Annotated in this window: 101 protein-coding genes, 2 pseudogenes and 1 riboswitch (1 of these 104 only partly in view); of the genes and pseudogenes, 54 read left to right on the top strand and 49 right to left on the bottom strand. The window is 70.6% G+C overall.

Annotated features, from left to right (window positions below; genetic code table 11):
• Positions 1 to 19: 19 nt before the first annotated feature.
• The 3 genes from mmsB to chvE all read right to left on the bottom strand — a co-directional run bounded on the left by mmsB (position 20) and on the right by chvE (position 3,933).
• Complete coding sequence (gene mmsB, locus ACTJI1_RS10415) at positions 20 to 1,195, bottom strand: multiple monosaccharide ABC transporter permease (protein ID WP_310134108.1); 1,176 nt, start codon at positions 1,193 to 1,195, stop codon at positions 20 to 22.
• Positions 1,192 to 2,736 carry a multiple monosaccharide ABC transporter ATP-binding protein gene (gene mmsA, locus ACTJI1_RS10420; RefSeq protein WP_310134106.1) on the bottom strand — a complete coding sequence of 515 codons (1,545 nt, stop codon included), beginning with the start codon at positions 2,734 to 2,736 and terminating at the stop codon, positions 1,192 to 1,194. The genes mmsB and mmsA overlap by 4 nt, the downstream gene beginning before the upstream one ends.
• A gap of 72 nt (positions 2,737 to 2,808) precedes the next feature.
• The gene (chvE, locus tag ACTJI1_RS10425) at positions 2,809 to 3,933 is read right to left on the bottom strand and encodes a multiple monosaccharide ABC transporter substrate-binding protein (protein WP_310134104.1); all 1,125 of its coding nucleotides are present in this window, start codon (positions 3,931 to 3,933) and stop codon (positions 2,809 to 2,811) included.
• A gap of 312 nt (positions 3,934 to 4,245) precedes the next feature.
• Here chvE and ACTJI1_RS10430 point away from each other — a divergent pair, with 312 nt between their 5' ends.
• Both ACTJI1_RS10430 and ACTJI1_RS10435 read left to right on the top strand, forming a co-directional pair.
• Positions 4,246 to 5,274, top strand: coding sequence for a LacI family DNA-binding transcriptional regulator (locus ACTJI1_RS10430; RefSeq protein WP_440742561.1), 1,029 nt, complete (start codon positions 4,246 to 4,248; stop codon positions 5,272 to 5,274).
• Positions 5,275 to 5,431: 157 nt separating this feature from the next.
• Positions 5,432 to 5,725, top strand: coding sequence for a hypothetical protein (locus tag ACTJI1_RS10435; protein ID WP_440742562.1), 294 nt, complete (start codon positions 5,432 to 5,434; stop codon positions 5,723 to 5,725).
• Here ACTJI1_RS10435 and ACTJI1_RS10440 read toward each other — a convergent pair.
• Together ACTJI1_RS10440 and ACTJI1_RS10445 are read right to left on the bottom strand one after the other, a co-directional pair.
• Positions 5,659 to 7,341 carry an amidohydrolase gene (locus ACTJI1_RS10440; RefSeq protein ID WP_440742563.1) on the bottom strand — a complete coding sequence of 561 codons (1,683 nt, stop codon included), beginning with the start codon at positions 7,339 to 7,341 and terminating at the stop codon, positions 5,659 to 5,661. The genes ACTJI1_RS10435 and ACTJI1_RS10440 overlap by 67 nt on opposite strands.
• Positions 7,338 to 8,804, bottom strand: coding sequence for a purine-cytosine permease family protein (locus ACTJI1_RS10445; RefSeq protein ID WP_440742564.1), 1,467 nt, complete (start codon positions 8,802 to 8,804; stop codon positions 7,338 to 7,340). The genes ACTJI1_RS10440 and ACTJI1_RS10445 overlap by 4 nt, the downstream gene beginning before the upstream one ends.
• 84 nt (positions 8,805 to 8,888) lie before the next feature.
• On the opposite strand from ACTJI1_RS10445, the gene ACTJI1_RS10450 reads away from it, so the two are divergent.
• The 3 genes from ACTJI1_RS10450 to ACTJI1_RS10460 all read left to right on the top strand — a co-directional run bounded on the left by ACTJI1_RS10450 (position 8,889) and on the right by ACTJI1_RS10460 (position 11,867).
• Positions 8,889 to 9,530, top strand: a complete 642-nt coding sequence (locus ACTJI1_RS10450; RefSeq protein WP_310134092.1) for a TetR/AcrR family transcriptional regulator — start codon at positions 8,889 to 8,891, stop codon at positions 9,528 to 9,530.
• Positions 9,531 to 9,632: 102 nt separating this feature from the next.
• On the top strand, positions 9,633 to 9,836 hold the full coding sequence (locus ACTJI1_RS10455) for a cold-shock protein (RefSeq protein ID WP_310134090.1): 204 nt from the start codon (positions 9,633 to 9,635) through the stop codon (positions 9,834 to 9,836).
• Between the two features lie 66 nt (positions 9,837 to 9,902).
• Positions 9,903 to 11,867: a potassium transporter Kup gene (locus ACTJI1_RS10460; protein WP_440742565.1), complete on the top strand. Its 1,965-nt coding sequence runs from the start codon at positions 9,903 to 9,905 to the stop codon at positions 11,865 to 11,867.
• A gap of 21 nt (positions 11,868 to 11,888) precedes the next feature.
• Here ACTJI1_RS10460 and ACTJI1_RS10465 read toward each other — a convergent pair whose 3' ends face one another.
• The 3 genes from ACTJI1_RS10465 to ACTJI1_RS10475 form a co-directional block, all read right to left on the bottom strand.
• Complete coding sequence (locus ACTJI1_RS10465) at positions 11,889 to 12,509, bottom strand: nucleotidyltransferase domain-containing protein (protein ID WP_440742566.1); 621 nt, start codon at positions 12,507 to 12,509, stop codon at positions 11,889 to 11,891.
• 80 nt (positions 12,510 to 12,589) lie between these two features.
• Positions 12,590 to 12,928: a hypothetical protein gene (locus tag ACTJI1_RS10470; protein WP_440742567.1), complete on the bottom strand. Its 339-nt coding sequence runs from the start codon at positions 12,926 to 12,928 to the stop codon at positions 12,590 to 12,592.
• Positions 12,929 to 12,948: 20 nt separating this feature from the next.
• A complete protein-coding gene (locus ACTJI1_RS10475; protein WP_396427124.1) occupies positions 12,949 to 14,316 on the bottom strand; it encodes a flavin monoamine oxidase family protein in 1,368 nt (455 codons plus the stop codon).
• Between the two features lie 183 nt (positions 14,317 to 14,499).
• Between ACTJI1_RS10475 and ACTJI1_RS10480 the strand changes: the two genes are divergently transcribed.
• Positions 14,500 to 15,915, top strand: coding sequence for an APC family permease (locus ACTJI1_RS10480; RefSeq protein WP_440742568.1), 1,416 nt, complete (start codon positions 14,500 to 14,502; stop codon positions 15,913 to 15,915).
• Here the strand turns inward: ACTJI1_RS10480 and ACTJI1_RS10485 are convergent.
• Positions 15,878 to 16,597 carry a YoaK family protein gene (locus ACTJI1_RS10485; RefSeq protein WP_310134076.1) on the bottom strand — a complete coding sequence of 240 codons (720 nt, stop codon included), beginning with the start codon at positions 16,595 to 16,597 and terminating at the stop codon, positions 15,878 to 15,880. The two genes, ACTJI1_RS10480 and ACTJI1_RS10485, sit on opposite strands and share 38 nt — an antisense overlap.
• Positions 16,598 to 16,736: 139 nt before the next feature.
• Here ACTJI1_RS10485 and ACTJI1_RS10490 point away from each other — a divergent pair, with 139 nt between their 5' ends.
• The 5 genes from ACTJI1_RS10490 (at position 16,737) to ACTJI1_RS10510 (ending at position 19,989) form a co-directional block, all read left to right on the top strand.
• Positions 16,737 to 17,120 carry a DUF7882 family protein gene (locus ACTJI1_RS10490; RefSeq protein WP_310134073.1) on the top strand — a complete coding sequence of 128 codons (384 nt, stop codon included), beginning with the start codon at positions 16,737 to 16,739 and terminating at the stop codon, positions 17,118 to 17,120.
• Positions 17,121 to 17,713: 593 nt separating this feature from the next.
• Positions 17,714 to 17,920 (top strand): cold-shock protein, encoded by a 207-nt coding sequence (locus tag ACTJI1_RS10495; protein ID WP_310134070.1) that lies wholly within the window; start codon positions 17,714 to 17,716, stop codon positions 17,918 to 17,920.
• Between the two features lie 134 nt (positions 17,921 to 18,054).
• Complete coding sequence (locus ACTJI1_RS10500) at positions 18,055 to 19,149, top strand: fatty acid desaturase family protein (protein ID WP_310134067.1); 1,095 nt, start codon at positions 18,055 to 18,057, stop codon at positions 19,147 to 19,149.
• A complete protein-coding gene (locus ACTJI1_RS10505; RefSeq protein WP_310134066.1) occupies positions 19,146 to 19,292 on the top strand; it encodes a hypothetical protein in 147 nt (48 codons plus the stop codon). Before ACTJI1_RS10500 ends, ACTJI1_RS10505 begins: the two co-directional genes overlap by 4 nt.
• Before the next feature lie 289 nt (positions 19,293 to 19,581).
• Complete coding sequence (locus ACTJI1_RS10510) at positions 19,582 to 19,989, top strand: hypothetical protein (RefSeq protein WP_440742569.1); 408 nt, start codon at positions 19,582 to 19,584, stop codon at positions 19,987 to 19,989.
• Positions 19,990 to 20,007: 18 nt separating this feature from the next.
• Here the strand turns inward: ACTJI1_RS10510 and ACTJI1_RS10515 are convergent, their stop codons facing one another.
• The 9 genes from ACTJI1_RS10515 to ACTJI1_RS10555 form a co-directional block, all read right to left on the bottom strand.
• Complete coding sequence (locus ACTJI1_RS10515; RefSeq protein WP_310134061.1) at positions 20,008 to 20,619, bottom strand: alkylhydroperoxidase domain protein; 612 nt, start codon at positions 20,617 to 20,619, stop codon at positions 20,008 to 20,010.
• The gene (locus tag ACTJI1_RS10520; protein WP_440742570.1) at positions 20,616 to 21,200 is read right to left on the bottom strand and encodes a CMD domain protein; all 585 of its coding nucleotides are present in this window, start codon (positions 21,198 to 21,200) and stop codon (positions 20,616 to 20,618) included. Before ACTJI1_RS10520 ends, ACTJI1_RS10515 begins: the two co-directional genes overlap by 4 nt.
• Before the next feature lie 29 nt (positions 21,201 to 21,229).
• Positions 21,230 to 22,255, bottom strand: coding sequence for a putative FMN-dependent luciferase-like monooxygenase (locus ACTJI1_RS10525; RefSeq protein ID WP_440742571.1), 1,026 nt, complete (start codon positions 22,253 to 22,255; stop codon positions 21,230 to 21,232).
• Positions 22,256 to 22,258: 3 nt separating this feature from the next.
• Positions 22,259 to 22,981 carry an ABC transporter ATP-binding protein gene (locus ACTJI1_RS10530; protein ID WP_310134053.1) on the bottom strand — a complete coding sequence of 241 codons (723 nt, stop codon included), beginning with the start codon at positions 22,979 to 22,981 and terminating at the stop codon, positions 22,259 to 22,261.
• A complete protein-coding gene (locus ACTJI1_RS10535; RefSeq protein WP_440742572.1) occupies positions 22,978 to 23,835 on the bottom strand; it encodes an ABC transporter ATP-binding protein in 858 nt (285 codons plus the stop codon). The genes ACTJI1_RS10530 and ACTJI1_RS10535 overlap by 4 nt, the downstream gene beginning before the upstream one ends.
• Positions 23,832 to 25,634 carry an ABC transporter permease gene (locus ACTJI1_RS10540; protein WP_440742573.1) on the bottom strand — a complete coding sequence of 601 codons (1,803 nt, stop codon included), beginning with the start codon at positions 25,632 to 25,634 and terminating at the stop codon, positions 23,832 to 23,834. Before ACTJI1_RS10540 ends, ACTJI1_RS10535 begins: the two co-directional genes overlap by 4 nt.
• A 21-nt stretch (positions 25,635 to 25,655) precedes the next feature.
• A complete protein-coding gene (locus ACTJI1_RS10545; RefSeq protein ID WP_440742574.1) occupies positions 25,656 to 26,813 on the bottom strand; it encodes an ABC transporter substrate-binding protein in 1,158 nt (385 codons plus the stop codon).
• Positions 26,814 to 26,978: 165 nt separating this feature from the next.
• Complete coding sequence (locus ACTJI1_RS10550) at positions 26,979 to 27,434, bottom strand: MSMEG_6728 family protein (RefSeq protein ID WP_440742575.1); 456 nt, start codon at positions 27,432 to 27,434, stop codon at positions 26,979 to 26,981.
• Positions 27,435 to 27,455: 21 nt separating this feature from the next.
• Positions 27,456 to 29,708 (bottom strand): alpha-galactosidase, encoded by a 2,253-nt coding sequence (locus tag ACTJI1_RS10555; RefSeq protein ID WP_440742576.1) that lies wholly within the window; start codon positions 29,706 to 29,708, stop codon positions 27,456 to 27,458.
• 97 nt (positions 29,709 to 29,805) lie between these two features.
• On the opposite strand from ACTJI1_RS10555, the gene ACTJI1_RS10560 reads away from it, so the two are divergent.
• The 4 genes from ACTJI1_RS10560 (at position 29,806) to ACTJI1_RS10575 (ending at position 32,787) form a co-directional block, all read left to right on the top strand.
• The gene (locus ACTJI1_RS10560; RefSeq protein WP_310134037.1) at positions 29,806 to 30,348 is read left to right on the top strand and encodes a sigma-70 family RNA polymerase sigma factor; all 543 of its coding nucleotides are present in this window, start codon (positions 29,806 to 29,808) and stop codon (positions 30,346 to 30,348) included.
• Positions 30,338 to 31,117, top strand: coding sequence for an anti-sigma factor (locus ACTJI1_RS10565; RefSeq protein ID WP_440742577.1), 780 nt, complete (start codon positions 30,338 to 30,340; stop codon positions 31,115 to 31,117). Before ACTJI1_RS10560 ends, ACTJI1_RS10565 begins: the two co-directional genes overlap by 11 nt.
• A gap of 141 nt (positions 31,118 to 31,258) precedes the next feature.
• Positions 31,259 to 32,113 carry a DUF4397 domain-containing protein gene (locus tag ACTJI1_RS10570; protein WP_440742578.1) on the top strand — a complete coding sequence of 285 codons (855 nt, stop codon included), beginning with the start codon at positions 31,259 to 31,261 and terminating at the stop codon, positions 32,111 to 32,113.
• Positions 32,110 to 32,787, top strand: coding sequence for a class F sortase (locus ACTJI1_RS10575; protein WP_440742579.1), 678 nt, complete (start codon positions 32,110 to 32,112; stop codon positions 32,785 to 32,787). The genes ACTJI1_RS10570 and ACTJI1_RS10575 overlap by 4 nt, the downstream gene beginning before the upstream one ends.
• Positions 32,788 to 32,904: 117 nt before the next feature.
• Here the strand turns inward: ACTJI1_RS10575 and ACTJI1_RS10580 are convergent, their stop codons facing one another.
• The 3 genes from ACTJI1_RS10580 to ACTJI1_RS10590 all read right to left on the bottom strand — a co-directional run bounded on the left by ACTJI1_RS10580 (position 32,905) and on the right by ACTJI1_RS10590 (position 34,338).
• A complete protein-coding gene (locus ACTJI1_RS10580; protein WP_310134030.1) occupies positions 32,905 to 33,093 on the bottom strand; it encodes a hypothetical protein in 189 nt (62 codons plus the stop codon).
• Positions 33,090 to 33,515 carry a hypothetical protein gene (locus ACTJI1_RS10585; RefSeq protein ID WP_440742580.1) on the bottom strand — a complete coding sequence of 142 codons (426 nt, stop codon included), beginning with the start codon at positions 33,513 to 33,515 and terminating at the stop codon, positions 33,090 to 33,092. The genes ACTJI1_RS10580 and ACTJI1_RS10585 overlap by 4 nt, the downstream gene beginning before the upstream one ends.
• 91 nt (positions 33,516 to 33,606) lie before the next feature.
• Positions 33,607 to 34,338, bottom strand: coding sequence for a DUF4397 domain-containing protein (locus tag ACTJI1_RS10590; protein WP_440742581.1), 732 nt, complete (start codon positions 34,336 to 34,338; stop codon positions 33,607 to 33,609).
• A gap of 124 nt (positions 34,339 to 34,462) precedes the next feature.
• On the opposite strand from ACTJI1_RS10590, the gene ACTJI1_RS10595 reads away from it, so the two are divergent.
• The 10 genes from ACTJI1_RS10595 to ACTJI1_RS10640 all read left to right on the top strand — a co-directional run bounded on the left by ACTJI1_RS10595 (position 34,463) and on the right by ACTJI1_RS10640 (position 45,843).
• Positions 34,463 to 34,792: a hypothetical protein gene (locus tag ACTJI1_RS10595; protein WP_310134023.1), complete on the top strand. Its 330-nt coding sequence runs from the start codon at positions 34,463 to 34,465 to the stop codon at positions 34,790 to 34,792.
• An 18-nt stretch (positions 34,793 to 34,810) separates the two neighbouring features.
• Positions 34,811 to 35,164, top strand: a complete 354-nt coding sequence (locus tag ACTJI1_RS10600) for a DUF7882 family protein (protein ID WP_310134022.1) — start codon at positions 34,811 to 34,813, stop codon at positions 35,162 to 35,164.
• A gap of 298 nt (positions 35,165 to 35,462) precedes the next feature.
• Positions 35,463 to 36,479 (top strand): LacI family DNA-binding transcriptional regulator, encoded by a 1,017-nt coding sequence (locus ACTJI1_RS10605; RefSeq protein ID WP_440742582.1) that lies wholly within the window; start codon positions 35,463 to 35,465, stop codon positions 36,477 to 36,479.
• 615 nt (positions 36,480 to 37,094) lie between these two features.
• The gene (locus tag ACTJI1_RS10610) at positions 37,095 to 38,102 is read left to right on the top strand and encodes a LacI family DNA-binding transcriptional regulator (protein WP_310134017.1); all 1,008 of its coding nucleotides are present in this window, start codon (positions 37,095 to 37,097) and stop codon (positions 38,100 to 38,102) included.
• A gap of 85 nt (positions 38,103 to 38,187) precedes the next feature.
• Positions 38,188 to 39,444: a sugar ABC transporter substrate-binding protein gene (locus ACTJI1_RS10615; RefSeq protein WP_310134015.1), complete on the top strand. Its 1,257-nt coding sequence runs from the start codon at positions 38,188 to 38,190 to the stop codon at positions 39,442 to 39,444.
• A 25-nt stretch (positions 39,445 to 39,469) separates the two neighbouring features.
• The gene (locus ACTJI1_RS10620) at positions 39,470 to 40,453 is read left to right on the top strand and encodes a carbohydrate ABC transporter permease (RefSeq protein ID WP_440742583.1); all 984 of its coding nucleotides are present in this window, start codon (positions 39,470 to 39,472) and stop codon (positions 40,451 to 40,453) included.
• The gene (locus ACTJI1_RS10625; protein WP_310134011.1) at positions 40,450 to 41,268 is read left to right on the top strand and encodes a carbohydrate ABC transporter permease; all 819 of its coding nucleotides are present in this window, start codon (positions 40,450 to 40,452) and stop codon (positions 41,266 to 41,268) included. Before ACTJI1_RS10620 ends, ACTJI1_RS10625 begins: the two co-directional genes overlap by 4 nt.
• 2 nt (positions 41,269 to 41,270) lie before the next feature.
• Positions 41,271 to 42,992: an amylo-alpha-1,6-glucosidase gene (locus ACTJI1_RS10630; protein ID WP_440742584.1), complete on the top strand. Its 1,722-nt coding sequence runs from the start codon at positions 41,271 to 41,273 to the stop codon at positions 42,990 to 42,992.
• On the top strand, positions 42,989 to 44,902 hold the full coding sequence (locus tag ACTJI1_RS10635) for a glycoside hydrolase family 127 protein (protein WP_440742585.1): 1,914 nt from the start codon (positions 42,989 to 42,991) through the stop codon (positions 44,900 to 44,902). The genes ACTJI1_RS10630 and ACTJI1_RS10635 overlap by 4 nt, the downstream gene beginning before the upstream one ends.
• A gap of 116 nt (positions 44,903 to 45,018) precedes the next feature.
• Positions 45,019 to 45,843: an alpha/beta fold hydrolase gene (locus ACTJI1_RS10640; RefSeq protein WP_440742586.1), complete on the top strand. Its 825-nt coding sequence runs from the start codon at positions 45,019 to 45,021 to the stop codon at positions 45,841 to 45,843.
• A 193-nt stretch (positions 45,844 to 46,036) separates the two neighbouring features.
• Here ACTJI1_RS10640 and ACTJI1_RS10645 read toward each other — a convergent pair whose 3' ends face one another.
• Entirely contained in the window at positions 46,037 to 46,606 is a 570-nt protein-coding gene (locus ACTJI1_RS10645) for a DUF4190 domain-containing protein (protein ID WP_440742587.1), read from the bottom strand.
• A gap of 177 nt (positions 46,607 to 46,783) precedes the next feature.
• Here ACTJI1_RS10645 and ACTJI1_RS10650 point away from each other — a divergent pair, with 177 nt between their 5' ends.
• A complete protein-coding gene (locus ACTJI1_RS10650) occupies positions 46,784 to 47,416 on the top strand; it encodes a GntR family transcriptional regulator (protein ID WP_440742588.1) in 633 nt (210 codons plus the stop codon).
• A 39-nt stretch (positions 47,417 to 47,455) separates the two neighbouring features.
• On the opposite strand, the gene ACTJI1_RS10655 is transcribed toward ACTJI1_RS10650, so the two are convergent.
• The 3 genes from ACTJI1_RS10655 to ACTJI1_RS10665 form a co-directional block, all read right to left on the bottom strand.
• A complete protein-coding gene (locus ACTJI1_RS10655) occupies positions 47,456 to 48,199 on the bottom strand; it encodes an alpha/beta hydrolase (RefSeq protein WP_440742589.1) in 744 nt (247 codons plus the stop codon).
• 230 nt (positions 48,200 to 48,429) lie between these two features.
• Complete coding sequence (locus tag ACTJI1_RS10660) at positions 48,430 to 48,942, bottom strand: hypothetical protein (protein ID WP_310133995.1); 513 nt, start codon at positions 48,940 to 48,942, stop codon at positions 48,430 to 48,432.
• Between the two features lie 87 nt (positions 48,943 to 49,029).
• Positions 49,030 to 50,949: an FAD/NAD(P)-binding protein gene (locus ACTJI1_RS10665; protein WP_440742590.1), complete on the bottom strand. Its 1,920-nt coding sequence runs from the start codon at positions 50,947 to 50,949 to the stop codon at positions 49,030 to 49,032.
• Between the two features lie 157 nt (positions 50,950 to 51,106).
• On the opposite strand from ACTJI1_RS10665, the gene ACTJI1_RS10670 reads away from it, so the two are divergent.
• Genes ACTJI1_RS10670 through ACTJI1_RS10685 form a run of 4 tightly spaced genes read left to right on the top strand, consistent with a single transcriptional unit; the run spans position 51,107 to position 54,425 of the window.
• Positions 51,107 to 51,616, top strand: a complete 510-nt coding sequence (locus ACTJI1_RS10670) for a GNAT family N-acetyltransferase (RefSeq protein ID WP_440742591.1) — start codon at positions 51,107 to 51,109, stop codon at positions 51,614 to 51,616.
• Entirely contained in the window at positions 51,613 to 52,596 is a 984-nt protein-coding gene (locus ACTJI1_RS10675) for an amino acid ABC transporter permease (RefSeq protein ID WP_440742592.1), read from the top strand. The genes ACTJI1_RS10670 and ACTJI1_RS10675 overlap by 4 nt, the downstream gene beginning before the upstream one ends.
• A complete protein-coding gene (locus tag ACTJI1_RS10680) occupies positions 52,593 to 53,351 on the top strand; it encodes an amino acid ABC transporter ATP-binding protein (protein ID WP_440742593.1) in 759 nt (252 codons plus the stop codon). Before ACTJI1_RS10675 ends, ACTJI1_RS10680 begins: the two co-directional genes overlap by 4 nt.
• A 57-nt stretch (positions 53,352 to 53,408) precedes the next feature.
• Complete coding sequence (locus ACTJI1_RS10685) at positions 53,409 to 54,425, top strand: transporter substrate-binding domain-containing protein (protein ID WP_440742594.1); 1,017 nt, start codon at positions 53,409 to 53,411, stop codon at positions 54,423 to 54,425.
• A 200-nt stretch (positions 54,426 to 54,625) separates the two neighbouring features.
• On the opposite strand, the gene ACTJI1_RS10690 is transcribed toward ACTJI1_RS10685, so the two are convergent.
• Positions 54,626 to 54,865 carry a DUF1653 domain-containing protein gene (locus ACTJI1_RS10690; protein ID WP_440742595.1) on the bottom strand — a complete coding sequence of 80 codons (240 nt, stop codon included), beginning with the start codon at positions 54,863 to 54,865 and terminating at the stop codon, positions 54,626 to 54,628.
• Positions 54,866 to 54,954: 89 nt separating this feature from the next.
• On the opposite strand from ACTJI1_RS10690, the gene ACTJI1_RS10695 reads away from it, so the two are divergent.
• The 4 genes from ACTJI1_RS10695 (at position 54,955) to ACTJI1_RS10710 (ending at position 57,661) form a co-directional block, all read left to right on the top strand.
• On the top strand, positions 54,955 to 55,821 hold the full coding sequence (locus tag ACTJI1_RS10695) for an NADP-dependent oxidoreductase (protein WP_440742841.1): 867 nt from the start codon (positions 54,955 to 54,957) through the stop codon (positions 55,819 to 55,821).
• A 61-nt stretch (positions 55,822 to 55,882) separates the two neighbouring features.
• Entirely contained in the window at positions 55,883 to 56,590 is a 708-nt protein-coding gene (locus ACTJI1_RS10700) for a helix-turn-helix transcriptional regulator (protein ID WP_310133978.1), read from the top strand.
• 75 nt (positions 56,591 to 56,665) lie between these two features.
• Entirely contained in the window at positions 56,666 to 57,040 is a 375-nt protein-coding gene (locus tag ACTJI1_RS10705; protein ID WP_440742596.1) for a VOC family protein, read from the top strand.
• Between the two features lie 33 nt (positions 57,041 to 57,073).
• Positions 57,074 to 57,661 (top strand): DUF1349 domain-containing protein, encoded by a 588-nt coding sequence (locus ACTJI1_RS10710; protein ID WP_440742597.1) that lies wholly within the window; start codon positions 57,074 to 57,076, stop codon positions 57,659 to 57,661.
• 113 nt (positions 57,662 to 57,774) lie between these two features.
• On the opposite strand, the gene ACTJI1_RS10715 is transcribed toward ACTJI1_RS10710, so the two are convergent.
• The 3 genes from ACTJI1_RS10715 to ACTJI1_RS10725 are packed head-to-tail and all read right to left on the bottom strand — an operon-like array spanning position 57,775 to position 59,699.
• Positions 57,775 to 58,248: a hypothetical protein gene (locus ACTJI1_RS10715; RefSeq protein ID WP_440742598.1), complete on the bottom strand. Its 474-nt coding sequence runs from the start codon at positions 58,246 to 58,248 to the stop codon at positions 57,775 to 57,777.
• A gap of 30 nt (positions 58,249 to 58,278) precedes the next feature.
• Complete coding sequence (locus tag ACTJI1_RS10720) at positions 58,279 to 59,262, bottom strand: NAD-dependent epimerase/dehydratase family protein (RefSeq protein WP_440742599.1); 984 nt, start codon at positions 59,260 to 59,262, stop codon at positions 58,279 to 58,281.
• Positions 59,259 to 59,699, bottom strand: coding sequence for a MerR family transcriptional regulator (locus ACTJI1_RS10725; RefSeq protein ID WP_440742600.1), 441 nt, complete (start codon positions 59,697 to 59,699; stop codon positions 59,259 to 59,261). Before ACTJI1_RS10725 ends, ACTJI1_RS10720 begins: the two co-directional genes overlap by 4 nt.
• Before the next feature lie 105 nt (positions 59,700 to 59,804).
• On the opposite strand from ACTJI1_RS10725, the gene ACTJI1_RS10730 reads away from it, so the two are divergent.
• The 3 genes from ACTJI1_RS10730 to ACTJI1_RS10740 are packed head-to-tail and all read left to right on the top strand — an operon-like array spanning position 59,805 to position 63,066.
• Positions 59,805 to 60,626, top strand: a complete 822-nt coding sequence (locus tag ACTJI1_RS10730; RefSeq protein ID WP_440742601.1) for a DUF1684 domain-containing protein — start codon at positions 59,805 to 59,807, stop codon at positions 60,624 to 60,626.
• Positions 60,623 to 61,708, top strand: coding sequence for an LLM class flavin-dependent oxidoreductase (locus ACTJI1_RS10735; protein WP_440742602.1), 1,086 nt, complete (start codon positions 60,623 to 60,625; stop codon positions 61,706 to 61,708). Before ACTJI1_RS10730 ends, ACTJI1_RS10735 begins: the two co-directional genes overlap by 4 nt.
• Positions 61,705 to 63,066: an NtaA/DmoA family FMN-dependent monooxygenase gene (locus ACTJI1_RS10740; protein ID WP_440742603.1), complete on the top strand. Its 1,362-nt coding sequence runs from the start codon at positions 61,705 to 61,707 to the stop codon at positions 63,064 to 63,066. Before ACTJI1_RS10735 ends, ACTJI1_RS10740 begins: the two co-directional genes overlap by 4 nt.
• A 15-nt stretch (positions 63,067 to 63,081) precedes the next feature.
• On the opposite strand, the gene ACTJI1_RS10745 is transcribed toward ACTJI1_RS10740, so the two are convergent.
• Entirely contained in the window at positions 63,082 to 64,854 is a 1,773-nt protein-coding gene (locus ACTJI1_RS10745) for a glycoside hydrolase family 3 protein (protein WP_440742604.1), read from the bottom strand.
• A complete protein-coding gene (locus ACTJI1_RS10750; RefSeq protein WP_440742605.1) occupies positions 64,851 to 66,155 on the bottom strand; it encodes an MFS transporter in 1,305 nt (434 codons plus the stop codon). Before ACTJI1_RS10750 ends, ACTJI1_RS10745 begins: the two co-directional genes overlap by 4 nt.
• Before the next feature lie 126 nt (positions 66,156 to 66,281).
• Here ACTJI1_RS10750 and ACTJI1_RS10755 point away from each other — a divergent pair, with 126 nt between their 5' ends.
• The 4 genes from ACTJI1_RS10755 (at position 66,282) to ACTJI1_RS10770 (ending at position 70,455) form a co-directional block, all read left to right on the top strand.
• Positions 66,282 to 67,550 carry a TetR family transcriptional regulator gene (locus ACTJI1_RS10755; RefSeq protein WP_440742606.1) on the top strand — a complete coding sequence of 423 codons (1,269 nt, stop codon included), beginning with the start codon at positions 66,282 to 66,284 and terminating at the stop codon, positions 67,548 to 67,550.
• A 46-nt stretch (positions 67,551 to 67,596) separates the two neighbouring features.
• Entirely contained in the window at positions 67,597 to 68,244 is a 648-nt protein-coding gene (locus ACTJI1_RS10760) for a dihydrofolate reductase family protein (protein WP_440742607.1), read from the top strand.
• Between the two features lie 141 nt (positions 68,245 to 68,385).
• Positions 68,386 to 69,822, top strand: coding sequence for an FAD-dependent monooxygenase (locus tag ACTJI1_RS10765; protein WP_440742608.1), 1,437 nt, complete (start codon positions 68,386 to 68,388; stop codon positions 69,820 to 69,822).
• Positions 69,823 to 69,885: 63 nt separating this feature from the next.
• Positions 69,886 to 70,455: a GNAT family N-acetyltransferase gene (locus ACTJI1_RS10770; RefSeq protein WP_440742609.1), complete on the top strand. Its 570-nt coding sequence runs from the start codon at positions 69,886 to 69,888 to the stop codon at positions 70,453 to 70,455.
• On the opposite strand, the gene ACTJI1_RS10775 is transcribed toward ACTJI1_RS10770, so the two are convergent.
• Positions 70,408 to 71,526: a fatty acid desaturase family protein gene (locus ACTJI1_RS10775; protein WP_310133751.1), complete on the bottom strand. Its 1,119-nt coding sequence runs from the start codon at positions 71,524 to 71,526 to the stop codon at positions 70,408 to 70,410. The genes ACTJI1_RS10770 and ACTJI1_RS10775 overlap by 48 nt on opposite strands.
• A 144-nt stretch (positions 71,527 to 71,670) precedes the next feature.
• Between ACTJI1_RS10775 and ACTJI1_RS10780 the strand changes: the two genes are divergently transcribed.
• Complete coding sequence (locus ACTJI1_RS10780; RefSeq protein ID WP_310133749.1) at positions 71,671 to 71,838, top strand: hypothetical protein; 168 nt, start codon at positions 71,671 to 71,673, stop codon at positions 71,836 to 71,838.
• Positions 71,839 to 71,864: 26 nt separating this feature from the next.
• On the opposite strand, the gene ACTJI1_RS10785 is transcribed toward ACTJI1_RS10780, so the two are convergent.
• On the bottom strand, positions 71,865 to 72,965 hold the full coding sequence (locus ACTJI1_RS10785) for an epoxide hydrolase family protein (protein WP_440742610.1): 1,101 nt from the start codon (positions 72,963 to 72,965) through the stop codon (positions 71,865 to 71,867).
• Between the two features lie 34 nt (positions 72,966 to 72,999).
• On the bottom strand, positions 73,000 to 73,296 hold the full coding sequence (locus ACTJI1_RS10790; RefSeq protein ID WP_310133745.1) for a DUF2277 domain-containing protein: 297 nt from the start codon (positions 73,294 to 73,296) through the stop codon (positions 73,000 to 73,002).
• A gap of 375 nt (positions 73,297 to 73,671) precedes the next feature.
• Between ACTJI1_RS10790 and ACTJI1_RS10795 the strand changes: the two genes are divergently transcribed.
• From ACTJI1_RS10795 to ACTJI1_RS10805, 3 genes are all read left to right on the top strand, one after another.
• The gene (locus ACTJI1_RS10795) at positions 73,672 to 74,652 is read left to right on the top strand and encodes a diacylglycerol/lipid kinase family protein (protein WP_440742611.1); all 981 of its coding nucleotides are present in this window, start codon (positions 73,672 to 73,674) and stop codon (positions 74,650 to 74,652) included.
• 67 nt (positions 74,653 to 74,719) lie between these two features.
• The gene (locus ACTJI1_RS10800; RefSeq protein WP_440742612.1) at positions 74,720 to 75,469 is read left to right on the top strand and encodes an SDR family NAD(P)-dependent oxidoreductase; all 750 of its coding nucleotides are present in this window, start codon (positions 74,720 to 74,722) and stop codon (positions 75,467 to 75,469) included.
• Between the two features lie 50 nt (positions 75,470 to 75,519).
• The gene (locus tag ACTJI1_RS10805; protein ID WP_440742613.1) at positions 75,520 to 76,113 is read left to right on the top strand and encodes a TetR/AcrR family transcriptional regulator; all 594 of its coding nucleotides are present in this window, start codon (positions 75,520 to 75,522) and stop codon (positions 76,111 to 76,113) included.
• 84 nt (positions 76,114 to 76,197) lie between these two features.
• On the opposite strand, the gene ACTJI1_RS10810 is transcribed toward ACTJI1_RS10805, so the two are convergent.
• Positions 76,198 to 77,646: an MFS transporter gene (locus tag ACTJI1_RS10810; protein ID WP_440742614.1), complete on the bottom strand. Its 1,449-nt coding sequence runs from the start codon at positions 77,644 to 77,646 to the stop codon at positions 76,198 to 76,200.
• A complete protein-coding gene (locus ACTJI1_RS10815) occupies positions 77,646 to 78,083 on the bottom strand; it encodes a MarR family winged helix-turn-helix transcriptional regulator (RefSeq protein ID WP_440742615.1) in 438 nt (145 codons plus the stop codon). Before ACTJI1_RS10815 ends, ACTJI1_RS10810 begins: the two co-directional genes overlap by 1 nt.
• A gap of 52 nt (positions 78,084 to 78,135) precedes the next feature.
• Here ACTJI1_RS10815 and ACTJI1_RS10820 point away from each other — a divergent pair, with 52 nt between their 5' ends.
• On the top strand, positions 78,136 to 78,687 hold the full coding sequence (locus tag ACTJI1_RS10820) for a cysteine hydrolase family protein (protein WP_440742616.1): 552 nt from the start codon (positions 78,136 to 78,138) through the stop codon (positions 78,685 to 78,687).
• 22 nt (positions 78,688 to 78,709) lie between these two features.
• Here ACTJI1_RS10820 and ACTJI1_RS10825 read toward each other — a convergent pair whose 3' ends face one another.
• Positions 78,710 to 79,735, bottom strand: a complete 1,026-nt coding sequence (locus ACTJI1_RS10825; RefSeq protein WP_310133732.1) for an aldo/keto reductase — start codon at positions 79,733 to 79,735, stop codon at positions 78,710 to 78,712.
• A 157-nt stretch (positions 79,736 to 79,892) separates the two neighbouring features.
• Here ACTJI1_RS10825 and ACTJI1_RS10830 point away from each other — a divergent pair, with 157 nt between their 5' ends.
• The 5 genes from ACTJI1_RS10830 (at position 79,893) to ACTJI1_RS10850 (ending at position 84,932) form a co-directional block, all read left to right on the top strand.
• Positions 79,893 to 80,510 (top strand): TetR/AcrR family transcriptional regulator, encoded by a 618-nt coding sequence (locus ACTJI1_RS10830; RefSeq protein WP_440742617.1) that lies wholly within the window; start codon positions 79,893 to 79,895, stop codon positions 80,508 to 80,510.
• 44 nt (positions 80,511 to 80,554) lie between these two features.
• Entirely contained in the window at positions 80,555 to 80,965 is a 411-nt protein-coding gene (gene panD / locus ACTJI1_RS10835) for an aspartate 1-decarboxylase (protein ID WP_440742618.1), read from the top strand.
• 4 nt (positions 80,966 to 80,969) lie between these two features.
• On the top strand, positions 80,970 to 82,373 hold the full coding sequence (locus ACTJI1_RS10840; RefSeq protein ID WP_440742619.1) for an MFS transporter: 1,404 nt from the start codon (positions 80,970 to 80,972) through the stop codon (positions 82,371 to 82,373).
• A 138-nt stretch (positions 82,374 to 82,511) separates the two neighbouring features.
• Positions 82,512 to 83,522: an aldo/keto reductase family protein gene (locus ACTJI1_RS10845; protein WP_310133721.1), complete on the top strand. Its 1,011-nt coding sequence runs from the start codon at positions 82,512 to 82,514 to the stop codon at positions 83,520 to 83,522.
• A 192-nt stretch (positions 83,523 to 83,714) separates the two neighbouring features.
• Positions 83,715 to 84,932 (top strand): MFS transporter, encoded by a 1,218-nt coding sequence (locus ACTJI1_RS10850; protein WP_440742620.1) that lies wholly within the window; start codon positions 83,715 to 83,717, stop codon positions 84,930 to 84,932.
• 6 nt (positions 84,933 to 84,938) lie between these two features.
• On the opposite strand, the gene ACTJI1_RS10855 is transcribed toward ACTJI1_RS10850, so the two are convergent.
• Positions 84,939 to 85,781, bottom strand: a complete 843-nt coding sequence (locus ACTJI1_RS10855) for a helix-turn-helix domain-containing protein (RefSeq protein ID WP_440742621.1) — start codon at positions 85,779 to 85,781, stop codon at positions 84,939 to 84,941.
• Between the two features lie 88 nt (positions 85,782 to 85,869).
• Here ACTJI1_RS10855 and ACTJI1_RS10860 point away from each other — a divergent pair, with 88 nt between their 5' ends.
• Entirely contained in the window at positions 85,870 to 86,838 is a 969-nt protein-coding gene (locus ACTJI1_RS10860) for an arginase family protein (protein ID WP_440742622.1), read from the top strand.
• On the opposite strand, the gene ACTJI1_RS10865 is transcribed toward ACTJI1_RS10860, so the two are convergent.
• The 6 genes and pseudogenes from ACTJI1_RS10865 to ACTJI1_RS10890 all read right to left on the bottom strand — a co-directional run bounded on the left by ACTJI1_RS10865 (position 86,795) and on the right by ACTJI1_RS10890 (position 91,411).
• Positions 86,795 to 87,049, bottom strand: a complete 255-nt coding sequence (locus ACTJI1_RS10865) for a CBU_0592 family membrane protein (RefSeq protein WP_440742623.1) — start codon at positions 87,047 to 87,049, stop codon at positions 86,795 to 86,797. The genes ACTJI1_RS10860 and ACTJI1_RS10865 overlap by 44 nt on opposite strands.
• 15 nt (positions 87,050 to 87,064) lie before the next feature.
• Positions 87,065 to 87,133: riboswitch (guanidine-III (ykkC-III) riboswitch) on the bottom strand.
• 48 nt (positions 87,134 to 87,181) lie between these two features.
• Positions 87,182 to 87,829 carry a DNA-3-methyladenine glycosylase family protein gene (locus ACTJI1_RS10870; protein ID WP_440742624.1) on the bottom strand — a complete coding sequence of 216 codons (648 nt, stop codon included), beginning with the start codon at positions 87,827 to 87,829 and terminating at the stop codon, positions 87,182 to 87,184.
• Positions 87,822 to 89,714: a Na+/H+ antiporter NhaA gene (locus tag ACTJI1_RS10875; protein WP_440742625.1), complete on the bottom strand. Its 1,893-nt coding sequence runs from the start codon at positions 89,712 to 89,714 to the stop codon at positions 87,822 to 87,824. Before ACTJI1_RS10875 ends, ACTJI1_RS10870 begins: the two co-directional genes overlap by 8 nt.
• Positions 89,715 to 89,733: 19 nt before the next feature.
• Positions 89,734 to 90,165 (bottom strand): VOC family protein, encoded by a 432-nt coding sequence (locus ACTJI1_RS10880; protein WP_310133711.1) that lies wholly within the window; start codon positions 90,163 to 90,165, stop codon positions 89,734 to 89,736.
• Between the two features lie 112 nt (positions 90,166 to 90,277).
• A pseudogene (locus tag ACTJI1_RS10885) lies at positions 90,278 to 90,976 on the bottom strand (SDR family NAD(P)-dependent oxidoreductase); the annotation flags it as partial.
• A 33-nt stretch (positions 90,977 to 91,009) separates the two neighbouring features.
• Positions 91,010 to 91,411, bottom strand: coding sequence for a winged helix-turn-helix transcriptional regulator (locus ACTJI1_RS10890; protein WP_440742626.1), 402 nt, complete (start codon positions 91,409 to 91,411; stop codon positions 91,010 to 91,012).
• A 93-nt stretch (positions 91,412 to 91,504) separates the two neighbouring features.
• Here ACTJI1_RS10890 and ACTJI1_RS10895 point away from each other — a divergent pair, with 93 nt between their 5' ends.
• Entirely contained in the window at positions 91,505 to 92,374 is an 870-nt protein-coding gene (locus tag ACTJI1_RS10895) for an SDR family oxidoreductase (RefSeq protein ID WP_440742627.1), read from the top strand.
• A 62-nt stretch (positions 92,375 to 92,436) separates the two neighbouring features.
• Here ACTJI1_RS10895 and ACTJI1_RS10900 read toward each other — a convergent pair whose 3' ends face one another.
• On the bottom strand, positions 92,437 to 93,015 hold the full coding sequence (locus ACTJI1_RS10900) for a TetR/AcrR family transcriptional regulator (protein WP_440742628.1): 579 nt from the start codon (positions 93,013 to 93,015) through the stop codon (positions 92,437 to 92,439).
• Positions 93,016 to 93,116: 101 nt separating this feature from the next.
• Between ACTJI1_RS10900 and ACTJI1_RS10905 the strand changes: the two genes are divergently transcribed.
• Complete coding sequence (locus ACTJI1_RS10905; RefSeq protein WP_440742629.1) at positions 93,117 to 93,944, top strand: alpha/beta fold hydrolase; 828 nt, start codon at positions 93,117 to 93,119, stop codon at positions 93,942 to 93,944.
• Here ACTJI1_RS10905 and ACTJI1_RS10910 read toward each other — a convergent pair.
• The 4 genes and pseudogenes from ACTJI1_RS10910 to ACTJI1_RS10925 all read right to left on the bottom strand — a co-directional run.
• A complete protein-coding gene (locus ACTJI1_RS10910; protein WP_440742630.1) occupies positions 93,934 to 94,911 on the bottom strand; it encodes an NAD-dependent epimerase/dehydratase family protein in 978 nt (325 codons plus the stop codon). The two genes, ACTJI1_RS10905 and ACTJI1_RS10910, sit on opposite strands and share 11 nt — an antisense overlap.
• An 84-nt stretch (positions 94,912 to 94,995) precedes the next feature.
• Positions 94,996 to 95,763: an MBL fold metallo-hydrolase gene (locus ACTJI1_RS10915; protein ID WP_440742631.1), complete on the bottom strand. Its 768-nt coding sequence runs from the start codon at positions 95,761 to 95,763 to the stop codon at positions 94,996 to 94,998.
• A gap of 57 nt (positions 95,764 to 95,820) precedes the next feature.
• Positions 95,821 to 96,972: a sensor histidine kinase gene (locus ACTJI1_RS10920; protein ID WP_440742632.1), complete on the bottom strand. Its 1,152-nt coding sequence runs from the start codon at positions 96,970 to 96,972 to the stop codon at positions 95,821 to 95,823.
• A 10-nt stretch (positions 96,973 to 96,982) separates the two neighbouring features.
• Positions 96,983 to 97,455 (bottom strand): annotated as a pseudogene (locus ACTJI1_RS10925) (response regulator transcription factor); it runs 245 nt beyond the window's last position.

Raw genomic sequence — 97,455 nt, forward strand, 5'->3', positions numbered from 1 at the left:
CCCCGGCCGGCGCCGACGGTCAGGCCCCGACCGAGCGGCGCTTGTTGTACACGTCGAACGCCACCGCGGCGAGCAGCACGAGTCCCTTGATCAGCAGCTGGTAGTCGCTGTCGATGCCGAGGATCGACATGCCGTTGTTCAGCACACCGATGATCAGACCACCGATGATCGCGCCGGTGACCGTGCCGATGCCGCCGGTCACGGCCGCGCCTCCGATGAAGACGGCCGAGATCGCATCCAGCTCGAAGCCGGTTCCGGCGCTCGGGCTCGCCAGGTTGAGGCCGGCGGTGAACACGAGGCCGGCGACCGCGGAGAGCACGCCCATGTTGACGAACAGCAGGAACGTGACGCGCTTGGTCTTCACACCCGAGAGCGCGGCCGCGGCGAGGTTGCCGCCGATCGCGTAGATGTGGCGGCCGAACACCGAGCGGTTCATGATCGCCGAGTAGCCGACCACCAGCACCGCCAGGATGATCAGCACGATCGGGGTGCCGTTGTAGCTGGCGAGCAGGACGGTCATCACGAGCACCAGTGCCACGAGGAAGACGAGCTTGACGACGAACCACCACAGCGGCTCGTCCTCGAGGTCGTACTTGCGGCGCACGGCCCGCTGCCGGATCGACGAGGCCAGGATGGCGATGCTCGCGAGCACGCCGAGGATCATCGTCAGCGGCTCGTACCCGGTCGTGCCGAACGCGGGCAGGAAGCCCGAGCCGATCGCCCGGAACTCCTTCGGGAAGAACGAGATCTGCTGGTTGCCGAGCGCGATCTGGGCGGCCCCGCGGAACGCGAGCATGCCGGCCAGCGTGACGATGAACGCGGGGATGCCGAAGTACGCGATCCAGAACCCCTGCCAGGCGCCGACGAGCGCGCCGAGCACGAGGCAGAACACGATGGCGAGCGGCCACGGCAGGTGCCAGTTCGAGATGAAGACGCCGGCCATGGCTCCGATGAACGCCACTACACTGCCGACGGAGAGGTCGATGTGGCCCGCGATGATCACCATCACCATGCCGATCGCCAGGATCAGGATGTAGCTGTTCTGCACGATCAGGTTCGAGACGTTGATCGGCGCCAGCGTGATCCCGCCCGTCGCGATCTGGAAGAACACGACGATGGCGATCAGGGTGATGAACAGACCGATCTGGCGCAGCTGCCCGGTCAGGTAGTTCAGGGCTTTGGTGAGCGGTTTCATGCGGTGTTCTTCTCGCGTTCCTGGGTCATGAATTGCATGAGGTATTCGGCGGTGGCCTTCTCGCGCGGGACGTCCGCGGTGATGCGGCCCTCGCTGAGGGTGTAGATGCGGTCGCAGATGCCGAGCAGCTCCGGCAGCTCCGAGGAGATGACGATGATGCCCTTCCCCTGGTCGGCGAGCCGGTCGATGATCGTGTAGATCTCGTACTTGGCGCCGACGTCGATGCCGCGCGTGGGCTCGTCGAGGATGAGCACCTCCGGGTCGGAGTACATCCACTTCGACAGCACGACCTTCTGCTGGTTGCCGCCGGAGAGCTTGCCGGTGACCGTCAGGACGTTCGGCGTCTTGATGTTCATCGACTTCCGGTACTCCTCGGCGACCAGCGACTCGCGCTGCTCGTTGACGAACTTGAACCAGTTCACGAGCTTGTCGAGGGCCGCGATGGAGATGTTGCGCTGGATGTTGTCGATCAGGTTCAGCCCGAAGTGCTTGCGGTCCTCGGTCGAGTACGCGATGCCGTTGGCGATGGCCTTGGACACCGTGCTCACCGAGATCGGCTTGCCGCGCTTGTAGACCTGGCCGCTGATCCCGACGCCGTAGCTGCGGCCGAAGATGCTCATGGCGAGCTCGGTGCGCCCGGCTCCCATCAGCCCTGCGATGCCGACGATCTCGCCGGCGCGGACGTGGAAGCTGACATCGTCGACGACCGTGCGGTTGCGGTCGAGCGGGTGGTGGACGGTCCAGTTCTCGACGCGGAGCAGCTCCTCGCCGATGTGGGGCACGTGGTCGGGGAAGCGGCTGGCCACGTCGCGACCGACCATCCCCTTGATGATGCGCTCCTCGCTGGTGCCCTCCTTGCCCATCTCCAGCGTCTCGATCGTTCGGCCGTCGCGGATGATGGTCACCCGGTCCGCGATGGCTTTGATCTCGTTGAGCTTGTGACTGATGATGATCGACGTGATGCCGTGCTGCTGCAGCTGACGGATCAGCTCGAGCAGGTGCGCGGAGTCGTCGTCGTTGAGGGCTGCGGTCGGCTCGTCGAGGATGAGGATCTTGACCTCTTTCGAGAGCGCCTTGGCGATCTCGACGAGCTGCTGCTTGCCGACCCCGATGTCCTTGATCTTGGTGATCGGGTTGTCGTGCAGCCCCACCCGGGCGAGCAGCTTCGCCGCCTCCAGGTTGGTCTCGTTCCAGTCGATGAACCCGTGCCGCTGCCGCTCGTTGCCGAGGTAGATGTTCTCGGCGATCGAGAGGTACGGCGACAGCGCCAGCTCCTGGTGGATGATGACGATCCCCGCCGCCTCCGAGTCGTTGATCGACCGGAACTCGACGGGCTCGCCGCGCATGACGATCTCGCCCTCGAACGTGCCGTGCGGGTACACGCCCGACAGCACTTTCATCAGCGTCGACTTGCCGGCGCCGTTCTCGCCGCAGATCGCGTGGACCGATCCCTCCTCGATGCTGATCGAGACGTCTTGCAGCGCCTTGACCCCCGGGAAGGACTTCGAGATGTTCCGCATCTCGAGAATCGTGTTGGCCATGGTCTCCCTTGCTCGCATGGAGGTCCGGGCGGGCCGCCTGAAGCGCGCGCCCGCCCGGACCGTCGGCCCGGCCTACTTGAGGTCGGATTCCTTGTAGTAGCCGCTGTCGACCAGGATCTTCTGGTAGTTGTCCTTGGTCACGACGACCGGCTGGAACAGGTAGCTCGGGACGACCTTGACCTTGTTGTCGTAGCTCTTGGTGTCGTTCACCTCGGGCTTCTTGCCGGAGAGCAGGTCGTTCGCCATCTTCGCGGCCTCGTTCGCCAGCTGGCGGGTGTCCTTGTAGATGGTCGAGTATTGGGTGCCCGCGATGATCTGCTTCACGCTGGCGACCTCGGCGTCCTGGCCGGTGATGATCGGGAGCTTCTTGCCGCCCGACCCGTAGCCCGCACCCTCGAGGGCGCTCAGGATGCCGTCGGAGAGACCGTCGTACGGCGAGAGGACGCCCTGCACCGCGGCGCCGGTCGAGTACGACTTGGCGACGAGGTCCTGCATGCGGGCCTTGGCGGTCGCCGGGTCCCAGCGCAGGATGGCGACCTGGTTGAAGTTGGTCTGGCCACTCTTGACGACCAGGGTGCCGTCCGAGATGTACGGCTTCAGCGTGTCCATCGCGCCGTTGTAGAAGAACGTCGCGTTGTTGTCGTCGGGGCTGCCCGCGAAGACCTCGATGTTGAACGGGCCCTTCTGGCCGGTCGGCTTGCCGTCGGCGTCGAGCACTCCGAGGCCGGTGAGCAGCGACTTCGCCTGGTAGACGCCGACCTTGTAGTTGTCGAAGGAGACGTAGTAGTCGACGTTCTTGTCACCGGTGAGGAGGCGGTCGTACGAGATCACCTTGATGCCGGCCTTCGCCGCGGCGTCCAGCTGGTCGGTGAGCGACCCTCCGTCGATGGAGGCGATGATCAGCACCTTCGCGCCCTTGGTGATCATCGTGTTGACCTGCTGCACCTGGGTCGGGATGTCGTTGTTGGCGTACTCGAGGTCGACCTTGTAGCCGTTCTTCTCGAGGTCCGACTTGACCGCGTTGCCGTCGGCGATCCAGCGCTCGGACACCTTGGTCGGCATGGCGACGCCCACGAGCGCGCCCTTGTTGTCCTCCGTGCCGGATCCGCTGCCGCCTCCGCGGCCTCCGGAGCAGGCGGCGAGTGCGACCGCGACGCCGAGTGCGGCGGCGGCGAGTGCGACTTTCCTGAACTTCACTGTGATTCCCTTCGAGCGGTGAGGCGACCGGCGCGCCCAGTGCGCCCCGGTTCGCCGGGCTCGGAACTGTCACGCCTCCGGCGATCAGCGTTCGACGGGGTCATGCAACGGCCGTCGCTCCTGTGCGATCCGGCTGCTGTCATTGCGACTCCCTCGTCGTATGCTGGTGCCCGAGCCGATATATGTGACCGGTCCCAGAACGGGTTAGACGCTATGACCGGAAGCCGTCGGCAGTCAAGTGCTTCGCGGAAAAATATGATGAGCACGTTCCCGGGTGGCAGTGCTGCCGCCCCCGACGACGAGACAGGATCCATGGACAGACGCGGACCCGACGAGCAGCGCGCCCTCTCCATCCGGGACATCGCCCGGCTGGCCGGTGTGTCGCGGCAGACGGTGTCGCGCGTCCTCAACGGCGAGCGCTACATCAAGCCGTCCACCGAGGCGCAGGTGCGCAAGGTGATCGAGGAGAACTCGTGGCGCCCGAACAGCGCCGCCCGGGCGCTCGCCACCTCCCGGTCCAAGACCATCGGCCTGCTCGTCTCCGCCCGGTCGCACTACGGCCCGTTCACCGCGGCGACGGCGATCGACGAGGCCGCCCGTGCCCGGGGATACGCGATTCTGTCGGCGACGCTGGCGCGGGAGGACGACGCCACGATCTCGGAGGCGCTCGACGCCTTCGCGGCCCAGGGTGTCGACGGTGTCGTGGTGATCGCCCCGCAGCAGCGGGCGCACGAGGCGCTGCAGCGCGTCGCCGTGCGCATCCCGTTCGTGAGCCTGCACTGGAAGGACGCGGGCGAGGGTCGTGTCGCCGCCTTCGACCAGGTCGCTGGCGCCCGTCTCGCCACCCGGCACCTGATCGAGCTCGGCCACACGCGCATCCGTCATCTCGCCGGGCCGCAGGACTGGAACGAGGCGGAGGACCGCATGAACGGCTTCCTCGCCGAGCTCGACGAGCACGATCTGGCGGTGACCGCCCCGGTCCTCGGAGACTGGTCGGCCGACCTGGGGTACGAGGTCGGGCTCCGGATCCTGGACCACCCGGACTTCACGGCGATCTTCGCATCCAACGACCAGATGGCCCTGGGTCTCATGCACGCCGCCGCCCAGCTCGGGCTGTCCGTGCCGCACGACATGAGCATCGTCGGGTTCGACGACATCCCGGAGGCGAAGCACTTCGCTCCCCCGCTGACCACCATCCGTCAGGACTTCGGCCTGCTCGGGGCGCAGGCGATCGACGTGCTGCTCGCCCAGATCGAGGGCGACGAGCCCCCGGGGGCGACGGAGTACGCGGTGCCCGAACTCGTGGTGCGGCAGAGCACCGCGCCGCCGAGCCGCCCGTGAGGCGAGCGGACCCGGGCAAGCGCCCGCACGCCGCGAGGCCGGCCTGCGACGGATGCGATATAACGGTCACGCCCGTCCCGATGGCGATCTCGGACCCGACACCGGCGCCGCCGACCGAGGGACGCGGCGCCCGCGCTACCCGTCCCGAGGGCATCCCATGAGCGAAGAGACCTGGCGCGCCGCGTTCGTGCACCCCCAGCACCCGTGGCGCGACTTCGAGCGCGCACTGCCGGTCTGCGGCGAGGTGCCGCCGGCCGCCATCCGCCGGCCCGGCTCCCTGGCCGGCATGCCGGCGTTCGACATCTACCTGCTGAGCGACTCGTCGCCGTGGCCGGCGGCCTCCACGTACACCTACACGCAGTCGGTGCTGGGAGACCTGCGCGATCACCGTCCGCCGGAGTTCTCCATCGACCTCGGGGACGACGCCGTCGTCTCCGGCTCCGCCGAGTAGGTCGTCCGGCCCGCGAGGATCGTCTCGACCACCCGCGCCTCCAGGAGGGAGGACGGCGGCCCCGCGAACACGTCCGCATCCAGCACGACCAGGTCGGCGGCCTGGCCGGCAGCGATGCGCCCCCGCCAGTCGCCGTCGCCCACCGATGCGGCCGCATCCCGGGTGGCGTGCGCGATCGCCCGGTCCAGGGGCAGAGCGTGCTGCGGCTGCGCGGCCGGGATGGACGGAACCAGCGCCGAGGCGCGGGTCGACGCGACGTACATGTTGGCGAGCGCCAGGTGCGGCGCCGTCGGGGAGTCGGTCGAGAAGGCGAGCAGACCGCCGGCGTCCTCGTACTCCGACCACGGGAAGGCGCGCTCCACCCGCTCGTCGCCGAGCATCGCGACCCAGTTGTCGAAGATGGCCGGGTCGGCGTGGACGGGCTGCATCGACGCGGTGACGCCGAGGCGCGCCATCCGCTCGGCCGTCCCGGGCGCCGCGTACTCCAGGTGCTCGATGCGGTGCCGTCGCGGGCGGTCGCCGTTCTGAGCGACGGCCGCCTCGATCGCGTCGAGGGCGATCCCGCTCGCGAAGTCGCCGATCGCGTGCATGGCGATCTGCAGCCCCGCGGCGTCGGCCGCTGCGACCACCGGCGCGAGCCGCTCCAGCGGCCAGATCGGGTCGGCGTTGGAACCATCCGCGTACGGCTGGCGCATCGCCGCGGTGCACGCGTCGATCACGCCGTCGAGGATGAGCTTGATGCCGACGACCCGCAGCCACGGGGTCCCGGGCTCCGCGGCCAGGCGGGCGGCGTGCTCCACCTGCGCGAGGCTGGCCGCGTCGTCGCCCGTGTTGGTCACCAGCCAGTGGGCTGCGACTCGGAGCGGCAGCTCGCCGCCCCGGCGCTCCTGCGCCCGCCGGAGCGCCGCCAGCCCGAACTCGTCGAGGGCCATGTCGACGGCGCCCGTGACACCGGTCGCGACGTAGGCCGCGAGGGTGCGCTCCACGTCCGCGTCACGGTCCGCGTCGGTCGCGGAGGCGTCCCGCTGCGCCCAGGCGTACTGCGTAGCGGCCGTCTCCAGCAGCAGACCGGTCGCCTCGCCCTCGGCGTCGCGCACGATCTCACCGCCGATCGGGTCGGGGGTGTCGCGCGTGATGCCCAGCTCGGCGAGCGCGGCGGTGTTGACCCAGCAGGAGTGGTAGTCGTTCGCATCCAAGTAGACCGGGATGTCGTCGATCACCGCGTCGATCATGGCCGCGGTCGGCGCGCCGCCCGGGACGGCGTCGAACAGCCAGCCGCGCCCGCGGAGCTCGCGCGCCTCCGGGTCCGCGGCGCGGGCCTCCACGAGGGACTGCCGGATGTCGTCCAGGCTCCGCGCATCCGTCAGGTACACCTGGCCCAGCGCCGACCCCATCATCAGCAGGTGGGTGTGCGCGTCCGTGAACCCCGGAAGCACCAGGCGGCCGCCGAGGTCCACGACGCGGTCCGCCGCCGGCTCCTCGTCGCCGTCCCGGCCCACCCACGAGATCGTCGCGCCGGTCACCGCGAACGCGTCGGCCCAGGTGGATGCGGGGTCCGGTTCCGCGGTGAAGACGCGGCCGTTCCGGAACAGGGTGGTGGTCTCGGGGTCGGTCACAGCCGTCCCTCCTTTCCTGCGACGGGAGCGCCCAGCGCCCGGTCGCCGTCGAATGCGGGGATGCGGTTCAACAGTGCGTACGCGAGGGCGGCCACGGCCATCCCGAGCGGCACCGAGAGGTCGATGAAGCCGAGCGCCTGCGCGATCGGGCCGGCCCAGACATCGGTCGAGAGGCACAGCGCCGTGGTGAGGCCGCCCAGCAGCAGCGCCGTGATGCCCGGGATGCTCCACCCGCCGGTGTACCAGAACCGCCCGCCGCGCCGGTCGTCGAACAGGTCGACGCCGTCGTAGACGTTGCGCCGCCGCACGACGTCGACGACGTAGATCGCCATCGCCGGGCCGGACACGATCACGAGGAACTGCAGCAGCAGGTTCGCCGCCTCCAGCAGGCTCGACGACAGCACCAGGTAGATCGTCAGCGCGGTGCCCACCAGCCCGACGATGATCGCGGCCGGGATTCGGCGCAGCCGGAACCCGATGGCCTGCAGCGCCATGCTCGACGAGTACGTGGTCATGGCGTTGAGCGCGATGGTGTTCACGATGACGCCGATCACCAGGAGGGGCCCCATCCACGCCGGCAACAGGTCGAACAGCGCACGATCGATGCCCGCGTCGAAGGCGGACGCCTTGAGCCCGGTGGCCAGGAGCACTCCGACGATGGTGAAGACGATGAACGGCACCGCTCCCCCGAGCGCGGTCGCGGCCGCGATGTGCGTCGGCTTCGTGGAGCGCGGCAGGTAGCGCGCGATGTCCGGGCTGTTGATGAACGACAGCGGCGTGGACGCGAGGATCGTGAAGCCGATCGAGACCGCCGACCAGAGCCCGGCCCCGGAGAGCGGCTCCTGCGGGTGGTAGCCCCAGTCGACCGTCGGCAGGACGAACGCGGCGACCAGCACGAAGATGACGAACAGCACGATGGCCATCGCCGGGTAGATCCGCAGGATCAGCCCGTGCCCGAAGATCGCCACGAGGATCGTGACGGCCGACACCACGATGGTGACGCCGATCGGGACCCACACCGGGTCGTCCAGGCCGACCCGGCGCAGCAGGTCTGCGCCCATGAAGCTGGAGGCGAGCCAGGTGAGCGACAGGAACACCGCGCCGATGAACCAGCCGACGAACGCCACGAACAGCTTGTTGCCGACGATCCCGTACATCGCGCGCGTGATGACCGAGCCCGAGGTGCCCGCCGCCGGCCCGCTGGCGGCGATCGCACCCGGGAACACCCAGAGCAGGGAGGCGGCCAGGATGACGGCGACCGCCTGCCAGATCTCGAGGCCCAGCAGGATCAGGGTCGCGCCGATGGTGAAGTTCAGGATGCTGACGCCGGGAGCCGCCCAGACGAAGAAGAGGTCGCGGGCGCGCCCGTGACGCTCGGCGTCGCCGATGACCTCGATCCCCCGGGTCTCCGGCTGGGTGGAGGCGTCGACGAACTGTTCGGTGCCGGTCCGCGCTTCGGACATGGGTTCCTCTCTCGCCAACGGCTTCCTTGCTGTTGGTCATGTGCCCAATAGGGTGTTGGTCAGACATTCAATAGCATGGGGACCATGGAGTCAAGCGCGCCGCCTCCCCGCACCCGGAAGCAGCCGGAGGAGCGCCGCGAGGAGATCCTCGCGGCGGCGGCCGCGATCGCCCTCGACGAAGGGCTGGAGCGAATCACTCTGCGCGCCGTCGCCACCCGCCTCGGCGTCCGCCCCGGCCTGATCTCGCACTACTTCCCGGCGGCCGAAGACCTCGTCGACGAGGCGTTCGCGCGCGCCGCGACCATCGAGCGGGAGCGCTTCTTCCCCACCGAGGGCGATGCGACCCACCGGCTGGCGCACTTCGTCGAGCACATCCGCAGCGGGGCATCCCTGCCGCTCGCGCGGCTCTGGCTCAACGCCCGGCACCTCTCCCGGTTCACCCCGTCCCTCGACGAGACCCTGGTCGAGCAGGACGCCCTCGACCGCTCCCGGCTGCGCGCCATCATCGAGGACGGCATCCGGACAGGCGAGTTCGCGCCGGTGGATGCGGAGGCCGCGAGCATCCGCATCCTCATCGCCGTCGACGGAGGGGGCTCCTACGTCAACAGCACCGGCGACCTCACGCACCCGGCGCATGTCCGCTTCGTGTCCGATGTGGCCGAGTGGACCCTGGGGCTGGAGCCCGGGACGCTGCAGCGGGCGGTCGCCCGCCGAACGCGGGGATGACGCGGTTCGACATGGAACGCGCGCGCGGGGCGCGCGCGTGTACGATGAGAGCGTCCGGCGCCTGAAAGAGCTTCTGCATCGGGCGTGAAAGGAAGAAGAACGATGGCACAAGGCACCGTCAAATGGTTCAACTCGGAGAAGGGGTACGGCTTCATCGCCCCGGATGACGGCAGCGCCGACGTCTTCGCTCACTACAGCGAGATCGCCGCTCAGGGCTTCCGCAACCTCGAAGAGAACCAGAAGGTCGAGTACGACCTGGCCCAGGGCCCCAAAGGTCCGCAGGCCGCCAACATCCGCCCGCTCTGACGGTTCCGGTGCCCGGCTCTCCGGCCGGGCCCGCGTCCGTCGCGTCTCCGGGGTACGGTGACGCACGTGGGTGATGTGCGTGTAGGTCCGAGAAAGGCCGCCGCCGCGGGCGGTGGCCACGGGACCGGTCATGGGACCGGCCGCGGGCAGAAGGTCGTCTTCGGTGCCGCCCTGGCCGCGCTCGGCGTGGTCTTCGGCGACATCGGCACCAGTCCGCTGTACGCACTCAAGACGGTGTTCCTCCTCGACGGAGGCGCCGTGCGTCCCGTGCAGGACGATGTCTTCGGCGTGATCTCGCTGATGTTCTGGAGCATCACGATCATCGTGTCGATCAAGTACCTCGGCATCCTGATGCGCGCGGACAACGACGGCGAAGGCGGCGTCATGGCCCTGGCCGCGCTCGCGCAGCGCCTCTACGCCGGCAAGGCGAAGAAGGCGGGCATCCTGCTCGTGGTCGGCATCGTGGGCGTGTCGCTGTTCTACGGCGACTCGATCATCACTCCCGCGATCAGCGTCCTCTCCGCGGTCGAAGGTCTGCACGTCACCCTTCCCGCGGTCTCGCACATGGTGATCCCCATCGCCGCGGTCATCCTCATCGCGCTCTTCGTGGTGCAGCGCTACGGCACCGGACGTGTCGGTGTGCTCTTCGGCCCCGTCATGGTGCTGTGGTTCGCCGTGCTGGCCGCCGCCGGGCTCGCCATGGTGATCCAGTACCCCGCCGTGCTGCTCGGGCTCTCGCCGACATACGCCATCGGCTTCATCGTCGCGCACCCGACGATCTCGTTCATCGCGCTGGGCGCGGTGGTGCTGGTGATCACCGGCGCCGAGGCGCTCTACGCCGACATGGGGCACTTCGGCCGCTCCCCCATCCGTCGCGCCTGGTTCTTCCTGGTCTTCCCTGCGCTGACGATCAACTACCTCGGCCAGGCGGCGCTGATCCTTCACAATCCGGCCGCACGCGCCAATCCCTTCTTCCTCCTCATCCCGGAGTGGGGTCGACTCCCCGTGGTCGTGCTCGCGACCGCCGCCACGGTCATCGCCAGCCAGGCCGTCATCTCCGGCGCCTTCTCGCTCACACGCCAGGCGGTGCAGCTGGGGCTGCTCCCGCCGCTGACGATCCGGCAGACCTCCAAGCGCGAGGGCGGTCAGATCTATCTCCCGGCGATCAACACCCTGCTGTTCATCGGGGTCATGGCGATCATGCTCGCCTTCGGCTCCTCCGACCGGCTGTCCACGGCGTACGGCATCTCGGTCACCGGCGCGCTCGTCGTCGACACCGCTTTACTGCTCCTCGTCGCGCGCCCGCTGTGGAACTGGGCGCCGTGGAAGATCATCCTCGCCGCGGTCGCGTTCGGCGGCCTCGAGCTGGCCTTCCTCGCCGGCAACCTCTCCAAGATCGTCAACGGCGGCTGGGTGCCGCTGCTGATCGCGGCCGCGGTCATCCTGGTGATGACGACGTGGCGCCGCGGACGGCAGCTCGTGCAGCAGGACCGGAAGCGCAAGGAGGGGTCGCTCGCCGACTTCATCGAGGAGGTGCGGAAGCAGAACCTGCCGCGCGTCCCGGGCATCGCGATCTTCCCGCACCCGAACAAGGACACGACCCCGCTCGCGCTCCGCGCCAACGTGAAGCACAACCACATCCTTCACGAGCACGTGATCATCGTGTCGATCTCGACCGCGCAGGTGCCGCACGTCCCGCCCGCGGAGGCCTTCGCCTACGACGACCTCGGCTACGCCGACGACGGCATCGAGCACCTCAGCATCCGCTTCGGCTTCTCGGACAAGCCGGACATCCCCCGCGCCCTCCGGGCCGCCTGCCGTGCGGGAGCCCTGCCCCTGGACGCGGCCAACTTCAAGCAGGCGTCCTACTTCATCTCGCGCGGCGCCATCCGCACGACGCGCACGAACAGCATGGTGCCGTGGCGCCGGTCGCTGTTCGTCGGCCTGGCGCACAACGCCGCCGACCCGGCCGCGCGCTTCGGCCTGCCGGCCCTCCGCACGGTCACGATGGGCAGCGACGTCGAGATCTGACGCCGGGGCTCCGTAGCCGCCCTACGCCTGATCGAGGCGGTCGATCCACGGGTGGTCGGGATGCGCGGTGCGGAGCGCATCGCCCAGCCAGCGGAGATCGGCCGCAGCGAGCACGGGAAGACAGCGCTCGAAGTCCTCCTCGTCCTTCGCCCGGACATTCCCGGCCTTCAGGAGCAGTTGCACCTCCGGCCGGAGATAGGTCACACCCCGGTGCGCCCACAGGCACTCGTCGAGCGGCCGTGCGATGCGGACGTCGCGCTTGTACATCCACGTGGCACCTTCGACGGATTCCAGCATCACGTCGTATTCCCAGGGGTCTGCCCCACTCGCCCGCAACCACAGGTTGCCGACCGATTCGGGCAGTCGCAGCTCGGATCCGCGGAAGACCGGCGTCAGACTTCCCGCCGCCGCCCAGACATCCAGCCCGGGCGAGACGAAGTCGACGAACTCCGCAGCCGACCCCCGGGGTATCCCGATGTCGAGGTCACCGTGCTCGCGATCCGAGCCCACGAAGGCATCGATCGCCCAACCCCCGGCGACCCACCACCGCCCGCTGTAACCCGCGAACCGGGCCGTCGCATCGCTCGGCGTGCGGCGCATCCAGGGACCGTAGAGGCGAACGACCTCGTGATGATCGAGCACGCTGACATCGTAGGGGCGGGCGGCAGCGGTGCGGGCTCATCCGAGACGGGCTGGCCTGACTGTGATCTGCGGACTCATGCTCACCAGCCGTGGGTGTTGAACCAGTCGCGGGCGTGCGCCCGCTCGTCGTCGGTCTCGTCGGGGTCGGACGTGTCGTGCTCGACCAGGCGTCCGTCCGCGTCCAGCGGGACGAATCGGAGGCACTGCGGGCAGAGCGCCCGCCCGCCTGGGAAGCCGTCGTCGAGCGTCGCCGCCGGTGCGCCCGGCTCGCCGGAGCCGGGGCAGTGCAGCGGGTCCGCGCCGGTGTCCGACCACATCGCGCCGTGACGGCGGTGCAGCCCGGGGTGACCGAGCGGGCGGGTGCAGCGGACGCCGTTGCGGCGGCTGGTGCAGGAGCGCACGGGATCCGGAGCGGGCATGCTCCGAATCTATCCCGCGGTCAGGCCGGGACGACCGCCGCGAGGATCGCCGCCGCCGTCTCGCGACCCACCCGGATCGCACCGTCGACGTGCTGGTAGCCCTTGCCCGCCATGTCGCTGCAGGAGAAGTGGATGGGTCCGACCGGCTTACGCAGGTCGGCGCCGTACCGGGCGAGGCCGCCCATGTCGAAGCTCGCGGCGTACGCGCCGCGCGTCCACTCCTCGCTGCCCCAGTCGCTCTCGTAGTACACGACCGGGTTCAGCGCCTGCTCGCCGTAGTAGTGCGACAGCGACTCGAGGATGCGCTGCTTGCGCTCCTCCGGGCTCAGCTCGAAGACGCCGTCGGCGTTCTCGTCCGAGACGAAGCCGACGAGCGTGCCGCGCGGATCGCCGTCGTAGCTGTTGTCGTATGCCTCGTGCACCAGCTCGTAGGGGCTGAAGGCGGTGCCGCTGTAGCCGAGATCGCGCCAGAACGGCGTCTCGTACACGGCGTGCACCTTGATGACGAAGCCCATCGACAGGTGCTGGTGCAGCTGCTGCTGGCGGCGCGGCAGCGGCGGCTCGTACGAGATGCGACTGATGAGCACCGGCGGGACGGCCAGGATGGCGAACCGCGCGTGCACCTCGACGCCGTCGGCGATCGCGGTCACGCCGTTCTCGTCCCAGCGGAGCGTACGGACCGGCGCGTTCAGGTGCACGTCGTCGCCCAGCCGCTCGGCCAGGAGCAGCGGCACCTGCTGCAGCCCGCCCTTGACGCGCTTGTCGAGGATGAAGTCGGCGTCGACCAGATTCGAGAAGCTGCCCGCGCTTGCCGCCATCAGCAACGCCTGCAGCGCCGAGAACGCGTGCGCCGGCTTCGTGAGCATCGCACCGGCGATGAACATGCCGATGTTCTTGCGCGCCTCCTCGTCGTCGGTCTGCGTCTCCAGCCACCGGCGGAACGAGATCTCGTCCAGCTCCTTGGCGCGCGGGTGCGCCCACGGGCGCTCCGGGTCGATCTCGGCGACCAGCGCATCCAACCGGTCGATGAGGGCGACGATCTCCTTCTCGGTGGACTGCGCGACCGGGAAGATGTCGCCCTCGAAGGTGCGGCGCTCGCCGTTCTCACCGAGGTAGATGTTGATCCCGTCGCGGTACCGGGAGTACGTCTCGAGCCCCAGGTCGGCCAGCGTCTCGATCAGCGCATCCTGATCCGGGGAGACCCACTGGCCGCCGATCTCGAGGGTCGCGCCGTCGATGTCGTCGGTCCAGAGTCGTCCGCCGACGCGATCGCGGGCCTCCAGGACGGCGACCGTGAGGCCCGCCTTGGTCAGTTCCGTGGCGGCCGTCAGGCCGGAGGCGCCCGCGCCGATGACGACGACGTCGCGTTCGATGCTGCTCATGGGTATCAGCTCCGTGGAGGTTGGGGTGAACGAAGGGCACACTACCGGAATCGTCTGCGAAATGGGAGTTTCGCGACTGGATTGTTAGTGAAATCCCCGTTTTACCCCCGTGATCCGTTGCGCTGGATTCGGATTTCGCACTTCGCCGGGTTTAGGATGGCGCGATCCCGATAGAGCGAAGGAGCTCGCGTGTCCACCACCCCCGCATCCACCTCCCTGCGGCGATCCACGTCCCTGCGGCGATCGCTGGGCCTCTGGGCGATCGTCGGACTCGGCCTCGGCTACATGACGCCCATGACCGTCTTCGACACGTTCGGCATCGTCACGGGCGAGACGAACGGGGTCGTCCCGTCCGCGTACCTGGTCGCCCTCGTCGCGATGGTCTTCACCGCGATCAGCTACGGACGCATGACGCGGGTGTTCCCCTCGGCGGGTTCGGCCTACACGTATGCGTCGGAGACCATCCACCCGAACGTCGGCTTCCTCGTCGGCTGGTCGTCGCTGCTCGACTACCTGCTGCTGCCCCTTGTGAACGCCCTCATCGTGCGGCTGTACATGGAGTCGTTCTTCCCGGCGGTCCCCGGGTGGATCTGGGTGGTCGGCTACGTGGCCGTCATCACCGCGATGAACCTGTTCAGCATGTCGTCGACCTCGCGCGTGAACGGCATCCTGGTCGTGTTCCAGATCGTGCTGATCGCCGTGTTCGTGGTGCTGACGTGGTCCGCGCTCAACGCCGGCGCGGGCAACGGCACGCCGTTCAGCCTGACGCCGCTGCTCCACTCGGGTGTGCACCTGGGCGCGGTCATCGGCGGCGCGACGGTGGTCTGCTTCTCGTTCATCGGCTTCGACGCGATCACCATGTACACCGAGGAGGCGAAGGACACCCGCACGGTGCCGCGCGCGATCGTGCTCGCGCTGCTGATCGGCGGCGCGATCTTCTTCGTCGCGGCCTGGTTCGCGCAGTCCCGGTTCCCGACCCTCGCCGGCTTCCACTTCACCGACGACACCCTCCCCGAGATCGCCCTGAAGACCGGCGGGCTCCTGTTCCAGATCCTGTTCATCTCCGCCGCGGTGGCCGCGGCGGTCGCCTCCAGCCTCGCCTCGCACGCCAGCGTCTCGCGGATGATCTACGTGATGGCGCGGAACGGCAACGGCCGCGTCTCGCGGACGCTCTCCTACATCCACCCGCGGTTCCGGACGCCCGCCACGGCCGTGGTGCTGGTCGGCGCAGTCTCCCTGCTGGCCGCAGCCTTCACGCTCGAATTCGTCTCGTCGATGATCAACTTCGGCGCGCTCATCGCGTTCACCGTCGTCAACGCGACGGTCATCATCCACTTCGCCCTGCGGCGGAAGGAACGCCGCGGAGCCCGCCAGATCGTGCGCAACATCGTGCTCCCGGGCGTCGGGATGCTGCTGACCGGCGTGCTCTGGGCCAACCTGCACCTGGACGCACTGACCTACGGCATCGTCTGGCTGGGCATCGGCATCATCACGCTGCTCGTCGTGACCCGGGCGTTCCGCAAGCCGCTGGGCGTGAAGCTGGACGAGGACGGCGACGCCGCGATCATCACACGCGAGGGCGCGCCGTCCGACGCTGTTCGCTGAGCTCCCGCGACTCGTGCGCGGCAACGTGGCCGAGCACGGCCGCGCCCGCGCTGATCACCGCGGCGAGCCCCAGCGGCACCGCGATGTGGATGCGCAGCAGCGCCGCGCCGACCAGCGCACCGAGAGCGATCAGCGCGACCGCACCGGCGCGGCGCGCCCACGGCTGACCGGACCCGCCGGCGAGCCGGGAGTCGGCGGCGAGACCCGTCAGGGTGGACGTCACCACGACGGTGGTCACGTCCTTCACGGCGAGGTGACGCGCGACGGCGGCCTGGAAGCCCATGGTGGCGGCCAGCAGCGTGGTGATCGCGAGCTCCCAGGGCGCAGGCGGAACGCCGCCCGTGACCACGGTCGTCAGCGTGAGGGCGGCCAATGCGACCGCGACCGCGGTGAACGACCAGCTCGTGCGGGTGTTCCAGCCGGTGGACTCCCGCCGCAGCGTACGGCCGCCGATCGCCGCCCCGGCCATGAAGGCGAACAGCGCGATGAGCGGTCCCACCCAGGGCAGCCCCTCGGCGCCCGCGAGGGCCATGCCGAGCACGACCACGTTGCCCGTCATGTTGCCGGCGAACACCTTGTCGAGCCCCAGGTACCCGACCGCATCGACGATCCCCGTCGAGAAGGTGAGCGCGAGCATGAGCATCAGCGTCAGGTCCCGCCGCCGTCCGGTTTGCGCGTTCATCGTGTCTCCTCACCGGGCGTCCCGCCCCTACCAGGTTCGCATCCTTGGGAGCCCCATCCGTACCTCCTGGCAATCGGCCCGGCCGGGTCGCGCGGTGTCGGTGGGCGCGGCCAGACTGGTGGAACACCCTCCGGTTGATGTGAAGGCTCGTTCGGCAGCGACTGCTTCGCCACCATCCGGACCGATCCAGGAGGGCACCACTATCGGCTTCCTCAGTTACGAGAACCACGAGTTCGAGATCGACGACCGTACGCTCGCGCACCTGCACGTCGTCATCGTCAACAAGCTCCGGCACGGGCAGAGCTTCGCCATGTCCTGGAGGGACAGGAGCTCCGCCGGCGGCGGGCGGACCAGCATCTGGATCCACCCGGCCAGCAGCCTGCGCTTCCACTTCGACGGGTCCCGCACACCCGCGCTCAACCGGGAGTGGCTCGCCCTCCTCGCGGAGTCGGCCGGCAGCTCCCGCGGTCTCGTCGTCGAGACCGAACAACAGTCGTTCGCGACCGAACCGGCGCCCGCCTGAGAGACTTCCGGGTGCACGGACGGCAATCCCGTGTAGTCTGGGGGCGGTTCGCGCGTTCGAGTGTCCTCGTCCGCCGGATCTGATCATGCGTTTCTGATCGTGTGACCGAGATGGTCCCGCATCAGAACCGGTTTCCCATCCGGGTGTCGCGTGCGGGGCCGTCTTCTCACATCGATGTGCCGGCCCGAACGACACGCTCACCCCTTCTCATCACCACGATCCCCGTCCTCCCGCGTACCGACCGGGAGCAGCGATCGTCCGCCCCGACCGGGGCGAAAGGACTCACCATCATCACCGACTCGCGGCCCCAGGCCGCACTGGTCTGGCGCCGAGCTGACGACACCGTCTGGGTCGCCACGGCCGACGACGAATACGCCGGCGTCGCCCTCCTCGAAGAGGGTGCGTTCCGCGTCCTCGACGGCCGTTCGCTCAACCTCGGCACAGCACCCACGATCGCCGGAGCCCAGGCTCTGCTGCGACACCCCACGACCGACCGCCGCACACTCCGCGGCGGCCCACGACGTCCACGCCCGATCGGGCGCGGCGAGCGGAGCCGATCATCCGGCTCCCACAACATGAAAAAGGAAAAAACGATGGCTCAAGGCACCGTCAAATGGTTCAACTCGGAAAAGGGCTTCGGCTTCATCGCCCCGGATGACGGCAGCGCCGACGTCTTCGCCCACTACAGCGAGATCGCCTCCACCGGCGGCTTCCGCAACCTCGACGAGAACCAGAAGGTCGAGTACGACGTGGCCCAGGGACCCAAGGGTCCCCAGGCTGCGAACATCCGCCCTCTCTGATGGCCGCGGTGCCCGGCCGGAAACGGTCGGGCACCTCGCCGCCAACACCCAGCAAGCGAGCATACGCTTGCATCATCTCGGGCGTTTTGCCCATACCTCGGCTGTGAAGTCGGCTCGACACAGCGGAGGAATACATGACCACTGCCACCCTCGGTCCCGTGCGACGCACGCAAGCGCGAACGGGAGACCGACCCTCTGTCACCAGCACCTACAACGAGCTGCTCGGCCGCGTCCGCGCCGAGGGTCTGCTCGAGCGTCGCCGCGGTTTCTACATCACGGTGTTCGCATTGCTCGTGGCAGGGCTCATCGGCGCCGGCGTCGGGTTCGTCCTCCTAGGCGACTCCTGGTTCCAGCTGCTGATCGCCGCGGTCTTCGGCCTGCTCTTCACCCAGCTCGCCTTCCTCGGCCACGAGGCCTCGCACCGCCAGGTCTTCTCCTCCGGCCCGACCAACGACCGGGCCGGCCGCTTCATCGTCACCTGGCTGGTCGGCATGAGCTACCAGTGGTGGATGACGAAGCACACGCGTCACCACGCCAATCCGAACACGGTCGGCAAAGACCCCGACATCGCGTTCGACACCATCTCCTTCGTCGAGGAGGACGCCGCACGGCAGCGCGGCCTGATGGCCGCCATCACCCGGCGCCAGGGCTACCTCTTCTTCCCCCTCCTCCTGCTGGAGGGCGTCAACCTCCACATCACGTCCGTGCGATCGCTCCTGGCCCGTGGGCCGGTCGAGCGTCGCACCGGTGAGCTGGTCGCGATCGCGGTCCGCCTGAGCGTGTACGTGGGCATCGTCTTCCTGATGCTCCCGCTGGGCATGGCGTTCGCCTTCCTCGGCGTGCAGCTCGCCGTCTTCGGCCTCTACATGGGCGCGTCGTTCGCCCCCAACCACAAGGGCATGCCGATCCTCCCCGCGGGGACCCGGGTCGACTTCCTGAACAAGCAGGTCCTCACCTCGCGCAACATCCGCGGCGGCTGGTCGATGAGCGCCCTCATGGGCGGCCTCAACCACCAGGTCGAGCACCACCTGTTCCCGAGCATGCCGCGTCCGCACCTGGCCCGCGCCCGCGTCCTCGTGCGCGAGCACTGCGCCGCGCACGACATCCCGTACACCGAGACCGGCCTCGTGAACTCGTACCGCATCGTCGTCCGGTACCTCAACCGCGTCGGCCTCGCCGCGCGGGATCCCTTCGACTGCCCGGCGGCGCAGCAGTTCCGGCGAGCGTGAACGTCCCCGTCTACGCGGTCGTGCTCCCGGACGACCTGACCCCGGAGGTCGTCGGCGTGTTCTTCGAGCTCGCCGACGCCGAGGCCGCGGCCGAGGAGGCGGATGGGCCGGCGGTCGTCGACCGCTCTGTCCTGCACGCCTGACCCGTCCGCCAGGGATCAGAATTCCCCTGTTTTGACCCCCGTATGGGTGTCCGCACTTTCGCGGACACGGTCCTATGCTGGGGACAACCCGCTGGAACCCGAAACTCCGGCGGGCGTTGTGCCACCTCGTCACCCCGCAGGGGGCGACGCACCTTACCCGTATATTGGTTGCGTTCGGTGGCGCGTTGGGGGGAACCGTGCCCGCGCGCGCGGACGCCGTGTGGAAAGTACCCGAACTTCCATGTTGCGAAAGCTCAGTCCTGTCATTTCCGGCCAGCTACTCACCGCTTTGAACGATGTTCCGGCGGGCGGCTGGATCGCCATCACCTCTCGCGCGCTGCCGCCGCAGCCGCGCCTCGTCCAGACCAGCGCCTCGCTCGAGGTCATGGCCGAGGCCCTGTTCGAGACCGTCCCGGTCAGCGACCGCACCGCCACCCCGCTCGTGGGCTGGCTGGCGGACGCCGACGACGAGGACGCCCTCGACGCCTTCTTCACCGTGCAGGGTTCGGCGCGCGACGCCGAGCGCCGTGCGCTCGAGATGGGGCGGGTCGCCGACCTGCCCGACGACCCCTGGAGCGACGTCAGCGCGATCGTCGCCGTCGCCGCCCCCGTCGAGTTCGTCTTCTACGTGTGCGTCGGCCAGGGCGAGCACGTCGCGGCCCCGCTGTTCACGGCGGCGGCGCAGCTCGCCGCCTGACCGCTGCGGGAGCCGCGCCTAGCGCTTCTCGGCAGGCGGCGTCGGCTCCCCCAGCGACAGCATCAGGCGGTTCGCCCAGTTGAAGAAGGCAGCGCCGTTGATGGCGTCGATGATCGCCACGTCGTCCAGCCCGGCGTCACGCAGCGCGCGCACGTGCTCCGGACCGAACTCGTCCGGGATGCGCGTCAGCGCGACCGAGGCGTCGATGACGGCGCGCCACTGCGGGTCGTCCTGCCGCGCCGAGGTGCCCTCGTCGAGCAGGCGCTGCACGTCCTCGGGCCGCTTCGACTTGTGGCTGGCGAAGCGCGAGTGGACAGACGCGCAGAAGATGCAGCCGTTGGTGCGCGAGGCGGCCGTGGCAGACAGCTCACGAAGTGCCCGCGTCAGGCCGCCCTTCTCGTTGTAGAAGATGTCGTTGTCCGTGCGCGTCCGCGCCCCCAGGATGTCGGGGTCGCGCACCAGCAGGCGGAAGTACGGGCTGTTGGCGCGCCCGCGGTCGACCAGGCCGTCGTAGTGCCGGTCCGTCAGCTCCTCGAGCGGCAGCGGCGGGAGCCACGCCTCCCAGCCGAGCTCCTCCTGCGTGAAGACGTTGGGCGCCTCGAACGTGTGCTGGATGACGGTCTCGCTCATGCGAGCTCTCCTTTCAGGACGGTGAGGCCCGCGACCACGCGGAGCTGGAAGCTGAGGAAGGCGACGAGCTGCGACAGCGTGACGATCCCGTCGGCCGACCACCCGGCGTCGAGCAGGGCCTGAATCGCGGCCGGCGACGAGTCCCGCGGCCGGTAGACCAGGAGGTGCGTGTGGGCGAGCGCGGCGGCGAGCCTGTCCCCGACGGCGGCCGCGAGTGCCGCATCCGGCTGCCAGATCGGGCCGGCGACATCCTCGACGCTCAGCGGTCCCTCCGGGTACGAGCCGTAGGGGCCGCTGGTCACCGCGCCGGGCAGCGCCGACTCCAGCGCCTGCAGCAGGGCCGCGTCCTCGGCGGCCAGCAGGTCGCGGTAGTACGCGGACGTCGGCGACTGGGACAGCGCCACAGTCCAGTAGGCGATGGCCAGGCGTTCCCGCTGGGCCACGTGCGCCAGCTCGTCCGCATCGAACAGCGCGTCGTAGCTGGCCTGGGCGTTCGCCCGGGCGCTGGGCCGCTGGTCGCGAAGGGTGTCGAGGGCGTCGCCGGGGGCGATGCCGACGAGCCGGTCGATGACGTCGGTCATGGTGATCCTTTCGATCGGGGACGGTCGGGTCAGGGGCGCGCGGGCGACCAGCCGAGGAGTTCGGTCGCGACGCGCGTCGCGAGGAGTTCCAGCGATCGCAGCACCGCGTCGTGCGACGGGTCGATGGGATGCGGCTGGAACGCGACGTCGGTGGCGCGGCGGAGCACGGTGTCCGTCCGCAGCGAGGCCAGCACCTGCTCCGGCGTCCCCACGTGCACGTCGAGCCAGGCCAGCAGCTCGGTGTCGGACACGCCGTCCGGCACCTCGATGCGCTGCGACCGCAGGTAGCCGGCGCTGCGCTCGATGCCGCGCTGGATCCAGCGCGCCGCCTCCTCCTCGGTGTCGACGACGAGCGCCGACCGGGAGGCCAGGATGCGCGGGGCGGAACCGCTCGGCAGGGCGGCGAGGTACGCATCCACGATGGCCTCCTGCAGCTCGGGCGACGACGGCCCGTCCCACTGCGGGCGCGGCTGGGTGCGGGAGAGCATGAGTCCGTTGCCCCGGCGACCGATCCGCTCGGCGCCGGCCGCGGAGAACGTCGCCTCCCAGATCACGCCGAGGAGGTCCGGGGCGGACGGGTACAGCGTGCCGCCGTCCGTGGTGAGCACGTCGCCGCGGAGGGCGTCCTCGAGGATTCCGCGGTGGCGGTCGTAGATGGTCGCGCGGTCCGCCGAGTCGTACCCGAAGGGCGGGAACGACGAGGGCGTTCCGCCGGAGCCGATGCCCAGCTCCACCCGGCCGTCCGACAGCAGCTGCAGCACCGCCGCATCCTCCGCCACGCGCAGCGGCGCCTCGAGCGGCAACGTCACGATCCCCGTTGCGAGCCGGATGCGCGAGGTGCGCGCCGCCGCCTGCGCGAGCAGCACGAACGGGGACGGGAGGCCGCCCTCGTCCTCATGGAAGTGGTGCTGCGCCACCCACACGGAGTCGAACCCGAGCTCCTCGGCGCGGACGAACTGGTCGAGCGCGTTGCGGTACCGCTGCTGCGCGGTGCCGTCGTCGAGGAGCCGGGTGAAGAATCCGAGCCGCGTCCGTCCGCTCGAAGGGGTGGTCACTGTCTACACTGCCTTTCCGAGGTACGCCTCTTGGATCTGCGGGTCGTCGAGCAGCTCGCGCGCGGTCCCCTGCAGCACGATCGCGCCGGTCGCCAGCACGTACCCGCGCGAAGCGATCGACAGCGCGAGCTCGGCCTGCTGCTCGACGAACAGCACGGCCACGCCGAGCTCGCGGTTGATGCGCACGATCTCGTCGAGCACCTGGTCGACCAGCTTCGGCGAGAGGCCCATCGTCGGCTCGTCCATGCAGACGAGTCGCGGCCGGCTCATCAGGGCCCGGGCGAACGCGAGCATCTGCTGCTCGCCGCCGGACAGCGTCCCCGCCTGCTGCTTGCGACGCTCGGCGAGCCGGGGGAAGTGGGTGCGCATCCGGTCGAGGTCCTCGGCGATGCCCGCCTTGTCGCGCCGGGTGTAGGCGCCGGCGATCAGGTTCTCGTCCACGGTCATCTCGGGGAACACGCGACGCGCTTCGGGGACCGAGGCGATCCCCGCCCGCACCCGGCGGCGGGTGGAGGCCTGCGTGATGTCCTCCCCGGCGAACCGGACCGTGCCCGTGCGCGGCCGCACCAGGCCCAGGATGGTCTTCATCGTCGTGGACTTGCCGCTCGCGTTGCCGCCGAGCAGCGAGACGATCTCCCCCTCCCCCACGGTCAGGGTGTTGCCGCGGAGGGCGTGGAACGGTCCGTAGTAGACGTTCACGTCGTCGAGGGCGAGCAGCTCGGTCATACCAGGTCCACCCCTCCGAGCCCGCGGCGGCGGCCCAGGTACGCCTCGACAACCGCCGTGTCGCGGCGGACCTCTTCCGGCCGGCCCTGCGCGATGATGCGGCCGCCGTCCATCACGATCACGCGGTCGGACACGGTCATCACCAGGTCGAGCTTGTGCTCCACCAGCAGGATGGTCTGCCCCGCCGCCTTCAGCTCGAGCAGCTGCTGCAGCACCTCGGCCGTCTCGGACTGGTTCATACCGGCGGTCGGCTCGTCGAGCACGAGCAGCTTGGGGTCGAGGGCCAGCGCCCGGGCGATCTCCGTGCGACGCCGGTTGGCATAGCTGAGCGAGTACGCCGGGTCGTCGCGGCGGGGGCCGAGCCGTGCCTCGAAGCGGTCGATCTCGGCTGCGATCACCTCGTCGATCCTGCGCTGCTCCCGGCGGGAGGCGGGAGTGCCGACGATCGCGATGTACAGCTCGGCGAGCAGGGGGATCCAGCGCAGCAAGAAGAGGTTCGAGAGCCTCCGGAACGGCCGGTTCGCCCGGAGGGTCGAGTGGAGGCCGACCTCGATGTTGTCGGCGACCGACAGCGTCGCGAAGACCCGCCCGTTCTGGAAGGTCCGCGCGATCCCGTGCTCGGCGATTTTGGCGCTGTCCGCGCGGTCGATCCGCTCGCCGTCCAGCGCGATGGTCCCGCCGTTCGGCCGGAGGGCGCCGGTCACGAGGTTCAGCGTCGTGGTCTTCCCCGAGCCGTTCGGGCCGATGATCGACACGACCTCACCGCGTCCGACAGTGAACGAGATCCCGTCGACCGCGGCCAGGCCCTCGAAGTGGCGCTCCAGGTCGCGCACGTCCAGCAGCACGTCGCTCATGCGTTCCTCACCAGGACCCCTCCCGGCCTGAACCGCACCACAAGAATGAGGACCAGGCCGTAGACGATGATGCGCAGCTCCGGCGTGAACCGGAGCAGCTCCATCGCACCGATCAGCACGATGGCGCCGACGACGGCGCCGTACGGAAGGTTGATGCCGCCCAGGATGACGATGGTCACGACCAGCAGCGACATCAGCATGGTGAAGATCGTCGGGTCGATGTACGTGTACTGGTGGGCGAGCAGCGAACCGCCGATCCCGGCGAAGAAGCCGGAGACCGCGAAGGCGAGCGCCTTGTAGTTGCGCCCGCGGACGCCGGACGCCAGCGCCGCGACCTCGTCGGAGCCCACCGACGAGATGACCTTCCCGAGGTGCGACGAGCGCAGCCGCCACATGACGAGCAGCGTGAACGCCAGCACCGCGAAGTCGATCAGGTAGTACGCCTGCGGGGTGTTCAGCGGCGTCCCGAACCACTCCGGGACCGGGATGTTGTAGAGCCCCTGCGGCAGCACCAGCTGGATCACGGCGACGATGGCGATGCCGAGACCGAGCGTCGCGATCGAGATGTAGTGGCCCTTCACGCCCCAGATCGGCGAGGCGAGGATGGACGCGACGACCGCCGCCGCGATGCCCGCCAGCGGGAGCGCGACCCAGAACGGGACGTGAACGTACAGGGTGAGCAGCGCGGACGCGTACGCGCCGATCGCGATCGGGCCCGCCTGTCCGAGAGCGAGCACGCCCGCCTGTCCGGCGGTGACCGTGAAGCCCGCGGCGATGATCGCGTAGATGAGCACCTGCGTCCCGGTGGTCAGCAGGTAGTCGTTCCCGAACAGCGGGACGGCGACGCCCGCGACCACGAAGGCCACCAGCCACACCCAGCGCGGGATGCGGATCGGGCGCCCCTTGCCGAGGAACGTGCCGGTCAGAGGCTCTGTCGAGATCAGCGGAACCTTGCCGAGCAGGCCGCCCGGGCGCACGATGAGCACCACGATCAGGATGACGAAGACCACGATCTCGCGCGCGGTGTCGCCGAAGAAGTGGATGCCGAACGCCTCCAGGATGCCGAGCACGAAGCCGCCGATGACCGCGCCGGCGAGCGACCCGAGACCGCCGAGCGTCGCCGCGACGAACGCCGTGAGCCCGACATCCAGCCCGGAGTTCGGATTCGCGACGCCGACGTAGAGGGCGATGAACACTCCGGCCAGTCCACCGAGCGCGGACGCGATCACGAACGACACGTGCTGTACCTGGCCGACCGGGATGCCCATCTGCAGGGCGGCCTCCTGATCCTGCGCGGTGGCACGGATCGCTCGGCCGATCTTCCCGTACTTCAGGAAGAGCGTCATCACGACCATGATCACGGCCGTGGTGCCCAGCATGACCAGATCGGAGGTGCCGAACCGCATGTTGCCGATGTGCAGGTTCGACGTGGGCAGCACATCCGGGAACACGCGGAACTGCGCCGTGAACGCGATCTGCGACGCGTTGTCGAGGATCAGCGAGATGGCATAGGTGGAGAGCATCGCCGCGAGCGGCAGGAACTTCGCCAGCGGACGCACCACGGTGACGTTGATCAGCAGCCCGAGCAGACCGCACACCACCAGCACAGCGACGAGCGCCAGCCAGAACGGCAGCCCGAGCTTGACGATGAAGAACCAGGACAGCATCGCACCCAGGCCGAAGAAGGAGAACTGGGCGAAGTTGACGACGTTCATGACGCCGAAGACGAGCGAGATGCCGACCGCTCCGAGGGCGTAGACGTTCCCTCGGAGCAGGCCGGCGATCAAAGTGTCGAGCATGATGTGCGTGTGGACGGCGGGTCAGCCGTTGTACGCGACCCACTTCCCGTCGCGCAGGATGCTCGGGGTCAGCTGGGGCGAGGCCACGCGGCGCGTAGACTGGTCGAAGGTGATCTTCCCGTAGACGACGCTCGGCACATCCTTCACCTTCTTGAACCCGGCGAGGATGCCCGCGCGGTCCGTCCCGCCGATCTTCGCGGCGGCGACGGCGACGTTGAGCGCGTCGTAGGCGCCGGCCTCGAAGCCGGTGACCTCGGCCTCCTGCGGGTACTTCTTCTTGAAGGCCTTCACGAACGACTGCACCTCGGGCGCCGGGTTCGAGGACAGGAACTCGGCGCCGTTGATCGCGCCCTCCGCATCCTTCGTGCCGTCGAACGACTGCTCGTCCTGGCCGCCGTAGAAGGTGCCGTCGTAGCCGATCGCCCGCAGCTGCGTGACGATCTTGGCGGCGTCGGGGCCGTAGCCGATGTGCACGAAGGCCTTCGGCTTGCCCGCGACCGCCTTGGTCAGCGACGGACGGTAGTCGTCGGAGGTGTCCTGGACCCCCTCGGCGTCGGTGATCTTGAGTCCGACCTTCTTCGCCTCCGCCTTGAAGGCGTTGAACGCGGGGATGCCCCAGTCGGCCGTGTTCAGGTAGCTGACGCCGACGGAGTCGATGCCCTGCTTCTTGATGTAGTCGGCGGTCCAGGTGTAGGTCGCGCTCGTGGTGATCGAGGTGGACCACTGGTACTGGGTGCCCTTGGCGGTGAAGTCGGGGTTGGAGTTGTTGAAGCCGTACTGCACCAGCTTCCCGGCGGTGTAGATCGGCGAGGCGGGGATGGACGCCGCCGATGAGTAGTCGCCGAACACGAGGCTGACGCTGTCGTCGCCGACGAACTTCTGGGCGACGGCGACCGACTGCTTGGGGTCGGACTGCGAGTCCTCGTACTTGAGCTGGACGGGGTGGCCGTTGATGCCGCCCTTCGCGTTGACCTGCTCGACAGCGAGGTCGAACGCTTCCTTGAACTGCTCGCCGTACTGGGCGTACTGGCCGGTGGTGGCGGACGAGACGCCGAAGTAGACGGGGCTCTTCGAGGACGAGTCGCCGGAGGCTGCGGAGCCGCCGGCGCAGGCGGCGAGGCCGGTGACGGCGAGGGCGGCGACGGACGCGAGTGCGGCGCCCCGGAGGAGAGTCTTCATGCTGTGTCCTTCACATCGGGCTGCGGAGACGGGTGATGGGTGCCTCGCCGACGTTAGAACCGCACCGGACACGACGCATCCCCGGCCGTCACATTCGGTAGCGATGCTCAACGAGCGTCATAAAGGTTGCGCGCGGAGGCGCCGCGCGCTAACGGGCCGTGCCGTCTACGGCAGGAGGTCGGCCTCGCGGGTGGGGCCGGGCCAGATGTAGGGGAGGTCGTCGGGGACGTCGGGGAAGAGCGGGCGGTAGAACTCGGGGTCCTTGCGCACCAGGTTGGACTGGTGGCTCCGGTGGAAGGCCGGGTCGCCGATCCATGGGGGCAGGTCGAGCTCGTCCTGCGGGAGGTCCGCCACCTCGGGGGCGAACGCCAGCACCTGCGGGCGCACGGTGTCGGCGTGGCCCAGCTCGATCCAGGCGTCCGTCGACTCGAGGGCGTACTTCGTGAGCGCGGGCAGGTAGCCGCGCCACATCTTCGCCACCGGGTGGTGGCGCCAGCCGTATCCGGGCACGGTGATGGCGCGCAGCACCTGCAGCGCCTCGACGCGCTGCTTGCCCATCCGGGCGCGGTCCAGCACGCGGACGCTGCGGGCGAACGACGGATAGGGCAGGAACGTCTGCACGTCCGCCACCGTACGCCGGGTCTAGACGGCCTCCACGCTCAGCAGCCAGACGCGGTCCGGGAACGAGAGCGGCGCCTGAAGGCCGGTGCGGCGGAGGGCTCGCCCGCTCAGCTCGATCCCCGTGGGAGCGGGGGTGTCACGGCCGGCACGGCCGCCGAGCGGGCGGGAGAGCGGCGTGACGCCGTCCGCCGCCGTCGGGGTGTCGTCGCGTCCTGCGAAGAACCACGGGGGCACCCCCTGGCTGCCGGCGGGGTCGCCGAGGGTCAGCGGCACGACGCGGTAGCGGGTCTCATCGTCGAGCCCGCGCAGCGTGAACCGGCCGAGCGGGGCCGCGTCCGACCGGCCCAGGAAGGCGAGGGAGAACAGGGCACGGCGCTGATCCGGCGAGACGACTCCGCTCACCCAGAAGGTGGGGTCGAGGTCGTCCATGCGCACCAGGTCGCCGTGGTGCAGGAGGTCGCGGTGCTCGCGGTGGAACGCGATCCACTCCCCCAGCTGGGCGAGGTCGGCGTCGGATGCGGACGTCAGGTCCCACTCGACGCCGAAGTGCCCGAAGAGGGCCGAGCCGGCGCGGAAGCCGAGGTCGTGGTGGCGGTGGGTGGTGTGCGAGTACTCCGACGCGACGTGGGCGCCGAGGAGCTCCGGCGGCAGGAGCTGCTGGGTCCACCGCATCATGCCCTGCCGCTCCAGGGGGTCGATGCAGTCCGACACCCAGACCCGGTCGGTGTGCTCGATCACGCCGAGGTCCACCCGCGAGCCGCCGGAGCTGCACGACTCGATCTCGAGGCCGGGGAAGCGCTCCTTCAGCTCGGCCATCAGCCGGTAGGCGGCCAGGGTCTGCTCGTGCACGCCGGGTGCGCCGCCGGGGGCGGTCCCCGCATCCACCAGGTCGCGGTTGTGGTCCCACTTGATGTAGGCGATGTCGTTCGTTGCGAGGATGTCGGCCATGCGGTCGCGGACGTACGCGTACGCCTCGGGCATGCCGAGATTCAGCACCTGCTGGTGCCGGGACTCCACGGGCAGCCGGCCGCCGGTCTGCATGATCCACTCGGGATGCGCGCGCGCCAGGTCGGAGTCGGGATTCACCATCTCGGGCTCGAACCAGAGGCCGAACTCCATGCCGAGACCGCGCACGTGGTCGATCAGCGGCGTGAGACCGTCCGGCCAGACGTCCTCGTCCACGTACCAGTCGCCGAGTCCGGCGCGGTCGTTCCGCCGGTGCCGGAACCAGCCGTCGTCGAGCACGAAACGCTCGATCCCGACCGACGCGGCGCGGTCGGCGAGAGCGGTGAGCTTGGAGAGGTCGTGGTCGAAGTAGACCGCCTCCCACACGTTGAGCGTGACCGGACGCGGGCGACGTGGATGCTGCGCCCGCGCACGCAAGTGCCGGTGAAGGCGGTGCGCCTGGTCGTCGAGCCCGTCGCCGTAGACGCCGTAGACCCACGGCGTGCGGTAGCTCTCGCCGCGGCCCAGTCGGATCTCGCCCGGCAGCAGCAGCTCGCCGCCGCCGATGACCTGCTCGCCGCCGGACAGGCGCTCGGCGTAGTGGCGGTGGTTGCCGCTGAACGCGGTGTGGACTCCCCAGACCTCGCCCTGGGCGAAACCGAACCCCGGCTCGCCGGCGATGAGCAGGGTCGCGGCATCCGCGCCGGTGCGGCCCCGGCGCCCCTCCCGGACGTGCGCGCCGACCGTGAGCGGACGCCGTTGCGGCGTGCGCTCCTTGGCCCAGCGTCCGGCGAAGTCGAGCACTTCGCGGGCACGTGCCGGGACCGGGTACGCGATCCCGAGGTCGTCGAGGCGGTAGGTGTCGCCGTCGTTCCGGAGCGTGGCCGCCGACCGCAGCACCCCGGCCGCCGACAGCTCGACGTCGAGCGTGAGCTGCAGAGCGGCGGTCGCATCCCGGGCGACGATGGACACGCCTCCGCCGGCGGGCAGGGTGAGGAGGTCGCCGTCGAGCTTGGACTCGCCGTCGCCGACGGTCACCTCCGCCACCCGGAAGTACGGCGACCAGTCGGCGCCGTCACGGCTGCCGCTGAGCCCCGGCCGGCCGAGCCACCCGGTGCGCTGCTCGGGCAGGATGGCGACCCGCGCCGGTTCGTCGGGCGCATTCGGGGCGACCGGCCGCACGTCGCTCACCGCGATGGCGGCGGCCTCCGCAGCATCCACCGGCCCGAGCGCCGCTCCCCAGTGCGGGATGGTCGGCAGCTGGCCCCCACGGAGGTCGAGCAGGACGCTGACACCGGCGGCGGTGAGATGGATGAGCTCGGGGCGCATGCGCTCCAGGCTATCCGTGACGGTGCCAGTCCGCGTGATCGCTGTGGATCGCGTCCGCCGCCTTGGCACGTGCGCCCCAGGGAGCGATGATGAGCCTGTGGATGACACCGAGCGTTCACTGATCACCGGGCTCCAGACCGGTGACGTGAACGCGATCGAGCGGCTGTACCAGCGCTGGGGCCGGCTGGTCTACACGCTCGCGCTGCGCTCGCTCGGCGATGTCGCCGACGCCGAGGACGTCACGCAGCAGGTGTTCGTCGCCGCCTGGCAGGGACGGGCCGGCTTCGACCCGGAGCGCGCCAAGCTCAGCACCTGGCTGATGGCGATCACTCGCCACAAGATCGTGGACGCCTACGAGGCCCGCGCGAAGCGGCAACGCGAACTGCAGGCCCTGATGGAGAGCGTCTACCTGCAGTCGCTGACCTGGACGGACGAGATCGCCGACAGCGTCACGATGAGTCAGGAGCTCGAGCTGCTCGAGCCCATCCCGCAGCAGATCATGCGCCTGGCCTTCTACGACCGGCTCACCCATAGCCAGATCGCAGCCAAACTGGACCTTCCGCTGGGTACGGTCAAGAGTCACATCCGGCGCAGCCTGCTCAGGCTCCGAGCACGATTGGAGGACGCCGATGACGCATAGCGATCCCGATGTGCTCGCGATGCTGGCACTCGGCGACCCGGACGTCGACGAGGCCGACGTCGAGCACGTGCTCAACTGCGCCGAGTGCCGCAGCGAGCTCGACCGGCTGACCCGCGTCACGCGGGCCGCCCGCGAGAACGGGCCGGTCGACTTCCCGCTCCAGGACCCGTCTCCTCAGGTGTGGGAGCGGATCAGCGCGCAGCTGACCCTCGAACCGCCCCTCATCGAGACCTCCGTCGACCGATCGACGGTGCCTGCTTCGACATCCTCGGCGACGCCCGGCGGCCGTTCCGGCGACGTCGTCCCCCGCAGAGGGCGCCGCGGCCGCCGCCGCTGGCCGGCGCTGGTCGCCTCCGCCGCCGTGCTCGTGGTCGCAGCTCTCGTCGCCGTGTTCGTCTTCGTCCGCCCCGCCGCGCCTCAGGTCGAGGCGCAGGCGACGCTCGCCGGCCTCCCCGCCTGGTCGACGTCGAACGGGAAGGCGACGATGGAACGCGAGCCGGACGGAACGACTGTGCTGGCCGTGAAGCTCGACTCGCCGGCGGTCGACTCCGACGGGTCGGACTTCCGCGAGGTCTGGCTGATGAACTCTGACCTCACCAAGTCGATCAGCGTCGGACTGCTAGACGGCGGCAGCGGGCGGTTCGTGATGCCCCCGAACATCGCCGCGGCGGACTACCCCGTGGTCGACATCTCCCAGCAGCCCCTCAACGGCGACCCGGCGCACTCGGGCGACAGCATCGTCCGCGGAAAGCTCTCGGCGACCGGCTGACGACGCCGGCACGGCTCTCCGGCCGGCCGAGCTACCTCCGGTCTTCCTGGCAGATCCCGGCCGGGTGCATCCGATCTCCCTCTCATCCGGAAGGTATGGGCATGCGGCGCGAAACGACGCCCGCCCTACCGAGGAGGATCGATGAAGATCAGAGCACTATCCGCAACCGCCGTGGTGGTCGCCGCGCTGGCGTGGGCCGTCGGCGCAGCGCCCGCGACGGCAGCCGGGTCCGACGCCCAGCTCTCCGTCATCCACGGGGTGCCCGGCACACCGGTCGATGTCTGGGTGAACGGCACGGACACGATCAAGAACTTCCAGCCGGGCACCATGGCCGGCCCGCTGACCCTGCCCGCCGGGACGTACAGCGTCTCGATCACCAAGGTCGGCGCGGCATCCGCGACGGACAGCCCCGTCATCGGCCCGATCAACCTGCCACTCACCGCCGGGGGCGACTTCTCGGCGGTCGCGCACCTCGACGCGTCGGGCAAGCCGACCGCGACGCTGTTCACCAACGACACGTCGGCGACGGCCGCCGGACAGGGACGCCTCACGGTCCGTCACGTGGCAGCGGCCCCCGCGGTGGATGTGGTGGTCGGCGGCAAGCCGATCGTCAGCAACCTGACCAACCCGAACGAGCAGAAGCTCGACCTGCCCGCGACGACCGTCTCGGCCTCCGTGACCGCCGCCGGCACGACGGACCCCGCGCTCATCGGGCCGGCCGACGTGACGGTCAAGGACGGCACGAACACCATCGTGTACGCCTACGGAAGCGCCACCGACAAGAACCTCGCCCTCATGATCCAGACCGTCGACGGGCTGGGGACTCCCCCGAACGGCGTGCAGGCGGGAACCACGGGCGCGGCCTTCCGCGCCGAGCAGGCGGCCGCCACACAGCAGACCGCCCTCTGGATCGGCGCCCTGGCGCTGCTCCTCGGAGGAGCACTGACCGGCGGGCTGGTCGTCCGGCGGAAGCGTGCGGAGTCCGCCCGGGGATGATGCACCCATCCCCCCACCACGCGAGGGCGGCTGCCGTACTCGGCGCCGCCCTCGCGCTGGTGTCCCTCTCGGGATGCGCGGCGGGGTCGCCCGAAGACCGCGCCGCCACCCGGAGCGCCGCCGCCCCCACGCCGTCGGCGAGCGCCACGGCCACACCGGTGCCCGGCATCGCCGACAGCATCCCCCGCACCGACATCGACAGCCGGGCCGCCCCGCAGGGTGCTCCGGCTGAGCCGCCGTCGCGGGTGAGCGTGCCCTCCCTCGGCATCGACATGCCGGTCGAGCCCGTCGGGCTCGCCCCCGGCGGCGACGTCAGCATCCCGTCCGCATCCCACACCGCCGGCTGGTACCGCTACTCGTCGGGGATGCTCGACCGGTCCGGCTCGATCGTCGTGGTGGCCCACATCGACGCGTGGGACGGCATCGGACCGTTCAGCAAGCTCAACGACGCGAGCGCGGGCACGGTCGTCGAGCTGCGAGGCGACGCAGGGATGCGGACGTTCCGCGTGGACGGCAAAGCCCAGCCGCAGAAGGCGCCCGGCTCGCTGACCAGCTTCTTCGTCGCGACGGGACCCGCGCGGCTGGTGCTCATCACCTGCGGCGGCACCTTCGACGAGTCGACCGGCCACTATCGCGACAACGTCATCGTCACGGCCACGCCGATCGACGGGTGACGGGCGCCCGGCGCGCTGAGCGCATCCACTCGTCGTCGCATGCGGTGTCGTCGCACGCGGCGTCGTCGTACGCGGCGTCGTCGTACGCGGCGTCGTCGCATGCGGCGGAGGCGCCGGTCAGCTGGCCAGCGCTTCGCTGCCGCTCTCCAGGTCGGCCAGGCGCTCGAAGAAGAGCGCCAGCACGGCGCGCTCCCGCCGGCTGAGCTGAGCGGTCAGCCGGGCGACCTGCTCGGCCGTCGGCGCGGTGCTCAGCGCCTCGGCGAGATCGCCGAGTGCGGCCGCGATGTCGTCCGCAGTCCAGTTCATCGGTTCGTCCCCTCGTCATGGGTGGATGGTTCGTTCGCGCTCTGCGGCCGGGGGACGGCACGCAGAAGAAGACGGGTGCGACCGCAGTCGCACTGCAGGACCGCCAGGCGGCCCGGGATGCACGAGATCAGCGCGCCCTCGCGGCTGACGCACACGCGGCGGAGGGCCGAGCGGAGGCTGGTGAGCTCGTCCTCGACCAGGCCGTCCTTGACCAGGACGCAACCGTCCGGCGCACCGAGCGACACCAGCAGGTCGTACAGCTCGCCGTCGCTCAGCCCGTCGACCGGGGTGCAGAACTCTCGCTTCACCTCGACCGGACCGCTCAGCCGACGGCGGAAATCCTCGCGGCCCCGGGTGGAGACCCGGCCGGCGAGGAAGAGGGACCAGCGGCCGTCGAAGAAGGCGTGGACCGCCGCTCCCACATGTCGCTCTACGACGCGCATCGCAGTCCGGTCCTCCTCCCCCGGGCGTGACGGGGCCGCGGGCCTCCGCCGCACGCGACCCCGTCACGGGTCATCGGTGGATCATCCAGGGCACGGTGAGCAGGCCGCCCTGACGCAGCGACTGCACGGCCACGGTCAGATTCCCCGCCGCGGCGCTGCCCCAGGCGTAGACGATCGTGTCGGTCCGCGCCTTCACCGGCACGGCCGCCGGGCCGATCACCGGCGCGGTGGTTCCGGCCGGCGCGACCGCTGCGTTCGCGGTGCCCTGCGGAAGGACGAGTGCGGCCTGGTTCGGATTGGTGAGCCCACGGATCACGGGCGTCCCACCGGCCAGGACGTCCACGGCCGGAGCGGCCGCGGTGTGGCGGACGATGAGCCGTCCGGTCCCGTAGGGAGTCGTCGAGATGTCGTTGGTGAACACCGTCGCCGTCGGCGCCCCGGACGCGGTCAGGTGAGCGGCGACCGTGTAGCTGGTGTTGCGGTTGAAGGTCACCGACACCGGGCCGATCACCGGGTTGCGGTCGTTGCGCGCATCCGCCGCCGTGATGGCCAGGCGGTACGTGCCCGACGGCAGGAGGTACGGGCCGGTCACGGTGCCCGGCTGGAAGTCGTTGAGGACCCGGAGGCCGTCGACGTAGACGTCCACGGGCGTGTTCGGCACGCCGTGGAACACGGAGACCTGCGCGATCCCGAACGACCGCCAGGCGGGCGCGGGTGCTGCGTTCGCCGGCGCGACGCCGACCAGCGTCAGCGCTGCCGCCACGGCCACGGCGCCGAGACGCCACCACCACTTTCTCTTCATCAGGGAACCCCTTCGTCCTGTCGGAGGAGCCGAACGGATCCTCCCGTGATGCTTTCTGCATCCGGAGGCCATTCGGATGCACCAGGGGCTGGAAAAGTGTGCGGATCGGTGGAAATCATGGGATATGGAGAAGTTGTATTACGCCGGGGGGCACATCTTCCTCGACGACGATGTCTGCGACGCACTCGTCCAGTACGCGCGAGCCCTGGCGGATGTGGGCAAATCGGACCTGGTGACGGTGCCTGCCCTCTCCGACGAGGGGATGCAGGGCCGCACCCGGCTGCTCATCGGACCGGCCAGTCAGCTGTTCGCGGCCCCGGCCCTCGACCGCGGCGTCGATCTGACGGATGCGGAGGCCACGGAGTCGATGCGCGACAAGACGGCACGGCTGCAGCCGTCGCGACCGGTGTTCGAGGAGAACCCCGAGTTCTCGAGCGAGCACTACCCGGATTAGCCACGAGGAGCCGGGACGATGGGAACCCTCTTCTACGGCGCCGGGCGGCTGGCCATTGCCTTCGAGGACCGCGTGCTCGCCCACCTGCAGCTCGCCGTGGCCACGAAGCTCCGCCGCCAGGAGTCGTTCATGCTGAACTGGCGCGACAACGAGAGCGTCGGCGACGGCCGCAGCGCGGTCTGGATCGGGCCGCACACCGACCTGCACTTCAAGTACTCCGGCAGCCGGTTCCCGGAGATCAACGCGGACTGGGTGAGCGCGCTGGTGGTGTCGGCGTCCACGCCGCTCGGGCTGCAGCTCCTCGATGAGGGCAGCCTCGACGTGCCGCCGAGCCCGCGGGGTCGGACCGGGAGGGGCGGGGCTGCGCGGTAGGTGGTCGCGGCGGGCGGTCGCGGCGGGCGGTCGCGTCCGTCGAACCGATTCGATCTCGCGCTCGTACGCCCCTTGGGCGTAACTGCGCCCGTTTGGAACGGTTGCGGTGCGGCGAGCAGCCGCGAACGTTCCGAGAGGCCGCAGTCTGGCGCGGGCGCTGGCGCGCCGCGTCCGACGGGCGAACCGATTCGACGTATTGCGGCCGCGCAGCGCGCCGCCGCAAGGTGCCGCGTGACAGAATCACGGGGACGATCCTGTGATGCGGTGTCGTCCGCAGCGCCCACAGCGAGGAGGAAGCATGGCAGCGACCATCGGCGACGTCGCCCGCGTCGCCGGCGTCTCGCGCAGCACCGTCTCGTACGCGCTGTCCGGAAAACGCGCCATCTCCGAGGAGACCAGGACGCGCATCCAGGCCGCCATCGACGAGCTCGGCTTCACCCCGAACGCCGGCGCGCGCGCCCTGGCCACCGCGCAGACGAACGTGCTCGGGCTCTACCTGCAGTTCCAGGAGGACGAGTTCGCCCCCGCGATGCTGCAGTACGTGCTCCCCGTCTCCACCACCGCGCGCGAGCACGGCTACGACCTGCTGATGGTGACGGACGCCGACCGCGTCAACGCCGTGCGCCGCACCACGTCGTCGGCGATGATCGACGGCGTCGTGCTACTCGACGTCACCTACGACGACTCCCGGCTGGAGCCGCTGCGGGAAGCGCCGCAGCCCGCGGTGCTCATCGGCTACGCCCGCAACGGCGAGGGATTCGACTCCTACGACCTCGACTTCGGGGAGGCTGCGCGGATCGTGGTCGACCACCTCGCTGACCTCGGGCACCGCGACGTCGTGCTGATCACGCCTCCGCGCCACGTCTACGAGCGCGGCGGCTCCTACGCCTGGCGCTTCCGCGACGCCGCCGTCGAACGGGCCGCGCGCTACGGGATCCGTCTCGTCGCCCACGAGGGCGACTCGCGGCAGCCCGGAATCACGGACTCCCTGGATGCGGCGCTGGCCGCATCCCCCCACGCCACCGCGCTGATGGTCCACAACGACGCGACGATCGCCGCACTCCCCGCATACCTCGACAAGCGCGGGATGCGCGTGCCCGACGACCTCTCTGTGGTCGGCGTCTTCTCACAGGAGTTCGGCCAGGCCTTCTCGCTGCCCTACACCGCCACCGAGACCTCCCCGGACCGTCTCGGGCAGGAGGCGGTGCGCCAGCTCATCCGCCGCATCCACTCGCCCGAGGAGGCCGGCGAGCCGCGCGTCCGCTTCATCGAGCCGGAGCTGGTCGACCGCGGCAGCACCCGCCCCGTCGCCTGAGCGCGCGGCGCGGCTGCGCGCTTTGCGGCCGGGGTGAAATTCGTGCCGAATCGCGACTGTGCGGCGTCGATGGCCGCGATTCGGCACGAATCGTCGCCCGCGCCCCCCGGGACATTCGTCACGAACGTCGCGTTATGCAGGCGCGGAGGCGGCTTTCGTCACGAATGTCCCCATGGCGAGCCGCACCGACGCCCTCCGTTGCAGCGACATTTGCCACGAAGGTCCGCTCAGCCGCGCGCTCAGGCGACATTCGTGACGAATGTCGCGTCATGCAGGCGTGGAGGCGACATTCGGCACGAATGTCGCCTCACGTGGCCGCGGACGCGACATTCGTCACGAAAGTCGCGTGACGTAGGCGCTGACGCGACATTCGTCACGAATGTCGCACCGACCCCCGCCTCCACGACATTCGCACGCCTTTGTCGCGAGATTTGTGCCAAATCGCGGTTTTAGCGCCGGCATTACCGCGATTTGTGCCAAATCGTGGCACCGCCACCGCGGGCAGCGCGTAAGACGGGCACCATCCCATCATCGAACCGCTTCGACTTGTGGCGGGCGCTACAGGGCGCTACAGTGATCGAACCGGTTCGACGATGACGGCCTGAGGAGGTGCCCGTGGCGATCACGATCACAGACGTCGCCCGCCACGCGGGCGTCTCCCCGAGCACCGTCTCGTACGCGCTGTCGGGCAAGCGGTCCATCTCGCCGTCCACTCGGGCACGCATCGACGAAGCGATCTCGGCGCTCGGATTCACCGCCAACGCGGGCGCCCGCGCCCTCGCCACGTCGCAGACCATGGTGATCGGGCTGCTCACGCAGTTCCACCAGGACGAGTTCGCCCCCGCGATGCTCCAGTACGTGCTCCCGGTGTCGGACACCGCCCGCGAGTTCGGCTACGACATCCTGCTGGTCACCGAGATCGACGCCACGGCCGCACTCCGCCGGGTGACGAGCGCCGGGATGGTCGACGGCGTCGTCCTGCTCGACGTCGTCCACGACGACCCGCGCCTCGACACGCTCCGTGCCGCCTCGCAGCCGGGAGCCCTGGTCGGCCTACCCAAGCGCACCGAGGGCCTCGACGTCTTCGACCTCGACTTCGGGGAGTCGGCGCGCATCCTCGTCGACCACCTGTACGGGCTCGGCCACCGCGAGATCATCGTGGTGTCGCCTCCCAAGCATGTGTTCGAGCGCGGCGGCGCGTACGGCTGGCGGTTCCGGGACGCGGCCCTCGAGCGGGCCGCTCGCTACGGCATCCAGATGCACCCGTACTTCGGTGAGGCGCAGCAGCCGGCGATCGGCCAGAGCGTCAACGCGATCCTGGATGCGCGGCCCACCGCGACGGCGCTGATCGTCCACAACGACGCCACGATCGCTGCGCTCCCCTCCGTGCTCGCCGCCCGCGGCACCCGGGTGCCCGCTGACCTGTCCGTGGTCAGCCTCTACTCCAAAGACTTCGGTCGAGCATTCTCCCTGCCCTACACGGCGGTGGAGAGCTCGCCCGATCAGCTGGGCCAGAACGCGGTCCGGCAACTGGTGCGCCGGATCACGTCGCCCGAGCTCGCTGGAGCTCCGGTGACGAGGTTCATCGCACCGGAGCTCACCATCCGCGGGAGCACCCGATGAACCCGAGACCACACGCAGCGCCGCACACCGCAGGGCGCTCCCCGCACACGACACATCAGCACTGCACGATTCAAGGAGGAATACTGTGATCGCACACAAGAGCGCCCGCCTGGTGGGCGCGGCGGTTCTCGCCGCAGCCGTCATCGGCGGCGTCGCGGCCTGCTCGGGCTCCGGCTCGGGCTCCGGCTCCGGCAGCAGCGCCGGCGGCACCTACACGTTCTGGGACCCGTACCCGCAGTTCGACGCCTCGGCCGACTGGACGAAGCTGGTCGAGCAGTGCGGCACGGAGGCCGGCGTCACCGTCAAGCGCACCGGCTACGACACCAGCGACCTGACGAACAAGGCGCTGCTGGCCGGACAGCAGGGCAGCTCCCCCGACCTGCTGCTCGTCGACAACCCCGTGGTTTCGACGCTGGCCGAGGCCGGCATCCTCACCAGCACGTCCGAGAACAAGCTCGACACCGGCGACATCCAGAAGAACATCCTGGCCGCCGGGCAGCTCGACGGGAAGACGTACGGCGTGCCGATCGGCGCGAACACCCTGGCGCTCTACTACAACAAGAGCGTGCTCAACGCCGCCGGTGTCGACATCTCCACCGTGAAGGACTGGAGCAGCCTCACCGACGCCCTCGCCAAGGTCACCGCCGCGGGCAAGAAGGGCATCACCTTCTCGGCGATCGGCACCGAGGAGGGGAGCTTCCAGTTCCTGCCCTGGTTCTGGGGATCCGGTGCGGATCTGAAGCACCTCGACTCCGCCAAGGCGACCCAGGCGCTGACGCTCTGGACGGACTGGGTCAAGAAGGGCTACGCGCCCAACTCGGTGATCAACAACACCCAGACCACGTCGTGGCAGGAGTTCGCGACCGGCGACTTCGCGTTCGGCGAGAACGGCACCTGGCAGCTCGGGAACGTCAAGAAGGCCGGCATCGACTACGGCATCCTGACGATCCCCGGGGCCGACGGCAGCGCGGCCCCCGCTCCGACGGGCGGCGAGTTCATGACGCTCCCCGTCCAGAAGGACACCGCCCGGTACGCCACCTCGAAGAAGATCGCCGAGTGCCTCACGAGCACGAAGAGCTTCGTGAAGACCGACACGACCCTCTCGTACATCGCGCCGACCGAGGCCGCCCAGAAGGAGCAGGTCGCCGCGAACCCCGAGCTGAAGCCGTGGGTGGATGCGGTGGCCGCCGCCAAGGGCCGCACCAGCGACAACCTGGGCACGAAGTACCCGAAGATCTCGCAGCAGCTGTGGGGCGCCGTGCAGAACGCTCTCAGCGGTTCGCAGTCCCCCGAGGCGGCCCTCAAGGCCGCACAGAGCGCGGCAGAGGCCGCCACCAAGTAACGCACCTCCCCGAAAGTACCGAGACATGACGACGACACAGACAGCGCTGCACGAATCGGTGCGGGGCACAGGCGGGGCGGCCGGCACGGCCGCCCCGCCGCGGGCGCGCACCCGGCGCTCGGGCGGGAGACGGTCCGGCCAGTGGGCCGCCTGGGCTTTCCTCGCTCCCGTGGTGATCTACCTGATCGTGTTCTACGCGTTCCCGCTCTACCGCAACATCGAGCTGAGCGTGCGGGACTACACCGTCCGGTCCTTCGTGCAGGGCGGCGCACCGTTCGTCGGGCTGGACAACTACGTCAAGGTGTTCCAGAGCCCGACGTTCGGGCCGGCCATCCTGCACACGGCGCTGTTCACCGTCGTCTCGATCGCGTTCCAGTTCACGATCGGCATGGCCCTCGCCGTCTTCTTCCACCAGAACTTCCGGCTCTCGGCCACGCTGCGAGCTCTGTTCCTGGTGCCCTGGCTGCTCCCGCTGATCGTGTCGGCGTCCACCTGGTCGTGGATGCTGAACAGCGACTCGGGCGTCGTCAACGCCGCCCTCGAGGCGTTCGGCCTCCCGGGCATCAACTGGCTGACCTCCCCCGACTGGGCGCTCACCAGCGTCACCATCGCCAACATCTGGATCGGCATCCCGTTCAACCTGGTGATCCTCTACTCGGGGCTGCAGAACATCCCGTCGGACCTCTACGAGGCGGCCTCGCTCGACGGCGCGAACGGCTGGCAGAAGTTCTGGAAGGTCACCTTCCCGCTGCTCCGGCCGGTCTCCGCGATCACGTTGCTGCTCGGCCTCGTCTACACGCTGAAGGTGTTCGACATCATCTGGATCATGACGCGCGGCGGCCCCGGCACGTCGTCCACGACGCTCGCGACCTGGTCGTACCAGCTCGGCTTTGCGTCCACGCTCCCGGACTTCAGCCCGGCGGCGGCGGTCGGCAACGTGCTGATCATCATCGCCCTGGTCTTCGGGATCATCTACATCCGCACGCAGCGAAAGCAGGACATCGCATGAACGGCCGGCGACCCTGGTGGAAGACCGTCGTGGGCGTCGTGCTCACCCTCGTGATGCTGTTCCCGGTCTACTGGATGATCAACGTCTCGCTCACCCCCACGACCGAGATGCGCAAGAGCCCGCCGAACCTGTTCCCGATCCACGCCACGTTCGAGGGCTACCAGGCCGTGATCAGCCAGCAGCTGCCGTACCTCGGCACGAGCCTGCTGATCGGGCTCGGCACCGTGATCCTGACTGTCGCGCTGGCGGCCCCGGCCGCGTACTCGCTCGCCAAGCTGCGGCCGCGCGGCCGGGGTGCGCTCAACTTCGTGCTGCTGATCGCGCAGATGATCCCCGGGATCATCATGGCGATGGGGTTCTACGCGATCTATCTGAACCTCGGCATCCTGAACACGCTGTGGGGCCTGATCATCGCGGACTCCACCATCGCGGTGCCGTTCGGCGTGCTGATCTTCTCGGCCTTCATGGCCGGCATCCCCGACGAGCTGATGAGCGCGGCGAAGATCGACGGCGCCGGAACGTGGCGCACGTTCCGCTCGATCGTGCTGCCGGTGAGCCGCAACTCCATCGTGACGGTCTCGCTGTTCGCGTTCCTCTGGGCCTGGTCCGACTTCATCTTCTCGTCGACGCTGAACAGCGGCGGTGCGTTGCAGACGATCACCCTCGGCATCTACAAGTACATCGGCAACAACAACCAGGAGTGGAACGCGATCATGGCGACCGCCGTGGTGGCGTCCATCCCGGCGGCTGTGCTTCTCGTCATCGCGCAGAAGTACGTCGCTGCGGGCGTGACCGCCGGGGCGGTGAAGGACTGAGGATGAGCGCCTTCGACGACTTCTCGTTCGACATCGCGGAGATCCCGTTCTCGCGCCGCGGCGCGTGGCTGGACCTGTCGCGCGTCGTCGCCCTGCACACCGTCGCGGACGACCTCCACCTGGTGACGCACACCGGCGGGATGCACGCGGTGCTCCGGCTGGAGCCCCGGAGGGATGGACGTCCCGCCGCCACGGACGTCCGGGCGACGCCGGGCGTCCTCACCTGGAGCGCCGACGGCGGTTCGGTCGAGGCGGCGTTCGACGACGCCGGCATCCGGTTCCGCGGCCGCGGCCTGGGCCTCGCCTTCGTCGCGCCCGACGAGCTGACGCCGTTCACCGGCGCCTATCTGTTCGCGGATCCGCTGGACGGCTCCCCGACCCTCACCAGCTACGAGTCCGGTCGCCGGTACCGCTTCACGGTGCTCCGCGGTGAGCCGGAGGTGGTCGGCGCCGAACGCGTCGGCGTGACGTCCCGCGCCGTCGCCTTCGGCTCGGACGACGACTGGGAGGTGCTCGTCGAGGAGCTCGAGACGAGCGCTCCCGCGGTCGCATCGGTCGCCTCCTTCGACGCCGTCGTCGAGGCGCGCCGGACGGAGTTCCGCGCGTACAGCGAGCGCCTCCTCACCGGCACGCCCTTCAGCGTGGACGTGAAGGCGTGCTACGTGATGTGGTCCGCCACGGTCTCCCCGGCGGGCTTCGTGACGCGGGAGGCGGTGCTGATGTCCAAGCACTGGATGGACAAGGTCTGGAGCTGGGACCACTGCTTCAACGCGATCGCCCTGGCCGCCGGCGACCCGCAGGCGGCGCTCGACCAGTTCCTGCTCCCCTTCGACCACCGGGACGCCACCGGCGCGCTGCCCGACTCGATCACGCACTCCGAGGTGCTCTACAACTTCGTCAAGCCGCCCATCCACGGCTGGGCTTTCGCGCAGCTGCGCGCACGGGCGCCGCGACCCTTCGAGCGGGCGCAACTCGAGGAGGTGCACGCCGGCCTCGCCGCGTGGACCCGCTTCTGGCTGCGCCAGCGCCGTGCGCCGGGCCACGCGCTCCCCTATTACCAGCACGGGAACGACAGCGGCTGGGACAACTCGACCACCTTCGACCACGGCGGCGTGATCGAATCGCCCGACCTGGCGGCCTTCCTCGTGCTGCAGCTGGGGGTGCTCGCACAGTTGTCCGAGGAGCTCGGGCTACCCGCGTCGGAGTGGATCGAGGCCGAGAGCGAGGTGCGCACCGCCCTGTTCCGTGAGCTCTGGACCGGCTCGGGCTTCATCGCGCGCTCCGTGGCGACCGGAGATCCGGCCCCCGCGACCAGCCTGCTCAACACCCTCCCGATCCTGCTCGGCGAGCAGCTGCCGGAGGACGTCGCCGACCGGCTGGCCGCATCCATCGCCCGGCACCTCACCGAGTGGGGTCCCGCCACCGAGCCGGTCGACTCGCCGCTCTACGAGGGCGACGGCTACTGGCGCGGACCCATCTGGGCGCCGTCCACGATGCTCATCGAGGACGGGCTGCGGCGTGCCGGTCACCGCGAGCTGGCGGACCGCATCGCCCGCTCGTTCGCCGCGCTCTGCGACACCTCGGGCTTCGCAGAGAACTTCGACGCGCGCACCGGCGCCGGCTTGCGCGACCGCGCCTACAGCTGGACGGCGAGCGCCTACCTCACCCTCCGTTCCGACGCGCTGGCCCGCGCGGAATACGCGATCCTGGCTGGAGCAGAATGACCGACACCCTCGACCGCACGCGCCTCGGCGGTCCCGTGAACCCCAGCTCGTCCCTCCTGCGTCCGCTCGGCCCCTCGGAGGTCCGCATCGCCGGCGGCTTCTGGGGCGAGAAGCAGGAGCTCAACGCCGCGTCGATCATCGGCCACTGCCTGACCTGGATGGAGCGGATCGGCTGGGTGGGCAACTTCGACCGCGCTGCGGACGGAACCGTCGCCGAGCACCACGACGGCATCGAGTTCGTCGACTCGGAGGTCTACAAGCTGCTCGAAGCGATGGCGTGGGAGCTGGGCCGGACGCCGGACGGTCCGCTCGAGCCCGTCTACCGGGAGCTCGTCGAGCGGGTCGCGGCCGCCCAGGAGCCGGACGGCTACCTGCACACCTCTTTCGGCCGCCCCGGCCAGCGCCCGCGCTACTCGGACCTGGAGTGGGGGCACGAGCTGTACTGCTTCGGCCACCTCTTCCAGGCGGCGGTCGCCCGCTACCGCACCGGTCACGATGACGCCCTGGTGGCGGTCGCCCGCCGGCTCGCCGACCACGTCTACACGGAATTCGGTCCGGAGGGCCGGGACGCGATCTGCGGGCATCCCGAGATCGAGACGGCTCTGGTCGAGCTCGGCCGCGCGCTCCGCGAGCCGCGGTACGTCGAGCTCGCGCGGCTGCTCGTGGAGAGGCGGGGACGCCGGACGCTGAAGACGACGCTGTTCCAGGGCAGCGAGTACTTCCTGGACGATGTGCCCGTCCGCCGCGCGGACGTGCTCCGCGGCCACGCGGTGCGGGCGATGTACCTGTCCGCCGGCGCCGTCGACGTCGCCACCGAGTCCGGCGACGCGGAACTCCTCGACGCCCTGCGGCGCCAGTGGGACAACACGGTCGCCCACCGCACGTACGTCACCGGCGGCATCGGCTCGCACCACCAGAACGAGGAGTTCGGGAGCGACTTCGAGCTGCCCGCCGACCGGGCGTACGCGGAGACCTGCGCGGCCATCGGATCCGTCATGTTCAGCTGGCGCCTGCTCCTGCAGACCGGTGACGCCCGCTACGCCGACCTCATCGAGCGCACACTGCTGAACGCGGTGCTCGTCTCGCCGCGCGAGGACGGTCGCGCCTTCTACTACGCGAACACCCTGCACCAGCGCGTTGCCGGCAGCGAGCCCGACGAGGACGAGGTCAGCGAGCGCGCAGAGTCGAGCATGCGGGCGCCGTGGTTCGAGGTCTCGTGCTGCCCGACGAACGTGGCACGGACCCTCGCGAGCGTCTCGTCGTACGTCGCCACCGCGACGGACGACGGCGTGCAGCTCCATCTGCTGGCGGATGCGGAAGTGGAGACGACCGTGGGGACCGGCGCGGTCCGGCTGGCCGTCCGGACCGGCGGTTATCCGTACGCGGGCTCGATCGAAATCGACGCGGAGTCGGAGGGCGAGGTCGAGGTGCGGGTGCGCATCCCGGGCTGGGCCGCCGGTGCGGTCGCGCGCTTCCGGGGCGAGGAGCTGCCCGTCGTGGACGGCTACGCGCGCGCCCGGGCGCACTTCGTGAGCGGCGACCGCATCCACCTCGACCTGCCGATAGAGCCGCGGCTTACGTACCCGGACGCGCGGATCGACGCGCTGCGCGGAACCGTGGCCGTCGAGCGCGGACCGCTCGTGCTGTGCGCCGAGTCGACGGACCTCCCCTCCGGCGTCGACGTGAGCCGGATCGCGCTCGACGCCGGCGTGCCGCTCGGCTACCTTCCGGACGGCGCGACCGTCGCGATCGCGATCGCCGAGCCCCGGGACGCGCCCTGGCCGTACGGTGACGCGGAGAGCGACGAGACGGTCACGACGGCGACGGCCCGGCTCATCCCGTACCACCGCTGGGCCAACCGCGGTCCGAGCACCATGCGCGTGTTCCTGCCGGTGGCCGCCGCCGACTGATCGCGGCTGAGACGACCCTGGTCCTCGACCGGTGGCGACGGTTAGGTTGGACGTGCGCCGACCTGTTCCGCAGCACCATCCCCCACAGCATCGCTTCGCCATTCCTGGAGGGAACTATGGGCACTGTCACCACATCCGACGGAATCGAGATCTTCTACAAGGACTGGGGAACGGGTCAACCGATCGTCTTCAGTCACGGCTGGCCGCTGTCGGCCGACGACTGGGACACGCAGCTGCTGTTCTTCCTGCAGCACGGCTACCGTGTGGTCGCCCACGACCGGCGCGGCCACGGCCGTTCCACTCAGAGCGGCGACGGTCACGACATGGACCACTACGCCGCCGACCTCCGCGCGGTGGTGGAGGCGCTCGACCTGCACGACGCCATCCACGTCGGCCACTCCACCGGAGGCGGCGAGGTCGCGCACTACATCGCGACCTACGGCGAGGACCGGGTGGCCCGGGCGGTGCTGATCAGCGCCGTGCCGCCCATCATGGTGCAGACGGAGAACAACCCTGGTGGTCTGCCGAAGAGCGTGTTCGACGACCTGCAGGCGCAGCTCGCCAAGAACCGGTCCGAGTTCTACCGCGCCCTGCCGTCGGGCCCGTTCTACGGGTTCAACCGGCCGGGAGTCGAGTCGTCCGAGGCCATCATCGAGAACTGGTGGCGGCAGGGGATGATGGGCGGCGCGAAGGCGCACTACGACGGGATCGTCGCCTTCTCGCAGACCGACTTCACCGAGGACCTGAAGAAGATCTCGGTGCCTGTGCTCGTCATGCACGGCGAGGACGACCAGATCGTCCCCTACGCCGATTCCGGCCCCCTGTCGGCGAAGCTCGTGCAGAACGGGACGCTCAAGTCGTACCCCGGCTTCCCGCACGGCATGCCGACCACGCAGGCCGACACGATCAACGCCGACCTGCTGAAGTGGCTGCAGTCGTAGCGGGAAAGACGACGTCGCCGGTTCTCGCGGAATGCGGAAGCGGCGACGTCGTCGTTTGGGCAGCGAACTGCTGGGGTCAGCCGCAGCTCGCGTCGACGGCGTTGAAGGCGCTGCCCAGCTCGCTGCTCAGGCGGCGGAGTTCCTTCTCGTGGAGGTTCACCACGGCGGCCGGGTCTTCGGCGACCGGAGCGACCTAGGCGATCAGCGCATCCAGGCTGCGGGAGGCCGCGGTCGCCGATGCGCGCACGTCGGCGTCGGTCACGGTCGCGGCAGCGGTCTTCCACTCCTCCGAGAACTCGCGGAGCGCGGAGACCGCCTTGGGCGGATCCGCCGCGAGCGTCGACAGGTCGCTCAGGGCGGTGCGGGACTCGGTGACGGCGTCGGCGAGGACCTGGCACTGCGCACTTGTCGTCAGCGCCGAGGGAAGCGATCGCTCGAGCGTCGACCCGGCGGAGGTGTGGGCGGCCGCGACCAGAGCGGCGACGAGCCCCCAGGTGATGATGCCGACCACGATGTTCACGGCGCCTATGACGATGGCGCTGATCGCCAGGCCACGGCCGCGCTCGCCCGTGCGGGAGACCTTCTGCAGCGACACGACGCCGAGGATGATGCCGAGCAGGCCGCCGATGAAGGACAGGATGAAGGCCACGATCGCGAGCACGTTCCACTTCGGAGGCGCTGCCGGGTATGCGGGTTCAGAGGCCGGTGCCGCGGATGCCGCCGGGGTGCCGGGCATCGGTGAGGTGGTGGGTTCGTCGAGCATGGATCACTTTCGTTCGTGCGAAGGAGTTGGGCGGAGAGTTCCTACGTAGGAAGACGCAAGAGGCGCACCGTACGTGACGCGAACGGGCCACCTGTCCGCAATTCGCATGCATTACGCGCGATTGAGTAGCGTTCGTGCTGACATACCAGCACCGATACGTTGCGGAGGAACGGGCCGATGACCGTCGATCGTGGAGAGTTCCATGTGCGAGCACGAGACTTCATCCGTGACCGGTTGCGGGAAGGGATCCTGGACGGGACGCTTCAACCGGGCGAGGAAGTGGCCGTAGCGGAGGTGGCGAGCTGGCTGGGTGTCCCGGTGACGCCGGTCCACCCGGCCATGGTGGCCCTGGAGATGGAAGGCCTCCTGGAGGTGGGCCAGCACGCCGCGCGCGTCGCCGTTGTCGACTCGGACCGGATCGACGAGCACCTGTACACGCTCGGTCTCCTGCGCGCCGGTGCGATCGAGTGCACACTTCCGGAGTTGTCGCCGGTCGCGGAGGCCGCGATCGTCGACCTCGTAGACCGAGCACGGTCGGCCGCCGCAGATGGCGACCTCCCCGAACACGACACATCCTCCGCCGAACTCTGGCAGGTGTTCGTGGACGCGTGCCCGAATCAAGCGCTCCGGCGGGCTTACGCCACCACGGCGCCCGGGCTCGTGCACAAGTCCCGGCTCGCCGGTCCGATGTCCCCCGAGAACAGTGACCGCTTAGCCGAGGGGTACGACGCCCTCCGTTGGGCGGTGACGACCCGAGGTCTGGCTCACGCCGTCCGGGCCACCCAGCGAGTACACGCGCTGGGCAGCTGAGATCGGGCCACCCGCCCTCCGACGGGTGGCCCGATCGCGTCACCGCAGGTGCCGGGCGAAGAAGCGGGCGGCGTCCTCGCCGGCGAACGCGGGGACGCCGCGATGGCCGCCGAGGTTCGCCTGCAGCGTCTTCTCCGACGAGCCGAACGCGTCGAAGAGGTCGAGCGCGGCCTGCCGGTCGTTGCCCTCGTCGTCCCACTGCAGCAGGACGTGCACCGGGATGGTCACCCTCCGCGCCTCCTCGAGGATCGTCGCCGGGACGTAGCTGCCGGCGAAGAGACCGGCCGCGACGATCCGCGGCTCGGTCACCGCGAGCCGCACCCCGACCGAGATGAAGCCGCCGGAGTACCCGACCGGCCCACCGATCCCGGGGAGCGCGAGCGCCGCATCCATCGCCGCCTGCCACTCGGGCACCGCCGCGTCGACCAGCGGCAGGACCAGCCGGTCGACGAGCTCCGGTGGGACCGGGTCGCCGGCGGCGAGCGTCCGTCGCAGGTCGGAGCGCGCCTGGTCCAGTCCCGCCGACGGCGGCCGGTCGCCGCTTCCCGGCAGCTCGATGGCGAGCGCGGCGAAGCCGTCGGCCGCCGCGCGCTGCGCCCGGCCGAGGAGCCGCGGATACATCCCGTCGATGCCGCCGGGATGCCCGAGCAGGATCAGCGGAGCGGGAGCGGACGGTGTAGCGGAGGTGGGCGTCCAGAGGATGCCCGGGATTCCGTCGAGGGTGAATCGGCGCTCGACGACGCCGGCGCCGGAGCGCGTTTCAGAAGTGAAGTCGAAGGTCATGGTCGTGCCTTTCGGGAGTGCCGGAAGGGCGCCCCCGGACGACCTATCGCCCGACCGTGTCCCCAGAGAGGAGCACCCACGTCATAGCGTTCATGGGTATCACCTCCTCGATCTGCTGCACGGACCGGGGCAGCGTAGCACGGGGCCCGCAGGCCCGTCACCCCCGCCGGGCAGAGACAAGGGCCGGAGGGTCGGGAGTCCCCGAACCGTCCGGCCCTTGTCGTCGCTGGTTACGCCCGCGGCGCCTTGCTGGCCTTGACCGCGGCGAAGTACTCGTTCGCCGGCTTCAGGAAGATCAGCACGGTCGCGATGACGCCGACCACCACGCGGGCGGCACCCAGGCCGAACCCGTCGAGGATGCCGAAGAGCGACAGGACTGTGACCACCAGGAGCACGATGCGCGCCCAGTTGGCGCCGCGGCGCATGAACACCGCGAACAGCACGTAGGCGGCGATGTACAGGATGCCGAAGACGATCGCGAAGGTGATGCCTATGCCGACGGCCGCATCCACAGCGCCGTTGGGGACCTGCTGACCCTGCGACTCGATCTGGCGCTGGATCGCGTCACGCGACGCACCGATCGTCACCAGCGAGACGATCAGCGACAGGAGGCTGAGCGCGGCGCCCACGATGTACAGCCAGAACGCGATGTTCACCTGCTGCGGGGGTGCCACCGGCGCGCCGGCACCCGGGGCGGGCGACGACGAGGCGGGGTAGCTCGGGGGCTGGTTGGGGTCGGTCACTGTGGTCTCCTTCATCGATGCTGATCTGCGACGGCTGGCCGTCTGGCCGCTGGGCCGCTGCATTTGAGCGCCATTCACGGTATCCCTTCAGGACATTGTTGGCAATGCCTCAGAAAGCCGGCGCGCATCCCGGACGAGGGAGAGTTCGGCCAGCACCGACTGCGCGACCCGGTCGTTCTCGCGGAACGAGAGGGCGTTGGTTCCCGGCCGGGCGAACGCACCGGCGAACGGCGCGTCGGTGAACGGGCCGATCGCCCAGCGGCGCGGATGCGGTCGGCCTGAGCCGTCGAGGACCCGCGCGTCCGCGGGCGAGACGCGCAGCATCCCGTGCCGGAAACCGCCGTCGCCCGAGCGGGCGAGGTCGCGCAGCGCCGGGTTGTCGGAACGCTGCGCATCGGTCGCAGGGAGCCACGCGTCGACCAGAGCATCGACGGGGCGGGAGCCGTCGACCGACGCGCTGGAGACGCGGAACGTTCCGGCGTCCTCGTCGGCGTGCACGTCGAAGCGCGCGCCGGCGAACTCGACGATGCCGGCCTCGGAGAGCGCGAGCAGCTCCTCGAGGCGGTGACCGGGCGGCCCGGAGGCGACGTAACTGAAGTACGCGGGCCACCAGCCGTGCAGGTCGCGGGTGCGCGACTCCTCCGTCCAGGCGGCGGAGGCGCCGATCGGCGCGAGCGCGAACATGGTGTGCAGCAGGGCCAGGAACAGCCCGAGGGTCTCCGAGTGCTCCGGGGCGGTCCGGCGGTGCAGGTCGTCGCGCAGGTGGGCCCGCAACGCGTCCTGCAGCTCGGCGCGATCGGCGAAGCGCAGCCCGTCGAGCGGCCGGTCGAAGGCGTCGAGGTGGAGGTGATCGCGCGGGTCGGGAAGCGCGGAGCTCACCAGCTCGTCGTACACGGCGGACCGCAGGTCCACGGTGTCGAGGCGGTCGCGGAAACGCTCCCAGGGCAGCCGGGTGCGCTCGGGATGGCCGGTGAACAGCTCGCGGTAGTAGCCGTGGAGGAGTTCCCGCTCCACGAGCGGGAACACGTCGCGCCGGAAGTCCAGCGTGCCGCGCTCGCGGGTGAGGGCGGCCAGCACCTGGGGCGTCAGGTACCGCAGCGCCGGCTGCTCGCCGACGAGCGCCGAGGAGATCTTCGAGCGGTACGGCACCCCGCGCCGCGAGCCGATCAGGATGCGCGGCTCGCGCCCGCTCGGGCGGTAGCGCAGGCCGCCGGAATCCCGCTCGAAGCGGCCGCCGCGTCCCTCCGTGAGGAGCACGACGAGGTCGACGGCGGCGAGTCCCATCCCACGGACGGCGACGAGACGGCCGGGGCGCAGGGCCGAGAGGTCGGCGTCGGCCGTGAAGGCGGGCGGCTGGTAGTGGAGGCCGTGGCGCTCCGCGAAGGCGGCGAGCGCCGCCGACTCGCCGGAGGGTTCGCTGCCGGTGTGGCCGAGGGCGTACACGACGGAGTCCGCCCGCAGCACCGTGCCGTCGGCGAGGCGGACGCGCTCGGCATCGACGCCGGACTCGACCGCGACGACCTCCGACGCGTGTGCGGCGACCACCGCATCCTCGTCGAGGGATGCGATGGTGCGGCGCAGGAACCAGTCCAGGTAGTGGCTCTGCAGCCGGCGGGTCGGGAAGTCTCCGCGCGACAGCCTGCGGAGCTCGGCCGCCACCTCCGGGTGGGCGGGTTCGGCATCCGGCACGCGCCCGTCGCGGACGCCCTCCGCCCACTCCAGCAGCGACGGCCCGGCGACGACCGGTCCGTCGATCGCGCAGGAGGCGTCGGTGAACATGGTGACGTCCTCGGCCATCGAGTTGAGCTTCAGCAGAGCGGACTGCTCGCGTCGCCAGATGCGGCCCGGGCCCGGCGGGTACGGGTCGACGAGGTGCACCACGACCGGGACCCGGTCGGGGGCGACGGACCGCGCCGCGGCGAAGCGCTCCAGCCAGCCGGCGGCCCGCGGACCGGCGCCGACGACCACCACCGAGGCACGGCGCGGGGAGGAGGCAGCGGAGGACATCGCGCCACCCTGCACGGGCACGGCGCGATCGGACAAGCCACCGTGACGCCGTGTTTCACGCCGCGACGCAAACCGTAACCGAAGCTGTCGCGATCGTCCGGACCGGTTCTACGGTCATCCGCAACATCCACCCACCACCCCGCGATTGGAGGCATCGGTGACCGTCACGAACGTCGACGCCGACGAATTCCGCTATGTCGAGGCCACGGACGAGCTGGCCCGCCCGCTGCTCGCCGAGCTCGAGTACGAGTACGACATCCGCTACGGCGACTTCTTCGGCGAGCGCGCCTCGACCGAGCTGAGCCGCTATCCGGCCGAACTGTTCACCGCCGCCCTTGGTGGCGCTTTCGTGCTGCTGCTCCGGGACGGCGAGCCGATCGCCGGGGGTGCGTACAAGCGCTACGACGAGCGCACCGCCGAGCTGAAGCGCATCTGGACGAGCTCCGCCCACCGGCGGCAGGGCCTCGCCCGCCGGGTGGTCGCCGAGCTGGAGTCGGAGGCCATCCGCCGCGGGTACACCCGCGTGTACCTCACCACCGGACCGCGCCAGCCCGAGGCGAAGGCGCTGTACCTCGCGGCCGGTTACCGCCCGCTCTACGACACGGCGCTGCCGCCGGAGGAGGTCGGCATCCACGCCTTCGAGAAGACCGTCGGGGTGGAGCGATGACCGCCGCGACGACCGCCGCGACGGTCGAGCGGCCGGCGGCAGCCACCCCCCGCGAGGCGGCACTGCCCGACGGCATCGACCTCCGGCGGCTCGCCGAGCGCCCGGTGCTGCCGCTGCGGCATCCCGGCCGGTGGATCGCCGCAGCGCTCGTGCTCGTCGTGCTGCTGAACGCGGGCCAGACGTTGTTCACCAACCCGTCGTGGGAGTGGGCGAAGGTCGGCAAGTGGCTGTTCAGCCCGGCCATCCTGACCGGACTGCAGCTCACCCTCGCCGCGACCGCGATCTCCGCCGTGGTCAGCTTCGCGGGCGGCATCGTCGTGGCCCTCGGCCGGCTCTCGGCCAACCCCGTCCTGAGCTCGGTCAGCTGGCTCTACGTGTGGCTGTTCCGCTCGGTTCCGCTCATCCTGGTGCTGATCTTCCTGTACAACCTCGGCAACCTGTACCCGACGATCGGGATCGGCATCCCCTTCGGTCCGCAGGTCGAGGTGAAGACCGTCAGCGTGCTCTCGGACCTGACGCTCGGAGTCATCGGCCTGAGCCTCAGCGAGATCGCCTACAGCTCCGAGATCGTGCGGGCGGGCGTCCTCTCGGTCGACCACGGCCAGCACGAGGCCGCGAAGGCGCTCGGTCTCCCCCGGGCTCGGCAGTTCCGGCGGATCGTTCTGCCGCAGGCGCTCCGGTCGATTGTCCCGGCGTACGTCAACCAGATCATCGGCCTGCTGAAAGCCAGTTCGCTCCTCTTCTATGTGTCGCTGCTCGACCTGTTCGGCGTCGTCCAGAACCTGGGCAGCACGTACCCGACGGACATCATCCCGCTGCTCGTCGTCGCGACCATCTGGTACCTCGTGCTCACCAGCGTCGTGTCGGTGATCCAGTACTACGTCGAGCGCTACTACGCGCGGGGCGCGGTGCGCACGCTCCCGCCCACGCCGCTGCAGCGCCTGCGCCGCCGCGTCGCCGCGATCGGAGCCCGGCGATGACCGCGGGCATCGAGATCGCGAACGCGACCAAGTCGTTCGGCGACCGACCGGTGCTGCGCGGCGTCGACCTGACGATCGAGGCGGGAACCGTCACCGTCATCCTGGGCCCCTCCGGCTCGGGCAAGTCGACGCTGCTGCGGGCGATCAACCACCTGGAACCGCTGGACGAAGGGTATGTCGTCGTCGGCGGCGAGCTGATCGGCGTGCGCCTGCACCGCGGGCGGCTGAAGGAGCGGAGCGAGCGCGACATCCTGAAGCAGCGTGCGCGGATCGGTTTCGTCTTCCAGAACTTCAACCTGTTCCCGCACCTGACGATCGTCGAGAACATCAGCGAGGCGCCCATCGCGCTCGGGACGCCGCCGGCGCAGGCCCGGGAGCGGGCCCTGGCCCTTCTCGACCGTGTCGGCCTCTCCGAGAAGGCGGCCGCCTACCCGCGGCAGCTGTCCGGCGGGCAGCAGCAGCGGGTCGCGATCGCCCGCGCGCTCGCGCTCGAACCGGAGGTGCTGCTGTTCGACGAGCCCACCTCCGCCCTCGACCCCGAGCTGGTCGGCGACGTGCTCGAGGTCATCGCCTCCCTCGCCGGCAGCGGCGTCACCCTCGTGGTCGTCACCCACGAGATCGGCTTCGCCCGGCAGGTCGCCGACCGCATCGTCTTCCTCGACGACGGCGTCGTCGTGGAAGAAGGCGCACCGGACGACGTGCTCGACCGGCCGCGCAACCCGCGGACCCGGGAGTTCCTGAGCCGCGTGCTCTGAGCATCCCGGGCCGTTCGCACCATCCCGTTCGCATCACCCACACCGAGGAGAACATCCATGTCACATCGCACCCACCGCCGACGATTCGGCACCGCAGGCGCCGTCCTCGCGTCGGCCGCCCTCGTCGTGTCTCTCGCGGCCTGCTCGGGGCAGGCGTCAGCCGAGACCGACGGGTCCGCGTCCGGCACCGTCACCATCGGCGCCCACACCAACGGCGCGGGCACCGAGACCACCCTGAAGGTGGCGACCGTCGAGAAGATCCGGGACGAGCTGCCCGCCTCCGTGAAGTCGAAGGGGACCCTCGTGATCGGCGTCGGCGCCCTGCCCGCCGGCTTCCCGCCGCTCGCATTCACCGGCGACGACCAGAAGACCCTCACCGGGTCGGAGCCCGACCTCGGCCGCCTCGTCGCGGCGGTGCTCGGCCTCAAGCCCGAGATCAAGAACGCCACCTGGGACAACCTGTTCGTCGGGATCGACACCGGCGCCACCGATGTCGGATTCTCGAACATCACGGACACGGAGCAGCGCAAGGAGAAGTACGACTTCGCCTCCTACCGCAAGGACGAGCTGGCGTTCACGGTGCTGAAGAAGAGCACCTGGCAGTTCGAGGACGACTACCGCACCCTCGCGGGGAAGACGGTCGCGGTGTCGTCCGGCACGAACCAGGAGAAGATCCTGCTCGAGTGGAAGACGAAGCTGGCCGCCGAGGGCAAGACCCTCGACATCAAGTACTACCCGGACGCCAACTCCACGTGGCTCGCCCTGAACTCCGGCAAGATCGACGCGAGCTTCGGCCCGAACCCGACCGCGGCCTACCAGAACACGCAGAGCGCGTCGTCGGCCAACCCGACCCGCACGGCGGGCACCTACTCGGGCGCCGGCGCGAGCCTCCAGGGCCTCATCGCGGCAACCGTGAAGAAGGGCAGCGGGCTCGACAAGCCGATCGCCGACGCCATCAACCACCTCATCGAGACCGGCCAATACGCGAAATGGCTGAAGGCGTACAACCTCTCGAACGAAGGCCTGCCGACGTCCGAGGTGAACCCTCCGGGACTGCCGCTCGACAACCAGTGACGTGAGGCGGAGGGCCGGGACGCGTGCGTCCCGGCCCTCCGTGTTCGGCCGGTTCCGGCGGAATCTGGCGCTCGGGCTCTGTTTACGTAAGGCTCTTTTGTCCCCATGGCCAGCCGCGGGCGGAACCTGATCTCGCGCGTGGCGCGCTCGTTGGGTACAAGGCGTGTCCGCCGCGCCTGTCGCGCCGCCGAAGGGCGCCCTCAGGCGTGCAGCCCCTGGTCGGCGGCGCGCCGGAAACGCGGCCGTCGCACGCCCTCGTGCGTCACTGACTCGGTGAACATGCTCAACGGTCGAATCCACAGGCTGCGGTCCCCGTACAGCGTGCGGTAGAACACGTGCCATTCGAGCGACTCGCTGTGCCGGGCGAGCGCCAGCACCTCATAGCGGCCGCCCTTGAAATGCTCGTACACCCCGGGGGTGACATCTTCGATCTCGGTCATCTGAGCCACAGTAGCGTCGCGAATTCACCGTAGACGCGTCTGTCCAGGTTAGGGAGTTCAAGCCTAAGCGAGGAGACGATGTGGATCAGATGCTGGTCCGGGTGCACGCTGCGGGCGTGAACCCGATCGACTGGAAGACGCGGGCTGGAGGCGGGGTCGCCGGCCTGCTCGGCGCATCGCCGCACGTGCTGGGGTGGGACGTGTCGGGCGTGGTCGAGGAGGTCGGATTCGGTGTGTCGGATCTGGCGCCAGGAGATGAGGTCTTCGGGATGCCGTGGTTTCCCCGGCCGGCGGGAGCGTACGCCGAGTATGTGACCGCTCCGTCGCGTCACTTCGTCCGGAAGCTGGCGTCCGTGACGCACGTTGAGGCGGCGGCCGTGCCGCTCAGCGCGCTGACCGCCTGGCAGGCGCTGCACGACCTCGCCGGGATCTCCCCCGCCTCGCGGGTGCTGATCCACGGCGCGGCCGGCGGTGTGGGGCACCTCGCCGTCCAGATCGCCAAGCACCTGGGCGCGCGGGTCACCGCCACCGCGCGGGAAGAGCATCACAGCTGGCTCGCCGGACTCGGCGCAGACGAACTGATCGACTACACGCGGGCCCCGTTCGAGAATCTGACACAGGACAACGACGCCATCCTCGACCTGATCGGTGAACAGGACGACACGACCCGGCGCTCCCTCGCCACCGTCGCTCCCGGTGGGCTGGTGATGGTGTTCGCGGACGCCCCCGCAGCAGAGACCACGGCCGCTTTCGCCGCGGCGAACATCCGCTTGGCGCACATCATCGTGCAGCCGGACTCGCGGTCCCTGCACGAGATCGCCCGGTTGCTCGACGCCGGACGGTTGACGGTCACCGTGACGCGCACCTACCCGTACGGCGAGGTCGCCCGTGCGCACGTCGACCGGGAAGCGGTGCATCCCGGCGGCAAAGCCGTGCTGACCTTCCCGCTCGACTAAAGCCGGCCTTGTTGCCGACGCGCGCACAGCGACTCGACATTGTGGAAACTAGGGTCGAGATGTGAATCGCACCGACCGTCTCTACGCACTCGTCGAGGAGCTCAGGGCGGTGGCTCCGCGCCCGAGGAGTGCCCGGTGGCTCGCCGACAAGTTCGCTGTCAGCTCCCGGACCATCGAGCGGGACTTGTCGGCGTTGCAACAGAGCGGGGTCCCCATCTGGGCAGAACCCGGCCGCACCGGAGGCTACTGCCTTGATCCCGGGCACACCCTGGCGCCCTTGGGGTTGACGGTCGACGAGGCACTCGCCGTCATAGTCGCTCTGGGCACTCTGGCCACCAGCCCATTCCGCGATGCGGCCACGTCGGCGCTCCGCAAGGTCGTCGCCGTCACAGACGATCGCAGCCTCAGAGAGACGGCTGAGCTAGCGACCCGCATCCACCTGCTCGGCGAGCGCAGGCCGAATGACGCGCCGCGCGAACTGGCCGACGCACTGCGAACCGGGCAGGTTCTACAGATCAGCTATACCGATCGCAACGGCGTCGCGACCTCGCGAAACGTCGAACCCATGGGATTCGTCGGAAAGGGCAGCGACTGGTATTTGATCGCCTGGTGCCGGCTGCGCGACGGCGTGCGCGCATTCCGAGGCGACCGCATCACCGAGGCGAAGCCTACAGGTGAGCGACCACCGCGGCGCCCGCTGCGCGTGGAGGATCTCGGCATCGTCGAGGGAGAACTCCGGATGGTCGGCGTGAGCGAAAAAACGCCCTAAACGCCGACAGGACGTTGTCGCGCGTCCGGCCCATCCTGAACATGTCGAGCCGAACGGCCGGCCGAAAGGAACACCATGGACCTCGCATCGATCCGCATCATCACTCACGACGTCGACAGGCTCGTTCGTTTCTACGAAGCCCTCACGGGAACTCTCGCTGCGCGTCCGGCTCCCGTCTTCGCGGAGTTCCGAACGGCCGGCGGCACCCTCGCGATCGCGAGCACAGCAACCGTCGCGATCCTCGGTGACGACGCCCTGAAACCGGGCAGCAACGACACGATCATCGTCGAATTCCTCGTGACGGACGTCGACGCGGAGTTCGCTCGACTGCACGAGATGATCGAGGACATCGTGCTCGTGCCGACCACGATGCCCTGGGGGAACAGGTCCACCCTTTTCCGCGATCCTGACGGCAACCTGGTGAATCTCTTCTCACGCCCCGCCCCCTGAGACCGACCGTTGTGGACCGATACATTCGATGACATGACCGACATCGACTGGAACTCAGGCACGTGGACGACCGAGCCCGCCCGCGTGGTGGTGGCCGACGACGGGATGCGCGTCACCGCCGTTGAGGGAAGCGACGCCTGGCGCATCACCTCCTATGGTTTCGTCCACGACACGGAGCACGCACTCCTCACCTCGTTCGATCAGGACACCGCGATGGAGGTGTCGTTTCTCCTCGACTTCTCGGCTCAGTTCGACCAGGCCGGCATCTTCGTCAAGGTCGACGACAGCACCTGGACCAAGGCTGGTGTGGAGCGCAGCGACGGCGAGGACAGCCTCGGCGCGGTCGTCACCCGCGGCTTCTCCGACTGGTCACTCTCGCCGGTGCCCGGCTGGCATGGTCGGCTTGTCACGATGCGTGCCAGTCGGTCTGGTGACGCCCTGACCGTCCGCGCCCGAGTGGACGACGAACCGTGGCGCCTTGTGCGGGTGGCGCCCCTCGACCCCGGCGCCGCGGTGACCGCGGGCCCCCTGTGCTGCTCCCCGTGGCGGGCCGACCTCACCGTCCACTTCACTGCCTGGCGGATCGGGCCGGCGGACACGAGCCTGCACCCTGACGCCTGAGGCGTGGGCAGCCGCCGCGGTCGGTCTGTGCAGCGCGAACCGATTCGTGCGTACCTCGACCTCAGGCTCGCCAGTGCGCCTGCCCGGCAGCGGATCCTTGTCTGACCGGTCGTCTAAGCGCCGAGGTTGTCGAACTCTCGCCGCAGATACTTCGGAGCCTGCACACGCCACGCCTCCGTCACGAGTTCCACAAGATGGTCTTCCTCGATGCCGGCCATTCGGAAGGCGACCTTCGGCTGACCCCAGGGGGTTGTGGTGCGCAGGAACACGTCGGGCGCCATTTCGATAAGAGCCAGCGCGTCCATGCGGTCGGCCACTTTCACCCCGACGACGAGCTCGGCCGCGACTATCTCGCGCATGTCAGCGGGGACGCTCGGCCAGGGATGGCACTCCCACGCATACGGCTTGCCGCGAACGAACCACGCAGCACCGCCCGTCGTCGCTCGCTCCTCGCTACCGGGCAACACAGCGGCGGTCCGGCGCAGGTCATTGAGAGTTGCCACGGCTTTGACCGTAATTCGCACCACCGACACGAAAGCACGAGGCAGCAGTTGGCGATCCGTGATCAGCGGCAGAGCCACGACCATGCAAGTTTCCGCACCCCACCGCGATCCGGCTCAGGCCTCGGCCGCAACCAGCCCCAGGTCGCGGAGGCTCTCGGCAGTCTCGACGATCGTCTCGACAGCCGGCCGGGGGCGGAAGCCGAGCTCGCGCTTGGCGCGGTCGTTGTGGATGACGAGGGGCGCCGGCTCGTCGCCGGGCAGCTCCGCAGTCGGGACGGCCGAAGCGAGGGCGCCGAGCTCGGTGCGCAGCGTGTTCGCGACGTCGAGGAACGTCATGGTCGGGCCGTCCGCCAGCAGCAGGTACCGCTTGCCCGCCGCCCCCGGAGTCGCCATCGCGGACAGGTGGGCCGCTGCGACGTCGCGGACGTCCGCGATGCCGAACCGCTGGCGCGGGACCGCGGTCATCGTGCCGTCGAGCATCCCGGTGAACACGGCCAGCGACGAGCGGGCGGAGGCGGTCAGTGTCGGACCGGCGATCCACGTCGGGTTGAGGGCCACGAGCTCGAGGCCGTCGCCTTCCCGCTCGACGAAGTCCCACGCCGCACGCTCGGCCACCGCCTTCGACAGCGGGTAGGCGGGCAGCCCGGGCGCCTCCGGGTCGGTCCAGTCGGTCTCGTCGTAGTCGCGGACCGGCTTGGGCGAGTACCCGACGGCGGCGAAGGACGACGTGAGGACGACGCGCCGCGCGCCCGCGTCACGGGCCGCGCGGAGCACCCGCAGAGCCCCGTCGCGCGCCGGGATGAGCACCTCGTCCCGATCCGCGCTCTGGATCATCGGGGACGCCGTGTGGTACACGTCCTCGATGCCGGCGAGCGCGGCGGCCCAGCCGTCGTCCTCGGTGAGGGATGCGGCGGCGAAGGAGAGGCCGCCGTCGTCCACGCCCGCGCGGCGGACGGCGGCACGCACCTCGTCCTCCCGGTCGAGGGAGCGGACGGTCGTGCGCACGGCGGAGCCGGTGGCGAGCAGGTCGGCGAGCACTCGCGTGGCGAGGTAGCCGGTGCCGCCGGTGACGAGGACGGTGGGGGTGGTGGTGGTCATCGGAAGGTCTCCTCGAGTCGGGGAAGGATGGAGTGGAGCTCGGTCTGCGCCTGGGCCTCGGCGTCCGCGTCGGAGCGCTCGCGCGCATCCCACAGGGCCGCCTTGACCCGCAGATAGTCGAGGTGGATGCGGAGCGTCGCGATCTGCTCCTCGACGCGTTCGGCGTGGCGGAGCAGGATGTCGCGCTGCTCCCCCGCCGCCGCGTGGCCGCGACGGCGGTTCGCCTGGTAAGTGCGCATGTCCTCGATGCCGACGCCCATGGCGCGCAGGCAGGCGAGCACCTGCGCAGCGTCGAGGTCGCCCTCGCCGTAGCGGCGGTGGCCGCTCCGCTCATCACGGGCGATCGGGCCGAGCAGGCCGACCTCCTCGTAGTAGCGCAGCGTCGGCTCGCTCAGCCCGCTCTGCCGGGAGACGTCCTGGATGGTCAACGTGGTCATGTGCCCATCAGAACAGACTTCAAGCGCTTGAAGTCAAGCGCGACCGTTACGGGACGTGTCGACGGACCTTGCCCGCCGCCCGGGGCGGTCCGTTACCGTCCACGCATGACCATCGCATCCGACATCACGACGACCGGCTTCGAGGACGCTTGGCGCGCCTGGCACGCGGAGCACGAGGCCGAGCGCGCATCCGCCCACGGCTTCCTCGCCATCACCGCCCTTCACTGGCTGACCGCCGAGCCCACGCGCTACGACGGCCTCCCCGGAGCCTGGTCCACCTCCGCCGACGGCCCGGTGGTCCTGCTCTCCGACGGCGAGAGCCTGGAGGTCGACGGGCGGACCGTCACCGGCGAGGTCGCGTTCGGCCCCATCCCGGAGCGCGGCGGACTCGTCGCGATCTCCGGCGAGACCGTCATCGAGATCGCCAAGCGCGGAGGATCCGACCTGCTGCGGCCGCGGCACCCGCAGCATCCCACCCGCACCGGCTATGCCGGGACGCCGTCCTACGAGCCGGACCCGCACTGGGCGGTGCCGGGGCGCTTCACGCCGTTCGACGAGCCTCAGGATGTGACGGTCGGCTCGGTCGCCGAGGGTCTCGAGCACGTCTACTCCTCCCCGGGAGCGGTCGAGTTCGAGCACGACGGCGCGACGCACCGTCTGACCGCCTTCAACGGCCCGACCCCCGGCTCGCTGTTCGTGCTGTTCACGGATGCGACCAGCGGCGTCACCACCTACCCCGCCAACCGGTCGCTCGCCATCGCGGCGCCGGACGCCGAGGGACGCGTCGTGCTCGACTTCACCCGCGCCGTCAACCTCCCCTGCGCCTACACGGAGTTCGCTACCTGCCCGCTGCCCCCGGCCGGCAACCGCCTCCCGTTCCCGGTCGATGCCGGCGAGCGCTTGCCCCGGAAGGGCGGTCTCCGATGAGCGGCTTCATCCTCGGCGTCGAACTGGACGGTGACGGCGCGCATCCCGCCGCCTGGCGCGCGAGCGCCCACGCTCCCGCAGACGTCCTGAGCGCCCGCGTGGTGGCCGAGCGGGTACAGACCGCGGAGCGCGCGGGATTCGCCTTCGCGTCGTTCGCGGACTCCGCTCTGGCGCCCGAAGCCCCGGAGGGTGTGCGTGCCCGCCTCGACGCCGTGCAACGGGCCGCCTTCGCAGCGCCCCTCACGAGCGCGATCGGCCTGGTGCCGGAGGTCGGCACCGTCTACACCGAGCCGTTCCACGTGGCCACGCAGCTCGCGTCGCTCGACATCGTGTCCCGCGGGCGCGGCGGCTGGGTCGCCACGGCGACGGACGACGAAGGGACCGCGGCCCTCTACGGACGCCAGGGGCAGCCCGGGAAGCCGGGCGACGCCGTCGAGGTGGCCCGACGGCTCTGGGACTCGTGGGAGGACGACGCGGTCATCCGCGACGCCGCCACCGGCCGCTACCTCGACCGAGAGCGGGTGCACCACATCCGCTTCGCCGGGGAGGACTACGCGATCACCGGCCCGTCGATCGTGCCGCGGCCATCGCAGGGCGCCCTGCCGGTCTTCGGTGCCTCGGAGCTGGCAGGGACCGCCGAGCTGGATGTGGCGCTCGTCGACGCGTCGGCGGGAACCGTCGACGTGCGCGAGCTGACGGAGCTGGCCGCGCAGACCGCCCGCCCGCTCCGCGAGGCCGGGCTGCTCGTCGTGCTCGACCTCGACGTCGCACTTGACGCGGCGGGCGTGACCGCCGCCGACCGCATCCACGCGCTCGATCAGCACACCCCGTGGCATTCGAACCGCGGCCGCTATGCGGGCGATGCGGCCGGGCTGATCGAGCTGCTCGCCGCACTCGCGTCCGTCGTCGACGGGGTGCGCCTCCACCCGGCCGTGCTCGACACCGACCTGGCCGAGCTCGGGTTCGCCGTCGCTCCGGCCCTCCGCCGCCGCGTGCCGCTCGCCGTCCCGCGCCCGGGCGACACACTCCGCGACACCCTCGGCCTTCCGGCCGCCGTCAACCGTTACCAGGAGTCCGCATGACCGCACCGACCGTCCTCCGCTTCGGCGTCTTCTTCCAGGGCGTCAACTTCTCGACCGTCTGGACCGAGCCGGAGAGCGGCTCGCAGACGGACTTCGAGAGCTTCCGCCGCCTCGCGCAGACCGCCGAGCGGGGTCTGTTCTCCGCGTTCTTCCTCGGCGAGGGGCTGCGGCTGCGCGAGCACCTCGGGCGTCTGCACGAGCTGGATGTGGCCGGTCGCCCCGACGCGCAGACCCAGCTGGCGGCCCTGGCCGCGGTCACCTCGCACATCGGCCTGGTGGCCACGCAGAACACGACGTACAACGACCCGCTCGACCTCGCGCACCGCTTCGCGAGCCTCGACCTGATCTCGGGAGGCCGCGCCGCCTGGAACGTCGTCACCACCGACAACGCGTGGACCGGCGAGAACTTCCGCCGCGGCGGATACCTCGACCACGCCGACCGCTACCGCCACGCCGAAGCGGTCGTCGAGGCGGCGAAGGCGCTCTGGGATGCCTGGCACGCCGAGATCGCCGCCCGTCCCGACGCCGCGGCGTGGTCGGACGCCGTGCCGTCCGACGAGGTGGAGGCGCGCACCGGCCACTACACGGCGCGCGGCCGCAGCCGGCTGCCGCAGAGCCCGCAGGGGCGCCCGGTGATCTTCCAGGCCGGCGACTCGGCCGAGGGACGCGACTTCGCCGCCCGTCAGGCCGACGTCATCTTCTCCGCGCACAGCGCCTTCGACGCGGCGCAGACGTTCGCCGCGGACATCCGCCAGCGCACCCTCAAGGCGGGGCGGCCCGCGGGCGACGTCAAGATCTTCCCGGGCCAGGAGTTCATCCTCGCCGACACGGACGCCGAAGCGGAGGAGAAGGCGCGGTGGGTGCGACGGCACCAGGTGACGCCGCAGACCGCGATCGCCTTCATCGAGAACGTCTGGGGCACCGACCTCAGCGCGTTCGACCCGGACGGTCCGCTGCCCGGGTTCGACCCGGTCCAGGAGGTGACCGGCGAGACCCGCGGAGCGGGCTTCCGTGCCGCCCAGGCGAAGGCGACCGCCGACGCTTGGCGCGAGCGGGCCGAGACTGAGGGTCTCTCGATCCGCGAGCTGGTCATCGCCCTCAACTCCGGGCGCGGGTTCGTGGGCAGCCCGGCCACGGTCGCGGCGACGCTGCAGCGCTACGCCGACGCGGGCGTGGTCGACGGCTTCAACATCACCCCGTGGCTCGTCCCCTCCGGCCTCGACGACATCGTCGACCGGCTCGTGCCCGAGCTCCAGGAGCGCGGGATCTACCCGACGGAGTACGCCGGGAGCACCCTGCGCGAGAACCTCGGACTCGAGCCGGTCGCGGTCCGCGAGGAAGGGAGGAGGACGGCCTAGGGCCTTCGGCGGCGGTCAGTACCGCAGACCGTCGCCGAACCGGAACAGCGGGTCGGCGGTGTCGAACGGCACGTCGGGACGCGACGCCTCCACCGCGCCCATCGAGCGGGGGATGTCGAACGGCAGCGACCCCTGCGGGGCGGAGCGTCCGGTCAGCACGTCGAGCAGCGCCTCGGCGCTCGCCCCCCAGTTGACGGTCAGCGCCGTGGCGGCCTCGGCCAACGGCTCGAGGATCGCCGCCCGGTCGGCGTAGACGTCGACGATCGTGGGCGCGTGCCGCGCCAGTTCGCGCACGTGGTCGACGACTTCGGCCGGGAACTCCAGCGACCCCGAGTGGAAGAGGCTCTCGAACACGGTCGGACGCTCCTCGTACGGCGCCTGCAGGCGCACGATGATCGCATCCGCCTGGTCCGGGCTCGTCACGACCTCGCCGTAGGCGGCCGCCCGCTCGGGCTCGATGCCCTCCACGTACAGCCGCGGCGCACCGCGCAGCGGGAGCAACGGCTCGTCCTCGGGCCCGTTGATGAGGAGCGTGATGGAGGCGCGCTGCGCCTTCTCCCCCTCGGCACGGAACTCCGCCGCGCCGACGATCGCGTCGGCCGCCTCCGCGTCCACCAGGCTCGACTCGAACAGCCCGAGCTCGAACTTCTCGCGCAGGATGCGGCGGGCGGACGCGTCGATCCGCGACGCGGGCACCTCTCCGGATTCGACGAGCTCGATGAGCAGTTCGGGGCACGCCTCGCCGCCGAACTGGTCGGCGCCCGCCTCGATGATCTTCTTCATCCGCTCCCGCGGCGTCAGGTGCTCGACACCCCACGCACGCGCCGGGAACGGCTGCCCGAAGATCTCCGCGTCGGTCACCAGACCCCAGTCGGTGCAGACCAGGCCGTCGAAACCGAGGCGCTCGCGCAGCAGCCCGGTGAGGACCGACTTGTTGAAGCCGAAGCCGACCTCCTCGTATGCCGTGCCCACCGGCATGCCGTAATAGGGCATGATCTGGCGCGTGCCCGCGGCGATGAGCGCCTCGAACGGCCGCAGGTGCAGCTCGAAGGCGTCGCCCGGATAGACCTGCTCGCGCCCGTGGGCGAAGTGCGGGTCCTCGCCGTCCTTCTGCGGGCCTCCGCCGGGGAAGTGCTTGGTCATCGTCGCCACGGAGCCGGGGCCGAACGCACTGCCCTGGAAGCCGCGGACGTACGCGGCGCCGAGTCGGGCGGTGAGTTCCGCATCCTCACCGAAGGTCGCCACCTGACGCGACCAGCGCGGCTCGGTGGCGAGGTCGACCTGCGGATGCAGGGCCACCCGGAGGCCGACGGCGAGGTACTCCTGACGCGCGATGTCGGCGAACCGCTCCACGGTGTCTTCGTCGCGGATCGCCGCGAGGCCCAGCGGCTCCGGCCACTGCGAGAACGGCCCCGACAGCATCGCGGTGCCCGGGTTGTCGGTGAACGAGTGCCGCGGGTCCGTGGACAGCGTGACCGGGATCCCGAGCCGGGTGGATGCGGCGAGCCGCTGCAGCGCGTTGTGCCACTCCGCGATCTCCCGCCCGGTCGGCGCGCCCCCGAGCAGGTTGAAGTGCGACATGTGGCGGCGCTCGACGTACTCGACGGCGGACGGCAGCGAGAAGGTGGGGTTCGGTTCGTCGAGCGGGCCCACCCCGATCATCGTGTGGAAGAAGAGGCCGGCCTTCTCCTCCAGGGTCATCTCGGCGAGCAGCAGCTCGACGCGTTCGGCGACGGGACGCTGCGCATCCAGCCAGGGCCGGGCGGTCAGTGTGTCGGTGTCGGTCATTTCACTCCTTTGATCCGGTAGACGAGCACGGCGCCGAGCAGGGCGACGACGGCGCCGAAGAGGTACCACACCGAGTAACCGCCGATGGCGGTCGCCGACCCCAGGGCGATGATCCCCGGTGCGATGGCCGGTGCGATCGACTGCGGCAGCGCGTTGGCGATGTTGAGGACGCCCAGGTCCTTCGCGGTGTCGTCCGGGCTCGGCAGCACCTGGGTGGCGAGGGCGAGGTCGACGGAGAAGAAGGAGCCGGCGCCGAGGCCGATCACGGCCTGCGCGATGATCACCACCGCGATGCTCGGCGCGAAGGCGAGGATCACCAGACCGACCACCATGATGACGCCGGCGGCAGCGACGAACGGGCGGCGCTTTCCGAGCCGGTCGGAGAGGTAGCCGCCGATCGGGCTCGAGATCACCATCCCGACCGTGGAAGCGAGGTTCGCCAGCAGGATCGTCGAGATCGCGCCCTGCTCGTCCAGGTGGAACTTCTCGGTCAGGTAGAAGGGCAGGAAGGTCGCGATGCCCGCGTACCCGAACATGACGAAGAACTTGGTCAGCCAGGTCCAGCCGAAGTCGCGGTGCTTGACCGGGTTGAAGACGAACGACCCGAAGAACTGGCCGACCGTGAACCGCTGGCGCGGCTTCTCGCGGAGGCGGCGGTCCTTCAGCACGGCGACGAAGACGACCGCGAGCACGAGCGCGATCAGGCCGGGTACCAGGAAGCGCAGCAGGTCGTCGCCGATGAAGTTGATCAGGAAGCTGCCGCCGAGGATCGCGAGCGGCGTCGTCACGCCGACGAGTCCCGAGACCTTGCCTCGGCTGGTCGCCGGAACCTGGTCGGGCAGCGTGGCGTTCGCGGCGGCGAGCACGGCGTTGAGGGAGGCCTGCACCAGGCACCACCCGATGAGGACGACCCAGATCGAGGTGGCGGCGCCGATCAGCAGGAAGGCGCCGACTCCGACGATGCTCCCTCCGAGGATCCACGGGCGGCGCATCCCGAACCGCGAGGTGGTGCGGTCGGAGAGCCGGCCGGCGAGCGGGTTCGCGACGAGGGCGAACAGGGCCCCGACACCGAGGATGAGGCCGAGCTGCGCCGTCGCTTCCTCGGTGGAGGTGCTGAGGTGCTGCACCTTGAACGCCATGCTGACGAGCACCGGGGTGAGCAGCGCCAGGAGGACGCCGAAGTTCACGGCCGACAGCGCCGGCGTGTAGCCGCGAGGCGTCCGCGCCGGGGTGGAGCCGGGCGTCTTGATACCGGTGGTCCCGGTGGCCGCCGCGGTGGCGGCGGGAGACAGCTCTGTCATTCTCGAGTCCTTTCGTACCGTCCGCTTTGACGATGGCGGCCAGCATACACACAAAAGCGACCGTGTGGTAACTCAAATCCGACTGTGCGGTAACCTGGGTACGATGATGAGGTCGGGGAGGTGCACGTGACGTCGGTCATCGATGGGACGCGCTTCGCCCGCGCCGCCGCGACGCGCCAGGCCATCCTCTACGCCGCCACCGAGCTGTTCTGCCGCCACGGCTACCGGTTCGTCTCGCTGCGCGACATCGCCGCGGAGGCCGGCATCACGCATCCCGCCCTGCTGAAGCACTTCGCCGGCAAGGAGGAGCTGCTCGCCCAGGTCGCGCACCGGCTCGACGCGTCGGCGGCCCTGGCCGGGTCGCCCGCGAGCGAGCTGCCGTTCGCAGCCGCGGCCCGTCGCCAGGACGACGTCCCCGGCCACGACGCCCTGTTCGCGGCACTGACGGGAGAGGCGTCGGCCGCCTCGCATCCCCTGCACGCGTGGATGCGCGACCGCGCGGCCGACCTCCGCACGACCCGCGCGGACGCACTCGCCGCGGGCCAGGAGGGCGGACTCGTCGACCCGGGCCGCTCCGCCGCCGACGAGGCCCTTCGCCTCACCGCCGCCTGGGACGGCCTGCGGATGCTGGAGCAGTACCTGCCCGACCGGGTGGAGGTCGCCGGAACGCTGGAGCGTCACGAGTCGCTGATCGCCCGGCCGCTCGGCTGGATCCCGCCCGGCACCCCGCCGGTCGCCGAACCACTCCCGCCCGCGCCGGCCCTCCCGCCGATCGTCGACGACCCGGTCGCCTCGGAGGCCGGGTACCGCTCCGGCCGCGAGCGGCGGGCGAAGATCGTGGACGGTGCGATGGCGCTGTTCGCCCGCGAAGGCTACGGCGACACCAGCCTGCTCGACATCGCCACGCGGGTAGGCGTCTCCAAGTCGGCGCTTTACCATCACTTCTCCTCGAAGGATGCGCTGCTGCACGAGGTCATGCGGGAGCGCGACCGCCGCATCGACGACCGCGGCGTCGCGGACCGGACGGCGTCGGCGGCCGAGGTCGTCCGCAGCTTCGCCGACGGCGCCGCGGCCAATGAAGCGGATCAGCCCGGCCTGATCGAGCTGTACGCGGTGATCTCGTCCGAGGCGACGCCCCGCAGCCACGACGCGCACGCGTACTTCGAGCACCGCTTCTCGTCCGCGCTCGACGGCTTCGCGTCGATGCTGCGCGCGGCGGCCGCCGACGGCACGCTGCCCCCGCACCGGGACCCCGAGCACGAGGCGCTCTGGCTGCTCGCGCTGTGGGACGGACTGCAGTACCACTGGCTCTACGACCGCGACGGCGTGGATGTCGCCGCGCAGCTGCGCGCGCACCTCGCCGACCTGCTGCCGGACGTCGGTCGTCCGCACTAGGGTGAACCGACCCGGCGCGATCGCGCGCCCGGCAGGAGGGAGCCCCATGACCCGCGTCCGCATGGACCTGTTCGTCTCGCTCGACGGCTACACACCGTCACCCGAGGACCCGCCGGGCAACCCGATGGGCGAGGACTGGGGGCGGCTGACCGAGGCCTACGTGGCGACGCGCACCTTCCGCGAGAAGGTCTTCGGCGACACGAGCGGCGCCGGCACGACCGGGGTCGACGACGCCTTCGCGTCCGCCTTCTTCGAGGGTGTCGGCGCCGAGATCATGGGCGCGGCGATGTTCGGGCTCCACTCGTTCCCGGACGACCCGGACTGGAAGGGCTGGTGGGGCGATACCCCGCCGTTCGGCACGCCGGTCTACGTGCTCACGCACCAGGCGCCGAAGGAACCGATCGCGATGGACGGGGGCACGACCTTCCACTTCCGCGCCGGCGCCATCGAGGACGTGCTCGCGGAGGCGACCGCGGCCGCCGGCGACCTCGACGTCCGCATCGGCGGCGGCTACCGCACGGCGCAGGCGTTCCTGCGCGCCGGCCTGGTGGACGACCTGCACCTGCAGGTGGCCCCCATCTTCCTCGGCCGCGGCAACCGCCTCTGGGACGACCTCGTCGGCCTCGACCGGACGCACACCGTGACATCGCAGGTGGCCGAGAGCGGCGTCATCCACGTGATCGCCAGGCGCTGACCCGGCTCCCCTACCGGCCTTCCCCGCATTTCCAGGATACCGGCCGGGCGGGGGCTTGCCGCAAGGGCCCCCTCATCCACCAGAATGGCTGGTCGCGCGCGGAATCGTGACGCGTGATGCGAGGCGGAAGGTGGGATGCGCATGGGTTCGGAACAGTTCGACGTGATCATCAGCGGCGGGGGCCCGACCGGGATGATGCTGGCGAGCGAGCTGCGCCTGCACGACGTGCGGGTGCTGGTGGTGGAGCGGGATGCGGAGCCGACGACCGCGGTCCGCTCGCTGGGGCTGCACCCCCGCAGCGTCGAGATCATGGACCAGCGGGGGTTGCTCGACCGGTTCCTCGCCGCGGGGACCCGGTACCCGGGCGGCGGCCGCTTCGCCGGCATCCCCAGCCCGCGCCCCGTCGAGCTCGACACGACGCACGACTACATCCTCGGGATGCCGCAGCCGGTCACCGACCGTCTGCTCGCCGAGCGGGCGGCGGAGCTGGGCGCCGACATCCGGCGCGGCCGCGAGGTGACCGGATTCGAGCAGGACGGAACGGGCGTCACGGTCGAACTCGCCGGCGGCGAGCGCGTGCGCGGCGGCTGGCTGGTCGGGTGCGACGGCGGGCGCAGTCTGGTGCGCCGGACGCTCGGGATCGGGTTCCCGGGCGAGGCGGCGACGACCGAGTGGATCCTCGGCGAAGCCGAGGCGACGGCGCGGGCGGACGAGATCGCCGCGACCTCGGAGCGGGTGCGCGCGACGCACCGCGGGTTCGGCATCGGGCCGAGCGGCGACGGGCTCTACCGGGCGGTGGTGCCCGCGGCGTCCGTGTCGGAGGATCGTACCGTCGCTCCGACGCTCGAGGAGTTCCGCACCCAGCTGCGCGCGTACGCGGGGACGGACTTCGGCATCCACTCGCCGCGGTCGATCACGCGGTTCACGGACGCCACGCGGATCGCCGAGCGATACCGCTCCGGTCGCGTGCTGCTCGCGGGCGACGCGGCGCACATCCACCCGCCGCTCGGTGGCCAGGGCCTCAACCTCGGCATCCAGGATGCATTCAACCTCGGCTGGAAGCTCGCCGCGGAGGTCCGCGGCTGGGCGCCCGTCGGCCTGCTCGACTCCTACGAGAGCGAGCGCCGGCCCGCCGGGGAGGAGGTGCTGACCCTCACCCGCGCGCAGAGCGAGCTCATCTCACCGGAACCCGGCCCGCAGGCCGTGCGCCGCATCCTCACCGAGCTCATGGACATCGACGCCGTCGCCCGCACCCTGGGAGCGAAAGTCGCCGGGATCGCGGTGCGCTACGACCTCGGCGACGGGCCGGAGCTCGTCGGACGACGGCTGCGCGACATCCCTCTCGGGTCCGGCCGGCTCTACGATCACCTGCACGAGGGTCGCGGCCTGCTCCTCGACCGGACGGGCGCTCTCTCGACGGCGGGATGGACGGGGCGCGTCGACCACCTGCCGGACGCCGGGGCCGCTCTCGATACGCCGGCTGTGCTGCTGCGGCCCGACGGTCACGTGGCCTGGGCGGGCTCCGAGCAGGCCGAGCTGGACGAGCGACTGGCCCGGTGGTTCGGGCCGCGGGAGTAGCGCCGCCCGCCGCTCCCCGCCCGTCGCTCCTCGCCCGTCGGTGGCACGCGCTAGCCTGCGAGCATGTCGATCGACGTCCTCCCCGCCACGGGGCACTGGGACGACTTCGCCACGTTCATGGTTCCCCGCAAGCCGGGCGGTGGAGGATGCGTCTGCATGTCGTACCGCGACTCCCGCCTCGACATGCCGGGCCGGATCGCCTACATGCACGACGAGTGCCGGACGGAGCCGGGCCCGGGCGTGCTGGCCTATCTCGAGGGGGAGGCCGCCGGCTGGTGCTCCGTGGCCCCGAAGTCGACGTATCGACGGCTGATGAACTCGCGCACCATCCCGCACCTCGACGAGGAGCTCGACCCCTGGTCCATCGTCTGCTTCGTGGTGCGCGGCGGCTTCCGCAAGCGCGGCCTGATGCACGACCTCCTCGACGGGGCCGTCGCGCACGCCCGCGACTCCGGGGCGGCGATCGTCGAAGGCTACCCGGTCGACACCGGCGGCGAGAAAGTGGATGTGATCAGCGGCTACGTGGGAACGGTCGAACTGTTCGAGAAGCACGGCTTCTCACGGGTCGTGGCGACGGACGCGCACTCAGGAGGCCGGGTGCGCTGGCTGATGAGGCGGGAGCTGGACGCCTGACGCCGGCGTCTGCCGCAGCTCGAGCAGCGGGCAGCTGAACGGGTCCTTGTCTCCCAGCCCCACCCGGTTGATGTGGCGCGTGACGATCGCGTACGACTGCAGCAGCCCGGTCTCGGTGTACGTGACCTCGTGCTCCGCGCAGAACGCGCGGATCGTGGGGGCCGCTCGACGCAGGTGCGGGCGCGGCATCGACGGGAACAGGTGGTGCTCGATCTGGTAGTTCAGGCCGCCCATCAGGAAGTCGAGCGTCCTGCTCCCCCGGATGTTGCGGCTCATCAGCACCTGCCTGCGCAGGAAGTCGAGCTTCATGCCGTGCGGCACCAGCGGCATCCCCTTGTGGTTGGGGGCGAACGACATCCCCATGTAGAAGCCGAACAGGCCGAGCTGCACGGCGAGGAAGACCGCCGCGATCCCCGGCGAGAGCACCAGCAGCACGAGGGTCAGGTACCCGACGATGCGCACGGTCAGGAAGGCGATCTCGACCGGCCGGCGGGCGACCGGTTCGCGGGCCAGCACCCGGCGCACGCTCGAGGCGTGCAGCGACAGCCCCTCCAGCAGCAGGACGGGGAAGAAGAACCATCCCTGGTGCCCGATCAACCAGCGCAGCGCCGCGGGCCGGTCCTGGGCCTGCCGCGGGGTGAAGGCGATCACCGGCAGCTCGATGTCGGGATCGACGCCCTCCTGGTTCGGGTTCGCGTGGTGCCGCGTGTGCTTGTGCTGCCACCAGCCGTAGCTCATCCCGACGAACAGGTCGCCGACGACCAGGCTGGTCCAATCGTTCCAGCGTCCCGAGCGGAAGATCTGCCGGTGCGCCGCGTCGTGCCCCAGGAAGGCGATCTGCGTGAAGAGGAACGCGAAGCCGACGGCGGTGAACAGCTGCCACCAGGTGTCCCCGATCAGCACGAACGCGAGCACCGCCACACCGGTCAGCAATGGCACGAGGATGAGCTTGGTCCAGTAGTAGCCGTAACGGCGGCGGAGCAGCCCGGACTCACGGATGATCGCGGCCAGCGCCGTGTACTCGTTGCCGGCGTGGGCCGGCTGCGGCCGGCCGGTGGAGACCTCGGACATGATGAACGCCCCGTTCGATGCTGATGGCGTCGAGGTCCGGGGCGCTTGGCTCCAGCGTACGCGCGTCCGTCGGTGCGGCGACTGTGAGTGCCGATATTGGCGCCCCCGTCGTTGCGGCGTGGTTTCGCGGGTACCGTTGGCGGCATGTTGACAGTGATCGTGATCCTGCTGGTCGCCTGGGCCGTGCTGGTGGTGGTCGGGTTCGCCATCAAGGGACTGCTCTGGCTTGCGATCATCGGCATCATCCTCTTCATCGGCACGCTCGTCTTCGGTTTCGTCCGGAGGAGCGCGCGGAGGAAGAAGTCCGTCTGACCTTCGCGTCGGAGTGAGGACCGCGGTCAGCCCGCGTTCCGCCGCACCTCCAGGGCGCGCCCGACTCCCTGGACGTAGCTCTCCGGCGCCTCCCAGGCGGCGAAGTGGCCGCCGCGCGGGAACTCGAACCAGTCGACCACCTCGAAGAACCGCTCCACGAAATGCCGGGGTGCGTTGACGAGGTCCTTCGGGAACACGGTGATGACCGTCGGGATCTCGATCCTCGGCCAGTCCTTCGGGGCAGCGGCGGCGTACGGGGTGAAGGATGTGGCGATCGTCCCGGTGAACCAGTAGGCCGAGATCCAGGTCAGCGCCTCGTCGAGCGTGAACGCCGCCGAGAGGTGGCCTCTGGAGTCCGTCCAGTCGACCAGCTTCTCCAGGATCCACGCCGCCAGCCCGGCCGGGGAGTCGCCGAGGCCGGCCGCGAGGGTGAGCGGCCGGGTGGACTGCTCGTGCATGTAACCGCCCTCGCGACGCTGCCAGTCGTGCCCCCGCCTCACGTACGCGGTCTCCTCCGCGGTCAGGTCGTCGGGCAGGCCGACGAGGAAGTGGTACTGCGACAGGTCCGTCAGATGCAGGGCACTGACGTGCCGACCGTGGCGGGCGGCGATGGCCTCGCCCACGTCGCAGCCGACATCGCCGGCCGAGATCACGTAGCGGTCGAAGCCGAACTCGGCCATGGCGTCCGCGACCGCGTCCGCCATCTCGACCGACGACATGCCCCCATTCTCGACGGGCGCGGCGAAGGGGAACCCCGGCAGGGCGGGGACGACGAGGGTGACATCCCCGAGCAGCGGGAGGATGCGCTCGAAGCGGAGGACGGAGTCCGGCCAGCCGTGCAGGAGCAGCACCACCGGCGCATCGTCGCGGTCGGCGGCCGCGATCATCGCGCGGACGGGCACCGCCGTATGCTCCGTCTCCCACCAGGGCCACGACGCGATCCGGTCCTCGTGGCGGCGCCAGTCGTAGTCCTCCCGCCAGTGACGCATCACCTCGGCGACCAGACCCGGGTCGACACCGCCCAGGCCGTCCCGCCGGGGCAAGGGGACCGACCGGAAGCGGTCGATCCGGGCGTGAAGATCCGCGATGACCTCGTCCGGAACGCGATCGAACGAGTACCGCTTCATCGTCCCTCCCCCTGGGCCCGTGTCTGCGGTGCGGTCACGCGGAGGCCGTCCGGATCCTCACCTCGCGCTCCATGCGCTTCTCGTGGCGCTGGCGACCCTTGGCGGCCTCCAGCTCGCGGCTCTTCGGCGGCGCGTTGGTGACGAGCTGGTCCAGCATCCGCCGCGTCGCCTCGGCGATCTCGTCGATGGCCTGCTCGAACGCTGCGGCGTTCGCCCGCGATGGACGCGTGGAGCCGCTCACTTTCCGCACGAACTGGAGGGCGGCCTCCCGCACCTCGTCGTCGGTCGTCGGGGGCTCGAAGTTGTGAAGGCAACGGATGTTCCGGCACATGCCGAGACGATAGCGCCGATCGAGGGAGGATGCAGCCCCTGCGCTCCGCGCTCGAGGGTCGCGAGGACTCGTGAGGCTCGCACCTTCCACCGGTTCACGGATGGTGCGAGACTGAGACCATCGCCACAGACCCCGGCGGTGCTGTCTCCGAATCATTTCGGCGCATCGCCCGGGCCCAGTCCGGACGGCTCCGTTTCGGGTGCGGCGCCATCCGGGCTCCGAGGCCCGGAGCAACCACTCCCGAGTCCTCTGCGATGTTCCGTGCGACTGTCGCAGATCCGAGGAGCGACGATGCCCCTCCGGCGGGGGCCCGGTGACCCGAACCCGAGCCCTCGCCGATACCGCGTGGCGTCGTCCCTGCCGTACCGTGGACCCGTGACGACTGATGCCGGCTCCGCCTCGGTGGTGCGACGTGCGGCGGTCGTCGTCAACCCGAGCAAGGTCCAGGTCGCAGCGCTGCGCTCGGCGGTCGCGGCGGCGGAGGCGATGGCCGGCTGGGCGCCGTCCGAGTGGTTCGAGACCAGCCCGACGGACGACGGACGCAGCGCGGTGCTGGCCGCCCTCGCCTCCCATCCGGCACTGATCGTCGTGGCGGGCGGCGACGGCACGCTCCGGACGGCGGCGGAGTCGCTGGCCGGGACGGGCATCCCGATCGGCCTCGTCCCGTCCGGGACCGGCAATCTGTTCGCCCGGGAGCTCGGCTTGCCGCTCAACCTCCGGGCGGCGGTCGACCTCGCCTTCGCCGGCAGCGACCGGATGGTCGATCTGGCGACCGCGGTGCTCGAAAGACCCGACGGCGAGCGCGAGGAGCACGCGTTCCTCGTCATGGCCGGGATCGGCCTCGACGCCGAGATGGCCGCCAAGACGAATCAGCAGTTGAAGGCGCGCATCGGCTGGCTGGCCTACTCCGACCCGATCGCCCGCAGCATCCTGGGCAACAAGCAGTTCGACCTCACGTACGCGCTCGACGACGGCCCGGAGGTGGAGACGCGGGCGCACACGGTCATCGTCGGCAACTCGGGCAGCCTGACGGCCGGGATGCTGTTGCTGCCGAACGCCGTCGTGGACGACGGGATGCTGGACGCCGTGATCATGCGGCCGGGTCGCGGCGCGGGATGGACGGACATCGGCTACCGGTTGGCCTTCAACCGTGTACTCCACCGGACCGGTTTCGGCCGCTTCGTCGGGCGGTTCTCCCGGGAGACGCGCGCGATCCGGTACGCGCAGGCGCGCACCATGAAGGTCCGGTTCGCCGAGCCGCAGGGCATCCAGCTCGACGGGGATCCGCACGGCGACGTCATCGCGGCGACGCTGACGGTCCGGCATCACGCCCTCGCCGTGCGGGTCCGTCACTGATCTCGCGCCCGGGAATACTTCTCCTCCCCTTTTTGTACTAGTCGATACACAACAAGGAGGAGGAGCCATGAACGAGCTCACAGGCAAGACGGCACTGGTCACGGGCGGGACCTCGGGCATCGGGCTGGCGGTCGCACGCCGGTTCGCCGCGGAGGGCGCGCACGTGATCGTGACCGGCCGCGCGCAGGACAAGCTGGACGCCGTGAAGGCGGAACTCGGCGAGTCCGTGACGACGGTGGCAGCCGACGTCTCATCCCTCGACGCCCTCGACGCGCTCTTCGCGGTCGTCGCGGAGCGCGGGACGGGTCTGGATGTCGTGTTCGCGAACGCCGGCGGCGGCGAGTTCGCCGCGCTGGAGGAGGTCAGCTGGAAGCACTTCGCCGACACCTTCGAGGCGAACGTCGGCGGCACGGTGTTCACCGTGCAGAAGGCGCTGCCGTTCCTGTCGGCGGGGTCGTCCGTGATCCTCACCAGCTCGAACATCGACGTGAAGGGGAGCCCGTCGTTCAGCGTGTACGCGGCATCCAAGGCGGCGATCCGCAGCTTCACCCGGAGCTGGGCGGCCGAGCTGGTGGACCGCGGGATCCGCGTCAACGCGATCGCACCGGGACCCATCGCGACGCCCGGGCTGAGCGGTCTGGCGGGCGCGCCGGAGCAGGAGCAGGCGCTGCTGGACGGGCTCGCGGCCGGCGTGCCGATGAAGCGCCTGGGATCGCCCGACGAGATCGCCGAGGCGGTGCTGTACCTGGCATCGTCCCGGAGCTCCTACGTGACCGGTTCCGAGCTGTACGTGGACGGCGGCGCCAGCCAGGTCTGACCGGGACCGGAGCCCGCGGGCATGATGGATGGCGAGGGAGAGGAGCAGCGATGGCAGCGACGAGGGGCAGACCCCGCGAGTTCGACGTCGACGCCGCCCTCGACCGGGCGATCGAGGTCTTCTGGCGCCAGGGTTACGAGGGCACCAGCCTCAGCGACCTGACCGAGGCCATGGGCATTAACCGTCCGAGCCTCTACAACGCGTTCGGCAACAAGGAGGAGACCTTCAAGCGGGCGGTGGACCGGTACGCCGTCGTCGACATGGCGTACGTGGATGCGGCGCTGGCCGCTCCCACGGCCTACGAGGTCGCCGAGCGGTACCTGAAGGACAACGTGGCGGCCGTCACCACCCCGGGACGGCCGCCCGGCTGCCTGTCCATCCAGGGCGGGCTCGCGGGTTCGCCCGAGGACGACCGCGTCATCCGCTTTCTCGCGGAGCGGCGGCAGGCGGGCGAGGCGCGGTTCGCCGAACGCTTCGCTCGCGCCATCGGCGACGGCGACCTCCCGGCCTCGGAGGACCCGGCCGACCTTGCGAAGTACCTCAGCACGGTGTCGGCCGGTCTCGCGGTGCAGGCGGCCGCGGGCGCGACCCGCGCGCAGCTCATGGGCGTGGTCACGCGGGCGCTCCGGAGCTTCCCGCGCTGAGGACCCCGGCCCGCTCGCTCCTATGATCGGAAGCGCCGCCGCCGGAGTCTGCCTGTTCGTGACGTCGCTCGACCGCTGACGCCGTCAGGCCTTCGACGCCCTCGCCGCGGGCTCGGCAGCCGACGTGTCCGAATCCGGCCGGTCGGGCCCGGAGCGGCCGATGGCACGCAGGCTACGGTCGAACACCGTGATCAGCAGGAACACGACCGAGATGCCGATCACCACCCAGCCGAGCACGTGGAGGCCGCCCGTCGTCGCGTGCGCGCCGTAGACGTTGCCGTAGACCACGGATGCGACGATCGCGCCCAGGTAGAAGAACGTCCGCAGCAGGCCGGCGGAGGAGGCGATCCGGTCCGGCTGCGCCTGGAAGTACAGGGTGTTCTGGATCGCGAGGTTGTTCAGCCCTTGCGGGATGCCGAGCACCAGCATCGTGACCACCAGGAACCAGATGGGCGTCGCGCCGCCCATGAAGAGGACGAGCACCCCGGCGGCCAGCTGGGCGATGGAGCCGATCAGCAGCTTCCACAGCACCTCCGGGCGACGGCCGAAGGCGAGCGCGACCCCGATCCCGGCGGCGAAGACCGGCAGCAGCACGAGACCGGCCGCGGTCGGGTTCAGCGCGCGTCCCTCCTCCAGCCACTGGGTGAAGCCGTACACGAACAGGTACGAGATCGTCGCCGTCAGCAGCGAACGCGTGTAGGTCAGCAGCAGCGGGCCGTTGCCGCCGAGCACGCGCAGGTCGATGAAGGGCGCATCCACGCGCAGCTCCCACCAGACCAGCGCGGCGCCCGCGACCAGCGCCACGGCGAGCATCCACAGGGTCGCCACCGAGATGTTCTGCAGGAAGATCAGCAGTGCGAGCATCGCGACGGCGAAGAAGAGGATGCCGAGCCCGTCGATCCGCGGACGCTCGTCCCGCGGCGGCTCGAGCCCCGTCGTCCGCGGGAGGAGGATCCAGCCGAGGATGACGCTGGCGACACCCAACGGGAGGTTGACCGCGAAGGTGGCACGCCATCCCCACGCGCCGATGAGGAGGCCGCCCAGCGTCGGGCCGATCACCGCGACCGTCTGCGTGGTCACCGAGAGGACCGTGAGGATGACGGCGGGCGACGCGACGCCCGTGCGGCGCCCTTCGGCACGGATCAGGTGCATCGCGGCCGGGTAGCCCGCGCACGTGCCGAGGCCGAGCACCACGCGCGCGACGACGAGCCACCAGATGCTGTCGTGGGTCACGGGGATGACGAGGCCGATCGCGCCCGCGACAGCGACCAGCGCGCCACCGGCGAGGAAGAGCCGCTTGACGCCGTAGATGTCGACCAGCCGGCCGACCAGCGGCTGGCCGATCGCCGTGGCGAGATACAGCGCGGACACCAGCCACACCGTCTCGGAGGCCGGGGCACCGAGCGCGATGCCGATCGGTGCGAGGGCGACCGCGATGATCGCGGTGTTGATCGGATTGAGCACCGCGCCGAGCATCATCGGCGCGAGCAGGCGCCGGTCGAACCGGCCGGCAGGCGGCGGCTTCCGCGGCATCAGTCCAGGATCCGTTCGAGGACGGCGGTCGCCGCGGCGAGCGTGATCAGCTCGGCCTCCGACACCTGCGTGGCCAAGGTCTCGTCGAGCCAGGCGAGGCCCGCCTCCTTCTGCCCGGCGACATGCGCCCATCCCTCGTCGGTCAGCTCGACGATCTGGCGCCGGCCGTCGGTCGGGTCCTGGCTGCGGGTGACATAGCCCAGCGCCTCCAGCGCCTCCACGATCGCCGCCATCGACTGCGGCCGTACGCGCTCGGCATGCGCCAGTGCGCTCACCGTGGAGACGCCGCCCTTGCTCAGCCGCGACAGCGCGGACGCCTGGGAGGGGGTGATGGCGTCCGTCGTCGCCTCGCGCAGCTTGCGGAGCAGCCGCGCGAGCACCGCCCGCAGGTCGACGGCGATCTGCTGCGGGGTGACGTCGGGTTTCGCGGAAGCCATATCGACAGCCTAGACTGCACAGTTGTAACTGTCCAGATTGGAGAGGACCCCGATGACCACCGCACTGCTGCTGATGGACTTTCAGAACGGCATCGCCGGCCGGCCCGGCTTCGAAGGCACCGTCGACACGGCGGCCGAGGCGCTCGCCGCCGCGCGTGAGCACGGCATCCCGCCGATCTTCGTCCGGGTCGCCTTCCGCCCCGGCTACCCGGAGGTCGCCGCCTCCAACCTCGCCTTCAGCCGGACAGTGGGCGCCGGGGACGCGATGCACCTCGACAGCCCGGCGACGCAGATCACGGACCGTCTCGCGCCACGAGACGGCGAGCCGGTCGTGGTGAAGAAGCGCGTCTCGGCCTTCGCGGGCAGCGACCTCGCGGTGCTGCTGCGCGGCCTCGGCGCGGACGAGCTGGTCCTCACCGGCATCGCGACCAGCGGCGTCGTTCTGTCGACCGTGCGCCAGGCGGCCGACCTCGACTACCGGATCACGGTGCTGGCCGACGCCTGCGGCGACGCCGACCCCGAGGTGCATCGAGTGCTGACGGAGAAGGTCTTCCCGCGCCAGGCGTCCGTCACGACGGTCGCCGACTGGGCCGCGTCGCTCTGACGGCGTCCCGCCCTGAAGGACGTCAGGCCGCCGAACGGTCGGCGGCCGCCCGCCGACGGAGGGACGCGTCGCCGACCTCGGGCCCGCGGTAGACCATGTCCATCGCGCCGATGCTCTCGCCGGGCGGCACGATCGCGTCGATCCGGTCGAGCACCTCGTCGGACAGCGAGACGTCGGCCCCGGCGAGGGTGTCCTCCAGCTGCTCCATGGTGCGAGGACCGGCGATGGCCGAGGTGACTCCGGGATGCGCGATGACGAAGGCCATCGCCAGGTGGGTCAGACGGACGCCCGTCTCATCGGCGAGCGCGATCAGCTCCTCCACGGCGGCAAGGCGCCGCTCGTCGCGGAAGTGGCGCATCCCGGTCCGGGTGGAGCGGAAGTTGTCGTTCTCCTGGCCGGCGCGGTAGCGGCCGGTGAGCGTGCCGCCGGCGAGCGGGCTGTAGACGAGCGTCCCCATGCCGTACCGCTGCGCGACCGGGAGGATCTCGCGCTCGATCTCCCGGTCGAGGATGGAGTAGTTGGGCTGCTCGGTGCGGAACCGCTCGTGACCGCGGCGCTCCGACATCCACTGGGCCTCGACGATCTCGGACCCGCGCATGGACGACGAGCCGATGGCGCGGACTTTGCCCTGGCGGACCAGGTCGCTGAGCGCCGACAACGTCTCGTCGATGTCCGTCTCGGGATCGGGCCGATGCAGCTGGTAGAGGTCGATGTGATCCGTCCGCAGCCGGCGCAGGGAGCGCTCGACGGCCTGCATGATCCACCGTCGCGATGCCCCGCGGTGATTGATGTCGTCGTCGACGGGGCCCCAGAACTTGGTGGCGAGGACGACCTCGTCCCGGCGCCCCGCGATCGCCTCCCCCACCACCTCTTCGGAGTCGCCGTAGCGGTCGGCGGTGTCGATGAAGTTGATTCCGCCGTCGAGGGCGCGGTGGATGATGCGGATGCCCTCGGCACGGTCGGGGTTGCCGAGCGATCCGAGCATCATGGCGCCCAGCGCGTAGGGGGTGACCTTGATGCCGGTGCGGCCGAGCGTTCGATACTGCATTGCCGTGCTCCAAACTGAGTCGATCTCTGCACGGAGGGACGCCGTGCCGTAGGATTCGGAGAAGCGGAACGTCACTCCGGATACGTTCCGACTGTAGCGGAACACTGTTCCGGATACAACACCCTGCGCGTCAGCGCGCCGAAACGAAGGAGCTGCCATGCCCGCACGCACCGGCACGACGGCGAGCGCTGCGACAGACGGCGACACCGGAGCGGCACGCCGCCCGCAGCGCGCGGACGCCCGGCAGAACGTCACCGCGCTGATCGACGCCGCGAAGACGGTGTTCGCCGCGGACGGCGTCGACGCCCCCGTGCGGAGCATCGCCGACCGGGCCGGCGTGGGCGTGGGGACGCTGTACCGTCACTTCCCGCAGCGGTCCGACCTGATCTCGGCCGTCTTCCGCTCCGAGATCGACGCCTGCGTCGACGCGGCGCCCGCCCTCGAGGCCGCCTACCCTCCCGGCGAGGCCCTCGACCTCTGGATCATGCGCTACACGCAGTTCGTGGCGACGAAGCGCGGACTGGCGGCCGCCCTCCACTCGGGTGATCCCGCCTACGAACCGCTCGCCGACTACTTCTCGACGCACCTCGCTCCCACCCTCGAGCGCTTGCTGGCCGCCGCGAGGGCCGCGGGCGACATCCAGCAGGACGTGGATGCGACGGAGCTCCTCGGCGCCGTGGCGAACCTCAGCCACGGCGGCGGACCGGGCGGCGCGGTGACGCCGCGGACCGACCGGATGGTGCGCATCCTGCTGGCGGGTCTTCGGGCCGGATAGTCCTCCCGGGAATCCGCGCGGCCCGTTCGTGCTTGGATGGTTCCGTGCTCCGCACCATGTTCGCATCCAAGATCCACCGGGCCACGGTCACCCACGCCGACCTGCACTACGTCGGCTCGGTCACGATCGACCTCGACCTCATGGAGGCCGCCGATCTGCTGCCCGGCGAGCAGGTCGCCGTCGTGGACGTGACCAACGGCGCGCGCCTGGAGACCTACGTGATCGCCGGAGAGCGCGGCAGCGGGGTCATCGGGATCAACGGCGCCGCGGCGCACCTCGTGCACGTGGGAGACACGGTCATCGTCATCTCGTACGTGCAGCTCGAGGATGCGGAGGCGCGCACGTTCGCGCCCCGGATCGTCCACGTCGACGGCGGCAACCGGATCGTCGCCGTCGGCAACGACCCGGCCGAAGCCCTGGGCGGCGACGCGCTGACTCCCCCGCACGCCCTCTGAGCCGATGACCCGGACAGCCGCCTCCTTCTCGCGTGGACTCGCGCTGCTGGTCGCCGCGACGTTCTTCATGGAGAACCTGGACGGGACGATCATCCAGACCGCCGCGCCGACGATGGCGCGCGAGTTCGGGGTCGCCCCCGCCGAGCTCAGCATCGCGATGGTGGCCTACCTGCTCGCGGTCGCCGCCGGCATCCCGGCGACCGGCTGGCTGTCGACGCGGATCGGCGTGCGGCCGGTGCTGCTGACCGCGATCGTCGTGTTCACCGTCGCATCCGTGCTGTGCGCGTTCGCGCCGACACTCACGCTCCTCACCCTCGCCCGCGTGCTGCAGGGCATCGGCGGCGCGCTCATGGTGCCGGTCGGGCGGCTGGCGGTGCTCAGCGAGACGGAACCGCGCGACCTCCTCGATGCGATCGCCTACCTCACCTGGCCCGCGCTCATCGCACCGGTGATCGCGCCGGCGCTGGGCGGCATCCTGACCGACACCGTCGGCTGGCGCTGGATCTTCCTCATCAACGTGCCGCTCGGGATCGCCGCGGTGATCGCCGGGCTGCGGCTCGTCCCGCACTCGGAGCCGCAGCGCGGTGCGCCGTTCGACCTCCGCGGCTACCTGGCGATCGCGTTCGCGCTCGTCCTGCTGACCGCCGGGGCGGAAGCGCTGAGCGCCGACGACCCGCTGCTGGAAGTGGTCGGCGCGGTCGCGATCGTCGCCTCGGCAGGAATGGTCTGGGCGAACATCGCAGCCTCGCGCGAGCGGGCGCACGCACTGTTCGACTGGAGCGTGCTGCGCCGCTCCACCTTCCGTGCGGGCAACCTCGGCGGCGGGGTTTACCGGATGATCATCACCGGGGCGCCATTCCTCTTCACTCTGCTGTTCCAGCTGGCCTACGGGTGGAGCGCGACGGTCGCCGGCCTCCTGGTCATCGCGGTGTTCGTCGGCAACCTCGGGATCAAGCCGTTCACCACGCCGCTCATCCGCAGGTTCGGCTTCCGCCGCATCCTGATCTGGTCGAACGCGCTCGGGATGCTCGTGCTGCTCGCCTTCGTGGCGATCGGTCCCGAGGCGCCGGTCGCCCTCCTCGTGCTGCTGCTCATCGTCAGCGGAGTGTTCCGCTCGATCGGCTTCAGCGCCTACAACACCCTCCAGTTCGCCGACATCGAGCCGGACGAGACCACCAACGCGAACACGCTCGCCTCCGCTTTGCAGCAGGTCGCCGTCGCGCTGGGCCTGGCCGTCGTCGCGGTGTTCGTCCGCGCCTCGACCGCGGTCTCCGAAGGCCTCACGGGATCCGCGCTCCCGGGGTACCACTGGGCGTTCGCCCTCGCTGCGGCTCTGCTGCTGCTCCCCCTGGTGGGCGCGCTGCGGCTGCCGCACGACGCGGGCACCCGGGCGATCGCCGCGCGCTGACGGCCGCCGCCGACCGCGGACTCGGCACCATTCATCGACTGCCGCACTCAATCCGAGAGCATTCTCCTGTTGGATTCGCGGAACGATCCGCGTCTACCATCGCGGTGACCACGCTTCAGCGGTGCGAAAGGAACGACAGTGCAGTTCAGATACCTGGGCAACTCCGGCTTCAAGATCTCCGAGATCACCTACGGCAACTGGTTGACCCACGGCTCGCAGGTCGAGAACGACACGGCGACGGCGTGTGTTCGCGCGGCCCTGGATGCGGGCATCACGACGTTCGACACGGCCGACGTTTACGCCAACACCGTGGCCGAGAGCGTCCTCGGCGAGGCGCTGAAGGGCGAGCGCCGTCAGTCGCTGGAGATCTTCACCAAGGTGTTCGGCCCCACCGGCCCGAAGGGCCACAACGACGTCGGGCTGTCGCGCAAGCACATCCTCGAGTCGATCGACGGCTCCCTCCAGCGGCTGCAGACCGACTACGTCGACCTCTACCAGGCCCACCGGTTCGACGTGGAGACGCCGCTGGAGGAGACGATGCAGGCGTTCGCGGACGTCGTCCGGCAGGGCAAGGCGCTCTACATCGGCGTGAGCGAGTGGACGGCCGACCAGCTGCGCGCCGGGCACGCGCTGGCGAAGGAGCTCGGCATCCAGCTGATCTCGAACCAGCCCGAGTACTCGGCGCTGTGGCGCGTGATCGAGGCGGAGGTCGTGCCGACCTCGAAGGAGCTCGGCATCTCGCAGGTCGTCTGGTCGCCGGTCGCGCAGGGCGTGCTCAGCGGCAAGTACCGCCCGGGCGCCCCGCTCCCCGAGGGCAGCCGCGCCACCGACGAGAAGGGCGGGGCGGGCGCCGTCAAGCGCTGGCTGAGCGACGACGTGCTCACCCGCGTGCAGGAGCTGACCCCGATCGCGCAGGAGCTCGATCTCACGCCCGCACAGCTCGCGGTGGCGTGGGTGCTCCAGAACGACAACGTCGCCACGGCGATCATCGGCGCCTCGCGCCCGGAGCAGGTGACCGAGAACGTGAAGGCCTCCGGCGTGACCATCCCGGCCGAGCTGCTCGGGCGGATCGACGAGGTGCTCGGCGGCGCCGTCGAGCGCGACCCGTCCCACACGGCCACGCGGTCGCCGAAGACGCGGGAGGCGTGACACCAGACGCGTGACACCAGACGCGTGACGCCAGACGCGTGACGCCAGACGCGTGACGCCAGACGCGTGACGCCAGACGCGTGACGAAGGGCGCCCTCCGCGAGGAGGGCGCCCTTCTCTCGTGGACGCTCGGTCGCCCGGCCGCGGACGCAGAGTCAGGCGTGCGGCGCCGCCGTCGGCCAGAGTCGAAGGGTGACGACAGATACCTCGCCCGTCCGGGCCGCCTCCCCCGCATCCCGACCGCTCACGCGCACGCGCTGGGGCGGCCTCATCGTCATGTTCCTCACCAGCTTCGTTCTGGTGACGGCGGAGTTTCTGCCCTCGGGCGTGCTGACCGCGATGGCCGCCGAACTCGGCGTGACGCCGGGGCAGGCCGGGCAGACGGTGACCGTGACCGCGTTCGTCGGGTTCCTGGCCGCGCCGACCATCGGCATCCTGATCCCGCGGATGGACCGGCGGACGCTGCTGATGCTCGTCGCCGCCCTCGCCGCCGTGTCCAACCTCGCGGTGGCCCTCGCGCCGTCGCTGTGGGTGCTGCTCATCGCGCGCCTGCTCATCGGGGTGGCGATCAGCGGCTTCTGGTCGATGTCGCTGACCGTCGCCGCGCAGCTGGCCACGCCCGACCGGCTCGGCCGCGCGCTGACCACGGTGAGCGCAGGCATGACGCTCGCCGTCGTCGCGGGCGTGCCGGTCGGCGTCTACCTCACCGCGCTCGTCGACTGGCGGGGCGTGTTCCTCGGCGCGGCGGTGCTCACCGCGGTCGTGGCGGTCGCCCTCCGGATCGCTCTGCCGCCCGTCCCGGCGGCGGAGGCGTCCAGCCTGCGGATCCTCGGCGACACCCTGCGGAGGCCGGGCGTGCGGCAGGGGCTGGCCGGCCACATCCTGATCGTGCTCGGGCACTTCATGGCGTACACGTTCATCCGGCTCGCCCTGGACCAGGTGCCGGGGCTGGACACCGAGTTCGCCGCCGCGCTTCTGGTGCTGTTCGGGATCGGCGGGGTGATCGGCAACCTCGTGGTCGGCGCCCTCGCCGACCGGCACCTCGCACTCCTGCGCTACCTGCAGCCGTCGCTCATCGCCGGCGCGATCCTGCTCGCGATCCTCGGTCAGGGGTCGGTCATCCTCGTCGCGGTCGCGGTCGCCGTGTGGGGATTCGGTTTCGGCGCGTGGCCTGCGGTCATCAACACCTGGGCCGGCCGCTACATCCCGGATCGGCTGGAGGCGGCGGGCGGCCTGGTCGTCGCCGGGTTCCAGCTGGCGATCACGCTCGGCGCGGGCATCGGCGGGGTGCTGGTGGACAGCATGGACGTGCGGTTCACGTACCTGGTGGCTGTGGCCGTCGTCGCGGTCGGCGTGGTGCTGTTCGGCAGCGCCGGGCGCCGCGGCTCGGCTGCGGTCCCCGTGGAGTGACGGTTCTCAGCTCGCGCGCTGCCGCCACACGGACGGGACCGCACCGGTGTGGCGGCGGAACGCGCGGCTGAATCCGGCGTCCGACTCGTAGCCCAGCAGACGGGCAGTCTCGCTCACGGTGAGGCCGTCCTGCGAGAGGTAGGTCATGGCGGCGTCCATCCGCACCTGCGCCAGGTAGCTCGCGGGCGACTGGCCCACCTGCTCGCGGAAGCGTTCGGCGAACGTCGTGCGCGACATCGCGCCGACGGCGGCGAGGTCGCGGAGCGTCCACGGGTGTCCGGGGTTCGCGTGCATCGCGTCGAGCACCCGGTTGAGGAACGGGTCCTGGACGACGGCCGGCCAGTTGTCCGGGACGCAGTCGCCCTCGGCCCACGCGCGGATCGCGACGGCGACGATGGTGGTCGCCATCCGGCCGCAGATCACGCGGTCGCCGGCCCGCCGTTCGCCGGTGCCGCATCCCATCCGGGAGGCCAGCAGCGCGATCCCGGGGTCGAGGTCGGCCAGGCGGTGGACCCCGAGGAGGTCCGGCAGGCGATCGAGGGCGTGGAAACCGGCCGTCGGGCGGAGCTCGGAGACGACGACCGTTCCGTCGGTCTCCGCCCTCATCTCGGCGCTCTGCCGCCCGGGCGTGAACACGACGTCGCCCGCCTGGTAGGCGAACGACAGCGGCTGTGGCCCTGCCGAGCGCACCCGCACCGATCCATCCACGACGTACAGCAGCGTCGGCCCGGAGAGGACGACGCGGGTGCCGGGCCGGAGGTCCTCGCGGCGCGACTCCTCCACCTGCCACTCGAGCGTGGCAAGGAGCTCGTCGAGTGTGGCGGGGGCGTGCATCGCGGCGGTCGTCACGAAATCCGGCAACCGCTGAGCGCCGCGAGCTATTCCGCGGTGCGGGCATCCCGTGACCGGCGTCGCCGGGTGCTCGTACGATGGGCGCGTGAGCAGGCAGCGCAGGTGGGGCCTCGTCGGGGTGCCGTCGAGCGCCGGGGGCCACACGCCCGGCATGGACCTCGCCCCGGCGGCGATCCGGGCGGCCGGGCTGGTCGGGATGCTCGAGGCGCGCGGGCACGACGTCCGCGACCTGGGCGACGTGCGGGGATTCCGGCGCCGGCCCGATCCCGAGCACCTCGACCGGCAGAACATCCATGAGGTGCGGCGCGTCGCACTGGAGACCGCCGCAGCCGTCGCGGACGCGATCTCGGGCGGCCGGACCCCGCTGGTCGTCGGCGGCGACTGCACCGTGACGATGGGCGCGGTCGCCGGCTTCCGCCGTGCGGGCGAGCCGACGGCCCTCGTGTACATGGACGGCGGCCCCGACCTCTACACACCGGGCCGCATCGACTACGGCAACGTGGATGCGATGGGCCTCGCCCACCTGCTGGCGCTGCCCGGCAGCGACCCGGCCCTGACGAGCCTGGAGGGACCGCCGCCACTGCTTCGTCCGGACGAGGTGGTGCTCTACGGCGATGCGCTCCCGGAGGACCGCGACGATCTCGAAGACGCGATCGCCGAGCAGCTGGGCCTGGTCCGCGTTCCCGCGTCGCGCATCCATCTCGACCCGGGTGCGGCCCAGGCGGCACTGGCCGCGGCGGAGGAAGCCGGGGAACGCTTCCTCGTGCACTTCGACGTCGACGTCCTCGGCCACCAGCACCTCGCCCTGGCGAACATGCCCAACCCGGACGCGCCGCCCTGGGGGCTGACGGTCGATGAGGCCGTCACCGGACTTCAGGTGCTCACGGGCAGCGAGCGGTTCGCGGGGATCGTGCTGACCGAGGTGAATCCGAACAACGCACCGGACGAGCAGACGATGGGACAATACGTCGAACTCGTCGTGCGCGGCCTGACCGGGGACATCGACGTCGTCAGCGCGAGCGGGCAGCCAGCGCCCGCGCCCGCAGCAGGGTGACCAGTCCGAACGCCGAGACGATCGCCCACACGCCCTCCAGCAGGAGGAAGCCCCACTGGGCGCCGAGCGCCGCCTCGACGGCGAGAGCGCCGGAGCCCACGAGGTTGAGCACGATGTACGGCAGCGAGTCCTGTTTCAGGACACCCCGCTGGGACAGGACGAAGGCGGACAAGACCAGCAGCGAGCCGATGATCTGGACGGCTTGACTCACGATGCGCTCCCTCAGGAAGCGTCGTCTTGGCTGACCGGGTACGGCGCGTCTCGTCCGGAGCGCTGCCCTCGTGACAGCGTCCCTCCATTTTGGCACGCGGCTCTGAGCACAGGCTGCGCAGGTGGAGGGACGTCAGGCGCCGTCCTCGGCCCCGAGCGATCGCCACAGCAGCGCCGCCGCCAGCGTCCGGTACGGCGCCCAGGGGACGCCGCGCTGCCGCACCCAGGCGATGCTCGGCGTGGCCTCGAGCCGGTCGAGCCGTCGCACCGCCACGCGGATGGCGAGGTCGCCCGCGGGCATCACATCCCAGCGGCACAGCTGGTGAATGAGGTACATCTCCGCGCTCCACGGCCCGATGCCCTTGATGCGGGTGAGCGCCAGGACCGCCTCCTCGTCGCCGACGCCCCGCAGCGCCTCCAGGTCCAGCTCGCCGGTCGACACGCTCTGCGCGAGCGCCTGGAGGTAGAGCGCCTTGGCGTGGGAGGCGCCGACCGCCCGGATCTCGTCGAGGCCGAGCGCGAGGATGCCGGCCGGGGTGGGCCGGCCGCCGAGCAGCCGGGCGAGGCGGTCGTAGATGATGAGGGCGACGTTGGTCGAGATCTGCTGGCCCAGGATGTGCAGCACCAGCCCGGCGAAGTCGTCACCCGTCGTGCGTCCGCCGTCCGGGAACTCGAAGGGATCGGGCGTCCCGAACCGGTCGATGAGCGCCCGCAGCCCGGGGTCGCGGGAGGCGAGTTCGGCGTACGCCGAGGTGAGTTCGGCTGTGGTGTCCTCAGCCATTGCGCAACGCCGCCCGCGCCCCGTTGATCGCCTTGCTGAGCGAGTCGATGTCCACATCACCCTCGTGCCGCTGACCGTTGATGAAGTAGGTGGGCGTGCCGGCGGCGCCGCTCTCGTCCGCCGAACGGATGTCGGCGCGCACGCGGTCGGCGAACGCGTGCGCCTGGAGGTCGTCACGGAACCGGTCGACGTCGATCCCGATCTGGCGCGCGTACTCCTCCAGATCGTTCGCGCCCAGCCGGTCCTGGTGGTCGAGCAGCATGTCGTGCATCGGCCAGAAGGCGCCCTGCGCCCCGGCCGCCTCCGCCGCCTCCGCGGCCCGCAGAGCATTGGGGTGCACATCCGTGAGGGGCAGATGGCGCCAGACGACCGCCACATCCGGATGCCGCTGCATCAGCTCGCGCACCGTGGGCTCGCCGCGCTTGCAGAAGCCGCACTCGAAGTCGCCGTACTCCACCACCGTGACCGCCGGCTCCGCAGCCCCGCGCACGTGGTCGAGCTCCGGGTCGGGCGGCGCGAGCAGGTCGAGGGTGGGATCCGGCCGGCCGTTGAGAGCCGTCGTCCGCCGGTTGGCCGGGATGAACCGCACGCAGAAGAACACCAGCCAGGTGAGCGCGGCCGACCCGATCACCGAGAGGAAGATGCCGATCTTCGCCTCTCCGAGCTGCGGACCGGTGAGGGCGATGCCGGCGATGAGGAGCGAGACGGTGAATCCGACGCCCGCGGCCGTGCCGCTGCCGAGCACGGACAGCCAGCCGACCTGCGGGTGGATGCGCCCCCGTGTCATCCGGCTGAGCAGCCACGAGCTGCCCACGACCGAGATGGGCTTGCCGACGACGTAGCCGAGCACGATGCCGATCGTGATCGGGCTGGTGAATGCGCGGCCCAGCAGGTCCGGCGTGATGGCGACGCCCGCGTTGGCCAGGGCGAAGATGGGGACGACGACGTAGCTCGTCCACGGGCTCAGCCGGTACAGGATGCGCTCGTTCTCGGAGAGCGAGTCCGCCAGTCCTGCCGCCGCGGAGTGCGCCAACTCCGCGCTCGGGCTCACCCGGTAGTCCCGGAACAGGTCGGTCGCCCGCTCCAGGTCGGCGCGGACGGGCACGTAGGCGCTGGTCGAGAGCCCGATCGCCAGCCCCGAGACCACCGGGTCGATGCCGCTGAGCAGCATGAAGAACCAGGTCAGCACACCCAGCACGACGGCGAGGTTCCGGCCGAGGGTGCGGTTGAGGCGGCGTGCTGCGAGCAGGAGGACGAACGACACCACCGCCGCCATGACGGCCGGGAGCGAGATCGGACCGCTGTACAGCGCGGCGATCACGATGAGGGCGACGACGTCGTCCACGACGAATGCGGTCAGCAGGAACGTCCGGGTCCGCTTCGGCGCCCGCCGTGCCAGGAGCGTCAGGATGCCGAGTGCGAGGGCCGTGTCCGTCGACATGGTCACACCCCAGGCGCCGGCCGACGCGAGCCCGTGGTTGACGACGAGGAAGATCGCGACCGGCAGGGCCATTCCCACGAGGCCGACGGTGATCGGCAGGATGAGCCGCTTGCGCTCGCGGAGGTCGCCGAGGTCGAACTCGCGCCGTGCCTCCAGCCCGACGGCGAGGAAGAACAGTGTCATCAACCCGCTGTTGACCCACGTGCGCAGCTCGTAGGTCAGCGACCACGAGCCGACGCTGATCCCGACCCGCTGACGCCAGAACTCCTCGTACCCGCCGATGTTCGCCCACACGAGAGCCGCGACCACACCCGCGACGAGCAGGACGGAGGCCAGCGCACCCGCCCGGAGCACGCCTTGGAAGGTGCGGTGCGGGTGCATCATCACGGTGCCGTCCGCGCCGACGCGCGCGTCCGCGGTCACCGCCGACGGTTCAGAGGTCACGCGCTACCGCCTTCATCGTTCACTGGAGGCAGAACTCGTTGCCCTCGGGGTCGCGCATCATGATCACGAACTCCTCGTACGGGCCCCAGTTACCGAGCAGGGTCTTCTCCTCGGTGGCGCCCAGGCCGATCAGGCGGTCGCGCTCGGCCTCCAGCTCCTCGCGGGAGGCGCGGCGGTCGTCGAACGGCGTGATGTCGAGGTGCATCCGGTTGCGCTGCCGGCGCTCGTGGCGGTACCGGCTGAAGTAGAACCGCTGGTGGGCGGGATCCCCGTCCCACGCTTCGGCACGATCCGCGATCTCCTCGTCCGTCATCCCGGAGGCCCTCAGCGCGGCCACGTCCTCCGGGTCCCAGCCCGTCGGCTCGGGGTAGCCCATCACCGCACTCCAGAACCGGGCCAGCTCGGTGGGGTTCTCGGCGTGGAACGTGACGTTCGCGATCCGGGCGGTCATGCGTCGAGGATAGCCGGGCGACCGGGGCCGCGGGGACTTCACTCGTCTGCCGCATCCCGCCGTCGATCACGACATCCGACCCCGTCATGTTGCCGAGCACCGGACTGGCGAGCATCGTGATCAGTGCCGCGACCTCCTCCGGGGTGGTGAACCGGCCGGTCACCATCGCCTGCTCGGCGCCGTGCCGCACCTCCTCCGGCGAGCCGCCGCCCGCGGCGGAGACCGTCTCGGCGACGCCGCCGGTGCCGAGCCAGAGCGCGGTGGCGACCGGCCCCGGACTGACCGAGTTGACCCGGATGCCGCGCGGGCCGAGCTCCTTCGACAGCGACTTCGAGAAGCTCAGGACCGCTGCCTTCGCGGCGCTGTAGTCCATCACCAGCGGATCGGACAGCATGGCGTTCTCGCTTGCCATGTTCACGATGGCCCCGCCGTCCGGGATGAGGTCGAGGAGGGCACGGGTGACCCGGACGGTGGCCAGGGTGTTCAGCTCGTAGCTCGCCAGCCAGTCGTGGTCGGTGATCGACGCGAAGCCGCCGGGGCGCGGAGGCGCCGAGCCCACGTTGTTGACCAGCGCATCCACCCGGTCGCCCACCTGATCGCGCAGGCTCTCGATCGCGGCGGCATCGGTCAGGTCCGCGGCGACGAAGCGGAAGCCCGGCTCGGCCCCCAGGGCTTCGGTCTCCGCGGTCGGCGCGTGCGCGATGGCGACGACGTCCGCGCCCTCGGCCAGCAGGGCCCGGACGGTTGCGAGGCCGATGCCCCGGCTCGCACCGGTGACGACGGCGGTCTTCCCATTCAGCTGCAGATCCACGGTGCGACCCTAAGGGGCGGCGCCGGTGCGTGGCTATGGGCGAACTGCAGCGGATGCGTGGCCAGCGTCGGCGCCCACGATGTCGTCGGCGTTGGCGGCGATCCACGACATGAGCGGCAGCAGGTGCTCGGTCAGGTCGCGTCCGCGGTCGGTGAGGCTGTAGTCCACCCGGGGCGGGATGGTCGGCTGGGCCGTGCGGAGCACGAGGCCGTCGGCCTCGAGCGTCCGGAGCGTCTGGGCCAGCATCTTCTCGCTGATGCCCTGGACGGTGCGGCGCAGCTCGCCCCAGCGCAACCCGCTCTGCGAGAGGGCGACCAGCACGAGGACGCCCCACGTGCTCGTCACGTGGTTGAGGACGATGCGCGTCGGGCAGGCCGACGGCAGCACGCCGTCGGTGAAGCCGAAGCCGTTGAGTGACGCGAGACTGGTGTCCACGCCAGTAACTTACCAAAAAGTGGGTACCCGCCATTGGGAAGTAATGGAGGGACGGGCCGGTTCCCCTCGATGTCCGATCGAAAGGAACCCCTCATGACCATCGTCGTCACCGGCGCAACCGGCCACCTCGGCCGCCTCACCGTCGACTCCCTCCTCGAACGCGGTGTGCCCGCCTCCGACATCCGGGCCGCAGGCCGCTCCGCCGAGCGGCTCGCGCCGCTGGCTGCTCTCGGCGTCGAGACCGCCGTCATCGACTTCGAGAAGCCCGAGACGCTCACCGCCGCGTTCGCGGGCGCGGACGCCGTGCTGCTCGTGTCCGGCTCCGAGGTAGGCAAGCGCGTGGCGCAGCACCGGAACGCCATCGACGCCGCAGAGGCCGCCGGCGTCGGACGGCTCGTCTACACGAGCGCGCCGCACGCCACGGACGGCGCCCTCGTGCTCGCCCCGGAGCACAAGGCGACCGAGGAGCTGCTCGCGGCGTCGCCGCTGCCGGTGACCGTCCTCCGCAACAACTGGTACACCGAGAACTACACCGGCCTCCTCGACCAGGCCGCGGCGACCGGTGAGCTCGTGGGCAGCGCCGGCGACGGCCGCGTGGCCAGCGCGTCGCGCAAGGACTACGCCGAGGCCGCCGCCGTCGTGCTGTCGACGCCGGGCCACGAGGGCGCAGTGTACGAGCTGAGCGGCGACACGGCGTGGACCTTCGACGAGCTGGCCTCCACCATCGGCGAGCTCCTCGGCCGCGAGGTCGTCTACCGCTCGGTCTCGCCCGAGGAGCACACCGCCATCCTCACCGCCGCCGGCCTCGACGACGGCACCGCCGGTTTCGTGGTGGCCCTGGACGGCAACATCCGCGACGGGGAGCTGGCCGACGCGCAGAGCACCCTCTCGGAGCTGATCGGCCGCCCGACCACTCCGCTGGCGCAGGGCCTCGCCGAGTCCCGCGAGGAGGCGGCCGCCTGAGTCGGGGATCCGAGGGCGTCGCCGGGCCGTGGGGCTCGGCGACGCCCTCGTCGCGTACGGGCTCAGCCCTTCGCGCATGATGCGAGCGCCGCGTCGATCAGCGTCGCCGCGGCCGCTCGCGCCTGCGCGGCCGCGGTCGGGTTCCCGCTGATGGCGGCCGTCGTCTGCGCGCCTTCCGCCAGGATCGCGAGCTGGTCGGCCAGCGCGGCCGGGGCGCCGAGCTCGTCGACCAGCGACGCCACGTACCGCTGGAAGCGCTCCTTCTGCTCGCGGGCGATCGCCGCCACGGCCGGCGAGACGGCCCCCATCTCGCCGAAGGAGTTGATGAACCCGCAGCCGCGGAAGTCGTCGGTGCGGAACCAGCCGTCGAGGAAGTCGTAGATCGCGAGCAGCTTCTCGCGCGGGGTGTGCGCGGCAGCCGCAGCGCCGGCGATCCCCGCATCCCACACGCCCGAGCGGTAGCGCAGCACCTCTTCGAGCAGGGCGTCCTTCGAGGAGAACTCGGAGTACAGGCGCTTGAGCGGGACGCCCGCCTCGGTGCGGATCGCGTCCATCCCGACGGCGTGGATGCCGCGCTCGTAGAAGAGCCGGTCCGCGACCTCGACGATGTGCTCGTGCTCGGTGACCGTGTCGTTCGTCATCTGTTCACCTCTGGGACTTGCGCTGAGAACCATCGTTCTCTAGTGTAGCCATCAGAAGGCGAGAACGAGCGTTCTCGGCCGAATCGATCAGAGAGGTCATCATGGGATTCATCACCGTCGGTCAGGAGAACTCGGCACCGATCGAGCTGTACTACGAGGACCACGGCACCGGGCAGCCCGTCGTGCTCATCCACGGCTACCCGCTGGACGGTTCGTCCTGGGAGCGTCAGGCGCGTGAGATCCGCGCCGCCGGCTACCGGGTCGTCACCTACGACCGCCGCGGATTCGGCCGCTCCTCCAAGGTCGAGACCGGCTACGACTACGACACCTTCGCCGCCGACCTCGACACCGTGCTGACCACCCTCGACCTCAACGACGTCATCCTCGTCGGCTTCTCGATGGGCACCGGCGAACTCGCCCGCTACGCGAAGCTGTTCGGCACCGACCGCGTGGCCAAGTTCGCGTTCCTCGCCTCGCTCGAGCCGGGGATGCTCGCCAACGGGGTGCCGCAGTCCGTGTTCGACGGCATCGATGCGGCCGCGCGCGCCGACCGCTTCGCGTGGTTCACCGAGTTCTACAAGAACTTCTACAACCTCGACGAGAACCTCGGCAGCCGCATCTCGCAGGAGGCCGTCACCGCCAGCTGGAATACCGCCACGGGCAGCGCACCGGTCGCGGCCTACGCAGTCGTCCCGTCGTGGATCGAGGACTTCTCGGCCGACGTCGAGGCCGTCCGCGCCAGCGGCAAGCCCACGCTGATCGCCCACGGCACCTCGGACAACATCCTCCCGATCGACGCGACCGGCCGCGCCTTCCACGCCGCGTTCCCGGAGGCGGAGTACCACGAGATCGACGGCGCCCCGCACGGGATGCTGTGGACCCACGCCGAAGAGGTCAACGCGATCCTGGTGCCGTTCGTCACCCGCTGATCCGCAAGGGCCCCGCTTCCACCTGGCCGTCGTCGATCAGCCACTGCAGTGCTTCTGCCACGGCGGCCAGGCTGGAGTAGCGGGGCTCGTAGCCGAGCAGGCGTCGTGCCTTCTCGATGCTGCTGGAGGGGCTGCGCGCGATGTGCTCCCACGTCGTCTGCGCGTGCTGCGCGTCCGTGAGCTCCGCGAACCGGGCGTAGGGCTCGAAGCGGAGCCGCGGCTCCGCGCCGAACCAGCCGGCGACCGCCGTGGCGAAGCCGCGCAGGGTGACCGCACGATCGGACACCAGGTGGAAGCCGTGACCGACGGCGGCCTCCGGGTTCTCCAGGGCGAGCTGGAAGCCCTGGGCGACGTCGTCGGCGTGCACGTGGTGCACCGTCTCCAGGCCGAAGTTCGGAAGCACGACCTCCTCGCCTGCGGCGAGCCGGCGGTACACGTCGAGGTCGAGGTTGCCGGTCGGTCCGATCATGTTCCAGCCCGGGCCGGTGATGTGACCGGGATGCAGAACCGCGACCGGAAGGCCGCCCGGGGTCCGCGCCTCCTCCAGCAGCAGCTTCTCGATCGCGTCCTTGTTCACGCCGTACTCGCCGAACGGCTCCCGGTCCTCCTCCTCGGCGGTCGGCACGGCCGTCGCCGGGCCGTGGATCCAGATCGTCCCGCAGCTGAGCAGCAGCTTCACCCGGCCGCGCAGCGCCTCCACCAGCTGACGGGCGGAGTCGGGGGTGAAGCACACCATGTCGATGACGGCGTCCGCCCCCAGCCCGGCGATCGTCGCGCCGAAGGTGCCGTCCGCATCACCGGCGTCGCGGTCGAGGTGGATGCGCTCCACCGCATCCCACGCCGGATCCTCATGGTAGGGGGCGCTCGGCCCCCGGGTGATGGCGACCACCTCGTGACCGGCCCGCACGAGGCGGGGCACGAGGTAGCTGCCGACATGTCCGGTGGCACCGATGACGATCACGCGCATGGCATCCACACTCTCACCACGCCAGCCGGGAGTCGAGTTCCCGCCGGAGCCGCCCGGCCGGATGCGGCCGTGCGGAACCACCGCTCACGGCCACGCCTGGACGGCCGGCCCCGCCTCCAGGTCGATCAGCCGGCCGCCCATCCCCGCCGCATCGAAGGCGGCGCGCACAGACGCCTGATCGGTGGTGAAGTGACCCCAGCCCTCGGTGTGGAGGACGGCGACGCGGGGTGCTCCGATGAGGGCCGCCGCTTCCGCCGCCTGCCGGCTGGTGAAGGTCAGGTACGCGTCCAGGAGGGCGGTCCGCGCGCCGCCGGCGTTCAGCACCGCGACATCGATGTCAGCGGCCGTGTGCCGGACGACGTCGTCGACGACGCGGAGGGACGCGTTGTCGCCGCCGACGTACACGGTCGGCAGCCCCGTTCCGCTGAGCACGAAACCGGTCACCGGACCGGTGATGTGCTCCGTCCCGTCGGGACCGTGCTGGGCGGGGACCGCGACCACCCGCAGCGAGCCGCCGCCCGGCCGGTCCAGCTCGTGGTGCCGCCACGGCGCGACGCCGACCGCGTTCCCGCCGAGCCGTTCGGCGGCCGCCGGCGTGGTGAGCACGGTACCGGCGCGTGGCAGCAGCTCGCGGCCCAGCGCGTCGAGATTGTCGACATGCTGGTCGTGCGACAGCAGGACGGCGTCGATCCTCGGCAGGTCGTCCGACCGGATCGCCGGGGAGGAGGTCTTGCGCAAGGTCCGGCTCCCGCTGGGGTACTCGCCCGGGTCGCCGAATGCCGGATCGGTGAGCAGGGTCAGCCCGCCGACCTCGAGCAGCGCCGTCGGGCCGCCGATGAATGTGATCCGCATCTATCGTCTCTCCTTCACGCGACTGCACTCCCGCGCAGCCGATCACTCCGTGGTCCGTCAGTTCGCGGCGACCGCCGGGCGGAAACGCGGGAGCTGCACGTCGAACCTGCAGCCCGCTCCCGTGTTCCGCACCGAGACGTCCCCGTCGTGCGCGCTGACGATGCCCTGCACGATGGCCAAGCCCAGTCCCGCGCCTCCCGAGACCACCCCCGAGCGCGGAGACCGCGCGGCGTTACCCCGCCAGCCCGCGTCGAACACCGCTCCGAGGTGCTCCTCGGGGATGCCGCCGCCCTCGTCCACGACGCTGAGGACGACCGATGAGCCGGCGCCCTCGCGGACCGACACATGGATGGCCGCCCCGGCGGGCGAGTGCTCGATGGCGTTCACGAGCAGGTTGTGGATGACGCGGGAGAGCTCTCGTGCGTCGCCCCAGACCGTCAGGTCGCCGTCCTGCGACTCGTTGAGCGCCACGGAGCGGGTGGCCGCGAGGGGCGCGAGATCGGCCACGGCGTCGCTGACCAGGTCGTACATCGAGAGCGGCCCGAACTCCAGGCGCAGTGCACCGGACTGGATCTTGGACAGCTCGAACAGGTCGTCGACCATGTGGCTGAGGGTGTCGCACTGACTGCGCAGTTGCCGATAGTAGCGCTGAGGGTCGGCGGCGATGCCGTCCTCGAGCGCCTCCGCCATGGCCTGCATGGCGGCGAGCGGGGTGCGCAGGTCGTGGGAGATCCAGGCGACCAGCTCGCGGCGCGACGCGTCGAGCAGCCGCACCTCCTCCCGGGACTCCGCGAGACGCCGTGAGACGTCGGCGAGTTCGCTCGAGAGAGCGCTGAACTCGCTGCTGTCCTGCTGCTCGGCCGGGACGATGCGCCCGTCGCCGACCGCGCGCGCGGCGTCGCGGAGGGTGCGGCTGGTGCGCACCAGGCCCATCCCGAGCACCGCGGCCACCCCCACACTGACGACGGCGGCCACCCCGATGACCCACGCGAGCACCACGAAGTCGTGCGGCGAGATGTACATCGCGCGGGCGATGGCCACCGTGCCGCCCACGATCGACGCGACGGCCGCCAGCACGACGACGCCGAGCCGGACCATGACGGACGCCCTGCGCAGCAGGTGCAGCACCACCACGGCGACCGCCGAGATCGCCGCTGCGGCGAGCAGAGTGGTGCCGACGATGGCGGCCAGGTCTCCGAGCGCGAGCATGCGGTCCTCCTCAGGCACTCATGCGGTAGCCCACCGCCCACACGGTGGTCAGGTGAACAGGTTTCGTGGCGTCCTCCTCGATCTTCTCGCGCAACCGGCGAACGTGCACGGTCACGGTCGAGAGGTCGCCGAAGTCCCAACGCCAGACCTCCTTGAGCAGTTGCTCCCGGCTGAAGACCTGGTTCGGATGCTTGAGGAAGAACGCGAGCAGGTCGAACTCGCGCGCAGTGAGGACCAGCTCCCGGCCGCCCTTCGCGACAGTCCGGTTGGAGGGATCGATGGCGAACGGGCCCAAGCGGAAAGGCGCTTCGGGGGCGAGTTCGCCGACGCTGCGGCGCAATATGGACTGCGCGCGCAGCACCAGTTCGCGCGGCGAGAACGGTTTCGCGAGGTAGTCGTCGGCGCCCGCTTCCAGGCCCTCGATGCGGTCGTCGGTGGAGCCGAGGGCCGTGAGCAGGATGATCGGAACGGCGCGGCGGCTGC

It is taken from the genome of Leifsonia sp. 22587 (assembly GCF_052044215.1).
GTDB classification, from domain to species: Bacteria; Actinomycetota; Actinomycetes; order Actinomycetales; family Microbacteriaceae; genus Leifsonia; species Leifsonia shinshuensis_C.

Bases quoted from the DNA above. Each gene is read 5' to 3' on its own strand.
- mmsB (WP_310134108.1), bottom strand. From the start codon at position 1,195: ATGAAACCGCTCACCAAAGCCCTGAACTACCTGACCGGGCAGCTGCGC.
- mmsA (WP_310134106.1), bottom strand. From the start codon at position 2,736: ATGGCCAACACGATTCTCGAGATGCGGAACATCTCGAAGTCCTTCCCG.
- ACTJI1_RS10430 (WP_440742561.1), top strand. From the start codon at position 4,246: ATGGACAGACGCGGACCCGACGAGCAGCGCGCCCTCTCCATCCGGGAC.
- ACTJI1_RS10435 (WP_440742562.1), top strand. From the start codon at position 5,432: ATGAGCGAAGAGACCTGGCGCGCCGCGTTCGTGCACCCCCAGCACCCG.
- ACTJI1_RS10445 (WP_440742564.1), bottom strand. From the start codon at position 8,804: ATGTCCGAAGCGCGGACCGGCACCGAACAGTTCGTCGACGCCTCCACC.
- ACTJI1_RS10450 (WP_310134092.1), top strand. From the start codon at position 8,889: ATGGAGTCAAGCGCGCCGCCTCCCCGCACCCGGAAGCAGCCGGAGGAG.
- ACTJI1_RS10455 (WP_310134090.1), top strand. From the start codon at position 9,633: ATGGCACAAGGCACCGTCAAATGGTTCAACTCGGAGAAGGGGTACGGC.
- ACTJI1_RS10470 (WP_440742567.1), bottom strand. From the start codon at position 12,928: ATGCCCGCTCCGGATCCCGTGCGCTCCTGCACCAGCCGCCGCAACGGC.
- ACTJI1_RS10485 (WP_310134076.1), bottom strand. From the start codon at position 16,597: ATGAACGCGCAAACCGGACGGCGGCGGGACCTGACGCTGATGCTCATG.
- ACTJI1_RS10495 (WP_310134070.1), top strand. From the start codon at position 17,714: ATGGCTCAAGGCACCGTCAAATGGTTCAACTCGGAAAAGGGCTTCGGC.
- ACTJI1_RS10500 (WP_310134067.1), top strand. From the start codon at position 18,055: ATGACCACTGCCACCCTCGGTCCCGTGCGACGCACGCAAGCGCGAACG.
- ACTJI1_RS10515 (WP_310134061.1), bottom strand. From the start codon at position 20,619: ATGAGCGAGACCGTCATCCAGCACACGTTCGAGGCGCCCAACGTCTTC.
- ACTJI1_RS10520 (WP_440742570.1), bottom strand. From the start codon at position 21,200: ATGACCGACGTCATCGACCGGCTCGTCGGCATCGCCCCCGGCGACGCC.
- ACTJI1_RS10530 (WP_310134053.1), bottom strand. From the start codon at position 22,981: ATGACCGAGCTGCTCGCCCTCGACGACGTGAACGTCTACTACGGACCG.
- ACTJI1_RS10535 (WP_440742572.1), bottom strand. From the start codon at position 23,835: ATGAGCGACGTGCTGCTGGACGTGCGCGACCTGGAGCGCCACTTCGAG.
- ACTJI1_RS10540 (WP_440742573.1), bottom strand. From the start codon at position 25,634: ATGCTCGACACTTTGATCGCCGGCCTGCTCCGAGGGAACGTCTACGCC.
- ACTJI1_RS10545 (WP_440742574.1), bottom strand. From the start codon at position 26,813: ATGAAGACTCTCCTCCGGGGCGCCGCACTCGCGTCCGTCGCCGCCCTC.
- ACTJI1_RS10555 (WP_440742576.1), bottom strand. From the start codon at position 29,708: ATGCGCCCCGAGCTCATCCATCTCACCGCCGCCGGTGTCAGCGTCCTG.
- ACTJI1_RS10565 (WP_440742577.1), top strand. From the start codon at position 30,338: ATGACGCATAGCGATCCCGATGTGCTCGCGATGCTGGCACTCGGCGAC.
- ACTJI1_RS10570 (WP_440742578.1), top strand. From the start codon at position 31,259: ATGAAGATCAGAGCACTATCCGCAACCGCCGTGGTGGTCGCCGCGCTG.
- ACTJI1_RS10575 (WP_440742579.1), top strand. From the start codon at position 32,110: ATGATGCACCCATCCCCCCACCACGCGAGGGCGGCTGCCGTACTCGGC.
- ACTJI1_RS10580 (WP_310134030.1), bottom strand. From the start codon at position 33,093: ATGAACTGGACTGCGGACGACATCGCGGCCGCACTCGGCGATCTCGCC.
- ACTJI1_RS10590 (WP_440742581.1), bottom strand. From the start codon at position 34,338: ATGAAGAGAAAGTGGTGGTGGCGTCTCGGCGCCGTGGCCGTGGCGGCA.
- ACTJI1_RS10595 (WP_310134023.1), top strand. From the start codon at position 34,463: ATGGAGAAGTTGTATTACGCCGGGGGGCACATCTTCCTCGACGACGAT.
- ACTJI1_RS10600 (WP_310134022.1), top strand. From the start codon at position 34,811: ATGGGAACCCTCTTCTACGGCGCCGGGCGGCTGGCCATTGCCTTCGAG.
- ACTJI1_RS10605 (WP_440742582.1), top strand. From the start codon at position 35,463: ATGGCAGCGACCATCGGCGACGTCGCCCGCGTCGCCGGCGTCTCGCGC.
- ACTJI1_RS10620 (WP_440742583.1), top strand. From the start codon at position 39,470: ATGACGACGACACAGACAGCGCTGCACGAATCGGTGCGGGGCACAGGC.
- ACTJI1_RS10625 (WP_310134011.1), top strand. From the start codon at position 40,450: ATGAACGGCCGGCGACCCTGGTGGAAGACCGTCGTGGGCGTCGTGCTC.
- ACTJI1_RS10630 (WP_440742584.1), top strand. From the start codon at position 41,271: ATGAGCGCCTTCGACGACTTCTCGTTCGACATCGCGGAGATCCCGTTC.
- ACTJI1_RS10635 (WP_440742585.1), top strand. From the start codon at position 42,989: ATGACCGACACCCTCGACCGCACGCGCCTCGGCGGTCCCGTGAACCCC.
- ACTJI1_RS10640 (WP_440742586.1), top strand. From the start codon at position 45,019: ATGGGCACTGTCACCACATCCGACGGAATCGAGATCTTCTACAAGGAC.
- ACTJI1_RS10645 (WP_440742587.1), bottom strand. From the start codon at position 46,606: ATGCTCGACGAACCCACCACCTCACCGATGCCCGGCACCCCGGCGGCA.
- ACTJI1_RS10650 (WP_440742588.1), top strand. From the start codon at position 46,784: ATGACCGTCGATCGTGGAGAGTTCCATGTGCGAGCACGAGACTTCATC.
- ACTJI1_RS10655 (WP_440742589.1), bottom strand. From the start codon at position 48,199: ATGACCTTCGACTTCACTTCTGAAACGCGCTCCGGCGCCGGCGTCGTC.
- ACTJI1_RS10665 (WP_440742590.1), bottom strand. From the start codon at position 50,949: ATGTCCTCCGCTGCCTCCTCCCCGCGCCGTGCCTCGGTGGTGGTCGTC.
- ACTJI1_RS10675 (WP_440742592.1), top strand. From the start codon at position 51,613: ATGACCGCCGCGACGACCGCCGCGACGGTCGAGCGGCCGGCGGCAGCC.
- ACTJI1_RS10680 (WP_440742593.1), top strand. From the start codon at position 52,593: ATGACCGCGGGCATCGAGATCGCGAACGCGACCAAGTCGTTCGGCGAC.
- ACTJI1_RS10685 (WP_440742594.1), top strand. From the start codon at position 53,409: ATGTCACATCGCACCCACCGCCGACGATTCGGCACCGCAGGCGCCGTC.
- ACTJI1_RS10690 (WP_440742595.1), bottom strand. From the start codon at position 54,865: ATGACCGAGATCGAAGATGTCACCCCCGGGGTGTACGAGCATTTCAAG.
- ACTJI1_RS10695 (WP_440742841.1), top strand. From the start codon at position 54,955: ATGCTGGTCCGGGTGCACGCTGCGGGCGTGAACCCGATCGACTGGAAG.
- ACTJI1_RS10705 (WP_440742596.1), top strand. From the start codon at position 56,666: ATGGACCTCGCATCGATCCGCATCATCACTCACGACGTCGACAGGCTC.
- ACTJI1_RS10710 (WP_440742597.1), top strand. From the start codon at position 57,074: ATGACCGACATCGACTGGAACTCAGGCACGTGGACGACCGAGCCCGCC.
- ACTJI1_RS10715 (WP_440742598.1), bottom strand. From the start codon at position 58,248: ATGGTCGTGGCTCTGCCGCTGATCACGGATCGCCAACTGCTGCCTCGT.
- ACTJI1_RS10720 (WP_440742599.1), bottom strand. From the start codon at position 59,262: ATGACCACCACCACCCCCACCGTCCTCGTCACCGGCGGCACCGGCTAC.
- ACTJI1_RS10725 (WP_440742600.1), bottom strand. From the start codon at position 59,699: ATGACCACGTTGACCATCCAGGACGTCTCCCGGCAGAGCGGGCTGAGC.
- ACTJI1_RS10730 (WP_440742601.1), top strand. From the start codon at position 59,805: ATGACCATCGCATCCGACATCACGACGACCGGCTTCGAGGACGCTTGG.
- ACTJI1_RS10735 (WP_440742602.1), top strand. From the start codon at position 60,623: ATGAGCGGCTTCATCCTCGGCGTCGAACTGGACGGTGACGGCGCGCAT.
- ACTJI1_RS10740 (WP_440742603.1), top strand. From the start codon at position 61,705: ATGACCGCACCGACCGTCCTCCGCTTCGGCGTCTTCTTCCAGGGCGTC.
- ACTJI1_RS10745 (WP_440742604.1), bottom strand. From the start codon at position 64,854: ATGACCGACACCGACACACTGACCGCCCGGCCCTGGCTGGATGCGCAG.
- ACTJI1_RS10750 (WP_440742605.1), bottom strand. From the start codon at position 66,155: ATGACAGAGCTGTCTCCCGCCGCCACCGCGGCGGCCACCGGGACCACC.
- ACTJI1_RS10760 (WP_440742607.1), top strand. From the start codon at position 67,597: ATGACCCGCGTCCGCATGGACCTGTTCGTCTCGCTCGACGGCTACACA.
- ACTJI1_RS10765 (WP_440742608.1), top strand. From the start codon at position 68,386: ATGGGTTCGGAACAGTTCGACGTGATCATCAGCGGCGGGGGCCCGACC.
- ACTJI1_RS10770 (WP_440742609.1), top strand. From the start codon at position 69,886: ATGTCGATCGACGTCCTCCCCGCCACGGGGCACTGGGACGACTTCGCC.
- ACTJI1_RS10775 (WP_310133751.1), bottom strand. From the start codon at position 71,526: ATGTCCGAGGTCTCCACCGGCCGGCCGCAGCCGGCCCACGCCGGCAAC.
- ACTJI1_RS10780 (WP_310133749.1), top strand. From the start codon at position 71,671: ATGTTGACAGTGATCGTGATCCTGCTGGTCGCCTGGGCCGTGCTGGTG.
- ACTJI1_RS10785 (WP_440742610.1), bottom strand. From the start codon at position 72,965: ATGAAGCGGTACTCGTTCGATCGCGTTCCGGACGAGGTCATCGCGGAT.
- ACTJI1_RS10790 (WP_310133745.1), bottom strand. From the start codon at position 73,296: ATGTGCCGGAACATCCGTTGCCTTCACAACTTCGAGCCCCCGACGACC.
- ACTJI1_RS10800 (WP_440742612.1), top strand. From the start codon at position 74,720: ATGAACGAGCTCACAGGCAAGACGGCACTGGTCACGGGCGGGACCTCG.
- ACTJI1_RS10805 (WP_440742613.1), top strand. From the start codon at position 75,520: ATGGCAGCGACGAGGGGCAGACCCCGCGAGTTCGACGTCGACGCCGCC.
- ACTJI1_RS10810 (WP_440742614.1), bottom strand. From the start codon at position 77,646: ATGCCGCGGAAGCCGCCGCCTGCCGGCCGGTTCGACCGGCGCCTGCTC.
- ACTJI1_RS10815 (WP_440742615.1), bottom strand. From the start codon at position 78,083: ATGGCTTCCGCGAAACCCGACGTCACCCCGCAGCAGATCGCCGTCGAC.
- ACTJI1_RS10820 (WP_440742616.1), top strand. From the start codon at position 78,136: ATGACCACCGCACTGCTGCTGATGGACTTTCAGAACGGCATCGCCGGC.
- ACTJI1_RS10825 (WP_310133732.1), bottom strand. From the start codon at position 79,735: ATGCAGTATCGAACGCTCGGCCGCACCGGCATCAAGGTCACCCCCTAC.
- ACTJI1_RS10830 (WP_440742617.1), top strand. From the start codon at position 79,893: ATGCCCGCACGCACCGGCACGACGGCGAGCGCTGCGACAGACGGCGAC.
- ACTJI1_RS10840 (WP_440742619.1), top strand. From the start codon at position 80,970: ATGACCCGGACAGCCGCCTCCTTCTCGCGTGGACTCGCGCTGCTGGTC.
- ACTJI1_RS10870 (WP_440742624.1), bottom strand. From the start codon at position 87,829: ATGGCTGAGGACACCACAGCCGAACTCACCTCGGCGTACGCCGAACTC.
- ACTJI1_RS10880 (WP_310133711.1), bottom strand. From the start codon at position 90,165: ATGACCGCCCGGATCGCGAACGTCACGTTCCACGCCGAGAACCCCACC.
- ACTJI1_RS10895 (WP_440742627.1), top strand. From the start codon at position 91,505: ATGACCATCGTCGTCACCGGCGCAACCGGCCACCTCGGCCGCCTCACC.
- ACTJI1_RS10900 (WP_440742628.1), bottom strand. From the start codon at position 93,015: ATGACGAACGACACGGTCACCGAGCACGAGCACATCGTCGAGGTCGCG.
- ACTJI1_RS10905 (WP_440742629.1), top strand. From the start codon at position 93,117: ATGGGATTCATCACCGTCGGTCAGGAGAACTCGGCACCGATCGAGCTG.
- ACTJI1_RS10910 (WP_440742630.1), bottom strand. From the start codon at position 94,911: ATGCGCGTGATCGTCATCGGTGCCACCGGACATGTCGGCAGCTACCTC.
- ACTJI1_RS10915 (WP_440742631.1), bottom strand. From the start codon at position 95,763: ATGCGGATCACATTCATCGGCGGCCCGACGGCGCTGCTCGAGGTCGGC.
- ACTJI1_RS10920 (WP_440742632.1), bottom strand. From the start codon at position 96,972: ATGCTCGCGCTCGGAGACCTGGCCGCCATCGTCGGCACCACTCTGCTC.